A 104,746-nucleotide genomic window follows, 5' to 3' on the forward strand; every position below is an offset into this window, starting at 1 on the left:
ATGCCTCGGCGTCGACGTGTTGGTCGATGCCGACGATGCCGCCCACCTGATTCTGCTGGAGCGTTGGGCGTCGGTCGAAGCCGATGCCGTCTATCGGGCGTGGCGCGCCGGGACCGGGGCAAGCGCCCTCGGTTCGCTGCTCGCCAGTGCCCCGCAGGTCTCGAAGTTCGAGACCGCCAGCGACATCTGATCGAGTCGGCCGCGAGCGACGAGGCCGTCTGCCAGTCGACGGCGTTGGCATCCTCGATCGCTTCGAGCACGGCCGGCAGCCGTGTGTCCAGCGCGGAGGGCCCCCACGAAGCGTCGGCGAGGGCGTCGTCAGCCGTCGGAATGTCTCCGGCCGGAGCGGCGAGCACCGAGGGCAGGCGCTCATCGGACTCGCAGGCCAGTTGCTCGGCCCGCGCCCAGGCAGCCATGGTGTGGCCGGTGTTCAGTCTGGCCCGTGTTCAGTCTGTGGCCGTCGTACTGACCAGGCTGTGCCAGGCGCCGTCGCGAAAGACGATGGCGCTTGGCCGAATCTCGACGGCACCGTACTGGGCCCCGGGGCATTTTGCCGCCCACGCGATGGCCGTGTCCACGTCCGGCACCTCCACGACGAACGTGCCGTTGAGGCGTTCCCTGGTGTCGGCGAATGGACCGTCCTGCACGGTGAGGGCGCCGTCGCGCACGGAGATCGTGGTCGCCACCGCGACGGGTTGCAGAATGTCTGCGGAGACCAGGACGCCCGCGGCATCGAGCGATTTCGCGTAGGCGTCAAACGCCGCGCGGCCCCATTCCATGGCCTCGTCGCTGACCTCGGCGTCGCCGGCTTCCTGGCTCATGACGAGCAGTGAGTACTGCATGATGATGTCCTCTCGCTTCAGTTGATGGTGACATGGGGATGATCAATTGATGGTGACATGGGGATGACGATCAAGACAGGGCCCGATCGACAGCCCGTCAAGGGGCCATCTCTGACACTTCGCCCACGAAGTGTCAGAGATAGCCCCTTGGCCACTGGTCGACTCGATCACGGCGCAGGCAACGACCCAGGTGCCGGGGCCGGAAAGCACAGAAAGCCCCGGTCGATGACCGGGGCTTTCAGCGATACGGCCGTCTTGGCCGTGGTTCTGTGGTGCTTAGTGGCTGGCGAGAGCCGGTTCGTCGAACTGGTTGCTCGTGTTGTTCACGCCGCCAGCCTTCAGGGCCGCCGCGCCGGCGAAGTACTCCTTGTGGTTGTCACCCAGGTCCGAACCAGACATGTTCTGGTGCTTGACCGTGGCGATTCCCTCGCGGATTTCGCGACGCTGCACGCCCTTGACGTAGGCGAGCATGCCCTGGTCGGCGAAGTAGCCCTTGGCCAGGTCATCCGTGGAGAGTGCGGCCGTGTGGTACGTCGGCAGGGTGATGAGGTGGTGGAAGATACCCGCCTCTTTCGAGCTGTCGCGCTGGAAGGTGCGGATCTTCTCGTCGGCGTTTACGGCAAGCTCGGTCTCGTCGTAGTCGACGCTCATGAGCTTGGCGCGGTCGTAGGCGGAGACATCCTTGCCCTCGGCGAGGAGTGCGTCGTAGGCCTGCTGACGGAAGTTCAAGGTCCAGTTGAACGACGGGCTGTTGTTGTAGACCAGCTTGGCGTTCGGGATCTCCTTGCGAACTTCGTTCATCATCGCGGCGATCTGGCCGATGTGCGGCTTCTCGGTTTCGATCCAGAGCAGGTCGGCTCCGTTGCGCAGCGACGTGATGCTGTCGAGCACGCAGCGGGCCTCGCCGGTTCCGGCGCGGAACTGGAACAGGTTGCTGGCCAGACGCTTCGGACGCAGCAGCTTGCCGTCGCGCTTGATGACGACATCGCCGTTGCCGAGTTCGGCCTCGGTGATCTCATCGACGTCGAGGAAGGAGTTGTACTGGTCGCCCAGGTCTCCGGCCTCGTAGGTCACGGCGAGCTTCTGGGTGAGGCCGGCACCGAGCGAGTCGGTGCGGGAGACGATGATTCCGTTCTCAATGCCGAGCTCGAGGAACGCGTAGCGAACGGCGTTGATCTTGGCGATGAAGTCCTCGTGAGGGACCGTGACCTTGCCGTCCTGGTGGCCGCACTGCTTCTCGTCTGAAACCTGGTTCTCGATCTGGATGGCGCAGGCGCCGGCCTCGATCATCTTCTTTGCGAGAAGGTAGGTCGCCTCCGGGTTACCGAAACCAGCGTCGATGTCGGCGATGATCGGCACGACGTGAGTCTCGAAGTTGTCGATCTGGTCGGTCAGCGCGGCGATCCTGGCGTCGTCGCCCACGATGCGGGCGTTGTCGAGGGCCGTGAAGAGCAGGTCGAGCTCGCGGGCATCCGCCTGGCGGAGGAAGGTGTAGAGCTCCTCGACGAGTGCGGGAACGGCCGTCTTCTCGTGCATGGACTGGTCGGGGAGCGGACCGAACTCGCTGCGCAGCGCGGCGACCATCCAGCCGGACAGGTACAGGTAGCGCTTGTTGGTGGTCTTGAGGTGCTTCTTGATGGAGATCATCTTCTGCTGGCCGATGAAACCGTGCCAGACACCCAGCGACTGGGTGTACACGGAGGAGTCGGCGTCGTACTCCGACATATCCTTGCGCATGATGTCGGCGGTGTACTGCGCGATCTCGAGGCCGGTCTTGAAGCGGTTCTGGGCACGCATGCGGGCGACGGACTCGGGGTTGATGGCGTCCCAGCTGCTTCCGGACGCCTGCTTCAGGGCTTCGACGGCCACGATGTCGTCATGGTAGACAGTCATTTAATTTCCTTCGACTTGTGAGGTGAGAGCACTTGGCTGGGCTTTCGCGGCCCGCTATCGGCTGCTAAGTCAAGAGTGGCGCACCAGCACCGGGCACTAGCCGAAATTCTCAACAGAACTTTTATCGTTCTTCTGCGTTTGAGAAGAATGTCACGGGCAGTTGTCCCGTCCAGCTCGAAAGAATCCGCAATTACCCCTGTTCGGGGTGGTCAATCGCCGCGAGAATCGCAGCGGCCAGATCATCGGGCCGGGTGAACTGCGGCCAGTGCCCGGTGGGCAGGTCCACGAGTTCCATCTGCTTCATGCGCGCCAGCTCCGCCACGAACGGATGGCCGGCCGCAATCCAGTCGACCAGCAGCGCGGACGAGAACTCGCACGCGATCACCGTGACCGGCACGTCAAAACGACGCTCGTCCGTGAGGTGTTGCGCGTCGCAGGCCACGCCGCGCGGCTGCGGAATGGCTCGAGCCCGAAACTCCGCCCGCAACTCGTCGCTAAGGTCGACGAGGTCTTCATCGTCGAAGTCGTGCCAGTCGGGCAGCGGTATCTCGTCGCCGTGTGCCTGAAGTGCGTCATTGATGACTCCACCCTCGCCGAGCGGCCCGCTGTCGACGTAGACGGCGCGCACCACGCGCAGCGGGCGCGCATCGATGGCGCCGTGAATGATGGCTCCGCCGCCGGAGTGCCCCACGAGCACCACCGGCTCGTCGATGGCATCAATCACCGCAATGACCGCGTCAATGTGGTCGCGCAGGCCGATGCCGGCTCGGGAGGCATCGATGGAGTGCAGTCCGGGAAGGGTGAGCGAGTGCACGAGGTGGCCGGCGGCGGTGAGCGCCGGCGCGACCCGCGACCAGGACGACCCGTCGAGCCAGAATCCGGGAACCAGGATGATGTTCATGGCGCGACCCTACCCCGCGCGGGCTGACCTCAGGCAACCCCGCGTCAGGGGAACGGGCGCAGGGCGACGGTAGCGAGTACGGCGCGGCCCGCGGCATCCGCTCGCGGAGCCATATCAACGAGGGCGAGCTGGGCGAGCGTGAGTTCGTCACCGTCGGTCACCCGGCGGCCACCCTTGATGGTGACGTGCGCGCGAAACTCGGGACCGGTGAAAGCGGGTTCATGCGGGCGGGCAGCCAGCGGCCGCAGCGCGTCGACCAGCCGGTCATGCAGCAGCGTGAGGCCGGGATCGGGCACCACGAGCGTGACCGGGATGTCGTGCCGACGCCCGAATCTGGCCTCGACGTCGGCCCGGGCCGTGATCACGGTCTGGGCCGCGGCCACCTCGGCGATGACCGCGGCCACCTCGCCTGGGGTGTGCTCGGTATGAAACGGTGCGACCACGGTGACGTGCAGGGGCCACTCCGCGACCGCAAAGGTATCCCCGGTCACGAGCGGCGAGAGCGGAACAACAACCACAACCCGTGTGCTCCCGTCGCGAGTGAGTATTTTCTGCGTTTCCCGGGCCCGGGAAGCGCAAAAAGTGCTCACTCGCGGGGCCTTCACGCGGCCGTGGGGGCGATTTTTACGAAAGTCAGATTATTCATGGGCTGCACGGTCTTCGCGGGGGCGCGGCTGAAGCCCTTGGCGTCGAGACGGTTCTGGCTGCGGAATTCGGCCATCGCCTCGTCGTAGATCTCGTTCAGGCGCTTGCCGGTGAAGACCTCGGGCGTTCCCTCGGTAAACGTGACGGTGATGAGCGTGGTGCTCGGAAAGTGGCGGTTCATGCGAATGAAGCCGTCGGCGTCCTGCTGAAGATCAATCATGGGAATCCTTCTGGTGATCACGTACCTGGGCGAGCACACAATAGTGTGATCGCGAGCTTCCAGTCTGACCTACCCGCGAGTTGCGGGCCTACCGCTGAGTGCTGCCGCGCAGATCGATGACTGCGCGCGTGAGCCGGTCGATGAGGTCGTACGGCATCGGCCGGGTCAGCGGAAAGTTCAGGGTGTCCTTGGCCTTGCGAAAGTTGACGAGTTCCTTTTCGAGCGCCGGTGACATCGTCGGAATCGCATACACGGCGACATGATGCTTCCAACCGGCGAAGTACAGCAGTGAGTGGCCCTGCACCGAGAACGTCGGCATGCCGTAGCTGATCGATTCGACCGCGGTCGGGGCGGCACGGCGGATGGTCTGTCGAATTTCCTCCAGCACCGCCCGCTCCTCAGCGGGAAACGCGGCGAGATACTCGTCGACCGAATCCGGCGGTTTCTCAGCCATCAGCGACGCCGATCGTCGGGTTCGGTGCGACCGTGCACGGTTGTCATGACGCCAGCGTAGGGCATGCGCTCAGGCACCACAGCGCCCGATCGAATAAAACCGGAACTCTGCCCGCGGTTTAAAAGGATGATTATGCTAAATATTAGGAGGGTCGGAAATGACCCCGAGCACCAGAGGAACCCCTCATGACCGAAACCCCGCACAAACGCCCGGTGCGCCTGCTGCACCACGACGCCGCCGAACGACCCTTCATCGTGATCTGGGAGGTGACGCGGGCCTGCCAGCTGGTCTGCACGCACTGTCGCGCCGACGCCATTCGCACGCGCAACCCGTTCGAGCTGAGCACCGAGCAGGGCAAGACCCTGCTCGACGATCTCGCCGCGTTCGGCACGCCGCGTCCACTCGTGGTGCTGACCGGTGGCGACCCGTTTGAACGCCCCGACCTGCCCGAGCTCGTCGCACACGGCACGGCCCTCGGCCTGAGCATGGCCCTCTCCCCCTCGGTCACCCCGAAGTTGACCCGCGAGGTACTCGTCGAACTGCACGACGCGGGGGCGAAGGCCGTCTCGTTGTCGCTGGATGGGGCATCCGCCGCCACCCACGACGCCTTTCGTGGCGTGGACGGCGTCTTCGACGACACCATGGTTGCGGCCCGTCTGGTGCGCGAGGTGGGCTACCGGTTGCAGATCAACACCACCGTCACCGCCGGCAACGTGCACGAACTGCCGGCCATCTTGAAGACCGTGCTCGAACTCGGCACGACGCTCTGGAGCGTCTTCTTTCTGGTGCCGACCGGACGCGGCAAGCTGCTGCAGGCGCTCACTGCAGAGCAGGAAGAAGAGGTGCTGCACTGGATGCACGACGTCTCGGAGCTGGTCGCGATCAAGGCGACCGAGGCGCCGCACTACCGACGGATCGCCATTCAGCGGGCCGCCGTCGCCGACGCAGCCGACCTGGACACCGCGTTTCCGGTCGGCCCGCTGCGGGCCGTGCTTCGCCGGGACACCGCCGAGCTGCTCACCGGCGACGAACCGAAACGTCGCGCCGCGCGGGCCCCGATCGACGTCAACTCGGGTCGCGGTTTCGCCTTCGTCGACCACGTCGGCATGGTGTATCCGAGCGGATTCCTGCCGGTGGCGGTCGGCTGCGTGCGCGACCAGCCGTTCCCCGAGATCTACCGCGATGCCGACCTGCTGCAGGACCTGCGCTCACCCGACAACTTCGGCGGGCGTTGCGGCCGGTGCGAGTTCCGGGCGGTTTGCGGCGGGTCACGCTCGCACGCCTTCGCGGTCACGGGCGATCCACTCGCCGCGGACCCGAGCTGCGCCTACGAGCCCGCCCAGACCTAGGCAGCATTCCCCCACAGACTGGTCACGCAGACAGGTAATGCCCGGCCGATTCTTCGGCCGGGCATTACCTGTGTCTGAATGACGTTTACGCTGGTGCGGTTACGGCAGGTTATGCCGCCCGGCGACCCACTGCAGGGCCCCCAGAATGGCGATACCGGCACCGGCCATACCGATGAACATGCCGATCAGCATCCAGAACAGCAACGGTTCGAGCCCGCCGATCGAGACATCGGCCCGCACGATCGTGCCGGCGAGATAACCGAAGATCGGCGCGAACAGACCGATGAACGAGCCCACGAGCATCAGACGGATGCACCGGGTGCGGTGCGCGGGCGACCCCTTGCGGTTCTTCTCCCGCAGAATCGCGCTCACGTCGCTCACGAGTGGCTCCCATCCGGAACGGTAACGGGTGCCTGAGGCACGGATGCCGCCGGCGCCGCAGGCATCCCTGTCGGCATCCCTGTCGGCATCCCGGCGGGCATGCCGGCAGGCACCCCGGAGCTCATCTTGTTCAGGAACGGCCCGATGATGTCCATCGGCAGCGGGAACACCACGGTCGAGTTGTGGTCGGCGCCGAGTTCGAGCAGGGTCTGCAGGTAGCGCAGCTGCAGCGACGCCGGGTTGCGGCTGAGGATCTCGGCGGCCTGGCCGAGCTCCTCCGATGCCTGCAGTTCACCGTGCGCGTTGATGATCTTCGCGCGGCGCTCCCGCTCGGCTTCGGCCTCGCGGGCCATGGCCCGCTGCATTGCCTGCGGAATCTCGACGTCCTTGATCTCGACGACCTTGACCTCCACGCCCCACGGTTCAGTCTGCGCGTTGATGTTGCGGGCCAGGTCCTCGTTGAGGTCGGCGCGGTGCGCCAGCAGGGTGTCGAGATCGGCACGCCCGACAACCGACCGCAGAGTCGTCTGGGCCATCTGCGAGGTCGCGACCGCGTGGTTCTCCACGCCCATCACCGACCGCACCGGGTCGGTGACCTGGAACAGCACGACCGCGTTGACCCGGGCGGGCACGTTGTCCTTGGTGATGACATCCTGCGGCGGAATCGTGAGTGTCACGATGCGCAGATCGACCCGCACCATGCTGTCGATCCCCAGAAAGACGACCTGTACCCCGGGCTGGCGAATCGGGCGCAGCCGCCCGAACCGAAACATCACGCCGCGTTCGTACTCCTGCAAGACCTTGAACGAAGCGGCGAACCAGATCAGCGCCAGCCCCGCCACGACAAGGGCGGCGATCAACACGGCCATCAGCGGTTGTCCTGCCGGGTCCAGGCGGAGGCCGGAGCGGGGCGACCCGGATCAGCTTCCGTTTCCAGTTCGGCCCAACGGGCCGAGAACGATGAAGACACGGTATTTCCTTTCGATTTTGCCGGGTTCTGTTCCGCGGGGTTCTGTTCGACGGTGTTCGCATAGTTGGAGCCCGACGCCCTGCGGGGGCCCGTCTTTCTGATGGTGCCGTAGCCGCGAGCGACCTCGGCGACCCGGGCCGCCTCCCTCGTGGCGACACTCTCGTCGAGTCCCTGGTGGCGCAGGTGCGCGGGAAACCCGGCCGGACTGCGCCGCAGGTGCGACCAGAGCGGCCAGCTGCCGAGGGCGATGACGACGGAAGACGCCCCCAGAATCACGAGCTCCAGGGCCGTGCGGTTCTGCAGCATCGTGGCCAGCGGCCAGACCAGCCCCAGCACCACCACCGCACACGCGATTCCGCGGTGGAACCGTTCGGCTTCCGAGCTCGGCCACGGATCGATGTTGCGGGCGACCTGACGGCCGGTGTCCGACGTCGTGCAGGAGTCTTTGATCGGGCACGGGTTGCACACCGTCGCGCTGGCCTGATACCGGGTCACCCGGTTGTCGGGATCGAACGAGATCGGCCACAACCACTGGTCTTCCGAGCATTTCCAGGCGTCGTGGTCTTCGTGGTAGGTGAAGCCCCCCGACTTCGCAGCGGTGGTCTTGGTGGCCGTCCGCCGCGCCAGGAGGTCCAGTACGTGCGCCACGATCAGCAGAAAACCGCCGTACGCGAGCGCGAACCAGACCTCCGCATTGATGGTGTCCATCAGGAGCCGCCCGTCGGGCGCGTCCCGTCGGCGACATCGGTGGCCGAGCGAGTGTCGGAGGCGTATCCGGTCGGCACTGCGCCCGTCGAGTCGGCGCCGTCGGCGCTGTCGGTGCGGTACGCACTGACGGATGCCGCCGGCTGCGCCTCCACGAACAGGGCCTCCATGGGCACGTCCTGGGTACTGCCCTTGATGCGGTACCGCACCCCGAGCCAGGCGATCCAGACAAAGGGCATGACTCCGCCGACGATGAAGAGCACGTCACCGGGCAGTCGCAGCCACTCGAGCACGGCATTGCCGGGCTCGGTGATGAAGTTCAGGCTGCGCGCCTCGAAGTAGCCGTCGTTGATGGAGTGCCACAGCTGGATGACGCCGAGCGGCAGCAGGGTCGCGAAGGTCATCCAGGCGAGGCCGAGGTTGAGGCACCAGAACGACAGCTTCGCGAGGCGGTCGGGCCAGCGGTTCGCGGGAATCAGGTAACGCAGCGCGAACAGTGACAGGCCGACCCCGAGCATCCCATAGACGCCCATCATGGCGGCGTGGGCGTGGTTGGCCGTGAGGGCGGTGCCGATCTCGTAGTACGAGATGATCGGCAGGTTGATCAGGAAGCCGAAGACACCCGCGCCGAGAAAGTTCCAGAACCCGACGGCCACGAGAAACATGACCGCCCAGCGGTGCGGGAACGGGGCCGAACTGCGGGATTCCTGCCGCGCACCGAGTTGCAAAAAGCTCCACGCCTCGATGGTCAGGAAGGTCAGCGGGATCACTTCGAGCGCGGAGAAGAACGCCCCGAGGGCCATGTGCTCCACCGGCGTGCCGGAGAAGTACAGGTGGTGCATGGTGCCGAGGATTCCGCCGGCGGAGTAGAGGATGACGTCGAGCAGAATGATCTGCATGGCAATTTTGTGCCGTACGACGCCGAGCATCACGAAGATGTACGCGACCATGACGGTCGTGAACAGTTCCAGGAAGTCCTCAACCCACAGGTGCACGACCCAGAAGCGCCAGAATTCGGCGACACTCAGGTGCACCTCGGTGCCGGCGAGCATGCCCACGGCGTAGAAGGCGGGAATTGCGAGGCCCGAGTAGAAGAACAGCCACGGCAGGTTGAAGCGGTGCTCCGACTTGAGCCGGGCCCGAATGCCGCGGTAGATGATGACGATCCAGAGGGTCAGGCCGACAACGAGCATGCCCTGCCAGACCTTGGGCAGGTCAATGTACTCCCACTGCATGCCCCAGAAGATCGAGTCCTTTGCGGCCTCGACACCGAAGACGCTCATCGCCTCGCCGACGAAGGAGCCCACGATGACGACGAAGAGGGCACCGAGCAGGCCGTAGGTGAGCCAGTGCTGGCGCTTCGGTTCGCGGCCGGAGATGTACGGCGCGAGAAAGATGCCCGCGGCGAGGAACGACGCGGCCGTCCAGAGCAGCGAGAGCTGCACGTGCCAGGTGCGGGCGAGGTTGAACGGCAGGATCTGCGCGAGGTCGATGCCGAAGAAGCTCGTCAGGTCGACGCGATAGTGCTCGATGGCCGCGCCGAGAAAAGCCTGGGCGAGGAACATGAGCGCGACGACAAAGAAGAACCAGGCCGTGGCGGACTGCGCCGGGGTCACCTTCACCTCTCCCGGCTGCCGGAACGACAGCGCCGGGGTCTCTTCGCCGTGCTGCCAGCCCATCTTCTTGCTCCACCGGCCGTAGAGGCCGAACAGGGCACCGAGGGCGACCAGCAGCGAGATCAGCGAGAGCGCGCTCCAGACGATGATGTCGGCGGTGGGCACGTTGTCGACGAGCGGTTCGGCCGGCCAGTTGTTCGAGTACGAGTAGTCGTGTCCCGGCCGTTCGGCAGCGGATGCCCACGCAGTCCAGGCGAAGAATGCCGTGAGTTCGTGGATCTCCGCTTCGTCGGTGATGGCGTAGGGAATCAGCCCGTACTGCGTGGTCGGAGCACCGAAGTAGTCCGCGTAGTGCTGGGTCACGTCATCGAAAGCCGCGATCTGCAGGTCGGTGAAGACCAGGTCGCCGGTGGCGGCATCATAGCGATTGGTGCGCATCATCTCGACGAGTTCGCCCTGCGGATCCTGCACGCCGGAGGCGGTGAGGGCGTCGAGCACGAAGGTGGACGAGCGGCGCAGGTAGTCGGCCGTGTAGTCAGGGCCGAGGTACCCGCCGTGGCCCATGATCGAGCCGTACTGCTGCAGCCCGCGACCGGCGAAGGTCTGCTGGCCGTCGGTGATCTCCGCGCTCGTGAAGACGACCTCGCCCTGAGAGTCAACCACCTGTTTCGGTTGGGGCATCGAGTCGGTATAGGTTCTCAGCGCGAGAAAACCCATGACGGCGAATCCGAAGACCATGACCAGGGCGACGCCCTGAATCCACCCCTTGGAGACCATCAACTCCGATCGCACCTGTTTTGCTTTTGCTCGTATTCGGACCACGAATGGGGCCCCTTCCCTGTTGCCTGACCATTCCCCGAATGGGTTACAGCCGCGTTCCGAGGCTAGCGGGTATTGAAAGGATCAAATTACCTTTTAATTCGAAATTTCCTTTTCGTTCACCGTAGGCTCGGAGTCAGACCCCACGTCACGGAGGAAAAAGTGCCAGAACAGGCCGCGTCCCAACTGCGAGCAGACCAGACCCGCGTCACCATCGTCGGCGCCGGAATCAGCGGCCTCACCACCGCGTACTACCTGCAGCGGCGGCTCGGCGACGAGGTGCAGATCACGGTTGTCGAGGGTGCCGAGCGGCTGGGCGGCAAGATTTCGACGCGCACCGTGGCGGGGCATCCGCTTGATACCGGTCCCGATGCCCTCATGGTGCGCGCGCCCGTCGCGGCGGCCCTGATCGAGGACCTCGGCCTGGCCGGGCGGGTGGTGGCGCCGAACGGCGGCGGAGCGCGCATCTGGAGTCGGGGCCGCCTGCGATCCCTGCCGGAGGGCACCATGTTCGGAGTTCCCGGCGGGCTGCTGCCGCTCGTGCGCTCTCGGCTGCTCTCGCCGCTCGGCCTGGCCCGCGCCGCCTTCGACCTGGTGCTGCCGCGCAGCCGGAACCGTGCCGTTTCAGGGCAGGCAGACCCCTCGATCGGCGAGCTGGTGCGCCGGCGGATGGGCGCCCAGGTCTTCAACCGGCTCGTCGAGCCGTTGCTGGGCGGTTTCCACGCCGGCCGAGCCGACCTGTTGAGCGCGCAGAGCACGGCCCCCGACATCGCCACCCTCGCCCGCACCCACCGCAGCCTGTACCTCGGCATGCGACGCCGCCCGAAGCGTGCGGCCGGGGTGGCCACCCCCAGCGGCCCCATGCTCGTGACCCTGAACAGCGGGCTCGGTGGCCTGGTCGACGCGCTCGAGGCGCACCTGACGGATGCCACGGTGCGGCGCGGCAGTTCGGTCACCGCGATCACGCCCGCTGTCACGCCCGCAGTCACACGCGCAGCGGGTGTGCGGTCCCACGGCTACCGGGTCGACCTCGATGACGGCAGCGTCATCGGCGCCGACGTGGTCGTGTTGGCGACGCCCGCGTTCGCCTCGGCCACCATCGTGGCCGCCGCCGCCCCGCAGCTCGGCGCGCTGCTCGGCGGCATCGAGTACGCCAATGTCGCCACGGTCGTGCTCGCTTACCCGCGGTCGGCCTTTCCGTCCGACCTCGTCGGCACCGGCTTTCTGGTGCCGCCGGAAGAGGGCCGACTCATCGTCGGCTGCACCTGGTCGAGCCTGAAATGGCCACACCTGGCCGATGACAACGTCGTGCTCGTGCGCTGCATGGTCGGCCGCCACGGCGACAACCGCTGGCTGACGATGAAGGATCCGACCCTGGTGCGCCGCGTGCGCGACGAAGTGCACGACGCGATGGGTCTGGTCGGCAAGCCGCTCGAGCAGTTCGTGCAGCGCTGGGCCCACGGCATGCCGCAGTATCTGGTGGGGCATGAGGCCCGCCTCGACGAGCTGACCGAAGCCCTCACCGAGCTGCCCGGGCTGTTTCTCACCGGCTCCGCCTATCGCGGCGTTGGGCTGGCCAGCTGCATCGCCGACGCCGAACGCACCGCTGACGCGATCGTCGCGGCCCGCTCCACGGCCAGCGCGCCCGAGTGTGCGGGTGGGCTCGCCGTCGGGCGTAACCTGCGCGTGCCCGCCCACCGCGAGGAATAGCGTGAAGGCATGACATCTGCAGCGCGGCCAGACAAACACTCTCCGACCGGGCTCGCCTTCGCGACGCAGATGGTGCACGCCGGCAACACGATCGATTCCGCGACCGGGGCGCTGCGCACCCCGGTCGTCATGGCGAACTCGTATGCGCTGCCCGAGGATCCCTCGAAGGTGAGCTGGTCGGGCGCCCTGCCCGGGCTCTACACCCGCAATACGGGCACCAACCAGCAGGGCCTCGAAGAGAAGCTCGCGGTGCTCGAACACGGCGAGGCCGCCGTCGCCCTCGCGAGCGGTGTCGCGGCGCTGCACGCGGTGTACTTCACGCTGCTGAAGACCGGCGACCACGTCGTCGTCGCGAACGTGACCTACGAGGCGGTGCATCGTCTCTTCACCGAGCTCCTGCCCGAGAAGTACGGCATCACGGCGACCTTCGTCGACGCGAGCGACCTCGACGCGGTGCGTGCCGCCATCCGCCCCGAAACGCGCCTCGTGCACATCGAAACGGTCGCGAATCCGACGACCCTGGTGACGGATGTCGCCGCCATCGCCGCCATCGCCCACGCGGCCGGTGCCCTGCTCTCGATCGATAACACGTTCACGCCGCCACCCCTGTTTCGCCCTCTCGATCACGGCGCCGACCTGGTCGTGCACTCGCTGACCAAGTACATCAACGGGCACGGCGACGCGATGGGCGGCGCCGTGATCGGCAGCGAGGCCCTGATTCGCCGCCTCAAGCTCGACGCCATGGTCGACGTGGGCGGCGTGATCAGCCCCTTCAACGCCTGACTGATCATGCGCGGCTCGGTCACGCTGCCGCTGCGGCTGCGCCAGCACTGCGAGTCGGCCCTGATCGTCGCGACGTTTCTGGAAGCCGACCCCCGGGTCGCATACGTGGCCTACCCGGGCCTGGCGTCACATCCGCAGCACGACCTGGCGGCACGCCAGCTCAACGGCGGCTTCGGCGGCATGATGGCGTTCGCCGTGGCGGGCGACACGGCAACCCAGAACCGTTTCGTCGCGGCCCTGCGGGTCATCACCTCGGCGGTGTCGCTCGGGCACGATGAGACACTGATCGTGCACGTCGACGGGTCAGGGCCGCGCGTCGCCGCCTATCCGGCGGAGTTTCGCGAATACGGACACCTGCGGTTGTCGGTCGGCCTTGAGGAGGCGGACGACCTGGTGCGTGACCTCGCCGCAGCCCTCGACGCGACGTTCCCCGCCTGACCCCGCGCGCCGCTCGGGTCCCGGCGCGATGAACGGGTCGGCTGAGTGGGTGGTCTTGGCTCGGCTCGGCTGGTCTGCACGACGAACCGGCCCGAATGATGCCTGCCGAACCTTGGTGCGGCCAAAAGCTGCACGTGCGCCGGAGACGTGCACCCCGACGTGCGCCCGGAAGCTGCACGTGCGCTCGAAATCTGCATACCCGCATGGTCACGCGCCGAAAAGCTGCACGTGCGTGCCAAACGTGCATCCTGTCCTGCGCCCAGAAGCTGCAGGTGCGCCCGAAAAGTGGACTCCACAGTGTCGCTGCGCCCGAAAACTGCTCGTGCGCCTGGCCTGCCGGGCGCACGAGCAGTTTTCGGGCGCACGAGCCTGACGAGGTGTAAGTATCGAGCGCACATGTTTCGACCAGCTCAACAACCGGGGTTTGCGGCGCGCCACGAGGAGGCCCGACCACGTGCGGGCCGGCCAAGCCCGGCTCAGGCGGCTCAGACCCGGCCCGGGCCGCGCACGGCATCTCTACGTGCGCGCGGCTAGCAGGCGGCCAACTTCAGCAGCGGATGCCGCGACATCCGTCGCTGCGCTCTGGACGACGGCAGGCTACGAAACCGGCGCCCGGTGACGCTTAAGCGGCGACGAGTTCCGAGTCGCGAGCTCCGACCTCGCGGCTCAGTGCGGCCAGCAGCAGCGGCAGCTGCTCGGCCGGAGAATCCGGAGCCTCGGGGTGCCACTGCACTCCGGTGATCGGCGCGGTCGCGTGTTCAACCGCTTCGACCAGGCCATCGGGGGCGAAAGCGGCGGCGACGAGTCCGTTGCCGAGACGGGCGACGCTCTGGTGGTGCGCGCTCTGCACAACGATCTGGGTGCCGCCGAGGCTGCGTGCGAGGCCGCTCGCGACGCTGAGTTCCACGTCGTGGGTGGACAGGATCTCGTCGATCGGCACGCCGACGTTGCGATGGATGCCGTCGTCGATGTGCTGGTCGATCGTGCCACCGAGGGCGACATTGATGATCTGCAGGCCGCGGCAGATGCCGAGCAGCGGGGTGCCGAGTTCGACGGCCCGCCGCACAAGGGCGATCTGGCCCTCGTCGGCGCCCGCGAAGTGGTGGGTTTCGGCCTCGTAGCCGGTGGCACCGCCGTAGAAGCGGGGCGTGATGTCCTCGCCGCCGACGATCACGATGGCATCGGCATCCGTCGTGGCGGCCAGCAAAGCGGCCGGGGTCACGTCGGCGGCGCCGATGCGGACGACCTGCCAGCCGGCGGATGCGGCATCGCTCGCGACCCGGGAGTTCAGCACCTGCACCTTGGCGTGATATTCGGGCCGGTCTGGGCGCCAAGCGGTGACCTCGACGACGGCCAGGCGGGGCTGCGGGCGGTGCTGTTCAGCGAGACCAATGGCCGCCATGTCACGTGCTCCTGTGAGTGTGGTCATGTCAACTCCATTCGGTGTCGCGTACGGGTGTGTATTCATTCTGGGCAGCGGATGCGGCGAGCGCGACCCGGGCCGTAACAGGCGGTCATCTGACCGGCTTCAGCGGCCGGCTCCAGCGGCAGGCTTCAGCACAGTTGCTGTTCAGACCGAGTTCCTAGACTCGGTCAGACGGGCGCTCTATGCTCGGAACACGGGTTTCATCGGGGAGAAAGCAGACCAATGCTGGCACGGTTGTCGATCGGCGCAGGCCTTGTCATGACGGCCGCACTGCTGTTCACCCCCACCGCGGCCCAGGCCGCCGACCCGGTGACTTTCGGTCCGAGCAACATCGTCGACGAGGTCGGCGCACTCGGTGATCGAGAGTCCGAGGTCGCGGCCGCCCTCGACACCCTGTACGACGACACCCAGGTCGACCTCTACATCGCCTTCGTCGACAGCTTCACCGGTGTGAGCGGCCAGACCCGTTGGTCTGACCAGACGGCGATCGACAACGGGCTCGGCACCAACGATGTGTTGCTCGCGGTCGCCGTCGAGGATCGGCAATATCAGGTGTCTGCCGACTCCGCTTTCGCCCTGACGGATGCCCAGCTCGCCGACCTCGAAACCTCCGGCATCGAACCGTTCCTGCGTGACGACGACTGGGCCGGCGCCGCCATCGGCGCGGCCGAGGGCATCTCGGCCAGCCTGAACGGCGACGGGGCGAACGGATCAGCGGCGAACCAGTCAGGCAACGACACGGCAAACGAGAGTTCCGGCACCGGCGCCGGGTGGGTCATCTTTCTCGGCCTCATCGCTCTGATCGTGCTGACGGTCGTGCTGTTCGTGCGCCGCCGCCGCAGAGCGGGTGTCGGCGCCGGGTCCGGCGCGGGTGGCCGGGTTGCCGGCCCTCCGCCGGTTCGCCAGGTCGCCCTCGTGCCCCTCGACGAGCTCAGACAGCAGGCCGGCAGCGCTCTCGTCGCCACCGATGACGCCGTGAAGACGAGCGAGGACGAGCTGGGCTTCGCCGTGGCCTCCTACGGAACGGAGGCGACCGTCGCCTTTCGCGCGGCCCTCGATGAGGCCAACGCCCAGTTGCTGCGCGCCTTCACCCTGCAGCAGAAACTCGACGACGTCGAACCCGATTCCGACGAGCAGCGCCGGGCCTGGTACGTGGAGATCATCGATCTCTGTGAACGCGCCAATGCCGGTCTCGACGCCGAGGCGGAGGACTTCGACGAGCTGCGCCAACTGGAGGCGCGCGCGCCGGAGGCTGCGGCATCCGTCGCTGCCGAGCTGCTGGTGCTCACCGAACGCCTCACTGCCGCCGACGCCACCCTCGCCCGCCTCGGCGCGCAGTACAGCGCCGAGGCGATCGCCCCGGTCGCCGATAACGTCGATCAGGCCCGCGACCGGCTGGGCTTCGCCGCGGCAGAACTCGCCGACGCCCGCAGGGAGCTCGGCCTCGACCCCGCCCCCGCCCCGGTCGGCGATTCCACCCCCGGCACTGCCGTGAACGCCGGAGCCGCGGCCGTCGGTATTCGCGCCGCGGAAGAGGCCGTCGACCAGGCCGGCCTGCTGCTCGCCGCGATCGACCGCCGCGGGACCGAGCTGGCGGCCGCCGCCGCCGCCATCATTCCGGCCCTGCGCGACCTCGAATCCGACCTGGTGACCGCCCGCGGGCTGCCGTTCGGCGGGCCGGGTGCGGCATCCGCTGCCCTCCCCGGTGCGATCGCCGCGAGCGAGGACACCGTGCGCGCGGTCACCGCCGCCCTGAACGAACGGGGCAGCGCCGACCCGATCGACCTCGCCCAGCGGCTCGCAACGGCAAACACGCAGATGGATGCCGCCCTGCAGGACGTGCGCGATGCCGCGGCTCTCGCGCAGCGCGCGCAGGCCGCTCTCGCCCAGACCCTGCTCGTGGCGCGGAGCCAGATCTCCGCGGCCGGCGACTTCATCACCGCCCGGCGCGGCGGCGTGGGCGCGGCCGCTCGCACTCGCCTCGCCGAGGCAAGCAGGCATCTGGGCCTCGCCGAATCGACCGCGCCCTCGGATGCGCCGACGGCACTCGCCTATGCCCAGCGCGCCCACGCCCTCGCTGCCGAATCCCTCGCCCTCGCTCAGGCCGACGTGAATGCCTTCTCGGCCCCTGGGCAGGGCGGGCCGGGCTGGCCGGGCGGAGGCGGCCAGTACGGCGGCCAGCAGGGCGGCTCCGGCTCGATGGGCGCCATGCTCGGCGGACTGTTGATTGGCTCGCTGCTCGGCGGCGGCGGCAATCGCGGCGGAGGCGGCATGTTCGGCGGAGGCGGCGGCTTCGGAGGCGGGGGCGGTCGACGCGGCGGTGGCGGCGGCTTCGGCAGTCCCGGAAGCTTCGGCGGCGGCGGCACCCGATCCCGGCGTGGCGGCGGCGGCCGCTTCTAGCTGCGAACACGCACCCACTCACGCGCCCACCCACTCACGCGCCCACCCACTCACTCACTCCACCAACCCGAACAGTCTCGAAAGGACCCCACATGTCGAAACAGTCCATCTTCGGTCGCATCTCCCAGCTCGCGAAGGCGAACATCAACGCCATCCTCGATTCCGCCGAAGACCCCAAGCTCATGCTCGACCAGATGGTGCGGGATTTCACCACGAGCATCCACGATGCCGAAAGCGCCATCGCCGAGACCATCGGCAACCTGCGCCTGCTCGAAGACGACCACCGTGAAGACGTTGCCGCTGCCGCGTCCTGGGGCGGCAAGGCCCTCGCCGCGAGCCGCAAGGCCGACGAGCTGCGCGGTGCCGGCAACACGGTCGATGCCGACAAGTTCGACAACCTGGCCAAGGTCGCGCTTGGCCGTCAGATGTCCTCCGAGAACGAGGCCCGCGCGGCCGAACCGCAGATCACCGCGCAGACGGCCGTCGTGGAGCAGCTCAAGAGCGGCCTCAACGCCATGAAAGAGAAGCTGGGGCAGCTCGCCAGCAAGCGTGACGAACTCATCGCCCGCTCCAAGACCGCGGCCGCCCAGTCGCAGGTCATGGACGCCGTGAAGAGCATCGACATGATGGACCCCACGAGCGAGGTCAGCCGTTTCGAAGATAAGATCCGCCGCGAAGAGGCCCGTGTGCGCGGTGCGAGCGAGCTTGCCGCCTCGAGCCTCGACGCCCAGTTCGAGAGCCTCGAAGACCTCGGCGAGCTCAGCGAGGTCGATGCCCGGCTGGCCGCCCTCAAGGCCGGCTCCCCGAGCACCCCCGCAATCGACCGCTGACCCGGCCCGGCCCGGCAGCCCCGCGGAACGTCGGCACCACCCGACGTTCCGCGGGCCCAGCTCAGTGCACACCCTGCTGCAACAACGAAGTTGAGGACTCAATGACCATTCCGGGAACAACCACCGTGGCATTCATCGGTGCCGGGCACATCGGCAGCCAGCTCGCCCGCCTCGCCATTGCGCACGGCTATTCGGTTGTGATCAGCAATTCCCGGGGCCCCGAGTCGCTCGCTGACCTCGTCGCCGAGCTCGGACCGCTCGCCCGCGCCGCCACGGTCGTCGAGGCCTCGCTCGCCGGTGACGTCGTGATCGTCACGACGCCGTTATCGGCCGTCGTGACCCTTCCCGCGGATGATCTGGCCGGCAAGATCGTCATCGACACCGACAATTACTATCCGGATCGTGACGGGCACATTCCCGAACTCGACGACGAGACGACGACGGTGTCCGAGCGTCTGCAGGTGTTTCTGCCGGACGCCCACGTCGTGAAGGCGTTCAATCACATCACCGCCTCGGCGTTGTTGACGGATGCCCTGCCCGCCGGTTCCGACAACCGGCGGGCACTCGTCGTGGCCGGCAACGAAGCATCCGCTCGGGGAGTCGTGTCGCGATTGATCGACGATCTCGGGTTCGACGTCGTCGATCTCGGTCCGCTCGCGGAGGGCTGGCGCATTCAGCGCGACACTCCGGGCTACGGGCCCCGCCTCGATGTCTTCGAGCTGCGCGAAGCGGTGTCTACCGCCATCCGCTACCGCGACATGGACTAGCGCAGATAGGCACTAGCGCACAACCCCACCCCCGCAAACGCATCGAAATGCCAGAGGAACCATCACAATTCTGCGCAGACCGGCACTTTCGCACTGCCGGAGAGCATACTGAAGTATGGCTCCCACCTTCGTTGTTGTGCCTCAGTGGCAGGGTTCGGTTTCTCCGCGCGCGATGCGCCTGGTCGACGGGGCGGAGATGATTCGCGGTGATTTGCCCTCGTCGGCCACCGCGGTGGTCGACGTTCCGGTCGAGGCCGGCGACGCGATCGAATCCGGAATCCACCGGCTCTCCACCATCCTGCTCGTGCGCGAGCGACAGGCCGCCGTGCTGCGCGGGGTCAGCGACTGGGCTCTCACGATCGGCGGTGACTGCGGTGTCTCGCTCGCCTCGGTCGAGCACGCGGCCCGGCAGCATCCCAACGATCTCGCGCTGGTCTGGTTCGATGCACGGCCCCGCCTGCACACCGCCGAGTCGTCGCCGTCTGGCGGCTTCGGCGGCATGGTGCTGCGAGCGATCAGCGGAGAAGGCCGCCCCGAGCTGCTGCTCGACGCCGCGAGCACAGTGCCGCTCGACCGCATCATTCTGGCCGGCGCGCGCGACATGGACGACGCCGAAGCCGAGGTCATCGACCGGCACCACGTGCCGGTGCTCTCGGCCAATTCCCTCGAGACCCCCGACGCACTGCTCGCGGCCCTGCGGGAGGTCGGGGCGTCGCGGGTCTACCTGCACATCGGCCTCGACGTGCTCGACCCGGCCGCACTCACCGGGCTCGCCGACCTGGTGCCGTTCGGACTGGAGGTCGAGGCCCTCACCCGCCTGATCACGGCCGTGCGCGGTGAATTCACCCTGGCCGGGGCGACCATCGCCGGCTTCGCCCCGGCCACGATCGACGCGGGCAACGATGACATGTCGAGCATTCTGCGCATCATCGGGGCGGTGACCCGCTGATGGCGATCGCTTCGGCCCCAACTCCGCCGAGGGATGATGCCCCCCGCGTTCTCACCGAACGGCGCGGCCACGTCTTTCTGATCGGATTGAACCGCCCCGACAAGCGCAACGCCGCCGACTTCGCCATGCTGCAGCAACTGGCCCTCGCCTACGGTGAGCTCGAGCGCGACCCCGACCTGCGCGTCGGCCTCGTGCACGCGATCGGTGACCACTTCACCGGCGGACTCGATCTGGCCGACGTGGGGCCCCGGCTCGGCCCGCACGGGCTCGACCTGGTGCCGGAGGGTGGCCTCAACCCCTGGCAGGTCGACGGCCGCGGCCTGTCGAAACCGGTCGTCATCGCCGTGCAGGGCATCTGCCTCACCCTCGGAATCGAGCTCATGCTCGCGAGCGACGTGGTCGTCGCCGCGGCCGGAACGACGTTCGGGCAGATCGAGGTTCAGCGGGGCATTCTGCCGTTTGGGGGCGCCACCATCCGCTTTCCTCGCGCCGTCGGCTGGGGTAACGCCATGCGGTACATGCTCACCGGCGACCGTTTCGACGCGGCAGAAGCGTACCGCCTCGGTCTCGTGCAGCAGATCGTGCCCGACGGCACCCAGCTCGGCCGTGCCCTCGACCTCGCGGAACGCATCGCCGCCCAGGCGCCGCTCGCGGTGCAGGCCACGCTCGCCAACGCCCGCACCGCCGTGCGCGAGGGGGATGCGGCCGCCGAGGCCCGCCTGCAGCCCGAGCTCGCCCGGCTCGCGAGCTCGACGGATGCCCGCATCGGCATGGAAGCCTTCGTCACCCGCACGCCCGCGAGCTTCGTCGGCAAGTAGGCGGCCAGGCTGGCAGGCGGTCAGGCGCTGCCCGGATGCTCTGGCCGGGTTCGGATGCGCGGGATAGGCTACTCGAACCCTTCGTTCTGCGCCCGCAGGCCGCGACCCGTTTGGAGACTCAATGGCGACCCCCACAACAGCCGACACCTACGACGTCATCGTGCTCGGGGCGGGGGCGGTCGGTGAAAACGTGGCCGACCGAACAGCTCAGGGTGGCCTGCGCACCGTGATCGTGGAGAGCGCCCTCGTCGGCGGCGAATGCTCCTACTGGGCGTGCATGCCGTCGAAGGCGTTACTGCGCAGCGGTGCCGCCCTCGCCGCCGCCCGTCGGGTACCGGGGGCGGCCGAGGCCGTCACCGGAGCCCTCGACCCGCGCGCGACGCTGCGCCGCCGCGACACGATCGTGCACGACTACTCCGACGCCGGCCAGGTCGAGTGGCTGGGTTCCGCCGGCATCGACCTCGTGCGCGGGCGCGGCCGGCTGACCGCCGAGCGACAGGTCACCGTGACCGCCGCGGACGGCTCCGTACGGGTACTGACCGCGACGCACGCCGTGGTCGTCAGCACCGGATCGGCCGCCCTGCTGCCCGACGTTCCGGGGCTCGCCGACGTCACCCCGTGGACCAGCCACGAAGCCACCTCGGCGACACAGATACCGACGAGCCTCGCGATCATCGGCGGCGGTGTCGTTGCGGCCGAAATGGCTACCGCTTACACGGCCCTCGGCTCGCAGGTCACCCTCATCGCCCGCAGCGGGCTGCTCGGCGGTCAGGAGCCCTTCGCCGGTGATCTCGTCGCGGCCGCGCTGCGCGCCGGAGGGGCGACCCTGCTGCTCGCCGACTCCCCTGCCGCGGCTCGACGCACCGACTCCGGCGACGTTGAGCTCACGCTGGCCAGCGGCGCAATCGTGACGGCGAATGAGGTGCTCGTGGCTACCGGTCGGGTGCCGAACACGCAGAACCTGGGGCTGTCCACCGTCGGGCTCGTCGACGGCGACTGGCTCACGGTCGACGACACCCTGCGTGTGGTCGGTGAGTCCCCCGCATCCGTCGCGGCGCTCGCGAGCGGATGGCTGTACGCGGCCGGCGACGTCAATCACCGGGCCCTGCTCACCCATCAGGGCAAGTACCAGGCCCGCGCCGTGGGTGATGTGATCATTGCCCGCGCCACGGGCAGCGCCGTCGACGACCGGCCGTGGGGCACTCACGTCGCCACCGCCGATCACAGTGCCGTTCCGCAGGTGACGTTCACCGATCCGGAGGTCGCCTCCGTCGGTCTGACCGCGGCCGACGCCGTCAGGTCCGGATTTCGGGTGCGAATCCTTGACTACGACCTCAGCTGGCTCGGCGGCGCCACGGCACTCGCCGACGACTACGTGGGTCGAGCTAGAGCGATCGTCGATCTCGACCGCGAAGTGCTGATCGGCGTGACGTTTGTCGGCCAGGACGTCGCTGAGCTGCTGCACTCGGCGACGATTGCGGTCGTCGCCGAGGTGCCGATCGCGCGGCTGTGGCATGCGGTACCGAGCTTTCCGACGCTCAGCGAGGTGTGGCTGCGCCTGCTGGAGGAGTACGGCAGGCCCGACAGCGTGCCACAGGCCTAATCGTCGTCACCGCCGCCGTCGTCATCGCTGCCGTCGCTGTCGTCGCTGTCATCGCTGTCATCGCTGTCGCCGCTGTCGTCACTGCCACTGTCGTCGCTGCCACCATCGCTTCCGCCGCTTCCGCTTCCGCCGCTTCCGCTGCCGCTGCTGCTGCTGCCGCTGCTGCTTCCGCCTCCGGTGTCGACGGGTGCGGACGGGGCGACGGGGGTGACGCCGGTGGACGGGACCGCCGACTCGACGGGCACAGCCGGTGCAGCCGGATCGGTCGTCGCGACCGGATTGATCGTGGCGTCTGCTTCACCGGTTTCGACGCTCGTGCCGGTGCCGGTGCCGGTGCCGTCGTCGACGGTGCGCGACACCTCGGCAGGGGCACCCGCCTCCGCAAAGGCGCTGGCCACGGTGACCGCGCCGAATGCAATCGCCGCCACACTCGCCACAACCGACAGGGATGTCGTCAGGGTGCGTCGCTTCATCGTTATTCCTCCGTTTGGGGTGTGCCACTCGGGCCACCCGAACTCGTTGTTGTCTCCAGACTCGCGGCCCACCGTGAGAGCAGGACCAGCCCCCGATGAGAGAGTCCTCATCTGGCAGGCGGGCGCCTCAGCGGCAGAGTTGATGCCGCAGCTCGCTCTGCAGCCGGCCGGCCAGCGCCGCCCAGCGCGGACGGTAGGCATAGACGCAGGTGATGCGAAATCGTGCGGCCATTTCATAGGCGTGCAGGCGTTCCGGGTTCACGCCGAGGCGCGCGGCCGTGTGCCGCACGGCGGCCTCGGCGGTGCCGGCTGTCGCCGCGCTCCACAGCCCCTGACGCTGACGCAGAAGCACGTGTGCCGCCATGTTTCCGAGGTCGAGCGCCGCCTCACCGCGGGTGGCCGTGTCGAGGTCGAGCAGGCTGAGCCCGTCGCGCGGATGCCAGAGCAACTGTTTGTCGTGCAGGTCGCGGTGGGTGCTCACGAGGGGGTCTGCCGCGGTGTCGGTCAGCAGGGCGCTGACCCGCTCGGCGGTCTCCGTGAGCTGCGTGGCCGCGGCCCCCGGCCCCAGCAGCCGTTGGGCATGACCGGTCCAGGTCTGCACGACGTCGACCTCTGCCTCGGCCGAGTGAAAACGGCTCGGGTTGTTCCGGGCAGCGGATGCGTTCACGGATGCAGCAGCGGGCGCAGCGCCGATCACGGCCGTCCAGGCGGTGGCCCACTCGGCCCACAGCCCGGCCCACGCGGGGGGCGCGAGCGACCGGTCGGCGCCCAGGTCGTGCACCGTGCGACCCCGCAGCGCCGCAAAGTGCACCGATCCCCCGGTGTCGGCCAGCACGGCCGGAACACGGAATGCCCGGGCGAACTCGTCGGCCCGGCCCGCGGCATCCAGAACGCTCTCGGCCCGGCCGGGCCTGACCACCTTGATGAATCGGGACCCGTCGTTCGTGCGCACCACGGCCCGGCGACCTGGGCGGTGCACCACGACGGTTCCGGTGGCCGCATAGCCGGCCAGTTCCGGCAGTCGGGCATCTGAGCCGACCGGCGCGAGAGTCACGCCGTCGGCGTCGGTCAGTCGACCGCCACGCACGTGGGGCGACTGCGGCGATGCCGCCTCGAAGGTCACACTGCCGTCGGCACTCGGCCAGGCGCGCGTGAGGGTCCAGGTGAGCCCCTGCCGATCGGTGACCTGCTCGGGAATCATCGGGCCGGCGCCGCTCTCGGCAGCAGCCCCGGCGGCCGGGCTCAGCACTGGGCAGCCTCGCTTTCGGCGCATTCCAGGGCCTGCCACGTCTGCCGGGCCCAGTGCGGGGACAGCGTGCGAAAGGGATCGACCGAACGCTGCAGAAAGGCCGTCGCGGTGAAGCGGTGCAGCTCACGTTCGTCTGCGGTTCCGCCGGCTGCGGCGTAGCCGTCGAGCAGGGCGTGGCCGAGCTCGGGTCGGCCCAGCAGCTCGGCGCTGGCCAGAAAGCAGCCCAGGTCGCGCTCGGGGCTGTCGAGCGTCGACCGGTCGAAGTCGATCAGTCGAATTTCGCCGCCGCCCACGAGCACCTGGTCGGGTGAAAAATCGCCGTGCACGATGGTGAGGCGCCGTTTTCGCTGAGTCGCAGCGTGTCGCAGCCGGGCGACGACCGCCGCGGCCCGATCCCGCGCTGCGGGCAGGATCGACCCGATCGATCGGACTGCGGCCCTGTCCTCGGCGCCATCCTCGGCGCTGTCCTCGGCGCCGTCGGTGGCGCTCGGCAGCCGGGCGGCGCCGAGATTCACCTCGTGCAGCCGTGCCAGATCGCGCCCCGCGCGGCCGGCGGCATCAAGCAGGGGGATCGTTGCGAGGTCGCCGTCGCCCCACCAGGGCAGGGTTTCCACCCCGCCCAGACCGCCCAGACCGCCCAGACCGCCCAGACCGTTCAGACCGCCCAGCGCCATGGGGCGCAGCACCGGTATGCCGGCGAGTTCGAGGCTATCGTAGGCCCGACGGCGCCCCACCGAGTCGGGGTCGACGCCCGGCCGGGAACGGCTCGTCGCCTGCACCTTCAGAACGACCGCTTCACCCGCCAGCACGCTGCGCAAGACCACTCGTCGGTGGGGGTTGTGTCGCAACACGCTCGCCTGAGCGAACAGCTCTGGTGCACACTCGCGAATGCGGGCGAGCGGGGTGCAGAGCAGGCGGTCGGCGGCGGTCTCCCCCGTTACCACGCCGGTCAGGCCCCGCACCATATGGGCGTCGAAGCCGGCCCGCCCCGCCCTGGAGAGCGTCTTCGCGACCTTGGCGGGGTCGCTGTAGGCGGCGATCCACCGCGTGTGGGTAGCGCCCGTCGCCGACTCGGTCGTCAACGCGGCGACGATACTGGATCCGGGCTTGTAGCGGATGCGGGTCACCCGGGATTCGTACCCGAGCGCCTCGAGGCGGCGGGCCGGGTCGAGTACCGTCGTCAGCGCGGTCACCGCGGGGTCACGAGCCGCGAGGTCGGCGAGTTCTGTCTCGCTCATGAGAGCTCCTCCGTTGCGCTCTGACGCAGCATCCAGCCTGCCAGCCGACTGTCGGGCTGCCGCATCAGCTGCGACGGTGGTCCGTCTTCGACGATGCGACCGTCCTCGAGCCACAACACCCGGTCGGCCCGCAGCACCGAGTGGGAGTCGTGGGTGATGGTGATCGTGGTGCGGTTGGCGGTGAGCAGTTCGAGTGACTGCTCGACGAGCGCCCGCCCGGCCGGGTCGAGGCCGGTGGTTGCCTCGTCGAGAATGATGATCGGGGCATCCCTCAGCATGGCGCGGGCTATCGCTATCCGTTGCCGCTGGCCACCCGAGAGGGTGTTGCCGCGCGTGCCGAGCACGGTGTCATACCCGCCCGGCAGGGCCGCGATGAAGTCGTGCGCGTTGGCGCCGCGGGCAGCATCCTCTACCTCAGCCTCGGTGGCATCGAGCCGACCGTAGCGAATGTTCTCGCGCACCGAGGTGGCGAACAACACCGACTCCTGCAGCAGCACGGAAACCTGCGAGCGCACGCTCGCCATGGTGACGTCGCGCACATCCACACCATCGATGCGCACCTGACCGCCATGGGGGTCGACCATGCGCACGATCAGGCCGGCGAGGGTCGATTTGCCCGCGCCAGACGGCCCCAGCAGGCACACATTCTGCCCGGCCGCGATGGTCAGGTCGAGGCCTTCGAACAGCGGACGGCCGTGATCGTCGGCCAGCGAGACGGCATTCAGGGTGATCCGCCCCTCGACGGCGGCGAGCGGCGGGGCGCCGTTTCGATCGAGAACGTCGACCTGCTCGTCGAGCAGATCGGCGACGCGCTCACCGGACGCGGCGGCGCGGGCGATGCGGCCGGTGTATTTGGCGAGGTCGCGCAGGGGCTTCATGGCGATCTTGAGGTACATCAGAAAGATCACCAGGTCACCGGTGGTCATCTGGCCGTCGAGCACCCGCCAGCCCCCGCCGGCGAGCACGATCGCGGTGGCGAAGCCGACGATGACATCGGTGCGGCGTTCGAGGCCGGCCGCGAGCCGCCGCGCCTCCACACCCTCGGTCAGGGCGGTCTGGTTTCCGGCGATGAACGCGCCGGACAGCACGCGTTCCAGCCCGTAGGCCTGCACGACGCGCATGGCGCCGAGGGACTCTGACGCGGTGGTAGCCAGCGCCCCCTCACCCTTGCGGGTCTTGCGCGACGCGATGGTGATCGCCTTGGCGCTCGGCCGCGACACCAGCAGGTAGGTGAGCGCGGCGAGCACCACCACGGCCGTGAGCAGCGGATCCAGCCAGGTCATCACCCCGGTCAGCACGACGAGCGTGATGACGTTGCCGACCAGCGGCAGGCCCGCGGTGACGGCGACGTCCTGCAGCCGGCCAATGTCGCCGACGAGTCGTTGCACGGTATCGCCGGCCGAGGAGACCGAGTGGTATCGCAGTGAGAGTGCCTGCACGTGGTCGAACACGCGCGCCCGCAGGTCGGTGGCGACGCGGGAGCCGACGAGCGCGAAGGCGATGGTGGACAGATAGCTCGTGACGGCGCGCAGGGCGACCAGCCCGACCAGGATCAGGCCGCAGGCGACGAGGAGTTCGACCGTCGCTTCGGGGGTTCCGGATGCCGCTCCCCGCGTGGCGCCAAGGCTCGCGGTGACCGCGTCAACGACGAACTTCACCGGCCAGGGCTCGAGAACGCGCAGCACGACCTCGGCGAGCAGAGCGGCCAGGCCGCCCGCGATGAGCACCCGATGGCGACCGAGGTGGGGCCGCACGGTGTGCAGGGTGCGGCGCAGCGCGCTGGCCGTCCTGGCGGGTTTCGATGCGGCTTTCACAGGATCACTTTCTCGAGCGGTGCGACGGGCCCGACCAGCGGCGCGAGCGCGCGGGCCAGCACGGCCGTCCAATCGTGGTGGGTCACCGCACTGGTTCGGCCGGCCTCGCCGAGTCGGCGGCGCCGATCGGGGTCGGCCTGCAGCTCGAGCAGTGCCTCGCTGAGCGCACGCTCGTCGCCGGGGGCGACCAGCAGCCCGGTGCTGTCGTGATCGATGATGGCGGGAATCTGACCGATCGCCGAGGCGACGACGGGAAGGCCGGCGGCCAGGTATTCGTAGACCTTGAGCGGCGAGAAGTACTGGTCCGCTGTTTCGGCCAGGGGATACGGCGCCACGGCGACGTCGAAGCCGCGCAGCAGGTGCGGGATCCGCTCGGGAGCGACGGCACCCGTGAACTCGATGTCGAGGGTGTCGGACCCGGTCAGCAGGTCTGCGGCGAGCGCACGCAAGGCGTCGTGCTCGGGCCCGGCCCCGGCAATGACCAGTCGCCACCGCTGCGGTTCCCCGTGCCGGGCGCGACTGGCCGTAGCGGCGGCGGCAGCAGCGCGCAGCAGCACGTCGACTCCATGCCAGGGCTTGAGGGTTCCCACGAACCCCACGGTGAACACGCGCGAGGGCGTGCCGGGGCGCGCGGGCACGGCCGGAGTGATTCTGCTGGTGTTCACACCGTTGGGCACGACGACGGTTCGAGTGATCGCCGTGCCACCGCTCAGGTCGGTGACCCAGGTCGCGACGGCCTGCGAGACGCAGGCGACGACATCCGCTGCAGCGATGATCTGCCGGGTGGCCGTCACGGCACCGATCTCGTCGGCCAGCACGCGGTGGGTGCGCTGTTCTTCGATGAGCGGCGCATTGACCTCGAGCACGACGGGCACTGCGAGGCGCGCCTTCACGAGGCCGGCCGCGGCGCTGAACAGCGAGTAGCGCTCGTAGGCGAGGTCGCAGCCGTCGGCGATCACGGCGGCGGCGAGCAATTGGGCGGTCGAGGCGATCGCGATCTCCCGGCCCGCAGCGTCGGGCGCACGCACGGCGATCTCGACGACGCTCAGGTCGGCAAGATCGGCGGGCACGACCTCGCCACGCCGGGAGCAGTAGACCGTGACATCGTCGCCGCGACGCCGGAACGCACGCACGATCTCCTGGATGTGAACCGAGGCGCCCTTCGTTCCGAAGACCGGGATGCCGGGGTCGGCGCAGATGTAGGCGATTCTCATGAGGCCACCATCCCGGCCACGGCGCGGGACGTTACGGATGCGGCGGCGGTTTCGGCACGGCTGCCGAGGGCACGCAGGCTTCGAGCCTGACGCACCGAGTCAAATTGCTCTTCCACCAGGTGCCGGGCACGACGGGTCATGCCCGCGACATCGAACTGCGGCTCGGTCAGGGCCAGCAGCGCCCGCACCAGGTCGTCGACGCTGCCGCTGCGGCACAGCACTCCGGTGTCACCGTCGCGCACGACCTCGGGGATTCCGGTGACATCGGACGCGACGCAGGGCACGCCGAGCGCCATCGCCTCGAGAATCACGGTCGGCAGGCCGTCGGCATTGCCGTCGGCGCCAACCACACAGGGGGCCACAAAAACGTCCGCGGCGGCGAGCACGGCGCGAACCTCGTTTTGCGGCAGGGAGCCGAGCAACCGCACCTCGGCCTGCAGGTTCAGGCGGGTGATCCGGGCAGTCAGATCGGCGCGCAGCTCGCCGTCACCGACGAGGGACACGGTGAGGGCGATCCCGCTGTCACGCAGCCGGGCTGCGGCCTCGATGAGCAGGGCGAAACCCTTCTTCTCGACCAGGCGTCCCACCGCGACGATGCGCAGCGGCGGGGTGCCGCCGGCGACGCCTGCCGCGGCAGAAACCACAGCCGCGGAGCGGAACGGAAAGCGATCGAGCTCGAGGCCGTTGTAGACACGGTGCAGACGCTGAACCGCGCCGGGGTGCAGCCGCGTCAGATAGTCGAAATTGAAGTCGCTCACCGTGATGGTGTGGTGCGCATCGGTGAGTTTAAGGGCGATGTCCGCCGGGTCGACTCCCTCATGAAAGAGGTCCTTGGCGTGGGCCGTGAATGAATACGGGATGCCGGTCAGCAGCGAGGAAAGCCGGGCGACCGTCGTCGCCATCGAGGCGAAGTGCGCGTGCAGGTGCGTCACGCCGGCATCGAGTGCGGCGCGGGCGAGGATCACCGACTGCACGGCATCGTCAACGTCAGCGGCGAGCAGCTCCGGCAGGGCTCGGGTCAGTCCGTCCGCGAGGGCAGGCTGCTGCTCGACCGCGTCGCGGAGCGCCGACCACAGCGCCGACGGCTTTGCCGGCCGATCGATGTACAGCACGGGCGCGGCGACGCGGGCCAGTTCGGGATGAAAGCGGGGGTCGACGGGAGGGCGCAGGGAGAAGATCGCGAAGCGCTCCCCCTCGGCCTCCCGGGCGAGAATCTCGGACACGATGAAGGTCTCGGAGAACCGGGGATACATCTTGAGCACGTAACCGGTCAGCCCGGTCGGTGTCGTCAGCTCGGGCCCGCTCGGCATCGATTCAGACAGCATGACGCACCTCGCTCTGCACGGAGGCGGCCGCGCTGGCGCGCAGCAGGTCGGCGGCGAGCTGCCCCACCCGGCGCAGCCCGTCGAGGTCGACGCCGGTGCGGTGCACCGTGCGCCCCACATTCGCCTGGAACCAGTCGCCGAGCAGCTCCGGGGTGACCGAACTCGGCAGGGCGGAGTCGATCAGCCCGTGGGCGGCCAGGGCTCGGGCCCGGATCGCCTGCTCCTGCCTGCGGTGCACGCGCGGCACGATCAGGGCGGGAACCGTGGTGCTCATCACCTCGTTCACCGTGTTGTAACCGCCCATGCACACGACGGCGGATGCCTGCCGGGCCAGTGCGAGGGCATCCGGTACCGAGCGCACCACCGTCGTGGCAGGGCCGGCGAGGGCTCGAATCTCGGATCGGTGAGCCCGGGGCATCTGGGGTCCCGTGACGATCGTGTGCTGATATCCGGCGGGGACCGCGGCGTGCACCGCGGCCGTTGCGAGCTCGCGCCCGTCTGACCCTCCGCCGAGCATTGTCAGCACGAAGGGCTCGGCACCGTGGCTGCTGCGTCCGGGCGGGCGACCGTTGGCCAGGTAGCCGGTGTGCACCACGAGGTCGGCGAGTGCCGCGGGAATCTCGCCGGTCGCGAGGGCGTTGTGAATCAGGGGGTCACCGTAGACCCAGATGGCGTCGAAGAGTTCCCGCACCGCGCGCGGCCCCCCGAGCGCCTTCCACTCGGACAGCGCCACCGAGCGGCGGTCCAGCACCTCGCGCAGGCCGAGCACGATGGCACACTGCGGCCGCGTCGCCCGGAGTGCGGCCAGCGCACCCTCCAGCTCGCGCTGCACGCCGAGCGCATGCCGATCGACGATGACCAGGTCGGGAGCGAAGTCCCGCAGGGCAACGCGCACGATGTTGCCGCGCATCGTGGTCAGTGCCGGCATCGCCAGGTGCAGATGCCTGGATTCGTAGCCCTGCTCCCCCCTGGTCAGAGCGGGCACGACCAACCAGTCCCAGCCATCGGGCAGCGGAAAGGTCGTGGCATCCGACGCGCCGGTGATCAACAGGCCGCTGACCGCTTCACCCGTCAGTGCGGGCAGGCTGGCGCTGAGGGCGTGCGCGAGAGCGAGATTGCGCCGTACGTGGCCGAGGCCAATGGAATCGTGGGAGTAGAGGGCAATTCGAGTCACGATCGGGCGCTTTCTCATCGAGTTATCACGGAATGTCTGCCGTGCGCCCCGTGCGGGGCGTAATGACAACTCTCGAGGCGGCCCATGAGACGCCTGTGAGACGCTCATGAGGCGTTTCTCATCTGCGCCCGGGTCGGGGCGGGCGAGGCGAGCGTGGCCTGACGTGGCGTTGCCGCGGTGGCGGCCCTAGCCTAGAAGCATGCGACGCATCCTCTTCGATTCCCCGATCAGCCGGGCCGGTTACCTCTACGCGACCCTCGTCGGCGTGGTCTGGGGATCGATCTGGAGCACGGGCCGGGTGCAGCGCCGCAACGGCCTGCTCGTGTTTCGCGGCATGCCGACGTGGACCTTTGGCCGCGGCGGCAGCTGTGTCGGCGGCTGTTACCTGACCAATCGCAACGTGAGTGCCGCGGTACTCGAGCATGAAGCCGTGCACAAACGGCAGTGGCAGCGCTACGGCATGGTCTTTCCGCTGCTCTATCTGCTGGCCGGGCGCAACCCGCTCAGCAACCGCTTCGAGATTGAGGCCGGACTCGCCCAGGGTGGTTACCTGCACTGACGCTGCCGGTCAGGCCCGGTTCAGGCCCCCGTCACGGCGCGGGTCAGGCGCGGTTCAGCACTCGGCGCGGCCGTCGCGCCAGTAGCCCATGAAGGCAACCTGGCGGCGGTCGATTCCGGTTTCGGTCACCAGAAAGCGCCGCAGTCCCTTGATCACGCTGGCCTCACCGGCCAGCCAGGCGTAGAGGTGTCCGCTCAGACCGGCATCATCGACGGCGACCGGTGCGGGAACGTCCCACAGCATCTCCCGGTCGAGGTCGAGTTCGGCCAGTTCGGCCCGTTCGGCCAGCGCTGCGGCGTGGTGCTCGGTGAGAAAACGATCGGTCCACCCCCGAACCGCGAGGTCGAGGGCGACGCCGTGGCCGGCCGTGCTGCGGGCCAGCCAGGTCACGCAAACGCCGGCGGGAGCATCCGTCGGCTGGGCGTCTTCGGCGTTCGGAACCTCGATGAAGGCGCAGCCGACCGCGTCGCGGGGCAGGGCGGCCAGAATGGAGCAGATCGCGGGGGCGGCGGTCTCGTCGCCGGCGATGAGCAGAGCGCGGGCCGCCCCCGGCCGCCATTCGATGCCGGCGCGCGGGTTCTCGCCACGCTCGTCGGGGCCGACGATAGTCAGGCAGTCGCCGACGGATGCCGTGGCCACCCAGCTCGAGGCCGGCCCGCCATCGCCGTGCATCACGAAGTCGATGTCGACCTCCCGGCGTTCCGGGCGCACGGCCCGCACCGTGTAGGTGCGAATGGGGTTGCGCAGCCCGTCGGGCAGGTTGCGCCAGGCCTCGTACCAGGCCGTGACGCGGGGAAAGTGGGCCACGCCCACCTGGGGCAACGGCAGCACGATCTTGATGCGCTGGTCGAGTCCGGCGGTGCCGAACTCGTGCAGCTGGGCGCCGGTGAAGGTCACCCGGGTGAAGTTGTGCGACAGCCGCTGCACGGCCGCCACCGAGACGTCATAGGGGCGAAAACTTGGGCGCGGGGCCGGTTCGGTACCGACGGTTGCCTGAGCGACGACTGCGGGGGCCGGGCTGTTGCGAGCGGGGGGCGCGATCGTCGAAGTAAGCATGACCTAAGTATGGCATGCCTAACCTAATTAACGCCAGCATTGTCTCGATACACAAACCGCCGGTCGCCCCTCGCGAGAGAGGCGACCGGCGGCCGGTGCGAAACGAACTGCGGGGCCAGAGAATCAGCCCCGGCCGATCAGGCCTAGACGACCGCGTCGGCCGCAGCGAACAGGGCCAGGTTGACGCGCAGCTTGGCGCCGAGGTCGGCGTCAACGCTCGTCCAATACCAGATGGCCCGCTCGGTGACCTCGGGGCGGGTCACGCCGCTGATGGCACCGGTGATGGTGTCGAGAAAACGAGCCTTGGCGGCGTCGTCGTAGACCTCGCGATAGAGCGTGCCGGCCTGGCCGAAGTCACTGTCTTCGCTGCGCAGCGCGGATGCGGACTGCAGCAGGCTGCCGTCGTTCTCCCACGAACCCTCGCCGGCAACCGCGGCGTCGGCCACGGGGCCGCCGAGCGAGTTCGGCGCGTAGTTCGGGGTCGTGGCGTCGCTGAAGTGGTAGCGCGCCGCGCCATCCGCCGAGTAGTTGTTGACCGGCGACTGCGGTGCGTTGACCGGCAGCTGGGTGAAGTTGGTGCCCACGCGGTAGCGCTGCGCGTCGGGGTACGAGAAGATGCGCGCCATGAGCATCTTGTCGGGGCTCGCGGCGATGCCGGGAACCAGGTTCGACGGGGAGAACGCGGCCTGCTCGATCTCGGCGAAGAAGTTGGCGGGGTTGCGGTTCAGGGTGTGAACGCCAACCGGGATCAGCGGGAAGTCCGCGTGCGGCCAGACCTTGGTCACGTCGAAGGGGTTGAAGCGGTAGGTCTTGCCCTCTTCGTAGCTCATGACCTGCACGGAGACGTTCCACGACGGGAAGTCGCCCTTGTCGATGGCCTCGTAGAGGTCGCGACGGTAGTGGTCGGCGTCGCCGCCGGCAATGAGCTCGGCCTCGGTGCCGTCCATTTCGACGTTGCCCTGGTTGGACTCGAAGTGGTACTTGACCCAGAAGCGCTCGCCCTCGGCGTTGATCCACTGGAAGGTGTGCGAGCCGAAGCCGGGCATGGTGCGCCAGGAGACGGGCAGGCCGCGGTCGCCCATGAGGTAGGTGACCTGGTGCGCGGACTCCGGCGACAGGGTCCAGAAGTCCCACTGCATCGTCGCGTCGCGCAGGCCGGAGCCCGGAAGGCGCTTCTGGGAGTGAATGAAGTCGGGGAACTTGATGCCGTCGCGGATGAAGAACACCGGGGTGTTGTTGCCGACGATGTCGTAGTTGCCCTCGGTCGTGTAGAACTTCACCGAGAAGCCGCGAACGTCGCGCCAGGTGTCGGGGCTGCCCTGCTCGCCGGCGACGCTGGAGAAGCGCTGCAGCGTGTCGGTGATGGCGCCGGGCTGGAAGACCGCGGCGCGGGTGTACTTGGAGACGTCGCCGGTGACGACGAACTGGCCGTGCGCTCCGCCGCCCTTGGCGTGCACGATGCGCTCCGGGATGCGCTCACGGTTGAACTGGGCGAGCTTCTCGACGAGGTAGCGGTCGTGCAGCGCGGTGACGCCGTCGGTGCCGACTGTGAGGGAGTGCTCGTCGCTCGCGACGGGCGTTCCCGTCTGCGTGGTGGTGACTGCCGGCGTGGATTCGATAGGCATGGTGCTCCTTTGTGCTCGGTTCAGCGTGGTGCGCGTGGTGATAAGACGGAAAAGTGGGAGGGGCCGCGGTCAGGCGGGCAGCATCCGCTCGGCGGCTGCTTCGGCGGCGAGGGCGGTCTGGCAGTCGGGGCAGAGACCCCAGTAGGTAACCTCGGCGGCGTGCACGGTGAAGCCGGCATTGTCGGAGGGAACGAGGCAGGGTGCGGAGCCGATGGCGCAGTCCACATCGTGAACGGCACTGCAGCGGGTGCAGACGAGGTGATGGTGGTTGTCACCGACCCGCCGTTCGAAGAGTGCGCTCGAGCCGGCCGGTTCGAGCTTGCGCACGAGTCCGGAGGTCACGAAGGCGGCCAGTACGCCGTAGACGGCCTGCAGCGAGGTGCTCGGCAGCTCGATGCGCACGGCGCCGAAGATGCGGTCGGCGCTCGCGTGCGGGGCCTCGGCCAGGGCGCGCATGACGGCCAGTCGGGGCGCCGTCACCTTCAGGCCCGCGCCACGGATGCTGTCGGCAAGCGAATCGGTCGCCCCGGCATTCAGCATTCCTGTGTGAGTCATGACGTCAGGCTAGCAGTTGTTTTGATGAAATCAAAATAACCGTGGTCAGGGGAGCGTGGACTAGATGCCACTCCGCGTCGGCTCGAGCGCCGTGGTGTAGATCGCGACCACGCGACCCAGAAAGGCCTCGATCACCGCGCGATCGGCCTCGGGCATCGCCGCCTCGAGGGCGGCGACCCCGCCGATGACGGGCATGAGTTCGGTGAAGGCCTTCTCGACCGATCCGGGCTCAGGAACAACGACGACCTTGCGGCGGTCATGGGCGTGCGGATGGCGCTGTACGTGCTTGAGGGCGACGAGCCGGTCGACGACGAGCGTCGTCGCGGCCGTTGAGATATCCAGGCGCCGGGAGAGCTCACTCGGCGTGAGTGGGCCCGCCGTCATCAGGTGTTCCATCGCCGCCAGGTCGGTCGAATTGACCATGAGGGCCTGCCCGACGTGGCGTTCGAAGTCGCGGGACAGCATCACGATGTCGTGCAGGCGCTCACTGATCACGCCCGACTTCGGCGAAAACTCCGGTGGCCCGGAATCGGACTTGCGTATTTCATCCATACAGATCATGCTAATCCTTGGAGTTGCTAAGTAACTAAGCAATACACCACATTGGAGGATAATTCGTGATCGGCATCGTGCGTTTCATTACCGGGCGGGGAACTTCGTGGCTCGTCCTCGCGGCGACCGCCATCGCGGTCGGCCTGCTCTTCACCCTGCTGCCCTCGGGCGAAGCCGACGAATTTCCGACCGCCGGACTGCCGACATCCAGTCAGGCGGCCCAGGTCGACGCCCTGCTGGAGCAATTCCCCTCCGCCGACGCCACCTCAGCGATCGTCGTGTGGAGCCGTGACGACGCCGACGCCGCCGCCTCCGCGGCTACCGCCCTGACCGAGGCCGACCTCGAGGCAATCTCCGCCAATGCAACCGCGCTCGGCGCGGCATCCATCGCCCCCGGCGCGACAACCCCGCAGCTCAGCAGCGACGGCACCGCCGCGCTGAGCGTCGTTCCGCTGAACGCAGCTGAGGCCAACGACGACATCGTGCAGACGGCCGCCGACATCCGCTCTGCGGCGTCCGCCAACCTTCCGGCCGGGCTCACCTCCTACGTCACGGGGGCCGTCGGGTTTCAGGCCGACATCACCAACGCCTTCGCCGGCGCCGACTTTCGACTGCTGCTCGTCACCGTGATCGTCGTCGCTGTGCTGCTCATCGTGACCTACCGCAGCCCCGTGCTCTGGCTCGTTCCCCTCACCGTGGTCGGCGTGGCCGATGGCCTGGCCGGAGTCGTGGTCGGCGCCCTCGCCGGTCCGTTCGGCTTCACCCTCGACGCGTCCATCTCGGGCATCCTCTCGGTGCTCGTCTTCGGCGCCGGCACCAACTACGCCCTGCTGCTCGTGGCCCGCTACCGCGAAGAGTTACTGCGGAGCGAGAGCCGCAATGCCGCCATGCTGACCGCGGTGAGAAGCGCCGGCCCGGCGATCGCGGCGAGCGGCGGCACCGTTGCGCTCAGCCTCTTCACCCTGTTGTTCGCCTCGCTCGGCAGCAACCGTGCCCTCGGTTTCGCCTGCGCGATCGGTGTGCTCATCGCCATCCTGTTCGCTCTCGTCGTGCTGCCGGCGGCTCTCGTCGTCTGCGGGCGCGGCCTGTTCTGGCCCTTCATCCCCCGGGTGCGCGCGGCCGCAGACCGCGCGTCCGCCGATCAGGCCGGCGGCGGCTCCGGCTTCTGGACGAGGCTTGGGCGCGGCGTCGCCCGCCGCCCGGTCACGGTCACCGTCATCTCGACGCTCTTCATTGGTGGCCTCAGCCTCGGCCTGATCGGCTCAGCGGTCGGCCTCTCCCAGGCCGACCAACTGCTCGGCAACCCGGAGTCCGTGCAGGCGCAGGCCATCGTCGACAGCTCGTTCTCTGCGGGTCTCACCAGCCAGACGGTCGTCCTGACCCCGGATGCGACGGCGAGCGACGCCGCGGATCTCGCCTCGGGCACCCCCGGTGTCTCCAGCGTGCAGCCGAGCGAGACGGCGGACGGCCTCACCCGCCTCAACCTCTCACTCGACAGCGAGCCGGGCAGCGACACGACCTTCGAGACCATCGAGACACTGCGCGCGAACTACGCCGACGCCTCCGGACCCGTCTCGCAGAGCCTCGTCGGCGGCACGGATGCGACGGCCCTCGACACCCGCACGGCCTCCGAGGTCGACCAGGGCCTGATCATCCCGCTCATCCTGGCCATCGTCTTCGCCATCCTGGCGGTGCTGCTGCGCTCCCTCGTGGCGCCGGTGCTGCTCATCATCACGGTGCTCGGCACCTTCTTCGCGAGCCTCGGCGCCTCGAACCTGATCTTTCAGAACCTGCTGGGGTTCCCGGCCTTCGACACCAACGTCGTCTTGTTCGCGTTCCTGTTCCTGGTCGCCCTCGGCGTGGACTACAACATCTTCCTGACCACCCGAGCGCGCGAGGAACATCTGCGCTACGGCACGAAGGAGGGAATGGTGCGCGCGCTCTCGTCGACCGGCGCGGTGATCACGAGCGCCGGTATTCTCATCGCCGCGGTCTTCGCGGTGCTCGGCGTGCTGCCCGTCGTGGCCCTCACCCAGATCGGGGTCATCGTCTGCATCGGCGTGCTGCTCGATACCCTCGTCGTGCGCACGGTGCTGGTGCCCGCGCTCGTGTTCCTGACCGGCGACCGCTTCTGGTGGCCGTCGCGCACGGTGAAGGTGACTCCCCCGGACTCACCGACGGATGCCGCCACTCCTGTGGCTGACCCCGCCCCGGTTCCCGCGCACCGCCCCTGACGTCCGGCGCTGTCTCAGCCGGAGGCCAAGGGGCCATTGTTGGCATCTCGTCAGCGAGAAGCCAAAAAATGCCCCATCAGCAGGCCTCCGCCGAAGCGAGACGCCAACAATGGCCCCTTGAATTCGATTCAAGGGGCCATTTTTGGCGTCTCGCCGAGCCTGCAGCTCCCCCAAGGGGCGGATGTTGGCATCTCGTCAGCGAGAAGCCAAAAAGCGCCCCTTGAGCACGCCGCTGCCGAGCGAGAAGCCAACGATGCCAGGCTCAGGCGCGGGGCGAGTGCAGCGGCTCTGGCGCGACCCGATCCTGCCAGCGGATGCGCCGTTCGAGTTGGGCACCGAGGGCGAACAGGGTCGCTTCCCCGCCCGGACGCCCGATGAGCTGCACGCCCATCGGCAGGCCGGCATCCGTCTGGCCCGCAGCAGTCTGGTACACGGGCAGGGTGATCGCCGGCAGCCCGGCGACATTCACCATCGAGGTGAACGGCGTGTACTGCACCTGCTGCTCGAAGTTGCGCTCGAGGTCGCTCTGGTCGTACCAGCCGAGCGGCCGCGGGGTGAGCGCGAGGGTCGGCGTGAGCACCGCGTCGAAGCGGGACAGCTGCCGAATGAAGGAGCGCTCGTAAGCGCTGAGGGCGGTGAGGGCCTCGCCGAGGTCCCGCGCCGAGAGCTCCCGCCCGCGCTGCAGCAGGTACCGGGTCAGGGGCTCGAGCAGCGCGAGCTGCTCGTCGGTCTCGGCCGGGATGCTCGCCGCTCCCGCCTGCCACACCGTGCGGAAGGCCGGCGCGTAGCTCGCGTCGGGTTCGAGTGCGGTCTCTTCGAGGCCATGGTGCATCGCCGCGAACGCGTTCACGGCCACGTCGAGGGCGGCCCGTGCCTCCGGGGCAATGTCGATCTTGTAGTCGTCGTCCCAGGCGGTCGTGGTCATCACACCGAGCTGAAAGCGACCCTCGCCGCGCACCGCCGCGGCGAGCAGCGGTACCTCGTCGCCGGGCGCGCGCAGGGCGAAGTGGTGGTCGGGGTGACCGTCTCGGGGCGCGATCATCGCGTCGAGCAGCAGGGCGGCATCCGCTACCGTGCGCGCGAGGGTGCCGGCGACCGGTAGCCCGGCCAGCTTGTCGACACCGGATGCCGCGGGCACCCTTCCCCGTGACGGCTTGATGCCCACGAGTCCACACGCCGCGGCGGGAATGCGCACCGAACCGCCGCCGTCGGAGCCGGGCGCGAACGGCAGCAGCCGAGAGGCGACCGCGGCGGCCGCTCCCCCGCTCGACCCGCCGGTGCCGAGGGTGCGGTTCCACGGGTTGCGGGACGCCGGCCCGGCCAGGTTTTCGGAGTAGGACGACAGCCCGAATTCGGGTGTTGTGGTCGTTCCCAGGCTCACGCCGCCGGCCGTATCGAGCGCCTGGACCAGGTCGTCGGAGCGGGTGGGCACATAGTCGGCCATGAGCCGCGAGCCGGCCCTGGCCGGCACCCCGGCGCGTTCCTGCAGGTCTTTGTCGCCGAACGGCAGGCCCCAGATCGGCGCGGAACGGGGCACCCGCTGTTCAACATGAGCCGCACGCGCGCGCGCCGCGTCGGCCGTCACGGTCACGAAGGCGCCGACCGCGGGGTTGATCGCCTCGATGCGGGACAGGTAGTGCTCGGTGAGCTCGACGGGGCTGAGTTCGCCCTGCTGCAGCGCCTGCCACTGCTCGAGCGCGGTCAATTCGTGGGGTTGGGACATGGTTCGAGCCTAGTGACGCGGCCCGGCCACGGCTAAAGTAGTGCCATGGCACGCGCAGCATTTCACCGCTCGGCGGTGTTCGATCCCATGGGCACCGTCGCCCTCGTCACGGGCGCATCGAGCGGACTCGGCGAGGGATTCGCCCGGGAACTCGCCCGACGCGGCGCCGATCTCGTACTCGTCGCCCGGCGTCAGGCACGCCTCGAGGCCCTCGCGGTCGACCTCGCCGAGAAGTTCGGCACCGTCTCCACGGTCATCCCCCTCGACCTCGCCGCCCCGGGCGCCGTCGCCGAACTCGTCACCGACCTCACCACTCGGGATATCCGCGTCGGAACCCTCGTCAACAGCGCCGGTTTCGCGACCGTCGGTAATTTTGTCGACTCGGATGCCGCCCGCGAGGCCGAGCAGATCGCCCTCAACGTGCAGGCGCTCACGCTGCTGACGCGTGAGTTGCTGCCGGACCTCGTCGCGACAGCCCGGCGGGCACCGACCGGGGCCGCGCTGATGAACTTGGCGAGCACCGCGGCGTTCCAGGCGGTGCCGCGCATGTCGGTCTATGCCGCCAGCAAGGCCTACGTGCTGAGCTTCACCGAGTCGCTCTGGTACGAGACCCGTGGCACCGGCCTCAAGGTGACGGCGGTCTGCCCCGGACTGGTTGCGACCGAGTTCGCCGGCGTCGCCCAGCGCACGACCCCGGCCGGTGAACGCCCGCGCCGCAGCCTGTCGGTCGACGAGGTCGTGGGCAGCACCTTTGCCGCCCTCGACCGCGCGGCGACCCCGCCGCTCATCGTGAACGGCGCTCGCAACCGGATGCTCACCCGCGTCTCGGCCTTCGCGCCCCGTCGAGCCGTGCTGGCCGTGCTCGGTCGCCGTCGCCGGTCCTGAGCGGCCGCCAGCCAGCGAGCGCTACTTCAGGCTCTTCTGCAGCAGCACGGTTCCGAGCCAGCGCTCGAATTTGAAGCCGACCTTGCCCATGCGCCCGATCTCTTCGAAGCCGAAGTCCTGGTGCAGCTTGATCGAGGCATCCGCCCCCTGATCGGCGATCACGGCAATGATCTCTTTCAGGCCCGCCGCCTTCGAGCGGTCGATGAGTTCCTGCATCAGCACCCGGCCGAGCCCCTTGCCGGTGGAGGCCGCCCCGAGATAGATGGAGTTCTCGACCGTGAAGCGGTAGGCCTTCTTCTGCTTCCAGGGGCTCACGAGGGCGTAGCCGAGAATCTGCCCGGAGGGCGACTCGGCGACGATGAACGGCATGCCGAGCCGGGACAGGTAGTAGAACTTGTCGCGCCACTCGGTGAGCGTCATCGCGTCTTCGTCGAAGGTCACGGTGCTGTTGGCCACGTAGTAGTTGTAGATCTCGCGGATGTACGGCAGATCCGTGGCCTGTACACCGCGCAGTACGTAGTCGAAGGGATTCTCCGGTACGACTTCGGGTCGCAGGTGACGAGGCAACCGACGACGGGGCTCGTATTCTTCCTCAAGCACCGGGCACTCCCTTTCCATTCCCTTCAAGATTAGCCGAGTGTCCAGTCGACGGATGCCGCACCCTGCGCCGCGAGCAGCGCGTTGACCCGGCTGAAGGGGCGCGATCCGAAGAACCCGCGCCGCGCCGACAGCGGGCTGGGGTGAGCCGAGACGATGACGGGTGTGTCACCGAGCAACGGCCGCAGGGTCTCGGCCTGCTTGCCCCAGAGCACGGCGACGAGCGGCGCAGAACGGGCCGCGAGCGCGCGCACCGCCTCGGCGGTCACCGCCTCCCAGCCGTGATTGCGGTGCCCGCCGGCGTCGCCGGCCGGCACCGTGAGCACCCGGTTGAGCAGCATGACCCCCTGCCGGGTCCACGCGCTCAGGTCGCCGTGGGCCGGGGTCGCCACGCCCAGGTCGTCGCGCAGCTCGGTGTAGATGTTTCCGAGGCTGCGCGGAAGCGGCCGCACCGCGGCATCCACCGCAAAGGACAGGCCGATCGCGTGCCCCGGCGTGGGATACGGGTCCTGCCCGACGATGAGCACCCGCACGGCCGAAAACGGCTCCTGAAAGGCCCGAAAGATGTTCTGCGGCGCCGGCAGCACCACCCGCGCAGCGGCCGCTTCGGCGCCCAGAAATGACCCGATTGCGGCCAGCCCCGGTTCGGCGGGAGCCAGAGCGACGGCCCAGCCGGGGTCCATGACGCCCGCCCGCACCAGTCCGGCGAGGGTCCAGTCGGCCCGTTCGCGCCCGGTGACCGGAGTCAGATCAGGTCGCGAACCGGGTGTCGAATCAGTCGTCGAATCAGGCGCCAAAGGTACTCACGAGCACGCCGCCCTCGGCCTGGCTGACCCGCCAGACGCTGCCGGAACCGACCACGGCGAGCGCGCCCTCGCCGATCACGAGCGCCGAGTTCTCGTCGATCGCCAGTCCCCCCTCGATGAGCCCGGCCTCGGTCGCCGCGATCAGACGGGACAGGTTGCCGCGCTGGGCGGCGTGCACCTCGACGGTCACATCGAGCAGGCCGATGCCGGGCAGCACGGTGACCTCGTCGAGGCCCTCGGAGCCGTCTGCGGGGCTGACCTCGACGCCGCCGATCTGCCAGCCGCCAACCAGCGCGCGCTCGGCGGCGATCATCGCGCCGGCCGAGAATCCCAGGTACGGGATGCCGGCCGACACCTGCCGGCGGATCTCGCCGGCGATCGGCAGCAGGGCGGTGAGGTAGTCGGGGGTAACGCCGCCGCCGACCAGGATGCCGTCGACATCCGCTACGGCCAGCAGGGATGCGAGATCGCCGCGGGCCAGCGCGGTGGCGAGCACGTCGACCGGGCCGGCGGCCGCGAGCGCTGTCGCCAGCTCGTCGCCGTGCGCGGTGACACCGGCGCCGTCGCCGACGGTGATCACGGCGATGCGGGGTTCGTCGCGACCGGATGCCGCGGCGCGCGCCGCTGCTTCGCCGAGGAACGGCCCATAGACACTCGCGTACTGTTCGGTATCGGAGCCGCCGCCGACCAGGTGAATGCTCATGCGACGACCCCCGTCCCTGCGTGAGTCCGGGGAACGGGGGTCGTTGTTACTGCAGGGTTTTCAAGAAAGGCCATGCCACCATGCTAAACGCCACGGTGGCCGCCCCGCCGGATCGACGGTTACGGCAGGTGGCGTTCCTCGGGGCCGTTGTAGACCGACAGCGGGCGAATCAGCGCGTTCGCGGCGCGCTGCTCGATGATGTGCGCGGTCCAGCCGGTCACCCGGGCGGCCACGAAGATCGGCGTGAACGTGAGGGTGTCGAAGCCCATCAGGTGGTACGCCGGCCCCGAGGGGTAATCGAGGTTGGGCAGAATCGCCTTCCGCTCGGTCATCGCCGTTTCGAGGGCGTTATAGAGGTCGAGCATGTCGGGCCGGTCGTAGTGATCCACGAGCGTCACGAGCGCCGCGCGCATGGTGGGCACCCGGGAGTCGCCGCTCTTGTAGACGCGGTGGCCGAAGCCCATGATCTTGCGCTTCTCGAGCAGGGCCTGCTCGAGCCAGGGAGCGGCCCGGTCCGCGGCTCCGTCGTGCAGCCCGATCTCGGTGAAGGTGTGCATGACGGCCTCGTTGGCCCCGCCGTGCAGGGCACCCTTGAGCGCGCCGATCGCACCGGTGACGGCCGAGTACAGGTCGGACAGGGTCGAGGTGATGACCCGGGCGGTGAACGTGGACGCGTTGAAGGAGTGCTCCGCGTACAGGATCATCGACACGTCGAAGGCGTTGACGACGACGAGTTCCGGCACTTCGCCGAACGTCATGTAGAGAAAGTTCGCCGAGTAACCGAGGTCGTCGCGCGGTTCGATGAGGCCCTGCCCGGTGCGGCGGCGCTGGTCGTAGGCGACGATCGCGGGCAACTGGGCCATCAGCCGCATGGCCTTGGCCCGGTCGGCAACGGGTGAGTCGTCGGCCGCTTCGGGGTCACGGGCGCCGATGACGCTCACGGCCGTACGTACGACATCCATCGGATGCGCGGTGTGCGGCAGCTCGTCGATGACGCGGCGCACGGCGGCATCGAGGTGGCGCAGGGAGCGTTCCTGCTGCTCGAACGCGGCCAACTCGGCTTCCGAGGGCAGCTCGCCGTTCCACAGCAGGTAGGCGACCTCTTCAAAGGTGCACTTCGCGGCGAGTTCCTGCACCGGGTAGCCCCGGTAGAGCAGCGAGTTCGTCTCGGGATTGACCTTCGAGACGGCGGTGGTGTCGACGATCACGCCGGCGAGACCCTTGAAGATCGTGGGGGCAGCGGATGCAGCGGGTGCCACGGGCAGGTCGGCGAGCGGGTCGGGAATGAGTGTGTTCGTCATGTGTTCTCCTAGGCCTGCACGGCAACGTGCGGGTCGATCGTGAAGTTGAAGATATCGGAGTCGAATTCGCTGTAGGCCTTGTAGTCCAGCAGCTCGTACAGGTCGGCCCGGTGCTGCATCTCGGGCAAAATCGACGTCAGTGACCCCTCGTTGATGATCGTGTCGAGGCCGCGTTCGGCCGCGCCCATCGCCAGACGCAACAGCGAGACCGGGAAGATGACGATGTTCATGCCCACGTCGGCGAGCTGGTTCACCGTGAACAGCTCGCTCTTGCCGAACTCGGTCATGTTGGCCAGCAGCGGCACGTCGACGGCGGCGCGAATCGCCTCAAATTCGGCCAGGCTCGCCATCGCCTCGGGGAAGATGGCGTCGGCTCCGGCGTCGGCGAGCTTCTTGGCCCGATCGACCGCGGCATCGAGGCCATCGACGGCACGGATGTCGGTGCGCGCCATGATCAGAAAGTTCGGGTCCCGACGGGCATCGACAGCTGCCCGAATGCGTTTGAGCGCCGTGTTCTCGTCGACGACCTGCTTGCCGTCGAGGTGCCCACAGCGTTTCGGGTTGACCTGATCCTCGATGTGCAGGCCCGCCAGGCCGGCATCTTCGAGGGTCTGCACGGTGCGAGCAACGTTCATCGGCTCGCCGAAGCCGGTGTCGGCATCCACGATCGTGGGGAGCTCGGTCATCCGTGCGATTTGGGCGCTGCGGCCGGCCACCTCGGTGAGGGTGGTCAGGCCGATGTCGGGCAGCCCGAGGTCGGCCGAGAGCACCGCGCCCGAGACGTAGACGCCCTCGAAGCCCTTGTTCTGGATGAGCTTGGCCGAGAGCGGGTTGAACGCTCCCGGAAAGCGCAGCAGCCGCCCGGTCGCGAGCTCGGCGCGGAACGCGGCGCGCTTGTCGTAGGGGGAGGCGCTGGCATACAGCATTAGAAGATTCCGTTCGGGGTGGCGAGTGAGGTCAGCAGCCCAGGGCGGGCGATGATCGTGAGTCGACCGAGGTCGCCGGGCTTCAGGGTGGCGAGGTTCTGTGCCACGTCGAGGAACCGCTCGATTTCGCTCTGGTCGAGCACGTCTTCGGCGAGGGTACGGAACTTGTTGATGTACTCGGCCCTCGCGAACGGCTTGGCACCGAGCGGATGCGCGTCGGCGACCGCGATCTCGTCCACGATGCGGCTGCCGTCGGTGAGCTCGATCTCGACGCGCGCGCCGAACGCCTTCTCGGCCGGGTCGATCGAGTGGTAGCGGCGGGTCCACTCCTTGTCTTCCTGCGTGGTGACCTTGTTCCACAGCGCGACGGTGTCGGCGCGACCGGCGCGTTCCGGGCTGTAGGAATCGACGTGGTCCCAGGTGCCGTCCTGCAGGGCGACCGTGAAGATGTAGGGCACCGAGTGGTCGAGGGTCTCGCGGCTGGCCGTGGGGTCGTACTTCTGCGGGTCGTTCGCGCCGGAGCCGATCACGTAGTGCGTGTGGTGCGAGGTGTGAATCACGATGCCGGCGATGTTGGCCGGATCGACCAGTTCCGGGTGCTCGCGGTGCAGCTTACGGCCGAGGTCGATGAGCGCCTGCGCCTGGTACTCGGCCGAGTGCTCCTTCGTGTAGCTGTCGAGGATCGCGCGCTTGGCCGAGCCCGTTTTGGGCAGGAACACCTCGTACGCGGCGTCCGGTCCGTCGAGCAGCCAGGCGATGACGCCGTCTTCGCCCTCGTAGATCGGGGTCGGGCTGGTCTGCCCGCGCATCGCGCGGTCGACGGCCTCGACGGCCATCTTGCCGGCGAACGCCGGGGCGTGCGCCTTCCAGCTGCTGATCTCGCCCTTGCGCGATTGCCGGGTCGCGGTCGTGGTGTGCAGCGCCTGACCGACGGCCTGAAAGATCGTCTCTTCGTCGAGTCCGAGCAGGGTTCCGATGCCGGCCGCGGCCGACGGGCCGAGGTGCGCCACGTGGTCGATCTTGTGCTCGTGCAGGCTGATCGACTTCACGAGGTCGATCTGGATCTCGTAGCCGGTGGCGATGCCGCGCACCAGATCACGCCCCGACAGGCCGCGTGCGGTGGCGAGGTGCTGGGCGACGGCGAGGATCGGCGGAATGTTGTCGCCCGGGTGGGAATACTCGGCGGCGAGGAAGGTGTCGTGAAAGTCGAGTTCGCGCACGGCGACGCCGTTGGCCCAGGCCGCCCATTCCGGGGAGACTCGACGGCCGAAGCCGAGGCCGAAGACGGTGGATCCTTCGCCTCCGTTGGAACGCGGGTGCGCCATCGCCTGCGCGCGGGCGGCGGTGACGGGCCCCCGGGTGAGGGAGGCTGCGGCAACGGAGGCGTTGTCGATGAGCCGGTTGATGACCATTTCGGTCACCTCGTCGGACACGGGGATGGGGTCGGCGGCGACCTCGGCGATTTTCCAGGCCAGCTGGTCCTTGCGGGCCAGATTCTCGTCGCTGCGGTGAACACGAACGTTGTGGAGCTGCACGGTGGATCCCTTCGTAGGCAATGCGGTTGTCAGGAGGACTGTGAAATTTGGGGGTAGACGGTCTCACTGGGCGCGATCCGATCGCCGCGGGCCAGGGCATCCTCTTCGATCGCACGCAGCACGCTCGTGAGGCTCATGTGCAGGTGCACGTGAGCCGCATGGGCGGCGAGCGACGGGTCGCCCGCGATGATCGCGTCGATGATCAGCAGGTGTTCGGCCGCGGCCTGACGCAGCCGCAGCGAATTCTTGCGCGCCAGCCGACGGATGCGGGCGAGGTGCGTTCGCACGCTGCGCAGCGCACCGACCAGGAACGGGTTGACGACGGCCGCATCGATGGCCTCTTCGAACTCCTCGATGAGCGTGTAGTACCGGCGCACGCCGGAATCCCCGTGCAGCAGCAGCTCCGGCGCGGTCAGAAACTGTTCCCGCAGCACCAGGAATGCCTGCGGGTCGCGGCGTTCGGCGGCCAGCCGCACGGCCTGCAGCTCGAGCGCCTGGCGCAGCTCGTAGAGTTCGCCGATGCTGTCGACGGAGATCTCGGTGACCTCGAAGCCGCGGCCGGTGCGGCCGGCGACCAGCCCGTCGGCGATCAGCCGGGCCACCGCCTCGCGCAGCGGGGTGCGTGAAACGCCGATGCGCTCGGCCTGTTCGACCTCGAGCAGGCCGGTGCCCGGCGCCAGCACGCCGTCCAATATCTCGCCGCGCAGCTGGCGGTAGGCTCGCTCGCTGGCTCGGAGAGGTGTGATTGACCCCATCGTTGCGGTTTCTGTATACACAAGACTGATCCTATTCCCCTCACCCCGGTTGTATGCAATACTTTCACCGTTGTTTGTATACAGAAGCTTCAATGGAGAGGTTCAACATGATCGACGAACCACGCAGCTATCGCGAGACCTGGCAGCGCAGCATCGACTCCCCCGAGTCTTTTTGGCGCGAAGCCGCACAGGGTATCGACTGGTTCGTTCCGCCGCGCACCGCGCTCGACGCCACACCGGCTTCGGTGGCGGCCGGCACCGCCCGCTGGTTTGCGGGTGGCGAACTCAACACGAGCTACAACGCCCTCGACCGTCACGTTCTCGCGGGCCGCGGCAACCAGACCGCCCTCATCTACGATTCGGCGATGACCGGCACCAAAGTCTCCCTCAGCTACCTGCAGCTGCTGAGCCGCGTCGCCAAATTCGCCGGGGCCCTGCGCGCCAACGGTGTCGGTAAGGGCGACCGGGTCATCATCTACCTTCCGATGATCCCCGAGGCCGTTGTGGCCATGCTTGCCTGCGCCCGGATCGGCGCCATCCACTCGGTCGTCTTCGGCGGCTTCGCGGCCACCGAGCTGGCCGTGCGCATCGACGACGCCCGCCCATCCGTCATCGTCACCTCCTCCGGCGGTCTCGAACCCGGCCGCGTCGTGGAGTATCTCCCCCTCGTGCACAAGGCCCTCACCCTGAGCGCCGGATCGGTGCGCACCGTGATCGTGCGCGACCGCGACTCCATTCCGGGCAGCGCCGCCGACTTCTCCGGCCCCGGTGAGACCGTCTGGCTCGATTGGGCCGCCGAAGAGGATGCCGCGGCTCCGGCCGATCCGGTCAGCCTGCGCTCCGAAGACCCGCTCTACATCCTGTACACCTCGGGCACCACCGGAAACCCCAAGGGCATCGTGCGCGACAACGGCGGCCACGCCGTCGCCCTGGCCTGGTCGATGAGCAACATCTACAACGTGCACGCCGGCGACGTCTACTGGGCGGCCTCCGACGTCGGCTGGGTCGTCGGCCACTCCTACATCGTCTACGCCCCGCTGCTGGCGGGCGCCACGACGGTCATCTATGAGGGCAAACCCATCGGCACGCCCGATGCCGGCGCGTTCTGGCGGGTCGTCAACGAGTACAAGGTGCAGGTGCTGTTTACCGCGCCGACCGCCATCCGCGCCATTCGCCGGGTGGACCCGGAGTTTCTCGAACTGAAAAACTACGACGTCTCGAGCCTCACCGCCCTGTTCCTGGCCGGCGAGCGTCTCGACCCTGAGACCTTCCACTGGGCGAATGACGGGCTGCACTGCCCGGTCGTTGACCACTGGTGGCAGACCGAGACGGGCTGGGCCATCGCCGCCAACCCGCTCGGCATCGAAGCCCTGCCGACCAAACCCGGCTCGGCCACCGTTCCGGTACCCGGTTACGCAATCGAGATCCTCGACTCCAAGGGCAGGCCCGTCACCAAGGTCGGCAAGGACGGCAATATCGCCATCCGTCTGCCGCTGCCGCCCGGGGCACTTCTGGGGGTATGGGGAAGCGAAGAAAGATTCGCCAGCGCCTATCTGAGTGCCTTCCCCGGCTACTACGCTACGGGTGACTCAGGACACTTCGATGAAGACGGGTACCTGTTCGTGATGGGCCGCACCGACGACGTGATCAACGTCGCCGGGCACCGCCTGTCGACCGGTTCCCTCGAGGAGGTGCTCACCCTTCATCCGTCCGTTGCCGAGTGCGCCGTTCTCGGCGTGCACGACGCTCTCAAAGGCCAGCGTGCCGCCGGATTCGTCACCCTCAAGGCCGGCGAGACCATCGATCACGATCGCCTGGCCACAGAACTCGTGAACCTCGTGCGCGAGCACGTCGGCCCCGTCGCTGCCTTCCGCGACGTCACCATTCTTGAACGCCTCCCCAAGACCCGCTCGGGAAAGATTCTGCGCAAAACCATTCGGCAGATCGTCGACGGGGAGCCGTACACGGTTCCCCCGACCATCGAGGACCCCACCGTTCTCGATGCCCTTCGACTCGCGGTGCACGCCGCCGCACCACAGGTTCAACCCTGAGCTTTGCCCCGTGTGCCCAATGCCCATTTTTTAGACAAACAATGTAAGACAGGAGATTCCATGAATGACGCAACACCGGTCAGCTCTTCAAAGTCGAAGATCGACTATCTCGAAGTTGAGGAATCGGCCCAGTTCCTTGAACTGCAAAGCCGGCACCGCCGATTCGTCTTCCCCCTCACCGCGTTCTTCCTGGTGTGGTACTTCGGCTTCGTCCTGATGGCGGCCTATGCGCCGTCCATCATGGCGATCCCGGTGTTCGGGCTGATCAACCTCGGTCTGGTGCTCGGGCTGGCCCAGGTCGCCACGACGTTCATCATCACCATGTGGTACGTGTCCTTCGCGAACCGCCGCCTCGACCCGCTCAGCCTCGCCATGCGCACCAAGCTTGAAGCCATGGAAAAGCCGACCGCGGCCGAACAGTCCGAAATCGACCGTCTTGCAGGATTGGCCAAGTCATGAGCGCCCGTATCGCACAACTCGCAGCGGCCGTCGAGGCCACGACCGAGAACAACCCGGTCCTGAACATCTCGATCTTCCTCGCCTTCGTGGCGGTCACCATGATCGTCGTGATTCGCGCCGGTCGAAACAACAAGAGTGCCGCGGATTACTACACCGGCGGCCGCTCCTTCACCGGAACCCAGAACGGCTTCGCCATCGCCGGCGACTACCTGTCGGCGGCGTCGTTCCTCGGCATTGTCGGGGCGATCGCGGTCAACGGATACGACGGCTTCCTGTATTCGATCGGCTTCCTGGTCGCGTGGCTCGTCGCCCTGCTGCTCGTTGCCGAGCTGATGCGCAACACCGGCAAGTTCACCATGGCCGACGTGCTCTCGTTCCGGCTCAAGCAGGGCCCCGTGCGGGTTGCCGCAGCCACGACCACCCTGGCCGTGTGCTTCTTCTACCTGCTGGCCCAGATGGCCGGCGCCGGCGGACTCGTCTCGCTGCTGCTGGGTATCAACGACAAGCTCGGGCAGTCGATCGTCGTCACGGTCGTCGGCGTGCTCATGATCGTCTACGTACTGGTCGGCGGCATGAAGGGCACCACCTGGGTGCAGATCATCAAGGCGTTCCTGCTCATCATCGGTGCGTTCGGCATGACCATCTGGGTACTCGTGCTCAACGGGTTCAACCTCTCCACCGTGCTGGCCAGCGCGGTTGAGAACTCCACCCACGAGCCCGCGGCCGCCATCCTAGCGCCGGGGCTCGCCTACGGAGCCAACCCGCTCGACTTCATCTCCCTCGCGATCGCCCTCGTGCTCGGTACGGCGGGTCTCCCCCACGTGTTGATGCGCTTTTACACGGTTCCGACCGCAAAGGAAGCCCGCAAGAGCGTCGTCTGGGCGATCTGGCTCATCGGTGGCTTCTACGTCTTCACCCTGGTGCTCGGCTTCGGTGCCGCTGCCCTCGTCGGTGGCGAAACCATCCTCGCCGCTCCCGGTGGCGTGAACTCGGCGGCCCCGCTGCTGTCCCTCGCGCTCGGCGGACCGATCCTGCTCGGCTTCATCTCGGCGATCGCCTTCGCGACGATCCTCGCTGTTGTCGCCGGCATCACCATCACGGCGGCCACGTCCTTCGCTCACGACATCTACGCGAGCGTCATCAAGAAGGGCAAGGCCTCCCCCGATGCCGAAGTCAAGGTTGCCCGTCGCACGGTGATCGTCATCGGAATCCTCGCCATCGCTGGTGGTATCGGCGTGCAGGGGCAGAACATCGCCTTCCTGGTTGCTCTGGCCTTCGCCGTCGCGGCGAGCGCCAACCTGCCGACCATCCTGTACTCGCTGTTCTGGAAGAATTTCAGCACCCGCGGCGCGGTGTGGAGCATGTACGGCGGACTGGCCTCGGCCGTTGTGCTGATCGTCCTCTCCCCGGTGTTCTCGAGCGAGCCCACGTCGATGTTCGGCGAGGGTGTCGACTTCGCGATCTTCCCGCTGAAGAACCCGGGCATCATCTCGATCCCGCTCGGCTTCTTCCTCGGCTGGCTCGGTACGGTCACCAGCAGCCGTCGTGAAGACCCGCACCTGGCCGCCGAAATGGCCGTGCGCTCCCTCACCGGCCACGGCGCCGAAAAGGCCGTGGAGCACTAGAGGTACCCGCACCACCCGCACCACGTACGATCTCGCGAGAGCGGGTGAATCGTCGCTGAGACAGTCTCTCAGCGGCGAGTCACCCGCTCTCGCGGGCGTTAACCGGGCGGAAGGCGGCGATCCCCACACCTGCGCCGTCGCGCCACGCGCCCTGCGCGAGCAACGCTGTACTACCGCCGCAGCGCGGTAGGCGCGCCTACAGCGCTGCGGCGCTACTACCGCGCATCTCGCCACGGCGCCTCCGTAGCCGCCATCCGGGCGCGCAACGCGGTCGTTGCGCCGCTGCGCGGTAGCTGCCCCGCGACATCCGTCGCTGCCGCCCTGAACGTGCCGGATGGGCACGGGCCCAGCAGGCTAGTCAGGCGCGAGGGACGAGCGCGCCGCGCGCGATGCGCGTCGGGGCAGCCTGGGCCACCGGCTTGATCGTGATCAGGTCGAGGTTCACGTGGGCGGGGCGTTCCACCGCCGAGACGATGGTCTCGGCCACGTCCTCCGCGCTCAGCGGGTTCGGCACGCCGACGTACGCGGCGGCGGCCTTCTCCTCGTCGCCGTCGAAGCGCACGAGGCCGAACTCCTCGGTCTTGACCATGCCGGGTGCAATTTCGATCACCCGAATCGGTTCCCCGTTCAGCTCGAGCCGCAACACCTCGGTCATCGCGTGCGCGGCGAACTTCGCGGCGTTGTAGCCACCGCCGCCGAGGTACGCGACGTGGCCGGCGATCGAGGTGACGGTGACGATATCGGCCGAACCCCCGCCATCCGCGATGCTCGCCCGCAGCAGGGGCAGCAGCGCGCTCGTCATGCGCTTCACCGCGAGCACGTTGATCTCAAACATCCAGGCCCAGTCGTCGATGCTCGACGCCTCGACCGAGTCGAGACCCTTCGCGCCGCCGGCATTGTTGACGAGCACGTGCACGGCACCGGATGCCGCGAGATAGTCCCGCAGCGAGTCCACGTCGTGCTGCCGCGTCAGATCCGCGGTGAAGACGTCACACCCCGTCTCGGCGGCGAGCGCCGCGAGCCGATCTGCCCGCCGCGCGACGCCGACCACCTGCCAGCCGTGCGCCCGGAACAGGCGCACGGTGGCCGCTCCAATTCCAGAACTTGCTCCGGTCACTACCGCTCGTCGAGTTTCCATTCCCCCATTGTGGCGGCAGAATGGAACGGATGAGCGCCGTTCCCGTCACCCCGCCCCCGTTCCTGCCCCACGCCGCCGCGGCGAGCCACGGCCGCCGGGTGCCGCTCTGGGACAACGCCCGCTGGGTTGCGATCACCCTGATGGTCGTTGGCCACGCCATTCTGAAGCTCATCGGCGACTCCGACACGGCGTACGCGACCTACCTCTTCATCTACGCCTTCCACGTTCCCGTCTTCGTCGCCGTCAGCGGATACTTCGCCAAGTCCGGTCCGCCCGGCACCCGGCAGCTGCACCGACTGCTGACCGACCTGGTCTTTCCCTACGTCGTCTTCGAGACGATCTGGACCACCATCCGCTGGCTGCTCGGCGCACCGTTCCAGGTCGACTACTCAAGTGCCTCCTGGACTCTCTGGTTTCTGCTGGCCCTGCTGGTCTGGCGCATCCTGCTGCCCTACCTCGTGCTGCTGCGCTACCCGCTGCTGATCAGCATCCTCGTGTCGATCGGCGCCGGTTACGTCGACCAGATCGACAGTACCTTTGCCCTGTCGCGCACGATCGGGCTGCTCCCCTTCTTCGTCTTCGGCTGGAAACTGCGCCAGTGGCACCTGACCGGCCGCTGGCTCGAACTGGGCGCCGGCACGGTGTGGCGGTGGCGCGCCGGAGCGATTGCGCTGTTCGCCGCCCTCTATGCGGTGTGTGCCGTGTTCATCGAGGGCCTGCGCGAACTGAGGGTGCGGAGTTTTCTGCTCTACGACGAGGGCTACGCCCTCATCGGCTACGACCAGATCTGGGCCGGCGGCATCCGTCTGGGCCTGATGCTGCTGGCTTTCGCGTTCATCGTCGCTTTTCTCATGCTGATTCCCCGCCGTGCGGTCTGGTTCACTCCGCTCGGTGCCGCGACCATGTACATCTACCTGCTGCACACCTTCGTTCTCTACCCGGTGCGCGAGACGGGGCTGCTCGAGGGACCGCAGCCGGGCTGGCTGCTGCCGGCCCTCGTCGTGGTGAGCGTGCTGATTTCGCTCGCACTCTCGCAGCCCCTCGTGAAGCGGGTCTGTCGCCCCCTCGTCGAACCGCGTGCCCGGTGGCTGTTTAGGCCAACCGCGGCGACGCCGACGGGCACGATCGTGCTGCCCCACCACGACCGCAAGTAGACCGCTGCCCCAGATGACGCCGTGTTGCGGGCGCCATTGTGCCCTGTCGGTGGCGTGTTTATGCTCGCAGCTGGAGCGATGGATGGTCCTCGCTCGTTAGCGAGGGAGACCACAGATGAGCGACACCGCCGCCTGGAAGTTCGAAACCAAGCAGATCCACTCGGGCGCCCGACCCGACCCCGTCACCAACGCACGCGCCACGCCGATTTACCAGACCACCTCCTACGTGTTCAACAGCGCCGAGCACGCCCAGAACCTGTTCGCCCTCACCGAGTTCGGCAACATCTATACCCGCATTCAGAACCCGACCCAGGCGGTTGTCGAGGAGCGGGTCGCCGCCCTCGAGGGCGGCACCGGTGCGTTGCTGCTCGCGTCCGGCCAGTCGGCATCCAACTTCGCCGTGCTCAACATCGCCCAGGCCGGCGACCACATCGTGTCGTCGAGCTCGATCTACGGCGGCACCTACAACCTCTTCAAATACAGCCTCGCGAAGCTCGGCATCGAGACCACCTTCGTCGAGGATCAGGACGATGCAGACGAGTGGCGCCGCGCGGTGCGGCCGAACACCAAGCTCTTCTTCGCGGAGACGATCGGAAACCCGAAGATCAACGTGCTCGACATCCGGCTCGTGGCCGACGTCGCCCACGCCGCCGGCGTGCCCCTCATCGTCGACAACACCATCGCGACCCCGTATCTGATTCGCCCGTTCGAGCATGGCGCCGACATCATCGTGCACTCCGCGACCAAGTTTCTCGGCGGACACGGCACGATCATCGGCGGCGTGCTCGTCGACGGTGGAAAATTCGAGTGGTCCAAGAACGTCGAGAAGTTTCCGGGGCTGACCGAGCCGGACCCGTCGTATCACGGTGCGAGCTACACGACCGTGCTCGGCGACGGCCTCGCCTACATCATCAAGGCCCGCGTACAGCTGCTGCGCGACTTCGGCTCCGCAATCGCCCCGGCGAGCGCCTGGCAGCTGATCCAGGGCATCGAAACGCTCAGCCTGCGGGTCGAGCGGCACGTGCAGAACGCCCAGGACATCGCCGAATGGCTCGAGGCCCGCCCGGACATCGCCTCGGTGAACTATGCCGGGCTGCCGTCGAGCCCGTGGTACGCGGCCGCGAACCGGTACGCGCCGCTCGGTGTCGGTGCCGTGCTGTCGTTCGAACTGACCGGTGGCGTCGACGCCGGACGCGCGCTCGTCGACAACCTGACACTGTTCAGCCACCTGGCCAACATCGGGGATGTTCGTTCGCTCGTCATTCACCCGGCGTCCACGACCCACTCCCAGCTCACCCCCGAACAGCAGCTGACCGCCGGGGTCACCCCCGGCCTGGTGCGCCTCTCGGTCGGCATCGAAAACGTCGCGGACCTGAAGAACGACCTCGAGGCCGGGCTCGCCGCCGCGGCGGCCGTGACGCAGGCATCCCGAGCCGCCGCACACACCGGCATCACCGACTGAGCCGGCCCGACCTGCCGCCAGAAGACGTAACATTCGGCGGGGGATCCGATCCCCCGCCAGAATGGAATCCCATGGAATGGCAAATTTCGGAAGACACGGTCCCGTCCAGCTTCGTCACAGAGGCCGAGGCGCGCTCGCTCATCGGTAAACCGCCGGCGACGGGCGCCTGGCGCGACGGCGACCGGATCGGTCACCGCCGGTTCGCCACCCTCGGCGCCCTGCACTTCGAGGCCGGCGGCAGCCTGCCGCGTGCCCGAATCGCCTACGAGACCTGGGGCACGCTCTCGCCGGAGCGCGACAACGCCGTGCTCGTGCTGCACGCCCTCACCGGCGACAGCCACCTGGTCGGCCCCGACGGCGACGGTCACGCCACCGACGGGTGGTGGAGCGGCATCGTCGGGCCCGGCCTCGCCCTCGACACCGATCGCTGGTTTGTGGTGGCCCCCAACATGCTCGGCGGCTGCCAGGGCAGCACCGGGCCCTCGTCGCTCGCCCCCGACGGTGTCGAGTGGGGAAACCGGTTTCCCTATCTCACCATCCGCGATCAGGTCGCCGCGCAGGTCGCGTTCAGCGACACCCTCGGCATCGATCGCTGGGCGGTCGTCGTCGGCGGGTCGATGGGCGGCATGCACGCCCTCGAGTGGGCCATCGCTCAGCCCGAACGCGTCGCCCGCCTCGCGATTCTCGCGGCACCACCCGAGACGACCGCCGACCAGATCGCCCTGAACTCGGTGCAGATCGAGGCTCTGCGCACCGATCCGCTCTTTCGCGGCGGCGACTACTACGATGCCGCCGACGGTGACGGTCCCACGAGGGGGCTCGCCCTCGCCCGGCGGATGGCCCTGCTCAACTACCGCAGCCGGGCCGAGTTGAACGCACGGTTCGAACGCGACTGGCAGAGTCCGATCAGCCCCCTCGGTTCGGGCGGCCGCTTCGCGGTCGAGTCGTACCTGGACTTTCACGGCAACAAGTTCACCCGACGCTTCGACGCCAACAGCTACATCGTGCTCGTCGAAGCCATGAATTCCCACGACGTCGGGCGCGGTCGCGGCGGGGTCGCATCCGCTTTGTCCATGATCCAGGCCGAGACCCTCGTGGTGGGCATCGACAGCGACCGCCTGTTCCCCATTGAGGGTCAGCACCTGATCGCCCGGCACGTGGCGAACACTCTCGACGGGACATCCGCCGTGGTGCTCGCCTCGCCCTACGGTCACGACGGCTTTCTGATCGAGACCGAGGCCGTCAGCGAGCAGCTGCGCCGGCTGCTTCCCTAACCTGCAGCTCCCCGAGACGGGCACATCCCGATATGGTGCAGGTGAGTCCCTTTCCGGGACCCTCCATCATTGACACCATCATTGACCGCGGGACGTGGCACGATGCAACGCATTTTCAAGGAACGCGACCGGATGCTGCGCCGCATCGCGCAATACGCCGGTCTGGCCGGATCCCTGACCGCTTTGCTGTGCCTGATGCTGCCGGGGGCTGTCGGCGGTGACGTTCTCGTCTCGTGCATCCTGCTCGTACTCGCCATGGCCGGCGGCCAGTACCTGCTCGGGCAGACCGGGGCGCTGCGCTGGGTGTTCTGCACGGTCCTGACCGGGCTCGCGACGATTCTGCTGCTCGGCTTCGGCAGCCACCCCGGTCAGGCCCTGAACGTCGTCGAGGAGTCGAGCATCAGCATGATCGGGGCCGGCGCCATGGGTTCCGTCGCCGCGGTGCTCGTCGTCAGTCGGGCGCGCATCATTCTGCTCGTTGCCCTGTTCGGCAGCACCATCGCGGTGATTGTGGCCGTGGCGATGTTCGCCCCGAGCTCGCTCTTGCCGCTCTGGCTGGCCACGACGGGCTGGCTGGCCACCGCGCTGCTCGGCTGGTGGGTCGGTCAGAGCGTGCCCCGGGTGCTGCACCGCATCGCCGCGATCGGGCGCGCCCATCGCGCCGAACGGCACGCGAGCGAACTCGAAGCGCAGCGCCGCCAGGACGCCAGGCTGCTGCACGACACCGTGCTGGCGACCCTGACCCTGCTCGCCCACTCCGGCGTCGGGGTGAGCCCCAACGCACTGCGCCAGCAGGCCGGCGATGATGCCCGGCTGCTGCGCCAGCTTCGACTCGGCGGGCTGCCAACGCCGCGCCGATCCGGCGTGTACACGCTCGAGCCGGCGACCGAATCCAGCCTCGGCAACACCCTCGAGTCGGTACGCCAGCGCTTCGGCCGGATGGGCCTGGAGGTCGACTGGCACGGCAGCGGGCAGGTGCTGCTGCCCAGTAACGTGCTCGACTCGTTCCTGCTCGCGCTCGGCGAATGCCTCGAGAACGTGCGACGGCATTCCGGAGTCAAACGGGCCGACGTCACGATCACCGACGACGAGACCACCGTGCGTGCGATGGTGACGGATGCCGGTGTCGGCTTCGATCTCGGAAAAATCGGCAGCGAACGGCTCGGTTTCGCCGAATCCGTCGTCGCCCGGCTCCGAGACGTCGGCGGCAACGCCAGACTGTTCTCGTCGCCCGGCTCGGGCACGACCGTCGTGCTGGAGGTACCGAAATGACCCGACGCATCCGCCCCCCGGCGCGAAGCAGCGACCACACCGTCGATACGGTCCTGGCCGACCAGAACGGCCTGGGCGGGCGCCACCTCGGCCTCGGCCTCACCCTCAGCGGCGCCTGCGTCGCCCTGTTCCTGTTCGGCCGCTTCATCTGGGAGTGGGTGGAACAGCCCGTTCCGCTGCCCAGCATCGGCGCCTGGCTGCTGCTGATCACGTTCAGCATTCTGACCCACACGATGGCTCCGCGGCTCGCCAGCACCATGCCAACCTGGTACTTCAGCGCCGTGCTCGCCGGCAGCGGCCTCGTCGTCGCCCTCGATCTGATCGGGTGCTACGGGCTGGCCGGGCAGGGAATCTACCCCACCGCGGCGCCCGCGGTCGGTGCCCTGCTGATGTCGATGGTGACCCTGCGTGAGGCCCGCCAGGTGCTCGTCGCGGCGAGCGGACTCGGTCTGGTGCTCGCGATCGCGGTCGCCACCGAAGATCGCGGCGATGACCCGCTCACCCTCGCGCCCGGCATCCTCACGATTGCCCTCGCCGTCATTCCCCCGTTCGTCGGCGTCGCCGTCGCCCGAGCCTTTCGCCGCATGGTGACCCGCGAACTCGACCTGGTACTCGTGCAGAGCACGGTGTCCCAGCCGCGCTTCGCCGTCGGCATGCTCGCCTCGGAGCAGCTCGCCCGACTCGACCTCGACGCCGAGACCCTGCTCGACGACGTTGCCCAGGGGCGCACGCCGCTGCCATTGGCCGCCCAGACCGCCAACACGGCGGCGAGTCTCGCCACCCAGCTGCGCCTGCACCTCATCGAGGGGCGCACGGAAACCTGGCTGCACCATGCCGTGACCGAGTCGGAGTTTCTCGGCCCCGCCGTCACCCTGTTTGATCCGACGGGCCTGGCCGGGCTGCTGGCTCCCGCCCAGCGCGACGCGCTGCTGCTCACCATCTGGCTGCTGGTGGGCGACACGGCCGGTGCGACGAGCGTCAAACTCACCCTCGGACCGATCGCGCCGCAGCACGGAGTCACCACCCACCAGAAGGTGCGTTTTCCGATTGAGCTGACCACAACGGGTGTGCGCAGACGCCGAGTCGACCCGGAAACCTGGCAAGCGATCCGCATGGTCGGCCCGCACGTCGACTCCAATCGCGAGGGCAGTTTACGAGTTGATATCGAATGCAGCGTGGATAACCCCGCAGATGCCTAGAAGGTACCCAATTGGCGATAAGGTGCTGAGTATATAGGAGGCAATAAGTGACGAACACACCGATAGTGACTAACACCCACCGGCCCATCCGCCTGGCGCTCGTTGACGATCATCGAATGCTGCTGGGGGCTCTCACTGAATGGATTCGCGGCGCGGCCGACGACATTGAAATGGTCGCCGCCGTTACCACCTGGCCGGAGCTGCTCACGCACCCCGAGTTTCCGGTTGACGTGGTCCTGCTCGACCTCGATCTCAAGGACAACATCCCGGTGTCCCTGAAGATCTCCACGCTCAAGACAACCGGGGTCAAGACCGTGCTCATGAGCACGTACTCCGAGCCGGCCCTCGTGCGCGAGGCCCTGGCCGCCGGCGCGCTGGGCTACCTCGTCAAAAGCGAGGAAGCCAGCATGATCGTCGACGCGATTCGTGCGGCCTACAACGGAAAGTCCTATATTTCGGCCGAGTTGGACTACGCGCTCAATTCCTCGGCCAACGATGACGGGGGTTCCCCCCGGCTGAGTGCTCAGGAACGCCGCGTCATGGCGCTCTACGGTGCCGGCGAGCCGGTCAAGGCAGTGGCCTACCAGTTGGGCATCTCAGAAGAGACCGCGAAGTCCTACCTGAAGCGCATTCGCGAGAAGTACCGTCTGGCCGGCTACGACGTCGGCACCAAGGTCGCCCTGCGTAAGCGGGCCATCCACGACGGCATCCTGCTTCAGACGGACTAGCCAGCACAACCAGTACGAACGTACATATCAGTACGAATCAGTACCGGGGCGCGCTCGAGGGGGGAAACCGAGAGCGCGCCACACACTGAGCGGCCTGCCGGTTCTACTTCGTGCGTCCCACGACTCCGATGGCCTGCGTTCCGTAAGGCACGTGCACTCCCCGACGACGACGGTTCCGGTCGATCCGAAACGTCACGAGGGTGAGAACGAGCCCGATCACGCTGAGGCCGACGCCAATCCAAATCGGTGCGATATACCCGAAGCCGCCCGCAATCGCAGCTCCGCCGAGCGCGGCTCCGAGCGCGTTACCGATGTTGAGCGACGAGTGATTCAGCGCCGCAGCGAGCGACTGGCTCTCGTGCGCGACATCCATCAACCGGGCCTGGATCGTCGGCGATAACGCCGACGCTGCCGCCCCGATCAGGAACACGCCGACCAGCAGGCCCGCGACGAACTGTGCCGAGAAGGCCAGCAGCACGAGGGCTCCGATCAGAACACCGAACGCGATGATCATCGTGCGGCGCACGCTCCAGTCGGCCATCGCGCCACCGGCGAAGTTTCCCACGGTCATGCCGAGGCCCACCACAACGAGCACGAGCGGCACCGCACCGGCCCCGAGCTCGGTCACCTCGATGACGAGGGGCGCGACGTAGGTGTAGACGGCGAACAGCCCGCCGAACCCGATCGCACCGATGGACAGGGTCACCCAGACCTGCGCGTGGCGAAACGCCCGCAGCTCGGTGCGCATCGTGACGAGCGGGTTGCCGGGTTGGTGCGGCACGAAGGCCGCAACCGCGAGAAACGTCACGGCAAAGATACCGGCGACAACGAGGTACGCGGTACGCCAGCCGAAGTTCTGGCCCACCCAGGTAATGGTGGGCACGCCGATCACGTTCGCGATCGTCAGCCCGGAGAGCACGAGCGCGATGCCCCTGGCGCGCTTTCCCGGACCCATCAGATCGGCCGCGACGAGGGAGGCGATACCGAAGTAGGCTCCGTGGGGCAGGGCGGCGAGAAAACGCGCGCCGAGCACCAGCTCGAAGGTTGGCAGCAGCGCCGAAGCGATCGTGCCCACGGTGAACGCGGTCAGCAGCACCAGCAGCAGCTGTTTGCGCGGCCAGCGCGCCGCGGCGGCGGCGATGGTGGGCGCCCCGACCACCACTCCGAGCGCGTAAGCGGAGATGAGCCAGCCCGCCCGCGCGTTGGCGGCATCCGGGGAACTCGCGTAGAGCCCCGGCAGCAGGTCGGCAGCCAGATTCGGCAGCAGTCCCATCGCGACAAATTCGGTGGCGCCGATTCCAAAGCCACCCAGCGCCAGGGCGAGCAGGGCAAGACGAATACGGGTCGGCGACAGGCGCACCGACCCGTCAACTGTGAGGGGCATGCTTAAAGCCTACGCCTCGACCTCCGGCTCTGCCCGCGTCTCGCGGGCTAGTGCCGTGTGAGTTCGGCCTCGAGGCGCTCGACCTTGGCGGTGATCTCCCCCGTGAAACCGGGGCGAATGTCGGCCTTCAAAACCAGCGCGACGCGGGACCCAAAGGGGGCCACGGCATCCGTCGCCGCCTTCACCACGGCCATCACTTCGTCCCACTCGCCCTCGATCTCGGTGAACATGGAGCCCGTGTGGTTGGGCAGGCCGGATTCCCGTACCACGCGCACGGCGGCCGCGACGGCGTCGTGCACCGAGCCGTCGGCCCGGCCCGTTCCGCTGGGGGCGACTGAGAAAGCTACGATCATCGACTTCTCCGATTCTGGGGGTTCTGGCGATTCTGGGGGTTATGGGGGTTCTGGCGATTCTGGGGGTTCTGGGGGGTCTGGCTGGTCTGGGCAGTCCGGCGGGCCGCTCTGCCGTCTGTGCCAGCGTACGTCCAGAGTCGATGCAACGCCCAGCCGAGCAGTGCGACCTCCAACAGGTTGCGCAGCGTGAGCACCGCCACCAGCAGCGGGTCGGCGACAAGCAGCGTGTCGTAGAAGAACGGGTAGACGATCTGGGTAAGGGCGGCGATCACGAGGCCGAGCAGGGCCGGCAGCCGCCAGACCAGGGGCTGCACGACGAGGCCGAAGATGAGTGGCGCTGCCAGCCAGCTGCTGAACTGCGGCGAACCGACCTTGTTCACGAGCACCAGCACGAGAACGAGGGCCAGCACGAGCGCGGGAAACAGGTGCGCCCTGTCGACGCCGCGACGCTGGGCCCGCACCCCCAGGAGCAGCACGGCCACGGCTGAGAGCGCCAGCAACGGGGTCATCAGCGCGCTGGCCAGGGTGGTTCCGGGGCCGGTGATCTGGTAGGTGAGAATGTCGAAGTCATAGTAGATCGTGATTCCCGAAAGGCCGGCCGCGGCCTGCCACATCCAGAGCCCGGCAACGGGTGACTCGATCTGGATTCCCCGCCCGGTCTGCTCGGCGATGAAGCTCAGAACGTGCGGCGCGCTGCCCAGGGACAGGCTGAGCGCCACGGCGGTCACGAGAATGGCGGCGCTCGTCACGAGTGCGACCCGAAATACCCGCGCGCGATCGGCCGACACCACGAGCACCGCACCGATCACCGCGGCCGGCCAGACCTTCACCCAGGTTGCGATCGTGAGCAGAACGCTCGCCCAGATCGGTCGGCTGCTGAGCCAGAGCAGGCCGACGATCACGAGCGGCACGGTGACGGCGTCGATGCGTCCGACCGCGATCGGACCGAGCAGCAGCAGAAAGGCCAGCCACCACCAGGCTGCCACGTCGTAGCGACGGTCGGTGGCCCGGCTCGCGCGGTGCAGCAGTACCGCGAAAGCCGCCGCATTACCAAGCGTCACGAGGGCGAGCCAGACCGCCACGTAGCCGTCGTCGCCGACTACCAGGGCGCCGAGGATCGGCAGGACCGCGACCACGGGGTAGACAAAGTCCTTCGTGATCCCGGGGATCCCGGCACCGGATGCCGCTTCCCGTGCCCAGCCGAGGTAGATCGCCTCGACGTCGCCCAGGGGCCCGTTCGGTGCGTTCAGGGCCAGCACGATCAGCACGACGTGCACCAGAGCAAACGCCGCGACGAGCAGTGCGGCGCGGCGAACAGTCAGCACGGCGCCGCCGTTTCGGAGGGGGCTGTGGGGGCGGCAAGCAGCGCGGCGATGGTGGCCGGTACCGCGTCGGCCACGTCGAGGGCGGCGATCGGGCCGCCACCGGATGCCCGCCGGGCGGCCTCGGCGTGCACCCACGCGGCGGTGGCCGCGAGAGCGGGCAGCGCCTGAGCATCCGTCTGCAGCTGCTCGTGGTGCGTGGCCAGGAGTGCGCCGAGGATGCCGCCGAGCACGTCGCCCGCGCCGGCCGTGGCGAGCCAGGATGGCGAATGGGAGACGGTGAACCGGGTGCCGGTGGGGTCGGCGATCCAGGTCACCGAGCCCTTCAGCAGCACGGTCACACCCAGTAGATCGGCGGCGCGTCCGGCCCACGCACCCGGGTCCTCTGCGATCGTGGCAGGGTTCACCGACGCGCCCGCGCGCGTCAACAGCCCGGCGAGCTCGCGAAAGTGCGGGGTGATGATCGTCGGACCGGTCGCCAGCCGAGCGTAATCGAGCGCGCCGGCGTCACAGACGAGGGGCACCCCCGACGCTGCGGCGCTGGCGAGGTCGGGCGCGGCATCTCCGAGGTCTTCTGCGTTCATGCCGGAGCCGAGCAGCCAGGCCTGTACCCGCCCCTGGCCCACAACGACCTCGGGACGCCTGGCCAGAACGAGCTGTGCGACCACGGCCGGACCGAGGTAGCGGATCATGCCGACGCCGGTGCGAGCGGCCGCCTGCACACCGAGCACGGCCGCTCCGGGGTACTCGGCCGACCCGGTGCAGACTCCGAGTACACCCCGGGAGTACTTGTCGTCGCTCTGGTCGGGAACGGCGATCCAGCTGCGCGCCTCGGCACAGCGCCATTCCTGCCACGACGCGTGTTTCACCATGCGTCCACGATAGAACGATTACGCCCGGCAGGTCCTTCAGGCTTCCGCAACCTTCAGACCGGATCAGTCACGGCGGGTGGCGTCTTGCACTTCACCGACGAGTTCCTCGATGATGTCCTCGAGAAACAGCACGCCGGTGGTCTCGCCCTGCGCGGTGAAGGACCGGGCGAGGTGCGCTCCCGAGCGGCGCATCGTGGCCAGGGCGTCTTCCAGATCGGTGTCTTCGAAGATCGACACCAGCTGGCGGATGCGCTTGGCGGGGATCGGCTCCCAGAACGCACCGGTCTTCGTGCCGGGCGCCGACGGGGAATCCGTGTCGAGGTCGATGATGTCCTTGAGGTGCACGAATCCGGTGGGGTCACCGCTCGGATCGACCACCACGTAGCGCGAGAACCCGTAGCGTGTTACCGCCCGTTCCACGTCGTCGGGGGTGGCGTTCTCGGGCAGGCTGACGAGGTTGGCTCGCGCCACGACCACATCACGCACCTTGCGGGTCGTGAACTCGAAGGTCGCATTGAGGGCACCGGTGCCATCGGCGAGGATGCCCTCGCGGGTGGACTGGGTGACGATTGTCGCGACCTCGTCGAGGGTGTACGCGCTCGTCGCCTCATTCTTCGGCTGCACACCGAAGAGGCGCAGAACACCGTTCGCCGTCGCGTTCAGGGCGACAATGACCGGGCGGAAGACCTGGCCGACAAAGACCAACGGCGGAGCAAGCAGCAGCACGGCCCGGTCAGGAACCGAGAACGACAGGTTCTTCGGCACCATTTCACCGAAGACCACGTGCAGGTACGAGACGAGCAACAGGGCGACGATGAAGGCGATCGTGCCGATGTACTCCTCGGGAATCCCGGTCAGCGCCAGCGGTGCTTCGAGCAGGTGATGGATGGCCGGCTCGGACACGTTCAAGATCAGCAAAGAGCACACGGTGATGCCCAACTGCGTGGTGGCCAGCATCTGGGTCGCGTGTTCCATCGCCCAGAGCGCCGTCTTGGCGCTGCGTTTTCCCTCTTCGGCCAGCGGCTCGATCTGCGACCGGCGCGCGGAAATGACCGCGAATTCCGCTCCGACGAAAAAGGCGTTCGCCGCGAGCAACACGACCAGCCAGGCCAAACCTGCCCAGTCGCTCATCGAGTCTTCACCACTCTCTGCTTGGGTGTTGCCTGCTTGGGTATTGCCTGCTTAGGTACTGCCGTCTTAGGTACTGCCTGTTTGTTCGCGGCCGGATCGGTTTTCTTGCGCGGTTCAGGCTGCGCGTCCGCCGCCGCCTCCGGTGGTGCCGGGGTGTAGCGCAGCCGGTCGACGCGCCGGCCTTCGAGACGTTCAACCGTCAGCTCTCCGCCCGGCAGGGTCACGCTGTCGCCGACGACGGGCAGGCGCCCCAGCAGGCTCATCATGAAGCCGGCCACGGTTTCGTAGGGGCCGTCGTCGGGGACTTCCAGGCCCGTACGTTCGAGTAGTTCATCGGGGCGCAGCAGCCCGGGAAAGGCGATTGAGTCCGTCGAGCGCACCACCCCGGCGCGGGCACGGTCGTGCTCGTCGGCCACCTCGCCGACCAGTTCTTCGACGAGGTCCTCGAGGGTCGCGACACCGGCCGTGCCACCGTACTCGTCGACCACGATCGCCATCTGATAACCGCGACCCCGCAGCTCGCTCAGGAGCCCATCGAGCTTCATGGTTTCGGGCACCCGCAGCGGTTCGGTCGAGAGCGCCGACACCGGTACGTCGAGTCGGCGATGCCGCGGCACGGCAACGGCCTGCTTGACATGCACGATGCCGACCACGTCGTCCATGTCTTCGTCGACGACGGGAAACCGGGAGTAGCCCGTGGCCCGGGTGAGTTCGATGACGGCCTGGGCGGAGTCGTTACGCTGCACGCTCGCGACGCGCGGCCGCGGTGTCATCACGTCGGACGCATCGTGGCCCGAGAAGAGCAGGGTGCGGTGCAGCAGCGTTGCCGTGTCCTTTTCGAGCAGGCCGGCGCTCGCGGAGCGCCGCACCAGGGAGGACAGCTCCTCCGCGGTTCTGGCACCCGACAGCTCTTCCTTCGGCTCGATGCCCACGGCACGCAGCAGCCCGTTCGCGCTGCCGTTCAGCAGCAGTACGGCGGGCTTGAACACGGTCGTGAAGAGCGTCTGGAACGGGATGACCAGCCGCGCCGTCTGGATCGGCAGGGCGAGCGCGAAATTCTTCGGAACGAGCTCCCCGACGATCATCGACAGCAGGGTGGCGACGATGATAGCGATTGTCGTCGCGACAACCGGCACGGTCCCCTCCGGCAGTCCGACCGCCGTCAGCGGCGTGAACAGAAGGCTGCTGATCGCCGGCTCCATGGCGTAACCGGTCAGCAGGGTGGTCAGCGTGATACCCAGCTGCGCGCTCGACAGGTGCGTCGAGGTGATCTTGAGGGCAGCAATCGTCATGCCCAGGCGGGTCTCGCCGCGGGCCTGGCGGGCCTCAAGATCGGAACGGTCGAGGTTGACCAGGGCGAACTCGCTCGCCACGAACAGCCCGGTACCGATGGTGAGCAGCACGCCGAACCCGAGCATCAGCCACTCAGACATGGCACGACACGATCAGGCCGTCGCTGCCAACTGAAAAGACAGCGCCGACCAAGAAGTTGAAGGTAAACAGAGAAGAGGGCCGGGGCCGAGGGGGGTCGTCCATTATTCCTCCCACTATACCGTGGCCGGCCCTCCCCTATTAGGGTGTGGCGGCGCGACGCCGCGCCTCAGCACGGGTCACCAGGAGACCGGCAGCGCCTTGCCCTCCTCGTACCCGGCCGCCGACTGAATTCCGACGAGCGCCTTGGCATGAAATTCTTCGATGCTGCTCGCCCCGGCATAGGTGAACGAGCTGCGCACCCCCGAGGTGATCATGTCGAGCAGGTCTTCGACGGATGGGCGCAACGGGTCGAGATAGATCTTCGAGCTCGAGATTCCCTCCGCGAACAGCGTCTTGCGGGCGAGCTCGTAGGGGTCGAGCCTGCCGAACCGCTCCTGCACGGCCTTGGTCGAGGCCATGCCCCAGCTTTCCTTGTAGAGCGCCCCCGCGGCATCCGTATTGAGCGTTCCGGGCGCCTCTGCGGTGCCGGCAAACCAGGACCCGATCATCACCGCGCTGGCTCCGGCCGCCAGGGCGAGGGCCACGTCACGCGGATACCGCACGCCGCCATCGGCCCAGACATGAGCCCCCAGTTCGTGGGCAGTGGTGGCGGTCTCGAGCACCGCCGAGAACTGCGGGCGACCGACGGCCGTCATCATGCGGGTGGTGCACATGGCGCCGGGGCCGACACCGACCTTGACGATTGTGGCGCCCGCTCCGACCAGGTCGCGCACGGCATCGGCGGTGACGACGTTGCCGGCCACGATCGGCAGACCGAGATTCAGGTCGGCAACGATGCCGATCGCGCGCAGCATGCCGCTCTGGTGGCCATGGGCCGTATCGATGACGAGCACGTCGACACCGGCGGCCGCGAAGGCCTTCGCTTTCGCCGCGACATCCCCGTTGATGCCGATCGCTGCGGCGACCCGCAACCGCCCGTGCGCGTCGACAGCGCTCTGATACAGCGTCGAGCGCAGCGCACTCTTGCGACTGAGCGTGCCGACGACCTGTCCGTGGTGCAGCACCGGAGCAAAATCAAGGTCGGCGGCGGTCATCACGTCGAAGGCCCGGCGCGGTCCGTCGACGTCATCGGCGTCGAGGGCGGGCAGCGCGCCGTGCAGCAGATCACCGAGCAGGGCGTCGGGCAGGGCGCTGCGCAGCCGCGAGGCGACGATGCAGCCGAGGTACTCACCGTGCGAATCGTGAATCACGATTCCCTGGCCATCGACGGGCGGCACCTGCCGCAGGGCCATCTCGACGGTGTCCTGCGGGCCGAAGCTGAAGGGGGTGTCGAAACGCACCGACTGGGCCTTCACCCAGCGGATGGCCGCATCCAGGTCTTGCAGGTGCATATCCTGCGGCAACACGCCGAGCCCGCCACGCCGGGCGAGAGTCGCCGCCAAACGTGGCCCGGTCACCGAGTTCATGTTCGACGAGACGATCGGAATACTGCCGCCGCTGCCGTCGTGGGGAGCCAGCGACACGTCGAGGCGACTGTTCACGTCGGATTGCCCGGGAACCAGAAAAACGTCGGAGTAGGTCAGATCGTGACTGGGAATTGTTCCATAGAACTGCATACAAATAAAGCTAGCGCCCCACGCAGGTGCCCGCACCCGCTTCGGATGGGATTAGGCTGGTCGTGCAGAACTGGCCCGGCCGTCTGAACGCTCGGGCATCGAAAGTCAACGCAGTCCCTAAATCAACGCAGTCCCAAAATCAACGCAGAGAGTGGGTGATCGGTAGGTGTCAAGCCAGGTAACCGGTGGAACCTCCGACGAAACGACGTCGGGTGAATTCGGTGCAAACGAGTGGCTCGTAGATGAGTTGTACGAAAGGTACCTCGTCGATAAGAACTCGGTTGACGAATCGTGGTGGCCGGTGCTCGAGAGCTACCACCAGACCGCGTCGACCCCCGCCGCTCCGGCAGCAGCGGTGACAGCGCCCGCCCCGGCAGCCGCTGCTCCGGCAGCTCCCGCCCCGGCAGCGGCCGCGGACGGCCAGCCGACGGCGCGCACCACATCGATCGCCGCCAAGCCCAAGCCCGTACCGGCCGACGCGCCGATCACGAAGCCGCAGGCGGTCGTGCCCGACGCCACCGCGCCGGTGCGTGAAGACGTCGTCTCGCCGCTGCGCGGCATGGCCAAGTCGCTCGCCACCAACATGGCCGCGAGCCTCACCGTGCCGACCGCGACGAGCGTGCGCACGATTCCGGCCAAGCTGCTGATCGACAACCGCATCGTCATCAACAACCACCTCAAGCGTGCGCGTGGCGGCAAGGTCAGCTTCACCCACCTCATCGGCTGGGCGCTGATTCGGGCGCTGAAGATGTTCCCGAGCCAGAACGTCTACTACGACGAGGTCAACGGCAAGCCCTCGGTCATCGCCCCCGCCCACGTGGGCATGGGCCTGGCCATCGACATGCCCAAGCCCGACGGCAGCCGTGCGCTGCTGGTTCCGGCCATCAAGCGTGCCGACACCATGACCTTCGGCGAGTTTCTCTCCGCCTACGAAGACCTCGTCTCCCGGGCCCGCCAGAACAAGCTCACCGCCGACGACTTCGCCGGCGCGACCCTGTCGCTGACCAACCCCGGCGGAATCGGTACCGTGCACTCGGTCCCCCGCCTGATGAAGGGCCAGGGCTGCATCATCGGCGCCGGCGCCCTCGACTATCCGGCCGAGTTTCAGGGTGCGAGCATCAAGACCCTCACCGGCCTGGCGATCTCCAAGACCATCACCCTCACGAGCACCTATGACCACCGCGTCATCCAGGGCGCCGGTTCGGGCGAGTTCCTCAAGATCGTGCACGAGCTGCTCATCGGCCAGCACAACTTCTACGAGGAGATCTTCTCCGCGCTGCGCATCCCGTACGACCCGATCCACTGGGCCCCGGATATCAGCGTCGACCTCGCGAGCGCCGTCGACAAGACCGCCCGCGTGCAGGAGCTCATCAACTCGTTCCGCGTGCGTGGCCACCTGATGGCCGACATCGACCCGCTCGAGTACATGCAGCGCAGCCACCCCGACCTCGACATTGCGACCCACGGCCTCACCTTCTGGGACCTTGATCGCTCGTTCGTGACCGGCGGCTTCGGCAACCAGCGTCAGATGCTGCTGCGCGACATCCTCGGCGTGCTGCGTGACTCCTATTGCCGCACCACGGGCATCGAGTACATGCACATTCAAGACCCGGCCCAGCGCAAGTGGGTGCAGGAAAAGATGGAGAAGGCGTACGTCAAGCCGACCCATCACGAGCAGATGCGCATCCTCGGCAAGCTCAACGAGGCCGAGGCCTTCGAGACCTTCCTGCAGACCAAGTATGTCGGGCAGAAGCGCTTCAGCCTCGAGGGCGGCGAGTCCACGATTCCGCTGCTCGATTCCATCCTGCAGAGTTCGGCGGATGCCGGCCTCGACGAGGTCGCGATCGGCATGGCCCACCGTGGTCGCCTGAACGTACTCACCAACATCGCCGGCAAGACCTACGGCGAGATCTTCCGCGAGTTCGAAGGAACCCAGGACCCGCGCACCGTGCACGGCTCCGGCGACGTCAAGTACCACCTCGGCACCATGGGCACCTTCCGTGGCGAGGGCGGCGTCGAGATTCCGGTCTCGCTGGCCGCGAACCCCTCCCACCTCGAAGCCGGCGACGGCGTGCTCGAGGGCATCGTACGAGCCAAGCAGGACCGCAAGCCGATCGGCACCTTCTCGACCCTGCCGATTCTCGTGCACGGCGACGCGGCCATGGCCGGCCAGGGTGTCGTGCTCGAAACCCTGCAGATGTCCCAGCTGCGCGGCTACCGCACCGGCGGTACCATCCACATCGTCGTCAACAACCAGCTCGGCTTCACGACGCTGCCCGGCGATGCACGCACCTCGATCTACTCGACGGATGTGGCCAAGACCATCCAGGCACCGATTTTCCACGTCAACGGGGACGACCCCGAAGCCGTGGTGCGTGCCGCAGAACTCGCCTTCGAATACCGCCAGGAATTCAAAAAAGACGTGGTCGTCGACCTCATCTGCTACCGCCGACGCGGCCACAACGAGGGTGACGACCCCTCGATGACCCAGCCGCTGATGTACAACCTGATCGAAGCCAAGCGCTCCGTTCGCAAGCTGTACACCGAAGCGCTCGTCGGCCGTGGCGACATCACGGAAGAAGAGTACGAAGCCGCGCACCGCGACTTCCAGGACCGCCTGGAACGGGCGTTCATGGAGACGCACGCCGCGCAGACCGCGTCGATCCCGATCATCACGGCCGAGGTCGCCGCGGCGGCCCTGGCGGAGGCAGAAGCCAAGGCCCGTGAGGATTCCGCCGGCGAACCGGCATCCACCGGCGTACCGGAGTCGGTCATTCACCTCATCGGTGATGCCTTCAACAACAAGCCCGCCGGCTTCACGGTGCACAACAAGCTGCAGCAGCTGTTGCAGAAGCGTCTCGACATGAGCCGCAACGGCAACATCGACTGGAGCTTCGGCGAACTGCTCGCCCTCGGCTCGCTGCTCGTGGAGGGCACCCCGGTGCGCTTCGCCGGCCAAGACGCCCGACGCGGCACCTTCGTTCAGCGCCACGCCGTGCTGCACGACCGGATCAACGGTCAGGAATGGCTGCCGCTCGCGAACCTCAAGGACAGCCAGGCCAGATTCTGGATTTACGACTCGCTGCTCAGCGAGTACGCGGCCATGGGCTTCGAGTACGGCTACTCGGTGGAACGCGCCGATGCCCTCGTGCTCTGGGAGGCCCAGTTCGGTGACTTCGCCAACGGTGCTCAGACGATCATCGATGAGTTCGTGTCGAGCGCGGAGCAGAAGTGGGGCCAGCGGTCATCCGTTGTCCTGCTGCTGCCGCACGGCTACGAGGGTCAGGGCCCCGACCACTCGTCGGCGCGCATCGAGCGCTACCTGCAGCTGTGCGCGGAGAACAACATGACCGTGGCACGGCCGTCGACCCCGGCGTCGTACTTTCACCTGCTGCGTCGTCAGGCGTACATGCGTCCCCGCCGCCCGCTCATCGTCTTCACCCCGAAGTCGATGCTGCGGCTGCGCGGAGCAACCAGCTCCGTCGCCGACCTGACCAACGGCAAATTCGAGCCCGTCATCGACGACGCTCGAATCGAAGACAAGGCCGCGGTGAAGCGCGTTCTGTTCCACTCGGGCAAGTTGTACTACGACCTGCTCAACGAGCTCACCAAGAACCCCAACCCCGAGATCGCGCTCGTGCGCGTTGAGCAGTTCTACCCGCTGCCCGCCGTCGAACTCAAGGCCGTGTCCGAGCAGTACCCCAACGCCGAACTGGCGTGGGTACAGGACGAACCCGAGAACCAGGGCGCCTGGCCGTTCTTCTACCTCGAGACCAACAAGCTGGGCCCGCGCCCGGTGCGTCTGTTCTCGCGCACGGCGTCGGCTTCGCCGGCCGCCGGGTCGGCCAAGCGCCACGCGGCCGAGCAAGCGACACTGCTGCACGACGCCTTGACCCTGTAACTACGAGGCGACCGGACCCGCGGGTCCGGGGTCGTGATCTGTTTTCCCAGATCACGCCCCCGGGCCCGCGGGTTTCTTTGTACGATGTGTGCGTTCCGATCCATTCTCAGATCAGACCGAACGCACAGGAGGATCACCATGCCCACCATCGACAGCTTCACGCCCGGCGAACCGTGCTGGGTCGACCTGATGAGTTCCGACGTCGAACGTTCGAAGCAGTTCTACACGTCACTTTTCGGCTGGACCGCAACGGAGTCCGGTGACGAGTACGGCAACTACGTCACCTTCTGGAAGGGCGATGCGCAGGTTGCCGGCCTGGCGCGGCAACAGCCCGGCTCGAACTTTGCCGACGTCTGGACGACCTACCTCGCCGTCGACGACATCGACGCCGCCGCCGAGTCCGCCCGCGCTGCCGGGGCCCAGATACTCATGGAGCCGATGACGGTGGGCGACCAGGGGCGCATGGCCATGATCCTCGACCCGACGGGGGCCGCGATCGGTCTCTGGCAGTCCGCGGAGCATGCCGGTTTCGGTGTCAACAACGAAAACGGAGCCCCCGTCTGGCACGAGCTCAATACCCGCGACTACGATGCGGCACTCAGCTTCTACCAGGCGGTATTCGGGTGGACGCCGGTGCCGTTGAGTGACGCCATGGAGTTTCGGTACAGCACGTTCGGCGGCGAGGGAACCATGGCCGGCGGGGTCTACGACGCGCACGCAACGCTGCCGGAGGGGGTTCCGTCACACTGGCAGCTCTACCTCGGGGTAGCGGATGTCCCCGCCGCGGCCCTGCGCGTCGTCGAACTGGGCGGCAGCATCCTGCGTGAACCCTGGGACTCGGAGTTCGGCGTGTTCGCCCAGGTCGCCGACCCGACCGGCGCCAGCTTCCAGCTCGGCGGTGTAGCCGCCGAGATCGTGTCGGAACCGACGACGTCGAAGTCCGTCAGCTCCGACACCGAATAGCCGCCCGGCGCGTGCGAGAGCTGCGCGGCGGCTGCGCCACCCAAGGAGCGCGTGCCCCCAGAGCTGCGCGGGTACTGCGCCGCTACGCGGGTGGCACACATCCCGCGCAGCGGCGCACCACCCGCGCATCGCCAACCGACCCCACTTGCTCGTCCGCTGCGCGGGCCGAGACGGCTAGTGGGCGGACTGCAGGGCGCGCAGACGCGCGAGCACCTGGTCGCGCAGGTCCTCGGGGGCGGTCTCTTTACACGCCCGCTGCACCGCTTCCGTCAACGTGCGGCCGACGAGGTGTTCGGTGGCGCAGTCCTCACACCCGGCCAGGTGCGCCTGAATGTCGGCGGCATCGGCTCCGCAGAGTTCGTGGTGCAGGTATTCCTCGAGTTCGGCTTTGGCTTTGGTGCATCCGCAATCGGTCATAGGTCTCTAGCTCCCAGAGTTGTTCTGGCCAGCTGACTGGCCGAGTCCGCGCTCCTGCGCGTATCCGGCCAGCAGATCGCGAAGGAGCCGACGGCCTCGGTGCAGGCGGCTCATCACGGTGCCAATAGGTGTTTTCATGATTTCAGCGATCTCCTGATAGGAGAAGCCCTCCACGTCGGCAAAATACACCGCGAGGCGAAAATCTTCGGGAATCGACTGCAGTGCGTCTTTCACGGCGCTGTCGGGCAGGTGATCGATCGCTTCGGCCTCGGCCGACCGGCCGGACATGGCGGTCGTCGATTCGGCGCCGCCCATCTGCCAGTCTTCGAGATCGTCAATCGTGCCCTGATAGGGCTCGCGCTGCTTTTTGCGGTAAGCGTTGATGAAGGTGTTCGTGAGAATCCGGTACAGCCACGCCTTGAGGTTGGTTCCCTGCTCGAACTGCGCGAACGCGGCGAAGGCCTTGACAAAGGTCTCCTGCACGAGATCCTGCGCGTCGGACGGGTTGCGCGTCATGCGCATCGCCGCAGCATAAAGCTGGTCGATAAACGGCATCGCCTGCTCTTCGAACAGGTCGCGGGTCAGCGTCGCTGCGGCCTCGGGTGTTGCCTTGTCCACATTCGCCTGATCGGGACTCGGTGTATCTGTTGTCATCACCGGCAATTCTAAGCCGCGCAACTCGATACTGCCCGAACGGATTCCGTGAGGCGCAACCATGAGCGGTCGCTCCAAGAGTGCTGCAGCCATGAGAAGACCTCCCTAAGATCATTTGCTTCGACTATTCTGATAACCGATGTTGATCTCGAGATATTCCAAGCCGGAGTTCGATCCTTACGGCGACAATGTGCCGCTCGAAGCGGATGCCTGGTGGCCAGCTCCCACGGCATCCGGTGCCTTGACCTGCACCGTCTCCCTTCCGGGATCGAAGTCGCTCACCAATCGTGAGCTCGTGCTCTCGGCACTCGCCAGCGAACCGTCGCTGCTGCGCGCCCCGCTGCACTCCCGCGACAGCGACCTGATGGTCGACGCGCTGCGTCAGATGGGCACCACCATCGAGGCCGTTGACGGCAACGGCGCTTTCGGCGCCGACCTCAGGATCACCCCCGGTGAACTGCTCGGCTCCACGACAGTCGATTGCGGCCTCGCCGGAACCGTCATGCGTTTTCTGCCGCCGCTCGCCGCCCTCGCCCTCGGACCGACGACCTTTGACGGCGATGCGGGCGCCCGCCGCCGCCCGATGTCGACGATGATCACCGCCCTGCGCGACCTCGGAGCCGACATCAACGACGACGGCCGCCGCGCCCTGCCCTTCACCGTGCACGGCCGCGGAGCCGTCACCGGCGGCGACGTCACGATCGACGCCGGCGCCTCGAGCCAGTTCGTCTCCGGACTGCTGCTGGCCGCCGCCCGCTTCGACGAGGGCCTGCACCTGCACCACTCCGGTGAGCGTCTGCCGAGCCTGCCGCACATCGAGATGACGATTGCCACCCTCGCCGCCCGCGGTGTCACCGTCACGAGCCCGGCCGTGGGCGAATGGATCGTCGAACCCGGCCCGATCGCCGGCGCCGAGGTCGACATCGAACCTGACCTCTCGAACGCGGCCCCGTTTCTCGCCGCCGCACTCGTCGCCGGCGGCAGCGTCACCATCGCGGGTTGGCCGACCAGCACAACCCAGGTCGGCGCCGACCTCGCAACCCTGTTGCCCCTGTTCGGCGCGACCGTCACCCTCGAAAACGATCGCCTCACGGTGACCGGGGGCAGCGGCATCCATGGTGTCGAACTGGACCTCTCGACCGGCGGCGAGCTTGCCCCGACGCTCGTGGCACTGGCCGCCCTCGCCGATTCGCCGAGCACGATCACCGGAATCGGGCATCTGCGGCACCACGAGTCCAACCGGCTCGAGGCCCTCGCGACCGAGATCAACGGCCTCGGCGGCAACGTGACCGAGCTGCCCGATGGCCTGCACATCGTGCCGCAGCCCCTCACGGGCGGTGAATGGCACAGCTACGACGACCACCGGATGGCCACGACCGGCGCACTCATCGGCCTCGCGGTTGCCGGGGTGCTCGTGGAGAACATCGCCACGACCGCCAAGACCCTCCCCCAGTTTCCCGAGCTGTGGCACGCCCTGCTGCCCGAGGCCACCCCCTAGATGCCGGCGCACGAGCTGCCGAAACGCCATCTGCCGTCGAGTGACACCGACGAACAGGCCGACGCCTGGTGGTCGACACCCGACGATGACGAACCGCAGTACGACGAGTCCGACGTGCGCGTGCGTGCGGGGCGCAAGGGTACCAAGCCGCGCTCGAAGACCCGGCCGCAGCACGAGAACGCGCTGACCGGGCGTATCCTCACCGTCGACCGGGGCCGCTACACGGTATTGCTCGACGAGAATCTGGCCACCGAGCACCGGGTGACCGCAGCTCGGGCGAGCGAACTGCGCAAGAAGGCCGTCGTGAACGGCGACCAGGTCGACATCGTCGGCAACACCACCGGCGACGAGGGCACCCTCGCCCGCATCGTGCGCATCGTCGACCGCCGCACCCTGCTGCGGCGCAGCGCCGACGACACCGACGCCGTCGAACGGGTGATCGTCGCCAACGCCGACCAGATGCTCATCGTCGTCGCCGCGGCCAACCCGGAGCCCCGCATCCGCCTCGTCGACCGCTATCTGGTGGCCGCCTACGACGCCGGGGTCTCCCCCATCCTCTGCATCACCAAGACCGACCTCGCCGACCCCGCCGAGTTTCTCAGCAACTTCGCCGGCCTCGACCTGCCGGTGTTTCAGAGCCGCGAGGACCACATTCCGCTCGACCAGATCTCGGCGGCCCTGGTCGGCCACGACACCGTCTTCGTCGGCCACTCCGGGGTCGGCAAGTCCACCCTCGTCAACGCCCTGGTCCCCGGCACCAATCGCGCCATCGGTGTCGTCAACACGGTCACCGGGCGCGGCCGCCACACCTCATCGTCGACGGTGTCACTGCGCCTCGAAACGGATGCCGGCAAGGGCTGGGTCATCGACACTCCCGGCGTGCGATCCTTCGGCCTGGGGCACATCAACACCGACAACATCCTGAAGGCCTTCACCGACCTCGCGACCATCGCTGAGCGCTGCCCGCGCGGCTGCACCCACCTGCCGGCCTCACCGGACTGCGCGATCATCGAGGCGGTCGAGGCCGAGGAACTCGGCGAGATCGGGCGGGTACGACTGGATTCCCTGCAGCGACTGCTCGCGACCTTCGCCCCGGCCCGCTGATCCGCCGCCTCGCTCGCCTCGCGGCGTGTCTCGCGCTGGCCGTCGTGCTCGCCGGGTGCAGTCTGCTGGTTCCTACGGCGCCCGAATCCGTGACCACCGCGGTTGACGACGCCGTCGACGCGATCCGCGCGACCGCCGGCGTGAGGTCGGTGAGGGCGGACGTCTCACCGCTCGAGCACTCGGCATTTGCCGCCCTGAACGACTTCTGGACCGCGTCCATCGAGGTGACGACCGAAGCGGATGCCGCCGACTTCGGTTCGCTGGCCGAAACGGTCGCGGGCCACGTCGCATCCGCTCGAGCGAGCGTGGACGCAACGGCAATCGTGCGGTTACCGGCCACCGACACGGACGCCGACACTGCGCTCGTTCTCCATCCGAGCGAGGCGGTGGGGATGACGACCCGCGAGATGGCCAGCACGGCGGCTCAGGAAACGGCCGGGGAGCTGGCCGACGCGGCCCTGACGCTGCGGCACCTCGAGCAGGCCAGTACGGTCAGGGTGGCGGACAGCGCACCGTCGGCGACCGTCACGGTGACGTCCCCGGATGCGCTGAGCGCCGCGATCACCGAACTGCGAACGCTCCCGCAATTCGGCACTGGTGCGCTGGCGGCCGTGACACTGGCGGCGCGGGCCCCCTCGGGCACCACGAGCAGCGTGACCGCGTCGACCACCTTTCCCTCCTCCGGCCTCGCGGAGGTCCTGGGCGAGCTTGCGGCCGAGACCCACGTTGACGACCTGGCCTACGACGGACAACCTGACAATTTCACTGGCGACACCTGGCGGCCGACCCTGCGGGTACAGGCCGACTCACCGCAGAGCGCACGCACGATCACGCAACTTCTCACGGGCCTCGAGCCCGCGCAGGCGGCGGGCGAGCCCCGGGCATCGTTCTCCGTGTTCGCCCCGAACGCCGACGCGACGAACGAGCACATCTTCGAGCGGACCGGTTTCCTCGGTCTGGCGCTGGGCTCGCCGGAGCCCGACGACGCCCTCGAGGCCCCGCAGCCCGAGCCCGAAGCGACGGAGACCGCCCCCGGCGACGCGATCCCCGAAGCCTCTCCCGGCGTCGTGGCATTAGCCCCGGAAGCGGCGTCACGGCGGCTGCAATCGGATCTGCTGCGGGTGACCGAACTTCTCGACGCAGCGGGCGACACGGCCGGCATCCGCGGCACGGCGGCCGTGGCCCTCACCGCCTGCGACGCCGGGACGGGCGAGCACGTCTCTGGTTCTGTGCTGCTGCCGATCTTCGAGATCACCGACAGCGCGCAAGCGCCCTTCGACGCCGTCGCGCGGTCGTGGAATCGGCAGGGTTTTGATGCCACCGACCGGGGGATGGGCACCGACATCTATACCCCGCGGGATCCGTCGAATACCGACGCCTCGGACAGCCTGCGGAGGCTGACCCTCCGCGGCACCGCGGAGGGCCTGTCGATCAGCGCCGAGTCGGTCTGCGTCATCTCCGGCTGAGCGGCCCGGTCTCCGGCCCCGGCTGAGCATCCGCTGCACGAGCGGCTAGCGTGGAGTCATGACGGATTCACTACGGCTTGCGGCCGGCGACACGGCCCCCCAGTTCACCCTGACCGACCAGGACGGGGCATCCGTCTCGCTTGCCGATTACGCGGGCACGAAGGTCGTGGTGTATTTCTACCCGGCCGCGATGACGCCCGGTTGCACGAAGCAGGCGTGTGATTTTCGCGACAACCTCGGGTCTCTCGCCTCGGCCGGATATCAGGTGCTCGGACTGTCCAAGGACAGCCCCGCCAAGCTCAAGCAGTTTCAGGAGCTCGACGCGGTCAACTTTCCGCTGCTGAGCGACACCGCCCTCGACGTGCACAAGGCCTACGGCGCCTGGGGCGAGAAGAACCTCTACGGCAAGGTCGTGACCGGGGTACTGCGGTCAACCTTCGTCATCGATGAGGCCGGACTCGTGCAGCTCGCCCTGTACAACGTGAAGGCCACGGGCCATGTCGCGAGCCTGCGCAGGAAACTCGGCATCGACGCCTGAGGCGCGGCCCGGCGCCGTGCGGGCGCTGGCAGGGCACGTGCGGGGCGCGGATGGGGCGCGGATGAAACACTGACGCTCCGCGCGGCGGGTCCGAATGGGTTTTGCGCGGAACGGGCTTCAGTCCCGGTCGTCGGGTTCGTCTGGGTACAGCGCAACCGGACTCGTCGCCGCGACCACCGCGCGGGTGAACAGCAACCCGATCACGAGCAGCGACGGAGCCAGCAGCGCCCAGCCCACGTCGGGTCGGGCGTAGACCCCCTGGAACGCTCCGATGGCAACCATGATCTGCACGAGTTGCCAGGTCAGCGCGCCGCCACGGGTCCAGGACCGGCGACGCGGCAGGTTGAACGCGATGAAGCTGACCCACAGCGCGGCGAGGGCCGAGAGACCGAGAAGGGCGAAAGCCCCGCCGAGCGAGGTCGGCGTTTCGGTGAGCAGCTCAATCACGAGCCAGGCCGTCACGCCCCACAGCAGCAGCGCTTCGAGCCACAGAATAGCGGTGACAATGCGCAGGCCAAACCCACTACGAGGCGCGGGGGCCGCGGAACCGGCGTCGGCGTCGCCGGATGACTGGCTGTTCACAGAGAAATCCCATACAAAACTATTGATTTGATTCTTCTATTATGGGACTATATTCATAGCCCGGTTGACGCTCACAGGGACGTGAGCAGATCACCAGCACAGCCACTACAGCCACACGGACTCTGTTTATCATCCGTTAACAGCCACAACTGTTGACAACACAGGCCGCTGTCGTTGCAGTGGCTTCTTCGTGCGCCGATCCACACGGTTTTTTCCTCCGACCGGGCCCCGCAACTCTGGCCATTCGGCCGTGCACCCCACGCAATAAAGGAGCAATTCAATGGACTGGCGCGACAAAGCTGCCTGCTTGACCGCAGACCCCGAGCTCTTCTTCCCGGTCGGCAACACCGGTCCCGCTGTGGACCAGATCGAAAAGGCAAAGTCCGTCTGCGCCCGCTGCAACGTCACCGAGGTGTGCCTGCAGTACGCGCTCGAGACCGGTCAGGACTCCGGAGTCTGGGGCGGCCTCAGCGAAGACGAGCGTCGTGCCCTCAAGCGCCGCGCCGCCCGCGCCCGCCGCGCCTCCTAGCACCGCACCCTGTAGCCAGTCGCTGCCAGCCCGTTCGGGCCGGCGCCGGCTGGTTTTTTGGTACCCGGGCGTCGGCATCCATCACTCAGAGCCACGCACCAGGCCGCGCCACGCGGGGTGAGCCCGGGACTCGTGCCCCTGCGCGGGTCCTGCGCCACCCCACCCACGGCCTCTCCCCGAGGTGCGCGGGTGCTGCGCCGCTGCGCGGTAGGCGTGCCACCCGCGCAGCGGCGCACTACCCGCGCAACGCATCAGGCCAGCCCCGACACCCCCGCTCCGCGGGTGCTGCGCCGCTACGCGGGACTTGCGCCGTGCGTCGTCGCTGAGCACGCTGCAAGCATCGCTGCCACTCATCCCGGGCCGGCGACCGGTTCGCAATAACCGGGGGCCAGCATCCGCTGCCCGCGTGAACGAGGACATGCCCGTCAGGCGGCGTCGAGCGGATGCCGTGCTCGGCCCTGGCGCTAGCCTTCCTGCATGAAGCGCAACGGAATCTCGATCGTGACCTCGGTGCCGCTGCCCATCATGGTGTGCCAGTCGATGGTGCCGCCGAGTTCCCCCTGGATCAGGGTGCGCACGATCTGGGTACCGAGGCCCGAGCCGACCTTGCCCTCCGGCAGGCCCGCTCCGGTGTCGCGCACGAGCACGGTGAGGGTCTCGGCGCTGCGGTGTGCCTCGATCGAGACCTCGCCCTCACGCCCGGCGAGACCGTGCTCGACGGCGTTGGTGACGAGTTCGGTGAGCACGAGCGCGAGGGGGGTCGCGTAGGCACTCGGCAGGGTGCCGAAGCTGCCGGACGACTTCGGATGCACGGTCGTGTTGTGGGCCGAGGCGACCTCGACGGTCAGCAGCAGCACCCGTTCAAAGACCGCGTCGAAGTCGACGATCTGGCTGAGGCCTTCGGAGAGGGTATCGTGCACAACAGCGATTGCCGCGACCCGACGCATGGCCTGGGTGAGCGCCTCGCGAGCGGTGTCGGAGTGGGTGCGCCTGGCCTGGATGCGCAGCAGCGAGGCGACCGTCTGCAGGTTGTTCTTCACCCGGTGGTGAATCTCCCGAATGGTCGCGTCCTTGGTGATGAGTTCACGTTCCTGATGGCGCAGTTCCGTGACGTCACGGGAGAGCACGATGGCTCCGGTGCGCTGTCCGCGGTTGCGAATCGGAATCGCCCGCAGCGACACCGTCACTCCGCGAGCCTCAATGTCGGTGCGCCACGGGGCACGTCCGGTGACCACGAGCGGCAGCGATTCGTCGACGACGGCGGTGCCGGTGAGCAGACCGGTCGTCACCTCGGCGAGGGACTCGCCTTCGAGCTCATCGGGGAAGCCCATGCGGTTGAACGCGGAGAGGGCGTTGGGGCTCGCGAAGGTGGTGACCCCGTCGACGTCGAGCCGGATGAGGCCGTCCGAGGCGCGCGGGGCGCCTCGGCGCGGGCCGGTCGGGGCTCCGAGGTCGGGAAAGTCACCCGAGGCGATCATGTCGAACAGGTCGTTCGCACAGTCGTTGAAGGTGAGTTCCTGGCGGCTGGGGGTGCGCGCCTCACTCAGGTTGGTGTGCCGGGTCAGTACCGCCACGGGCACCTCGGCGACCTGGGAACCGGCGGAGCTCAGGCGACGCAGCACCGGGATGGCGCGCACGCGGGTCGGAGTCTCCTCGTACCAGTCGGGCGCCGTGGTGTCGACGATCTTGGCGGTGTCAAAGGCCTGGGTGACCTGCTGGCGCCACTCCACCTTGATGTTCTGACCGACGAAGTCGCGGTAGAACAGCGTGGCGGCACTCGACGGGCGCGCGTGCGCGACGGCGACGAAGCTGCCGCTTTCGCTCGGCACCCACACGACGATGTCGGCGAAGGCGAGGTCGGCGAGCAGCTGGCCGTCGGCGACGAGCATGTGCAGCCAGTCGACGTCTTCGGCGGTGCTGCGGCCCTGGGCTAGTACGAGATCACTGAGAGTCGACACATCCTGTAGCCTACGGGACGCCCCGCAGCCCCCCGAGCGCGCCGCCCCACCGCGACTCGTGACCCGAGCCGCTCAGACGTGGTCGCTGCCCTCATGCACCAGGTCTGCGATCATCCGCTTCACGGCGTTGAATTCGAGCGACGACGGATCCCGGTCGTCGCCCAGATTCACGGGTACGATCTGGCGGATGTGCCCCGGCACGCCGTGCGCCGCTCCCCCGGTCATCACGACGACACGGTCGGCGAGGTAGACGGCCTCCTCGATGCTGTGCGTCACGAACACGATCGTGGCCGCGTTGGCCCGATGGATGCGACGCAGCTCGGTCTGCAGCTCGGTGCGGGTGAGTGCGTCCAGGGCCCCGAAGGGTTCGTCCATCAGCAGCACGGCGGGGTCGTTGGCGAGTACCCGTGCGATCGCCACCCGCTGTTGCATCCCACCGGAGAGTTGGCCGGGAAACTTGCTGGCCGAGCGCGTCAGCCCCACCAGCTCGAGAAAGTGGTCGGCCGCCCGGCGGGCATCGCGGCGGCCGACACCGTGCTGCCGCGGCCCGTAGGCGACGTTCTCCCGCACGGTCAGCCAGGGAAAGAGACCGTAGTCCTGAAACACCACGCCACGGTCGGAGCCGGGGCCGGTGACCGGGGCGCCTGCCACCAACACGGTTCCGGTGCTGGGCTTCTCGAAGCCGGCGAGGATGCGCAGGAGCGTGCTCTTGCCGCATCCGCTCGCGCCGACGATCGCGACGAATTCCCCCGACGCAACGTCGAGGGTCACGTCGTTCATCGCCATGACTTCGTGACCGGGCAGCCCGTAGCTCTTGGACAGGCCGGAGATGCCGATGTCGGACTGGCGTTCGGGGCGGCTCAGGGTCGCGGCGGCGGCAGTGCTCACGGTGGACTCACTCTCTCTCATCGTTGGCTCGCTCTCACTTCATCAGCGGGCGCCCGCGAAACGCGAGCTGAAACAGCCAGACCAGCAGTCGGTCGGAGAGGTAGCCGGCCAGTCCGATGCAGATCATGCCGACCACGATCAGGTCGGTGCGCACGATGTCGCGGGCGAGGCTGATCGTGGCGCCGAGGCCGACCCGGACGCCGACGGTCTCGCCGAGCACGAGCACGACCCAGGCGAGCCCGAGACCGATGCGCAGCCCGTTGATGATCGCGGGGGCGGATGCGGGAACCACGACCTGATACAGGATGCGCAGCGGGTTGCTGCCGAGCATCTGGGCGCCCTCGATGAGGCGTGGCGGCACCTGACGGGCGCCGCTGATCGTGCCGAGAACGATCGGGAAGAAGGCGGACAGGGTGATGAGAAAGATCGTCGCCTGGTCGCCGATGCCGATCAGCAGGGCGACGAGCGGCACCCACGCCGTCGCGGGGATGGGCCGCAGCAGGTTGATGAGAGCGTCGAACAGCGAGTTGACAACGTAGAACCGGCCCATGAAGATGCCGAGCGGAATCGCCAGCACCGCGGCGAGCGCGAAGCCGGCCCCGACCCGGCCCAGGCTCGCCCCGAGGTTGACCCACAGCTCACCGCTGAAGGCATCGTTGCGCAGCCCGCCGAAGGCGAAGTCCCACAGGCTCACCGCGACGTCGGCGGGGTAGGGCAGAAACCCCATCCGGATACCGAAGAGCAGCTCCCACTGGTGGGTGACCCCGAAATGCCAGAGCACGACGACGAGCACCGGCACCGGGATACCGAGCAGAACCGTGCGCGTGAGGCCCTGGCCGGGCGCCCGAGTGCGGGTTGACATGCCGGCTTACGCGGTCGGGATGTTCTCGGCGAACGTGGTGTCGACCAGGTCGGCGACCGTCGGCGCTGCCTCGATCAGGCCAAGCCCGAGCATCTCGGTGGCGAGCACGGCGAGCTGGTCCTGGTACTCGACGGGCAGGTCGGCGCGCATCCAGAAGTTGTCGAGGGCCGACTCGAGCACGGCCTGGTCGCCGCCGAAGGTGTCCACCATCTCGGTGAGCCACTCGGTCTGGTTCGCCACCATGTAGTCGATCGTGTCGCTGTGGGTGTCGACGACACTCTGCACGAGTTCGGGGTCGGAGTCGATCAGTTCCTGCGTCGTCACGAGGCCGATGTTGACCTTGCCGACCGGGGTGTCGTAGACGTCGGCGAGTTCGTGGCCACCGTTCTGCAGGGCGATGGATGCCCCGATCTCGACCCCGAAAAAGGCGTCGACGCTGCCGGTGGCGAAGGCGCTCGCCATGTCGGGCACGGGCACCACCACGAGGTCGAGGTCGTCGGGATCGATGCCGGCGTCGGCCAGAATCAGCCGCATCACGACCTCCTGGGCGCTGCCCTGAATGTAGCCGACGGTCTTGCCGACGAGGTCGTCGAGGGTGTCGATGCTGTCGTTGCCGATGAATCCGCTGCCGCCGTCGGCGGCCGACGCCACGATCTTGAGTTCGCGGCCCTGCGCGATCGAGGAGATCGTGGGGGTGACGCCGGTGATGGCGAAGTCGACGGCACCGCTGATCAGGGCGTCATTCAGGGCGGGCGTGGTGTCGAGGGTGACGACCTCGTAGGTGACCCCGTCGGCCGCGAAATCTTCGTAGAGAAACGGCTGGTAGAAGTGCGGCTGGCCCCGCAGGGTGCCGATGGTGACCGTGCTGGCGCCATCGGCGGCCTGGGCGTCAGCGCCGGTCGTGCTGGCGGCGCATCCGCTCAGCGAGAACAGAGAGACGGCGACGAGCGAGGAAGCGACCAGCAGGCGGGTACGGAGCGGATTCATATCCGCAGTCTCGGGCAGCGCCCGCGGCCGTGTCAAAACGATACCTAGCCAGGTTAGCGATTGTGTCGATCGGGTTTCGTGAAGATGACGGTCACATTTCAGGCACGTTTCGTGCAGGTCACGGCATGGTCACGGCGCGGCTCTCGCGGCGATCTGAGCCGCGCACGGTCACCGCAACCGTCGGATATTAAGTTCGCGCGGCATTCGCGCGCACCGCGAAGACACGCCGCCAGCCGAGCGAACGCGTGCGCGCCACCTGCGCCGTCGGCGTCGTCGGCCGCAACAGTTGCGCCTGCACGAAACGACGGATGCTCGCTCGCGCCGGCGACTTCGGCGCGGCATCGCGCAGGGTGCGCCCGGTCAGCACCGCGGCATCCGTGCCGGCCTGATCGTGCGGCACCAGCACGGGATCGTCGATGGCGCCGAAGCGCCGCAGCGCCGCCACGACCTGGCCGTGCGGATTGAGGCCGATCGCGCTCGCCCGCACCCGGTTCATCACGACACTCACCCGGGCGTCGGCGACGACCTCGGTGAGCTCCACCCAGGCCCGCAGAAATCGCGCGAGCCCGACCGGATCGGCGACTCCGCAGGCGACCACATGGTCAGCGGACTTCAACGCCGTCAAGGTTGCCGCGTTGCGCCGCGGAGCGAACAGGTCGCTCGAAATCTCCTCGTCACTCTCGAGGTTGAAGCCCGCATCGATGACCGTGTAATCCGCGAAGTGCCGCAGGGCGTCAATCGTGCGGGTGACGCGTTCAGCAGACAGCTCGGGCCATCGCGACGGCCGCCCCAGGCCGGTCAACACCCAGAACGCACCCCGCGGGGAGTTGTACCGCTGCGCAATGCGCTCCAGCTCGGCCGGCGTGAGGCTGTCAGAGCCCGCCAGCCGACAGGCCGCCGCGAATCCCGGTGCCTCGTCGAGCATGCCGAGGCTCGGGGCTATCGAGCCGCTGTAGGTGTCCACGTCGGCGAGCACCACGGTGTGACCGGCCGCCGCGATCTCGGCCGCGATGTTGATCGCGAGCGTGGTACGTCCCGGTGCTCCGGCCGGCCCCCAGACCGTGATGACGGTGCCCGGCAGCGCGGCCGAGCGTTGCGGCCCACCCACTCGAGGCGGAACGACGACCCCGGCCCGTAACACCGCCTCGATCTGCGGCCAGGCCGTGCTTTCATCGAGCACCTCGTAGAGGCCGAGCGCCGCCGCATTTCGACGATCCTGCGCCCCCGACGCCAGCGCCAGGACCCGGATGCCCCGCTCGTCACAGGCCGCGATCAGTTCGGGGGTCAGCAGCGTGCGGCGTGCCCGCACGATCACGATCTCGGGTCTGATCGGGTCGTCGGCGCGGCAGAGGGCCTGCAAGAGGGCCTGGGCGGCGTCGGCCCTGGCGACCACGGTGTGGCCGTACTCGACGATGTCGGCCAGCAGCCGATCTTCGGTACGGCGGTCGAGGGCGAGGGCGAGCGTCGCCACGGTCAGCGCTCCACATCGGTGTTGACGGCGACGATCGAGACGGCATCATCGTTTGCGATCGCTTCCAGAACGGTCGACACGGCATTCTTGGGCACCAAGATCTCGACCATCGGGGCATCCGTGGTGGTCAGGATTCCGTTCTGTTCGACGACCCGAACCACCGTGGCGGCGGACACCAGAATGCCCGGTGGTGCATACCGGGAGCTATCTGATTTCACGGCGGCCCAGACGTCGACGACCGATCCGGCCGTGACCGACTGCGCGAGCAGGCCGCGCAGCGTCACCACGAGGCTCGTGAACAGTTCGCCCTTCACGCTGCCGACCGCGGATGCCGGTACGAGCTCGCCGGCGACCACGGTGCGGGTCACCAGCACTCCCTCGGCCGGCAGCAGCGCCGGCGTCAGGTACAGGTCGGCCGCGCCGTCGAGCCGCACGTCGCGCCGCGTGAGGTCGGCGGCATGGATTCGGTCGCCAACGGTCAGGGCCTCCGCGGCCGCGTACACGGCGGTCGTGCGCTCGGCGCGCACAACGATCGCGGCCACACCGGCGACGGATGCGACGACGAGCACGAGCCCGAGCGTGAAGCGCGGATCGAACCAGAATCGTTTGCGTGTGCTCGTGCCCGGGTTCGTCATGCGGCTACCTCGCCTGTGTGCTCGCCTGCGTGAGAGAAAGCGCCGATTCAGCGCCCGGCGGATGCCGTCGGTACATACTGGCGGGGAAGTGCGCGTCGCGGGGAAGTTATCCACAGGCAGTTTTTTGCGTCTGGTCGAAATGGACCGGCCGACGCATAATACGAGCATGACCGATTCCGGGCACTCAGCAGCCGTGGGCAGATTTCTGACCCTCGGCGACGTCGCAGAGGTACTGTCGATTTCCGCGGCCGAGGCACTCGATCTGGTGCGTTCAAACGAGCTCCCGGCAATCCGCATCGGCACCGCCGGCGCCTGGCGCGTGGAACGGATTGTGCTCGAGTCGTATATCGAGGCTAAGTACGAGGAGGCCAGACGGATGGCGCTCTGGCAGCAGTCCGATTTCAGCGACATCGTCGAGCTGTCGGGTGGGCGCATCCTGCGTCCCGACAAGAACAGCAGCCCCGGCGACGACTGACTGCGGGTGCGGGTCAGCCCTGGCGGCCCAGCTTCACCAGCACGATGTGTGCCAGCGGCAGGATGCGCACCTCGTGCACGTCGCCGGCGCGCCTGACCGTGCCGACGTCGTGCACCGCGAGGTCGAGGTGATCGCGCCCGACCCGGTCGATGGTGCCGTGCAGGCGTTCGGTGCCGGTCTGCACCTCGATGTTGGTGCGGCGCCGACAGAGGTCACGCAGCACGAACGGCAGCCCGATACGGTCCGACAGCCGTGCGGATGACTCCGCCTCCGGCTCGAGGGATCCCTCGACCTGCGGCGGCTGCAGGAGCACACCGGCGATCGCGGCCATCGGCACCACGCACTGGGCACCGGTCGATGCGCCCAGCAGATCCCCCGCGACCCAGTCGCGCCCGAAGGCGTTCGGCCGCAGCGTGAGTCGGTCGCCAGACACCAGCACGACCCTGACCACCCCGGTGGCCTCGGAGGCCACAATGCTGACCAGACGCCCGCGCAGCGCGAGCCGCCCCAGCCGCAGTCGCTCTTCTTCGGCGCGCAGGTTGGAGTCTTCGGCATCACGCTCGTACTCGAGCTGCCCTTCGAGGTCATCGAACAGATTGTCCCAGCGCACACGCCGAAACTACTCGCCCTGAGCGAGGTCCGCTCGAGTTTTCCACAATTCGCGAGTTGTGCACATGTTGTAAAAGCCCTCGACAGACTGTGCTCTCGATGGTTAAGTGTCGACGTGCACCCCAAGATGAGTGGCACTCGTTCGAGCACGGTTCCACGGCTCCTCCTCCAGCTCCCTTCAGCTAGTACGCCACGGACATCGGAGAAATCATGACCCGCCCGTTCGAAGACTCCGGAACACAGAACAGCTCGGCAGCACCGTCTCGCCCGCCAGCACAGGCAACACCGTCTCGCCCAGCAGCACAGTCTCGCCCGGCAGCACAGTCTCGCCCGCCAGCACCGTCCCACCCGGCAGTACAGGGCTATCGGGCAGCACAGGGCTACCCGGCAGCGGCCGGTTCGGCGGCAGCACTGCGCAGTGAACGACCCGCGCCGTTCTCGCTTCGGCCCGATCCGGAACCGCTGCTGATCAACCTGGCCCGCGGCTATCTGGAGACGATGGCCGGGGCCAGGGAGCCGGAACAACTCGCACGATGGCTGAGCGACGGCGCGTATCGGCGGCTGTTGAAGCGGGTGGTGCTCGCGAGCCGAGCGCGGGCGGTGACCAAGCGTGCGGCCGTCATGCCGACCATCATCGTGGATCGGGTCATCGTGACGGAACCGAATGAGGGGGTCATCGAGGCGGTGGTAATTCTGCACAGCCGGGTGCGCACGAGGGCCGTGGCCGTGCGGCTGGAGGGCCGGGGCGATCGTTGGCGGGCGAGCGCCATCAACGTCATGTAGCCGGCCCCTGATATAGCTGGCCCCTGATGTAGCTGGCCCGCGGTGTGGCTGGCCCGTGCGGCCTTGCACACAACACGCCCAGCGGCCCCGATGATCCGGGGTGCTGGGCGTGTGTGACTGCTGCTGGCTGGCTGTTACTTCTTCGGCGCGGCGCGACGCTCCGCACGGTTGACCGGAGCGGCGGGGGCAGACGCCACGCCCTTCTGGCCGAAGGCACCGCGGCCGGGGGCATCCGCTGCCGCAGCATCGGCCTGCTCCGGGGCGGCGACCGTGGTGGCGGCCCGGCGGGCACGGTCGGTCGCTGCCTGCTGAATCTGACCGCGCTGGTTACGCACCTCGACTCCGCCCGAGTCGCTCGGGGCCGTGTAGCTGAGCTTTTCCGCACCGTTCGCGGCCGGAGCCAGGCCCTTCGCCGCGACGACGGGGCCGGCGACGGCTCCCGCGCCCTGCGTCACCTCGACGTCAAGGTTGAACAGGAACCCGACGGTCTCCTCGCGAATCTGTCCCATCATCTGCTGGAACATGGCGAATCCCTCGCGCTGGTACTCCACGAGCGGGTCGCGCTGGGCCATCGCGCGCAGGCCGATTCCGTCTTTCAGGTAGTCCATCTCGTAGAGGTGGTCTCGCCAGCGACGGTCGATGACCGACAAGACGACACGGCGCTCGAGTTCGCGCATCGCGGGTGAACCGAGCGACTCTTCACGGTGCTGGTAGGCGACCTTGGCGTCGGAGAGGATCTCGCGGCGCATGAAGTCGCGGTTGATGCGGCCACGCTCCCCGGCCTCGGAGACGACCTCGTCGATCGTGATGCCGACCGGGTATAGGGTGCGCAGTTCGGTCCAGAGGGCATCGAAGTCCCAGTCGTCGCCGTTGCCCTCGCCGGTGTGCACGTCGAGCACCTCGTCGATGACGTCTTCGAGAAACTTCTGGGTGCGTTCGTGCAGGTCGTCGCCCTCGAGAATGTGGCGGCGGTCACCGTAGATGGCCTCGCGCTGACGGTTCAGCACGTCGTCATACTTGAGCACGTTCTTGCGGATCTCGGCGTTACGGCCCTCGACCTGGGCCTGGGCGCTGCGGATGGCGCGGCTCACGACCTTCGATTCGATCGCCATGTCGTCGGGCACGCCCTGACGACCCATGAGGCTCTCGGCGGCACCGGCGTTGAACAGGCGCATCAGGTCGTCGGTCAGCGACAGGTAGAAGCGGCTCTCGCCCGGGTCGCCCTGACGGCCGCTGCGTCCGCGCAGCTGGTTGTCGATGCGGCGGGACTCGTGGCGTTCGGTGCCGAGCACGTAGAGTCCGCCGGCGTCGATGACCTTCTCGGCTTCCTCGTTGACCTTGGCCTTGACCCCGGCGAAGACGTCGTCCCACGCGGACTCGTACTCGTCGGGGGTTTCGACCGGGCTGAGGCCCTTGGCGTTCATCTCGGCGACGGCGAGAAATTCGGCGTTGCCGCCGAGCATCACGTCGGTGCCACGGCCGGCCATGTTGGTGGCGACGGTGACCGAGCCGAGGCGCCCGGCCTGGGCCACGATCGCGGCCTCCCTGGCGTGGTTCTTGGCGTTGAGCACCTCGTGGCGCACGCCCTTCTTGGCGAGCAGCCGCGAGAGGTACTCGCTCTTCTCGACGCTCGTCGTACCCACGAGCACGGGCTGGCCGTTCTCGTGACGCTCGACGATGTCCTCGACCACCTGGTTGAACTTGGCCTCTTCGTTCTTGTAGATGAGGTCGGACTGGTCGATGCGCTTCATCGGCTTGTTGGTCGGGATCGACACCACACCGAGCTTGTAGGTGCTCATGAACTCGGCGGCCTCGGTCTCGGCGGTACCGGTCATGCCGGAGATCTTCGAGTACAGGCGGAAATAGTTCTGCAGGGTGACCGTGGCGAGGGTCTGGTTCTCGGCCTTGACCGCCACGCCCTCCTTGGCCTCGATCGCCTGGTGGATGCCCTCGTTGTAGCGGCGGCCCATGAGGATGCGGCCGGTGTGCTCGTCGACGATGAGCACCTCGCCGTTCATGACGACGTAGTCCTTGTCCTTCTTGAACAGGGCATTGGCCTTGATGGCGTTGTTCAGGAACGAGATCAGCGGGGTGTTGGCCGATTCGTAGAGGTTGTCGATGCCGAGGTAGTCCTCGACCTTTTCGATGCCGGGTTCGAGCACACCGATGGTGCGCTTCTTCTCGTCGACCTCGAAGTCTTCGTCGGAAACCAGGCGCTTGGCGAGGCTCGCGAACTCGTTGAACCAGCGGTTGGCCTCGCCGGAGGCGGGACCGGAGATGATGAGCGGGGTGCGTGCCTCGTCGATGAGGATCGAGTCGACCTCGTCGACGATCGCGAAGTAGTGGCCGCGCTGCACCATGTCGGTGGTCTGCCACGCCATGTTGTCGCGCAGGTAGTCGAAGCCGAACTCGTTGTTCGTGCCGTAGGTGATGTCGCAGGCGTACTGTTCCTTACGCTGCGCCGGGGTCTGACCGCTGACGATGCAACCGGTCGTCATGCCGAGGGCACGGAAGACGCGGCCCATGAGCTCACTCTGGTAGCTCGCGAGATAGTCGTTGACCGTGATCACGTGCACCCCGCGACTCGTGATCGCGTTCAGGTAGGCGGCGGTCGTCGCGACGAGGGTCTTGCCCTCACCGGTCTTCATCTCGGCGATGTTGCCCAGATGCAGGGCCGCCCCGCCCATGAGCTGAACGTCGAAGTGACGCAGCCCGAGGGTGCGCTTCGAGGCCTCACGCACGGCGGCGAAGGCCTCCGGCAGCAGATCGTCAAGCGACTCCCCGGCCGAGTAGCGTTCGCGCAGCTGCACGGTTTCGTTCTTCAGCTCCTCGTCGGTGAGCTGGCTGAAGTCTTCTTCCAGCGCATTGATGGCCTTCGCGTAGTTCTCGAGGCGGCGCAGCACGCGCCCCTCGCCCACACGAAGAACCTTTTCCAGAATTGAGGCCACGGATGTTCTCCACTAGTCGTCACGGCGCGTGTCTGCGCCTGTCGTCCGGCCGGACGCGCGGGCCGTTGAGACCCGCGCGCCGACGTAGCCAGCAACTATAACAATGCTACTTGGTCACACCCTGATGATCAGTGTGTGTGATCATCAGGTGTGATCAGCGCGAGTTGCCCGCGTGGGTGCGCTCCCGCGCGACGGTGGCCGCTTCCTGCAGCTCCTCCGCGTTGTCGTCGAGTTCGATCACGCCGTAGTCCCAGCCCTTGCGGCGGTAGACCACGCTGGGACGCTTCGTCTCCGAGTCCTGGAACAGGTAGAAATCGTGCCCGACCAGTTCCATGAAGTACAGGGCGTCGTCCACCGTCATCGGCGCCGACGCGAAGACCTTGCGACGAATCACGACCGGGCAGTACTCCTCATCGAGATCGGTCACGGTCGCCTCCTCAGCGGTCGCGACGGGCACGATCGGAATCGTGCCGGTACGTACCCGTTCCATCGTCTCCCCCGTTGCGGGGGTGATGTCCACGACGGTGAAGCCGACAGCGGATGCGTCGTGCAGCGAGGTGGGGCGGTGGGCGCCGCCGCGGTGCACCTTCTTGCGGTCCTTGGCCCGACGAACCCGCTCGAGCAGCCGACCGAGCGCTACATCGAAGGCGGCGTACTTGTCTGAGCCGTCGGCTTCGGCCCGCACGAGCGGACCCTTGCCGATGAGTGTGAGCTCCACCCGGTCGTTACCGGAGGCGGCACCATTCTTTTCGTGGTGCCGGCTGACCTTGATTTCCAGTGCGAGGGCCTTGTCGGCGAGTCCGGCGATTTTCTCGGCCTTCTCCGTCGCGTACTCGCGGAAACGATCAGTGATCCCTAGGTTGCGTCCGACAATGTTAGTTTCCATGACGACCTCCAGATCTGGCGGAACGCCCGAGACTGGGCGATCATTGCGCGCCGATAAGACAACCGTAGCCGGGCCCACCGGATAAGTCACAGCATTTTGTCAACCGGTTTCGTGTGAACGTCTCGCGTCGGGTACCTGCGGCGTGTTTCCGCCAGTGTCGCGACGCCGAGAACTTCGCCGCCCGCGGCACGCACGGCGCGTCGCGCCTCGAGCACGGTCGCGCCGGTGGTCAGGATGTCATCGACGATGAGGCACCGAAAGTTCGCCAGGCCGTAGCGTGCCCGCAGGGAGCCGGTCTTGTTGCGCGCCCGCTCCTCGCGGCCGAGGCCGACCTGATCGGTGGTGGTCAGAGCAAGGTCGAGAACCGGCGTGGCAACAAGCCCGGCGTGGCGCAGCAGTAGTTCGACCGGGTGGTAGCCCCTGGCCCGAAACGCGGCGGCGGCCGACGGAATCGTGACGAGGTGCACATCCGCTGCCGGCTGGGCACGCGAGGCCACGTCGAGACCGGCGAGGGCCGCGGCGATGGCCTGCCGCAGCGGCACGGCGAGCGCGGCCGCGGCATCCGTTCGCCCGCCGTCCTTGAAATTGCCGAGCACCCGGCGCACGACGCCGGAATAGTCCAGGGCAGCCCAGACCGTCTGGTCGCCCCGGCAGCAGGTGTGCGGCCGGGCACCGAGGCTCAGGCGGCAGGCCGCGCAGAGCGCTCGGTCGGGGGCGCCGCAGCCGCTGCACTGGGTCGGGGCGAGCACGGCCCAGGCGTCCAGCAGGGCGCGCCGGGCGGGGGTTTCGGAGGCGGGGGTTTCGGGGGCGGGGGTTTCGGGGGCGGGGTCACGGCGCATGCGGCCAGCGTGCACCCGAACGGCACGATCGCCACGCCCACGGGCCGATCGGTGCACACCTCGCCGCGGCGGCCGGCCTGTGGAGGGATGCGCGGCCTGCTGCCCCCGACCTGGCCGCCGGTGCCTACCCGCCGATGCCCTGCTGGGTCGCGAGCAGGCCGACCCCGTCGAGACGCTCCTGCCAGCCCAAGCCGCGCTGCACCGTGAGGCTTCCGTCAGAGGTCAGCGCCCGCAGGTCCCGCACGGAATTGCTGCCGACGATCGTGACAGTGTCGGCCGGGGCGTCAAGATCGAGGCTCTCACCACCGATGCGCTGGGCCAGGATGCGTTCCTCACCGCTCGGCAGCCGGCCGAGCGAGGCCACGGTGAGTTCGTCGATCCAGGTGGCGTCGAGCGGCACGCCGTCGTTCGTGGCCAGCAGCAGGGGCGCTCCCAGGGCCACCGGAGCCGAGTCGTTGCGTTCGATGGCGGTGACGACGAATCGGGTCTCGGTTGCGGTGCGCAGCAGCGCCACGAGCCGGGTGCCGTCGCGGGAGACCTTGAGCGCCGAGATCGCGGTGGCCTCCGGCCAGGGCGACTCGATCGATGTCGCCGCACCCGACCGGTCGTAGACGACGATCTCGTTCGGGTTCCCGGCCGGCACACTCCACACGAAGCCGTCGCTGTCGATCGACGGCGCAATGAGTGCGGCGCGGGAATCGACGAGCAGCGGCTCTTCTCCCGCGGTGACGATGTAGACCCCGGCGGCGCTCAGGACCGCGGCTCGAGTATGCCCGGCCGCGACCGTCACCGACGTCGGGTTGAGGGCCACCACGGCGTTCGAGAGCTGTGTCAGCGGGCTGACGGCGTCACCGCTCGCGGCGAGCAGCCCGAACTCCCCGTTGCGCAGGATCAGTGCCCGGGCATCGACGCGGGGATTGACGATGGGGGCGTTGTCCCCCAGCTCGCCGATGTCCTGGGAGTTCTGATCGATCGTGATCGTCACGCTCGTGCCGGCCGGAAGACTCGCGGTCAGCTGGGCCTTCATGCGTTGCAGGGCGACGCGGTCGGCGCCGAGCGCCTGGCTGTTGAGATCGACCTGGGCGTCACGACCGACGACCCGCACCGCATCCGCGGTCAGCGCGGTGCCCTGCGGAAACGCCGTCGTCACCGCGGTACCCAGCCAGGAGCTGGGACCGGCCAGAACGGCCCGCACGATCTTCGTCGGCGCCGACGCACCCCGCGGAAACCAGCGCAGGTCGGGCACGAGCCAGGTGAAGCCCGGATCGAAGTAGTACAGGGCCTGTTCGCTGAACACATCGCTGAAGGTCGTCTCGTCGATCACCGTGCCGTTGGGTGCCGAGCTGATGCGCCACTGGCCACCGACCAGCACGAAGCTGTACGGCAGCGGAACCGGCTCGTTCGAGTCGATTTCGCGGTACTGGCCGCTCGCGTCGACCTCGGCGACGGGGCGCACGGAGAACTGCATGGTCTGCTCGTCGAGCATCGTGAATGAGCGACCGGTCACGTCGTCGACCGTGACCCCGGTGTCCGGGTTCCAGTCTTCGCTGTAGGCGGGCGTGAGGTATTCCCTGGCGATGTCGTAGTTGCTGTCGGGGCTGGATGCGGCGTCGATGAAGCCGCGCAGAATGGCCTCCATGTCGGCATCGTTCTGCGGGCCGGACGGCAGAAACACGGGAGCCGGGTCGTCGCCGGGAATGTCCGCCTGGCCCTCATGCACGCCGCCGTCTCGGGGAATGCCCGAACAGGCGGTGAGCAGCAGGGCGGCGACGCCGACGAGAGCGACGAGCGCGCGGCGGCGTACGGATGCGCGGCGTACGGATGGGCGGCACACTGACGGGCTAGGCATTGCGTCCTCCCCAGCGCCGGCGGGGCGCCTGGTCGATGATGGCCACGAACTGTTCCGTGGGGGGCGGGGCGTCGTCGGGCGGCAGCGGCAGCGGTGACGACGTGAGGGCACCGAGCTCGGTTCGCGGCAGCGTCAGCCGAAAGCAGGAGCCGTTGCCGGGACTCGACCAGACCTGCAGCCAGCCGCCGTGCGCGGCCGCGTCTTCTCGGGCGATGGCGAGCCCGAGGCCGGTGCCGCCGAGCGTGCGCTGGCGCGAGGGGTCGGCCCGCCAGAACCGGTCGAAGACGTGCGCCACGGTCGCCTGGCTCATGCCCATGCCGTAGTCGCGCACGGCGAGCGCGACGGCGGTGCCGTTGCTGTCGACCGAGACGACGACGTTCTTGCCCTCGCCGTGTTCAATGGCGTTGCCGATCAGGTTGTGCACGATGCGACGGATGCGCCGGGGGTCGACCTCGGCGTTCAGATAGCCGCCCGGCGCCACGAGCTGCAACTGCGTGCCCTTGGCTTCGGCGAGAGAGCGCAGCCCGTCGATGGCATCCTCGGCGAGGTGCACCAGGTTGGTCGGCTCGGTCTCGAGTTCGACCGAGCCGGCGTCATACCGGCTGATCTCGAGCAGGTCGCTCAACAGCAGTTCGAAGCGCTCGACCTGGGTGTGCAACAGTTCGGCGGTGCGTCCCGTCGCGGGAGGAAAGGTGGCCCGCTGATCGAAGAGCACGTCTCCGGCGAGCCGGATGGTGGTGAGGGGCGTGCGCAACTCGTGCGAGACATCCGACACGAAGCGCTGTTGCACCACCGACAGCTCGGCAAGCTCGCGAATCTGGGTCTGCAGGCTGTCCGCCATGCCGTTGAACGACCGCGCCAGGGTCGCGATCACGTCCTCGCCCTTTTCCGGGATGCGCACCGCGAGATCGCCGGAGGCCAGCTTCTGGCTCGTCTCGGCCGCGACCCGCAGGGGGGTGACGACGAACCGCACCACGACCCAGGTGACCGCACCGATCAGCGCGATCAGCGCGAGGCCGGCGAAGCCCAGGGTCTGCTGCACAAACAGCAGCGTCGCCGCGGAGTCTTCGAGGCTGTAGCCGATGTAGAGCTCGTAGCGACCCGCAACCGGAACCGAGATCTGGGAGCCGACGACGACGCCGGGAATCTGCTCGGCGTCATCGGTCAGCAGGGTGACGGACTGCCAGAACTGCTCGCCGACGTTCTGCTGCACCGAATCGCGCAGGTCATCGGAAATCACGTTGGTCGACAGGCCGAAGGTCGAGTCCTGCGGGGCGACCGTCGACGACTCCTGCCCCGGTACCCGCAACACGGCGATCATCTGGCTCGACGATGTCGTGGTGATCGACGTGCGGGCGGCACCGAGCAGCGTCTGCACCTGCACGCGGTCGACCGCGTCGGAGGAATCGAGGATTCCCTGAGCCGCGCTCGTGGCCCGGTTGGAATCGAGCAGCACCTGGCTGAGGCGCGACTGGAACAGGTCGTTGCCGACGCTGACGGACATGTAGACGCCCACGAGCAGGATCGCGGCCCCCGACAGCAGCACGGAAATCGTCACCGTGCGAAACTGCAGGGATCGACGCCAGGTACTGCCGAGGCGCACGGGCCACAACCGCCAGTGCCGGTGCACCAGGGCGGAGCCACCCGGGCCGGCAGCCGTGCGGGCAGGGCCAACGGTCATCGGGGACGCCGGCGGCTAGCTGACGGCGCCGGCGCGGTAGCCCACGCCGCGCACGGTCATCACGATGCGGGGGTTGTCCGGATCGTACTCGACCTTGGCGCGCAGCCGCTGCACGTGCACGTTGACCAGCCGGGTGTCGGCCTTGTAGTGGTAGCCCCAGACCTGTTCGAGCAACATCTCCCGCGTGAACACCTGCTGCGGCTTCGACGCGAGCGCGAGCAACAGGTCGAACTCGAGCGGCGTGAGGTTGATCTGGGTCGTGCCGCGCCGTACCTCATGGCCGGCTTCGTCGACGACCAGGTCGCCGATGTGCAGGTTCGGGCCGCCGCCGGCCACGGCCGGACGCAGTCGGGTGCGGATGCGCGCCACGAGTTCCTTGGGATTGAACGGCTTGACCATGTAGTCGTCGGCGCCGGACTCGAGGCCCTTGACGACGTCGGTGGTGTCGGTGCGTGCGGTCAGCATGATGATCGGCGTGCCGGATTCGGCACGGATCAGGCTGCAGACCTCGATGCCGTCGAGGCCGGGCAGCATCAGGTCGAGCAGCACGAGGTCGGGTTTGGCCGTGCGGAAGGCCTCGAGGGCGAGGGAACCGTCGGCGCAGAAACTCGGGTCGAAACCCTCGCTGTGCAACACGATCCCGATCATTTCGGACAGGGCGTTGTCATCATCGACGACCAGAATACGAGCAGTCATACGTCTCTCTCCAGGGCAGACGACTCCTCCGGATCTCCCGGTGAGTGCTGCAATCCTTCACTCCAGAGTAGCCGAGAGCCCTGCCTGAGGGGGTGGCAACCGTGAGAAGGGCGGGCATCCGCTCGGGGGAAGGACAGCGGCAGGCAAGGTGTGCCAACATTGGACGGTGAGCGACCCCTGGCAGGCCCCGGTATCCGGCGAAACGACACCGCCGAAGGATGGTGCCTTCGCGCCGCCCGGCGCGGTGCCGCCCGTGCAGCCGGATGCCTACGGCCCGCCGCCCGGCTACGGCCCGCCGCCCGGACCCGCCGGCTACTATCCCGGCCCCGGCGGCCCCCCGCCCGCGTGGACTCCCCCGCCCAAGCCCGGGCTGATTCCGCTGCGCCCGCTCAACTTCGGCACCCTGCTGTGGGCACCGTTCCAGGTGCTGCGCCGCAATCCGCGCGCGACCTTCGGCAGTGCGCTGCTGATTCAGTCGGTGCTCACCCTCGTGACCGTTGTCGTGGTCGGGCTGGTCACGGCGTGGTCGCTCGGGCGCATCGACAGCGCCCCCGCCGCCGACGTGGACGCCGTCACGGCCGGCGCCGTACTCACCATCATCCTGTCGGTGCTGGTGCCGCTGGCACTTCAGCTGATCGGCTCGGCGCTGCTGCAGGGCGTCATCGTCGTCGAGGTCGCCCGCGCCACTCTCGGCCAGAAACTGCGCCTGCCCGCGCTCTGGCGCGCGGCCGGCAAGCGGCTCTGGGTGCTGGTGCTGTGGACCGTGATCCTGGTCGGCGTGCTGATCGTCTCGGTCGGGGTGCTCGCCGGCCTCGTCGCGGTGCTCGTGATTCTCGGCGACGCGTTCGTGGTTCTCGGCGTGATCGTCGGCATCTTCGGCGGCCTCGGATTGCTCGCCCTCGGGCTTTGGCTGTCGACGAAGACCTCTCTGGTACCGAGCCTGATCGTGCTCGAACGCTTAGGTATTCGTGCCGCCGTCGTGCGTTCGTGGCGACTCACCCGCGGCTATTTCTGGCGCACCCTCGGCATCCAGCTGCTCGTGGCCGCGATTGTCGGCCTCGTCTCGCAGATCGTGACGACCCCGCTCAGCCTGGTCTTCAGCTACGCGGTCGGGCTCGTCGACCCGAATGCGGCCTTCGAGGCCTACCTGCCGTCGATCATTCTGTACGTTCTCACGCTCTTCATCGCCCTCGTCTTCGGCGCGGTGGCCGCCGTCGTGCAGTCGGCAACGACGGCGCTCATCTACATCGACCTGCGCATGCGCACCGAGGGACTCGACCTCGAGCTGCAACGCTTCGTCGAATCGGCCCAGGCCGGCGGATCCGTGGCCGAACCCTATCTGGTGGCGCCGGCCGGGCGCACCACGGCATGATCACCGGCCTGATTGCGGGCCTGCTCGCGGGCCCTGCGCTGCCGGGCACCGCCCTGACCCTCCTCGACCCCGACGCGCCGGAGGCCCAGCGCTGGGTGCGGGACGAACTCGCGAAGGCGCCGTATCAGGCGGCCCAGCCGACCTGGTTTGACCGGCTCTCCCAGTCGGTCTTGGACTGGCTCGCCTCGCTCACGGCGCCCGACGGCGGGGCCTTCAGCGCCTGGGTTCCGGTGATCGTGGTCGTGATCGTGATCGCCGTGCTCGGGGCGGCCTGGCTCATTTTCGGCGCTCCCCGCCTCAACCGCCGCAGCCGGCTCGGCGTCGAACTGTTCGGCGACGACGATCGCCGCAGTGCCGAGGACATGCGCCGAGCCGCAGCGGATGCCGCGCTGCGTGCCGACTGGAGCCTGGCCAGCACCGAGATCTTTCGCGCTCTGGCCCGCGGCCTCGCCGAACGCACCGTGCTCAGCGTCTCCCCCGGCACCACCGCCCACGACTTCGCCGGCCGCGCCGCGCAGGCTTTTCCTTTCGCGCAGGTGCGCCTCAGCGACGCCGCCCGCGTCTTTGACGAAGTGCGCTATCTGGGCCGCCCGGGCACCGAAGCAGGGTATCGGGAGCTATTAACCCTGGAGCGTGAGCTCAGCGCCGCCACACCGTCGCTCCTCGAGACGCCCGCGCTGAGCGTGCCACGATGACGGTCACGCGCGACCCGCGCGACGCATCCCGTGCCGCGCAGACGACCGACCGGCCCGGCACCGCCGTCGACGAGGCCCCGGTGAATGCGCCGGCCACGACGCCCACCCTGCGCGCGGCGGGTCGCCGCTCGCTGTTCTGGATTCTCGCGATCGTCGGCGGCCTGCTCGTCGCCGTGCTCGCGACGGTTCTCGCCGCGGGCGCCGGTGAAGGCGGCCGCCCCCTCGCCGCCGAGAGCGCGGCGCCGGCCGGCGGAATGGCCCTCGCCGAGGTGCTGCGGCAGCAGGGCGTGACCGTGACGGTCACCGACACCCTGCGGCAGACGCAGGCGGCGGCATCCGCTGACCCCGACGCCACCCTCTTCAGTACGGACCCCGACGGGTACCTCACCGCCGAGCAGTACCAAGATCTCGCCGATATCGCCCCGAACACCGTCGTGGTCGACCCCGATTTTCTCGCCCTGCAGGCCCTGGCGCCCGGCGTGGGGTTCGGGGGCGAGTCCGACCGGGACGAACTCACGGCCCAGTGCTCGCTGCCGGCCGCCCGGGCAGCAGAGACGCTGGCGCCCGGCGGCCGCACCCTCGGCACCGGCGGCGTCGAGAGCGGCGACGACGCGGGCGACCGGCCGGGGGCGACGGATGTCGTGGGCTGTTTTCCGAGCGGCGACGACCGGTTCTCGGTCGTGCAGCTCACGAGCGGTTCCGCCGAGGCACCGACCGCACTGACCCTCGTCGCCGATGCCACCCTGTTCAGCAACGAGAAAATCGCGACGTATGGCAACGCCGCACTCGCCCTGAACCTGCTCGGCGCGACCGATGGCGTGATCTGGTACCTGCCGACGCTCGCCGATGTGGCCGTCACCGGGCCGCCGTCGCTCGGCGAACTCACTCCGGGCTGGGTGACCCCGGTGCTCGTGCTGTTCGTCATCGCGACCATCGCCGCCGCGCTCTGGCGTGGGCGGCGCTTCGGCGCCCTCGTGCCAGAGAACCTGCCCGTCACGGTGAAGGGCAGCGAGACGATGGAGGGCCGGGCCCGGCTCTACGCGCGCAGCAACGCCCGGCTGCGCGCCCTCGACACGCTGCGCGTCGCGGCCGTGGGCCGGCTCGCGCGCCAGGTCGGCCTGCCGCGTTCGGCGACCCTCGAGGACGTGCTGCAGTCCGTGGCCGCGGCCACCCAGCGCCCCGCAGACCAGGTGCGCTCCGTTCTCGTCGGGGCGAATCCGGCGACGGATGGGGAACTGGTCGCGCTCACCGACCGGCTGCGCGAACTCGAACGCGCAACGATCCGGGCGACCACTCCGGGCGGCGCTGCCGGAAACGCTGCCGGCCCCACGTCGATACCACCATTACCGGCGTCAACAGGAAGAATGGAACCATGACCACTCCCGCCCAGCCGTTCAGCGCATCCGTCGACGTACCGGGCGCACGACCCGAGGCGCCGAGCATCGCGGCCCCGGTCTCCGACCCCCGCGCCGCACTGTCGCGGGTGCGCGCCGAGGTCGGCAAGGCCGTCGTCGGCCAGGATGGTGCCGTCACCGGGCTGATCATCGCCCTGCTGGCCCGCGGCCACGTGCTGCTCGAGGGGGTGCCGGGCGTCGCCAAGACGCTGCTCGTGCGCACCCTGAGCCACGCCCTGAGCCTTGACACCAAGCGCATCCAGTTCACGCCCGACCTGATGCCCGGCGACGTGACCGGGTCGCTCGTCTACGACGCGAAGTCGGGCGAGTTCGATTTTCGCCAGGGCCCGGTGTTCACCAACATCATGCTCGCCGACGAGATCAACCGCACACCCCCGAAGACACAGTCGGCATTGCTCGAGGCGATGGAAGAACGCCAGGTCAGCGTCGACGGTCTCTCGCTCGAGCTGCCGACGCCCTTCATCGTCGCGGCGACCATGAACCCCATCGAGTACGAGGGTACCTATTCGCTGCCGGAGGCCCAGCTCGACCGTTTTCTGCTCAAGCTCGTGCTCGATGTGCCCGACCGTCCGCACGAGATCGAGGTGCTGCGGCGACACGCGAACGGGTTCAATCCGCGAGACCTCGCCGGTGCCGGGGTCACCCCGGTGCTGGGGGCCGCGGACCTGGCCCGGGCGCAAGCATCCGTCGACGCCGTCGGCGCGAGCGCCGATGTGCTCGGCTACATCGTCGACCTCGCCCGCGCCACCCGCAGCAGTCCCTCGGTCAAGCTCGGCGTGAGCCCCCGCGGCACGACCGCGCTGCTCGCCGCGACCAAGGCCTGGGCGTGGCTCAGCGGTTACGACGCGATCACGCCCGACCACGTGCAGGCCATGGTGCTGCCGGTCTGGCGGCACCGCGTGCAGCTGCGACCGGAGGCCGAACTCGAGGGCGTCTCGGTCGATGTCATCCTTCGCAGTGTGCTGCAGCAGGTTCAGGTTCCGATCTAGGCCCCCGTGACGCTCACCGGACGTTTCGTCTTACTCGTCGCCCTCGGCGTCGTGCCGATCGTGCTGCTCGGGCGCGAACCGGGCGTGGCGGCGCTCGTGCTGCTGGGCTGGCTGCTCTTCGTGATCGCCCTCGGCTGCCTCGATCTGCTGCTGGCGGCCTCACCACGCCACCTCGCCGTGCAGCGCGTGCTGCCGCGCCGGGTGCGGCTCGGCGAATCGGTGACGAGCGAACTCTTTCTGACCAACACCGGGCGCCGCACCCTGCACGGTGTGGTGCGGGATGCCTGGCAGCCGTCGGCCGGCGCCGGTACCAACCGCAGCCCGGTCGCCATCCCCCCACGGGAACGACGCCGAGTCGCCCTCACGCTCACGCCGTTTCGCCGCGGGGAACGCCGAGTCGAGCGCGTCACCGTGCGCTCGAGGGGCCCGCTGGGTCTCTGGTGCCGCCAGGCTACGCTCTCGGCGCCCGGGAACATCCGCGTGCTGCCGCCCTTCAACAGCCGCAAGCACCTGCCGTCGCGCATCACCCGGCTGAAAGAGCTCGACGGTCGCACGAGCGTCATGGTGCGCGGACCGGGCACCGAGTTCGACTCCCTGCGCGAATACGTGCGCGGCGACGACGTGCGCTCGATCGACTGGCGGGCGACGGCACGCCGCAACGACGTGATGGTGCGCACCTGGCGCCCCGAACGAGACCGCCGGGTGGTCATTCTGATCGACACCGGCCGCACCTCTGCGGCCCGAATCGACGACGAACCCCGCCTCGACACCGCCTTTGAGGCCAGCCTGCTGCTCGCCGCCCTCGCCGGTCCGGCCGGAGACCGGGTCGACGTGCTCGCCTTCGACCGCCGCGTGCGCGGCCGGGTGCAGGGCGCTCAGGGCGCCGAACTGCTCAGCCGCATGGTCGACACGATGGCGCTGATCGAACCCGAACTCATCGAGATGGACTGGGCGGCCGTGCCGGCCCAGGTGCGCGCGATCACGAGCCAGCGCGCACTCGTCGTGCTGCTCACCTCGATCGATGCCGCCGGCGCCTCGACCGGGCTGCTGTCCGTGCTGCCACAGCTCACGCAGCGGCACACCGTGGTGGTGGCATCCGTCACCGACCCCGCGTTCACTCGGGCGGCGCGCGAGACCGGCACGCTCGACGAGGTGTACCGGGCCGCGGCCGCCGAGCGGGCCCTGCTCGACGTGGAGCGGGTGTCTGCTGCCATCCGTCAGCTGGGGGCGGATGTCGTCACCGCGCCTCCCGCAGATCTGCCGCCTGCCCTCGCGGACCGCTACATTGCGCTCAAGGCCGCCGGCCGCCTCTGAGCCGGGGGCGCTGCGGTGACCGCGCCCAATACGGGTACGCGCTACCGTAACGGCCGTAGCGCTCACCCGTATCGGGCGCGGTCACCGCGGCGGATGAACGCGACCCGCGACATCTGCCGCGAAGCAGGCACGAGCGCGCCCAATATGGGTGCGCGCTACCGTAACGGCCGTAGCGCCCACCCGTATCGGGCGCGGTCACGCCGGCCGTGCATGCTGCGGGTCAGGCTGCGAAGATGCGGGTGCTGCCGGCGTCGAACTCGGCGAGGTCACCGGTCTCGCCGGCGCGCGTGGCGCGGCCGCCGACGACGATCATGTAGGCCAGGAACGCCAGCAGTGCGACGACACCAATACCGATCTTGACCGGCCACGGCCACGGCTGCGGGGTTACGAACCCTTCGATGATGCCCGACACGAACAGCACGAAGACCAGGCCGATGGCAACAGTGAAGAGTGCCCGAGCGTCTTCGGCCAGGGCCTGCCCACGGGTGCGGACCCCCGGCGCGATCCACGACCAGAAGATGCGCAGGCCGCCCGCCGCTGCCACGAAAATAGCCGTGAGTTCGAGCAGCCCGTGCGGAAGGATATACAGGAAGAAAACATCGCCCTGGTCGTAGGCGAACATGACGGCGGCCGAGACACCCAGGTTCTGGGCATTGACCAGAATGATGTACGGCACGTACACACCGATGATGCCGAAGGCGATGCACTGCGCGGCGATGAAGGCGTTATTGGTCCAGACCAGGCCCGTGAAAGACGCGGCCGGGTTCTCCGAGTAGTAGTTGACAAAGTCTTCGTTGGCGAGCTGGGTCAGGTCGGCGTCGGATCCGAAGTTGGCGAGCACCTGCGGATCGTTGAGAGCCCACAGGGCATAGAAGCCCGCAACCACGACCGTGACCACTGCCACCGCGAGGGTGAGCCAGCGCAACCGGTACAGGGCCGCGGGCAACTGGGCGCCGAAAAATCGCGGCACCTGGGAGAGCACGTTGGCGCTGGCCCCCGTGAAGCGCAGGCGTGCCCGCGACAACCGGACCGACAAGCGATCACCCGCAATCGTGGAGCCAGCGGTCGACTTGATCGCCGACAGTTCGGTCGCACCGGATTGGTACAACGAAATCAGTTCGTCGGCTTCGGCGCCCGAGAGATGGCGCCGTGCGCCGAGTTCGGCCAGGCGTTCCCATTCGGCGCGATGCGCCGCACTATATGCGTCGAGATCCATCAGGCCCTATCGTATCTGCCCCGGTCGTACCTGCTCGGATCGGATCTGGTTCAATAGAAGACATGACGGAGCCTCGTACCGATCACCGCGACGATTTCTCCTCCTATCAGGCCGACGATGAACTCGTCACCGGAGAGGCGGTCGCCCTCGATGTGCGCCCGGCCGGCGTGATCCTGCGGGCAGCCGGAACGATCATCGACTGGGTCGCGTATCTGCTGCTCTATCTGTTGCTCGCGCTCGCGGTCACCGCCGTAGCCGGTCAGTACCTGGACGCCGCGCTCTCGCAGGCGCTGATGATCGTTGGTCTCGTGGTCTCGGTACTGATTGCGCCGATGATCGTGGAGGTCGCCACGGGCGGCCGGTCCCTGGGGCGGCTGGCGATCGGCGCACGGATCGTGCGCGACGATGGCGGAGCCATCCAGCTGCGTCATGCCTTCATTCGTGCGCTCGTCGGTCTGCTGGAGATCTACATGACTTTCGGCGGCATAGCCGTCACGACGGGGCTGCTCAACAGCCGTTCCAAGCGGCTCGGTGACCTTTTGGCCGGCACCTACAGCCAGAATGAGCGTGTCTCCAGGCACACGCCGGCCGTGCACAGCGTGCCCGTCGAGCTGGCCCAGTGGGCCCAGACGGTTGACATTGTGCGTTTACCGGATGCTCTCTCCCGCCGGGTCTCGCAGTTTCTCGGCCAGTCCGCCAAGCTGTCCCCCGACTCGCGCACCCGAATCGCTGACGGCCTCGTTGCCGAGGTTTCACGGTTCGTTTCGCCCTTGCCGCAGGCGCCGGCCGAAGCCTTTCTGCTGGCCGTGACCGCCGTGCGCCGTGACCGCGAGTACGCCGCCCTGCTGCTGGAACAGCAGCGCTTGGGCCGCCTGGCCCCGGTGCTCACGGGCCTCCCGCACGGCTTCCCCACCCGTTGACCCCACGCCTCCTCCCCTGCCCGGGGCGGCCCTGCCGTGCCCCGGATGGAGTGTGGGTGCATACGTTCCCTGGCCTTGACTGGAGTGTCGGTGCGTACGGGTGTCGAGTTGTGGGTGGTCTGTGGGGCGAGCCGTGGGTTCCCACACGACCCCTCTCACTCTGGTTTGAACAGGTAGTTAAACCAAGAAAGGCCACCCCGTGGGGTGGCCTTTCCTGTTGTTTCTCAAGTTAAGTCCGGCGGTGTCCTACTCTCCCACAGGGTCCCCCCTGCAGTACCATCGGCGCAAAGAGTCTTAGCTTCCGGGTTCGGAAT

91 protein-coding genes, 1 rRNA gene and 1 pseudogene (1 of these 93 only partly in view) are annotated in these 104,746 nt (G+C 68.2%); 37 read left to right on the forward strand and 56 right to left on the reverse strand.

Translation table 11 applies throughout. The features are described from left to right. Positions 1–190, forward strand: partial view of a putative quinol monooxygenase gene (locus tag E3T55_RS12855; RefSeq protein ID WP_134519950.1) — the 3' portion only. Its footprint begins 104 nt before the window's first position; the window shows 190 of its 294 coding nt (coding positions 105–294); its start codon lies beyond the left edge, outside the window; the stop codon is at positions 188–190. Positions 191–446: 256 nt separating this feature from the next. On the opposite strand, the gene E3T55_RS12860 is transcribed toward E3T55_RS12855, so the two are convergent. The 6 genes from E3T55_RS12860 to E3T55_RS12885 form a co-directional block, all read right to left on the reverse strand. Next, positions 447–842: a YciI family protein gene (locus E3T55_RS12860; RefSeq protein ID WP_134519951.1), complete on the reverse strand. Its 396-nt coding sequence runs from the start codon at positions 840–842 to the stop codon at positions 447–449. A 276-nt stretch (positions 843–1,118) separates the two neighbouring features. Next, complete coding sequence (locus E3T55_RS12865; protein WP_134519952.1) at positions 1,119–2,735, reverse strand: isocitrate lyase; 1,617 nt, start codon at positions 2,733–2,735, stop codon at positions 1,119–1,121. Positions 2,736–2,925: 190 nt separating this feature from the next. After that, on the reverse strand, positions 2,926–3,636 hold the full coding sequence (locus E3T55_RS12870; protein WP_134519953.1) for an alpha/beta fold hydrolase: 711 nt from the start codon (positions 3,634–3,636) through the stop codon (positions 2,926–2,928). A 44-nt stretch (positions 3,637–3,680) separates the two neighbouring features. Next, the gene (locus E3T55_RS12875) at positions 3,681–4,154 is read right to left on the reverse strand and encodes a 2'-5' RNA ligase family protein (RefSeq protein ID WP_166791782.1); all 474 of its coding nucleotides are present in this window, start codon (positions 4,152–4,154) and stop codon (positions 3,681–3,683) included. An 83-nt stretch (positions 4,155–4,237) separates the two neighbouring features. Then, on the reverse strand, positions 4,238–4,501 hold the full coding sequence (locus tag E3T55_RS12880; protein ID WP_134519955.1) for a hypothetical protein: 264 nt from the start codon (positions 4,499–4,501) through the stop codon (positions 4,238–4,240). 88 nt (positions 4,502–4,589) lie between these two features. Further along, positions 4,590–4,955, reverse strand: coding sequence for an iron chaperone (locus E3T55_RS12885; protein ID WP_134519956.1), 366 nt, complete (start codon positions 4,953–4,955; stop codon positions 4,590–4,592). 185 nt (positions 4,956–5,140) lie between these two features. Between E3T55_RS12885 and E3T55_RS12890 the strand changes: the two genes are divergently transcribed. Next, on the forward strand, positions 5,141–6,304 hold the full coding sequence (locus E3T55_RS12890) for a TIGR04053 family radical SAM/SPASM domain-containing protein (RefSeq protein ID WP_134519957.1): 1,164 nt from the start codon (positions 5,141–5,143) through the stop codon (positions 6,302–6,304). A 99-nt stretch (positions 6,305–6,403) separates the two neighbouring features. Here the strand turns inward: E3T55_RS12890 and E3T55_RS12895 are convergent, their stop codons facing one another. From E3T55_RS12895 to E3T55_RS12910, 4 genes are read right to left on the reverse strand one after another with little or no spacing between them, the layout of a single operon-like run. Then, positions 6,404–6,685, reverse strand: a complete 282-nt coding sequence (locus E3T55_RS12895) for a hypothetical protein (protein WP_134519958.1) — start codon at positions 6,683–6,685, stop codon at positions 6,404–6,406. Then, on the reverse strand, positions 6,682–7,554 hold the full coding sequence (locus E3T55_RS12900) for a slipin family protein (RefSeq protein ID WP_134519959.1): 873 nt from the start codon (positions 7,552–7,554) through the stop codon (positions 6,682–6,684). The genes E3T55_RS12895 and E3T55_RS12900 overlap by 4 nt, the downstream gene beginning before the upstream one ends. Then, entirely contained in the window at positions 7,554–8,363 is an 810-nt protein-coding gene (locus tag E3T55_RS12905; RefSeq protein ID WP_134519960.1) for a hypothetical protein, read from the reverse strand. The genes E3T55_RS12900 and E3T55_RS12905 overlap by 1 nt, the downstream gene beginning before the upstream one ends. Continuing rightward, a complete protein-coding gene (locus tag E3T55_RS12910; RefSeq protein WP_241993042.1) occupies positions 8,363–10,768 on the reverse strand; it encodes a nitric-oxide reductase large subunit in 2,406 nt (801 codons plus the stop codon). Before E3T55_RS12910 ends, E3T55_RS12905 begins: the two co-directional genes overlap by 1 nt. Before the next feature lie 189 nt (positions 10,769–10,957). Between E3T55_RS12910 and hemG the strand changes: the two genes are divergently transcribed. Together hemG and E3T55_RS12920 are read left to right on the forward strand one after the other, a co-directional pair. Continuing rightward, positions 10,958–12,505, forward strand: coding sequence for a protoporphyrinogen oxidase (gene hemG, locus E3T55_RS12915; protein WP_166791783.1), 1,548 nt, complete (start codon positions 10,958–10,960; stop codon positions 12,503–12,505). 69 nt (positions 12,506–12,574) lie between these two features. Continuing rightward, a pseudogene (locus tag E3T55_RS12920) lies at positions 12,575–13,726 on the forward strand (trans-sulfuration enzyme family protein). Positions 13,727–14,348: 622 nt separating this feature from the next. Here E3T55_RS12920 and E3T55_RS12925 read toward each other — a convergent pair. Further along, positions 14,349–15,155, reverse strand: coding sequence for a gamma-glutamyl-gamma-aminobutyrate hydrolase family protein (locus tag E3T55_RS12925; protein ID WP_241993043.1), 807 nt, complete (start codon positions 15,153–15,155; stop codon positions 14,349–14,351). Between the two features lie 255 nt (positions 15,156–15,410). Here E3T55_RS12925 and E3T55_RS21035 point away from each other — a divergent pair, with 255 nt between their 5' ends. From E3T55_RS21035 to E3T55_RS12955, 6 genes are all read left to right on the forward strand, one after another. Continuing rightward, entirely contained in the window at positions 15,411–17,552 is a 2,142-nt protein-coding gene (locus tag E3T55_RS21035) for a TPM domain-containing protein (protein WP_277613503.1), read from the forward strand. 92 nt (positions 17,553–17,644) lie between these two features. After that, entirely contained in the window at positions 17,645–18,382 is a 738-nt protein-coding gene (locus E3T55_RS12935; protein WP_134519963.1) for a PspA/IM30 family protein, read from the forward strand. A gap of 101 nt (positions 18,383–18,483) precedes the next feature. Further along, entirely contained in the window at positions 18,484–19,149 is a 666-nt protein-coding gene (locus E3T55_RS12940) for an NADPH-dependent F420 reductase (protein WP_134519964.1), read from the forward strand. A gap of 115 nt (positions 19,150–19,264) precedes the next feature. Continuing rightward, positions 19,265–20,098 carry an arginase family protein gene (locus E3T55_RS12945; protein ID WP_134519965.1) on the forward strand — a complete coding sequence of 278 codons (834 nt, stop codon included), beginning with the start codon at positions 19,265–19,267 and terminating at the stop codon, positions 20,096–20,098. Next, positions 20,098–20,916 (forward strand): crotonase/enoyl-CoA hydratase family protein, encoded by an 819-nt coding sequence (locus tag E3T55_RS12950; protein WP_134519966.1) that lies wholly within the window; start codon positions 20,098–20,100, stop codon positions 20,914–20,916. The genes E3T55_RS12945 and E3T55_RS12950 overlap by 1 nt, the downstream gene beginning before the upstream one ends. 121 nt (positions 20,917–21,037) lie before the next feature. Next, on the forward strand, positions 21,038–22,519 hold the full coding sequence (locus E3T55_RS12955; protein ID WP_134519967.1) for a dihydrolipoyl dehydrogenase family protein: 1,482 nt from the start codon (positions 21,038–21,040) through the stop codon (positions 22,517–22,519). Here E3T55_RS12955 and E3T55_RS12960 read toward each other — a convergent pair. The 7 genes from E3T55_RS12960 to E3T55_RS12990 form a co-directional block, all read right to left on the reverse strand. Continuing rightward, positions 22,516–22,992: a hypothetical protein gene (locus E3T55_RS12960; RefSeq protein ID WP_134519968.1), complete on the reverse strand. Its 477-nt coding sequence runs from the start codon at positions 22,990–22,992 to the stop codon at positions 22,516–22,518. The two genes, E3T55_RS12955 and E3T55_RS12960, sit on opposite strands and share 4 nt — an antisense overlap. Positions 22,993–23,119: 127 nt before the next feature. Next, positions 23,120–24,241, reverse strand: coding sequence for a phosphotransferase (locus E3T55_RS12965; RefSeq protein ID WP_134519969.1), 1,122 nt, complete (start codon positions 24,239–24,241; stop codon positions 23,120–23,122). Beyond that, the gene (locus E3T55_RS12970) at positions 24,235–25,479 is read right to left on the reverse strand and encodes an aminoglycoside phosphotransferase family protein (protein ID WP_134519970.1); all 1,245 of its coding nucleotides are present in this window, start codon (positions 25,477–25,479) and stop codon (positions 24,235–24,237) included. The genes E3T55_RS12965 and E3T55_RS12970 overlap by 7 nt, the downstream gene beginning before the upstream one ends. Then, positions 25,476–27,293 carry an ABC transporter ATP-binding protein gene (locus E3T55_RS12975; RefSeq protein WP_134519971.1) on the reverse strand — a complete coding sequence of 606 codons (1,818 nt, stop codon included), beginning with the start codon at positions 27,291–27,293 and terminating at the stop codon, positions 25,476–25,478. The genes E3T55_RS12970 and E3T55_RS12975 overlap by 4 nt, the downstream gene beginning before the upstream one ends. Continuing rightward, a complete protein-coding gene (locus E3T55_RS12980) occupies positions 27,290–28,507 on the reverse strand; it encodes a glycosyltransferase family 4 protein (RefSeq protein WP_134519972.1) in 1,218 nt (405 codons plus the stop codon). Before E3T55_RS12980 ends, E3T55_RS12975 begins: the two co-directional genes overlap by 4 nt. After that, positions 28,504–29,832 (reverse strand): glycosyltransferase family 4 protein, encoded by a 1,329-nt coding sequence (locus tag E3T55_RS12985; protein WP_134519973.1) that lies wholly within the window; start codon positions 29,830–29,832, stop codon positions 28,504–28,506. The genes E3T55_RS12980 and E3T55_RS12985 overlap by 4 nt, the downstream gene beginning before the upstream one ends. Further along, the gene (locus E3T55_RS12990) at positions 29,822–31,006 is read right to left on the reverse strand and encodes a glycosyltransferase family protein (RefSeq protein WP_241993044.1); all 1,185 of its coding nucleotides are present in this window, start codon (positions 31,004–31,006) and stop codon (positions 29,822–29,824) included. The genes E3T55_RS12985 and E3T55_RS12990 overlap by 11 nt, the downstream gene beginning before the upstream one ends. Positions 31,007–31,205: 199 nt before the next feature. Here E3T55_RS12990 and E3T55_RS12995 point away from each other — a divergent pair, with 199 nt between their 5' ends. Further along, entirely contained in the window at positions 31,206–31,565 is a 360-nt protein-coding gene (locus E3T55_RS12995) for a Fe-S oxidoreductase (RefSeq protein WP_134519974.1), read from the forward strand. Positions 31,566–31,619: 54 nt separating this feature from the next. Here the strand turns inward: E3T55_RS12995 and E3T55_RS13000 are convergent, their stop codons facing one another. The 4 genes from E3T55_RS13000 to E3T55_RS13015 form a co-directional block, all read right to left on the reverse strand. Further along, a complete protein-coding gene (locus tag E3T55_RS13000; RefSeq protein ID WP_134519975.1) occupies positions 31,620–32,621 on the reverse strand; it encodes a siderophore-interacting protein in 1,002 nt (333 codons plus the stop codon). 143 nt (positions 32,622–32,764) lie between these two features. Further along, positions 32,765–34,246 (reverse strand): catalase, encoded by a 1,482-nt coding sequence (locus E3T55_RS13005; RefSeq protein ID WP_134519976.1) that lies wholly within the window; start codon positions 34,244–34,246, stop codon positions 32,765–32,767. A 69-nt stretch (positions 34,247–34,315) separates the two neighbouring features. Further along, the gene (locus E3T55_RS13010) at positions 34,316–34,801 is read right to left on the reverse strand and encodes a Fur family transcriptional regulator (protein ID WP_198418571.1); all 486 of its coding nucleotides are present in this window, start codon (positions 34,799–34,801) and stop codon (positions 34,316–34,318) included. A 60-nt stretch (positions 34,802–34,861) separates the two neighbouring features. After that, a complete protein-coding gene (locus E3T55_RS13015; RefSeq protein ID WP_166791784.1) occupies positions 34,862–35,353 on the reverse strand; it encodes a MarR family winged helix-turn-helix transcriptional regulator in 492 nt (163 codons plus the stop codon). A gap of 65 nt (positions 35,354–35,418) precedes the next feature. Between E3T55_RS13015 and E3T55_RS13020 the strand changes: the two genes are divergently transcribed. After that, entirely contained in the window at positions 35,419–37,587 is a 2,169-nt protein-coding gene (locus tag E3T55_RS13020; protein ID WP_134519978.1) for an MMPL family transporter, read from the forward strand. A 262-nt stretch (positions 37,588–37,849) separates the two neighbouring features. Here E3T55_RS13020 and E3T55_RS13025 read toward each other — a convergent pair whose 3' ends face one another. Continuing rightward, entirely contained in the window at positions 37,850–39,310 is a 1,461-nt protein-coding gene (locus E3T55_RS13025) for an amidase (protein ID WP_134519979.1), read from the reverse strand. 45 nt (positions 39,311–39,355) lie between these two features. Between E3T55_RS13025 and E3T55_RS13030 the strand changes: the two genes are divergently transcribed. Then, positions 39,356–40,195, forward strand: coding sequence for an SDR family NAD(P)-dependent oxidoreductase (locus E3T55_RS13030; protein ID WP_241993045.1), 840 nt, complete (start codon positions 39,356–39,358; stop codon positions 40,193–40,195). A gap of 21 nt (positions 40,196–40,216) precedes the next feature. Here the strand turns inward: E3T55_RS13030 and E3T55_RS13035 are convergent, their stop codons facing one another. The 7 genes from E3T55_RS13035 to E3T55_RS13065 all read right to left on the reverse strand — a co-directional run bounded on the left by E3T55_RS13035 (position 40,217) and on the right by E3T55_RS13065 (position 46,818). After that, complete coding sequence (locus tag E3T55_RS13035; RefSeq protein WP_174775469.1) at positions 40,217–40,795, reverse strand: GNAT family N-acetyltransferase; 579 nt, start codon at positions 40,793–40,795, stop codon at positions 40,217–40,219. A gap of 29 nt (positions 40,796–40,824) precedes the next feature. Then, a complete protein-coding gene (locus E3T55_RS13040) occupies positions 40,825–41,475 on the reverse strand; it encodes a uracil-DNA glycosylase (protein WP_134520061.1) in 651 nt (216 codons plus the stop codon). Between the two features lie 103 nt (positions 41,476–41,578). Next, positions 41,579–42,301: a Type 1 glutamine amidotransferase-like domain-containing protein gene (locus E3T55_RS13045; protein ID WP_134519981.1), complete on the reverse strand. Its 723-nt coding sequence runs from the start codon at positions 42,299–42,301 to the stop codon at positions 41,579–41,581. 119 nt (positions 42,302–42,420) lie between these two features. Then, a complete protein-coding gene (locus E3T55_RS13050; RefSeq protein WP_134519982.1) occupies positions 42,421–43,602 on the reverse strand; it encodes a bifunctional 2-methylcitrate synthase/citrate synthase in 1,182 nt (393 codons plus the stop codon). 8 nt (positions 43,603–43,610) lie between these two features. Then, positions 43,611–44,528, reverse strand: coding sequence for a methylisocitrate lyase (prpB, locus tag E3T55_RS13055; protein ID WP_134519983.1), 918 nt, complete (start codon positions 44,526–44,528; stop codon positions 43,611–43,613). Then, the gene (locus E3T55_RS13060; protein ID WP_134519984.1) at positions 44,528–46,063 is read right to left on the reverse strand and encodes an MmgE/PrpD family protein; all 1,536 of its coding nucleotides are present in this window, start codon (positions 46,061–46,063) and stop codon (positions 44,528–44,530) included. Before E3T55_RS13060 ends, prpB begins: the two co-directional genes overlap by 1 nt. Before the next feature lie 29 nt (positions 46,064–46,092). Beyond that, positions 46,093–46,818 carry a GntR family transcriptional regulator gene (locus tag E3T55_RS13065; RefSeq protein WP_134519985.1) on the reverse strand — a complete coding sequence of 242 codons (726 nt, stop codon included), beginning with the start codon at positions 46,816–46,818 and terminating at the stop codon, positions 46,093–46,095. 107 nt (positions 46,819–46,925) lie between these two features. On the opposite strand from E3T55_RS13065, the gene E3T55_RS13070 reads away from it, so the two are divergent. From E3T55_RS13070 to E3T55_RS13080, 3 genes are read left to right on the forward strand one after another with little or no spacing between them, the layout of a single operon-like run. Next, complete coding sequence (locus E3T55_RS13070; RefSeq protein WP_134519986.1) at positions 46,926–48,869, forward strand: AMP-binding protein; 1,944 nt, start codon at positions 46,926–46,928, stop codon at positions 48,867–48,869. A gap of 60 nt (positions 48,870–48,929) precedes the next feature. After that, positions 48,930–49,328: a DUF485 domain-containing protein gene (locus tag E3T55_RS13075; RefSeq protein WP_134519987.1), complete on the forward strand. Its 399-nt coding sequence runs from the start codon at positions 48,930–48,932 to the stop codon at positions 49,326–49,328. Further along, positions 49,325–50,953 carry a solute symporter family protein gene (locus tag E3T55_RS13080; protein WP_134519988.1) on the forward strand — a complete coding sequence of 543 codons (1,629 nt, stop codon included), beginning with the start codon at positions 49,325–49,327 and terminating at the stop codon, positions 50,951–50,953. Before E3T55_RS13075 ends, E3T55_RS13080 begins: the two co-directional genes overlap by 4 nt. Before the next feature lie 358 nt (positions 50,954–51,311). On the opposite strand, the gene E3T55_RS13085 is transcribed toward E3T55_RS13080, so the two are convergent. After that, positions 51,312–52,091, reverse strand: a complete 780-nt coding sequence (locus E3T55_RS13085) for an SDR family oxidoreductase (protein ID WP_134519989.1) — start codon at positions 52,089–52,091, stop codon at positions 51,312–51,314. Between the two features lie 29 nt (positions 52,092–52,120). Here E3T55_RS13085 and E3T55_RS13090 point away from each other — a divergent pair, with 29 nt between their 5' ends. The 6 genes from E3T55_RS13090 to E3T55_RS13115 all read left to right on the forward strand — a co-directional run bounded on the left by E3T55_RS13090 (position 52,121) and on the right by E3T55_RS13115 (position 59,180). Then, positions 52,121–53,245, forward strand: a complete 1,125-nt coding sequence (locus E3T55_RS13090; protein ID WP_134519990.1) for an acyltransferase family protein — start codon at positions 52,121–52,123, stop codon at positions 53,243–53,245. A 115-nt stretch (positions 53,246–53,360) separates the two neighbouring features. Beyond that, positions 53,361–54,707, forward strand: coding sequence for a bifunctional o-acetylhomoserine/o-acetylserine sulfhydrylase (locus E3T55_RS13095; protein WP_134519991.1), 1,347 nt, complete (start codon positions 53,361–53,363; stop codon positions 54,705–54,707). A 71-nt stretch (positions 54,708–54,778) separates the two neighbouring features. Then, a complete protein-coding gene (gene metX, locus E3T55_RS13100; protein WP_134519992.1) occupies positions 54,779–55,981 on the forward strand; it encodes a homoserine O-acetyltransferase MetX in 1,203 nt (400 codons plus the stop codon). 102 nt (positions 55,982–56,083) lie between these two features. Then, complete coding sequence (locus E3T55_RS13105; protein WP_134519993.1) at positions 56,084–57,253, forward strand: sensor histidine kinase; 1,170 nt, start codon at positions 56,084–56,086, stop codon at positions 57,251–57,253. Next, the gene (locus E3T55_RS13110; protein ID WP_134519994.1) at positions 57,250–58,452 is read left to right on the forward strand and encodes a hypothetical protein; all 1,203 of its coding nucleotides are present in this window, start codon (positions 57,250–57,252) and stop codon (positions 58,450–58,452) included. The genes E3T55_RS13105 and E3T55_RS13110 overlap by 4 nt, the downstream gene beginning before the upstream one ends. A gap of 65 nt (positions 58,453–58,517) precedes the next feature. After that, entirely contained in the window at positions 58,518–59,180 is a 663-nt protein-coding gene (locus tag E3T55_RS13115) for a response regulator transcription factor (protein WP_134519995.1), read from the forward strand. A gap of 103 nt (positions 59,181–59,283) precedes the next feature. On the opposite strand, the gene E3T55_RS13120 is transcribed toward E3T55_RS13115, so the two are convergent. The 7 genes from E3T55_RS13120 to guaB1 form a co-directional block, all read right to left on the reverse strand. Further along, positions 59,284–60,564, reverse strand: a complete 1,281-nt coding sequence (locus tag E3T55_RS13120; protein ID WP_134519996.1) for an MFS transporter — start codon at positions 60,562–60,564, stop codon at positions 59,284–59,286. A gap of 47 nt (positions 60,565–60,611) precedes the next feature. Continuing rightward, complete coding sequence (locus tag E3T55_RS13125) at positions 60,612–60,917, reverse strand: thiamine-binding protein (protein WP_134519997.1); 306 nt, start codon at positions 60,915–60,917, stop codon at positions 60,612–60,614. Continuing rightward, positions 60,914–62,242: a glycosyltransferase 87 family protein gene (locus E3T55_RS13130; RefSeq protein ID WP_241993046.1), complete on the reverse strand. Its 1,329-nt coding sequence runs from the start codon at positions 62,240–62,242 to the stop codon at positions 60,914–60,916. Before E3T55_RS13130 ends, E3T55_RS13125 begins: the two co-directional genes overlap by 4 nt. Continuing rightward, entirely contained in the window at positions 62,236–63,111 is an 876-nt protein-coding gene (locus E3T55_RS13135; protein WP_134519998.1) for an ADP-dependent NAD(P)H-hydrate dehydratase, read from the reverse strand. Before E3T55_RS13135 ends, E3T55_RS13130 begins: the two co-directional genes overlap by 7 nt. Positions 63,112–63,174: 63 nt before the next feature. Continuing rightward, positions 63,175–64,242 carry a hemolysin family protein gene (locus E3T55_RS13140; RefSeq protein ID WP_134519999.1) on the reverse strand — a complete coding sequence of 356 codons (1,068 nt, stop codon included), beginning with the start codon at positions 64,240–64,242 and terminating at the stop codon, positions 63,175–63,177. Next, a complete protein-coding gene (locus tag E3T55_RS13145; protein WP_134520000.1) occupies positions 64,239–65,675 on the reverse strand; it encodes a hemolysin family protein in 1,437 nt (478 codons plus the stop codon). Before E3T55_RS13145 ends, E3T55_RS13140 begins: the two co-directional genes overlap by 4 nt. A gap of 177 nt (positions 65,676–65,852) precedes the next feature. After that, positions 65,853–67,292 carry a GMP reductase gene (gene guaB1, locus E3T55_RS13150; RefSeq protein WP_134520001.1) on the reverse strand — a complete coding sequence of 480 codons (1,440 nt, stop codon included), beginning with the start codon at positions 67,290–67,292 and terminating at the stop codon, positions 65,853–65,855. A gap of 166 nt (positions 67,293–67,458) precedes the next feature. Here guaB1 and E3T55_RS13155 point away from each other — a divergent pair, with 166 nt between their 5' ends. Both E3T55_RS13155 and E3T55_RS13160 read left to right on the forward strand, forming a co-directional pair. Then, entirely contained in the window at positions 67,459–71,193 is a 3,735-nt protein-coding gene (locus E3T55_RS13155) for a multifunctional oxoglutarate decarboxylase/oxoglutarate dehydrogenase thiamine pyrophosphate-binding subunit/dihydrolipoyllysine-residue succinyltransferase subunit (RefSeq protein WP_134520002.1), read from the forward strand. 138 nt (positions 71,194–71,331) lie between these two features. Then, the gene (locus E3T55_RS13160) at positions 71,332–72,156 is read left to right on the forward strand and encodes a VOC family protein (protein WP_134520003.1); all 825 of its coding nucleotides are present in this window, start codon (positions 71,332–71,334) and stop codon (positions 72,154–72,156) included. A gap of 174 nt (positions 72,157–72,330) precedes the next feature. Here E3T55_RS13160 and E3T55_RS13165 read toward each other — a convergent pair whose 3' ends face one another. Beyond that, a complete protein-coding gene (locus tag E3T55_RS13165) occupies positions 72,331–72,573 on the reverse strand; it encodes a zf-HC2 domain-containing protein (protein ID WP_134520004.1) in 243 nt (80 codons plus the stop codon). Between the two features lie 6 nt (positions 72,574–72,579). Further along, positions 72,580–73,227, reverse strand: a complete 648-nt coding sequence (locus tag E3T55_RS13170) for a sigma-70 family RNA polymerase sigma factor (protein WP_134520063.1) — start codon at positions 73,225–73,227, stop codon at positions 72,580–72,582. Positions 73,228–73,366: 139 nt separating this feature from the next. On the opposite strand from E3T55_RS13170, the gene aroA reads away from it, so the two are divergent. The 4 genes from aroA to bcp all read left to right on the forward strand — a co-directional run bounded on the left by aroA (position 73,367) and on the right by bcp (position 77,833). After that, entirely contained in the window at positions 73,367–74,725 is a 1,359-nt protein-coding gene (aroA, locus tag E3T55_RS13175; RefSeq protein ID WP_134520005.1) for a 3-phosphoshikimate 1-carboxyvinyltransferase, read from the forward strand. Beyond that, the gene (gene rsgA / locus E3T55_RS13180; RefSeq protein ID WP_134520006.1) at positions 74,726–75,829 is read left to right on the forward strand and encodes a ribosome small subunit-dependent GTPase A; all 1,104 of its coding nucleotides are present in this window, start codon (positions 74,726–74,728) and stop codon (positions 75,827–75,829) included. A gap of 89 nt (positions 75,830–75,918) precedes the next feature. After that, positions 75,919–77,295, forward strand: a complete 1,377-nt coding sequence (locus E3T55_RS13185; RefSeq protein WP_134520007.1) for a hypothetical protein — start codon at positions 75,919–75,921, stop codon at positions 77,293–77,295. 58 nt (positions 77,296–77,353) lie between these two features. Continuing rightward, a complete protein-coding gene (bcp, locus tag E3T55_RS13190) occupies positions 77,354–77,833 on the forward strand; it encodes a thioredoxin-dependent thiol peroxidase (RefSeq protein WP_134520008.1) in 480 nt (159 codons plus the stop codon). Between the two features lie 117 nt (positions 77,834–77,950). Here the strand turns inward: bcp and E3T55_RS13195 are convergent, their stop codons facing one another. Beyond that, positions 77,951–78,415, reverse strand: coding sequence for a hypothetical protein (locus tag E3T55_RS13195; RefSeq protein ID WP_241993047.1), 465 nt, complete (start codon positions 78,413–78,415; stop codon positions 77,951–77,953). 280 nt (positions 78,416–78,695) lie between these two features. Here E3T55_RS13195 and E3T55_RS13200 point away from each other — a divergent pair, with 280 nt between their 5' ends. Next, positions 78,696–78,944 (forward strand): WhiB family transcriptional regulator, encoded by a 249-nt coding sequence (locus E3T55_RS13200; RefSeq protein ID WP_035837005.1) that lies wholly within the window; start codon positions 78,696–78,698, stop codon positions 78,942–78,944. Positions 78,945–79,408: 464 nt separating this feature from the next. Here E3T55_RS13200 and E3T55_RS13205 read toward each other — a convergent pair whose 3' ends face one another. The 6 genes from E3T55_RS13205 to E3T55_RS13230 form a co-directional block, all read right to left on the reverse strand. Beyond that, complete coding sequence (locus E3T55_RS13205) at positions 79,409–80,902, reverse strand: sensor histidine kinase (protein WP_134520009.1); 1,494 nt, start codon at positions 80,900–80,902, stop codon at positions 79,409–79,411. 72 nt (positions 80,903–80,974) lie between these two features. Further along, positions 80,975–81,790 carry an ABC transporter ATP-binding protein gene (locus tag E3T55_RS13210; RefSeq protein WP_241993048.1) on the reverse strand — a complete coding sequence of 272 codons (816 nt, stop codon included), beginning with the start codon at positions 81,788–81,790 and terminating at the stop codon, positions 80,975–80,977. Positions 81,791–81,824: 34 nt separating this feature from the next. Continuing rightward, positions 81,825–82,652: an ABC transporter permease gene (locus E3T55_RS13215; protein WP_134520011.1), complete on the reverse strand. Its 828-nt coding sequence runs from the start codon at positions 82,650–82,652 to the stop codon at positions 81,825–81,827. 6 nt (positions 82,653–82,658) lie between these two features. Continuing rightward, positions 82,659–83,639 carry an ABC transporter substrate-binding protein gene (locus E3T55_RS13220; protein WP_134520012.1) on the reverse strand — a complete coding sequence of 327 codons (981 nt, stop codon included), beginning with the start codon at positions 83,637–83,639 and terminating at the stop codon, positions 82,659–82,661. A gap of 187 nt (positions 83,640–83,826) precedes the next feature. Beyond that, entirely contained in the window at positions 83,827–85,110 is a 1,284-nt protein-coding gene (locus E3T55_RS13225; protein WP_134520013.1) for a CpaE/TadZ family protein, read from the reverse strand. 2 nt (positions 85,111–85,112) lie between these two features. Continuing rightward, complete coding sequence (locus E3T55_RS13230) at positions 85,113–85,745, reverse strand: hypothetical protein (protein ID WP_134520014.1); 633 nt, start codon at positions 85,743–85,745, stop codon at positions 85,113–85,115. Between the two features lie 166 nt (positions 85,746–85,911). On the opposite strand from E3T55_RS13230, the gene E3T55_RS13235 reads away from it, so the two are divergent. Next, complete coding sequence (locus tag E3T55_RS13235; protein WP_134520015.1) at positions 85,912–86,220, forward strand: helix-turn-helix domain-containing protein; 309 nt, start codon at positions 85,912–85,914, stop codon at positions 86,218–86,220. Positions 86,221–86,233: 13 nt separating this feature from the next. On the opposite strand, the gene E3T55_RS13240 is transcribed toward E3T55_RS13235, so the two are convergent. Then, positions 86,234–86,830: a hypothetical protein gene (locus tag E3T55_RS13240; protein ID WP_134520016.1), complete on the reverse strand. Its 597-nt coding sequence runs from the start codon at positions 86,828–86,830 to the stop codon at positions 86,234–86,236. 209 nt (positions 86,831–87,039) lie between these two features. On the opposite strand from E3T55_RS13240, the gene E3T55_RS20825 reads away from it, so the two are divergent. Further along, the gene (locus E3T55_RS20825) at positions 87,040–87,612 is read left to right on the forward strand and encodes an Rv3235 family protein (RefSeq protein ID WP_241993049.1); all 573 of its coding nucleotides are present in this window, start codon (positions 87,040–87,042) and stop codon (positions 87,610–87,612) included. Positions 87,613–87,746: 134 nt separating this feature from the next. Here the strand turns inward: E3T55_RS20825 and secA are convergent, their stop codons facing one another. The 6 genes from secA to mtrA all read right to left on the reverse strand — a co-directional run bounded on the left by secA (position 87,747) and on the right by mtrA (position 96,511). Then, entirely contained in the window at positions 87,747–90,560 is a 2,814-nt protein-coding gene (gene secA / locus E3T55_RS13250; protein ID WP_134520017.1) for a preprotein translocase subunit SecA, read from the reverse strand. Positions 90,561–90,714: 154 nt separating this feature from the next. Next, positions 90,715–91,446, reverse strand: a complete 732-nt coding sequence (gene hpf / locus E3T55_RS13255) for a ribosome hibernation-promoting factor, HPF/YfiA family (RefSeq protein ID WP_134520018.1) — start codon at positions 91,444–91,446, stop codon at positions 90,715–90,717. A gap of 86 nt (positions 91,447–91,532) precedes the next feature. Further along, the gene (locus tag E3T55_RS13260) at positions 91,533–92,285 is read right to left on the reverse strand and encodes a ComF family protein (protein ID WP_134520019.1); all 753 of its coding nucleotides are present in this window, start codon (positions 92,283–92,285) and stop codon (positions 91,533–91,535) included. Between the two features lie 124 nt (positions 92,286–92,409). Continuing rightward, the gene (locus E3T55_RS13265; RefSeq protein ID WP_134520020.1) at positions 92,410–94,134 is read right to left on the reverse strand and encodes an LpqB family beta-propeller domain-containing protein; all 1,725 of its coding nucleotides are present in this window, start codon (positions 94,132–94,134) and stop codon (positions 92,410–92,412) included. Next, positions 94,127–95,815 (reverse strand): MtrAB system histidine kinase MtrB, encoded by a 1,689-nt coding sequence (gene mtrB / locus E3T55_RS13270; protein ID WP_134520021.1) that lies wholly within the window; start codon positions 95,813–95,815, stop codon positions 94,127–94,129. Before mtrB ends, E3T55_RS13265 begins: the two co-directional genes overlap by 8 nt. Positions 95,816–95,830: 15 nt before the next feature. Beyond that, positions 95,831–96,511 carry an MtrAB system response regulator MtrA gene (mtrA, locus tag E3T55_RS13275; RefSeq protein ID WP_134520022.1) on the reverse strand — a complete coding sequence of 227 codons (681 nt, stop codon included), beginning with the start codon at positions 96,509–96,511 and terminating at the stop codon, positions 95,831–95,833. Between the two features lie 166 nt (positions 96,512–96,677). Between mtrA and E3T55_RS13280 the strand changes: the two genes are divergently transcribed. Genes E3T55_RS13280 through E3T55_RS13300 form a run of 5 tightly spaced genes read left to right on the forward strand, consistent with a single transcriptional unit; the run spans position 96,678 to position 102,296 of the window. Then, positions 96,678–97,883, forward strand: a complete 1,206-nt coding sequence (locus tag E3T55_RS13280; protein WP_134520023.1) for a hypothetical protein — start codon at positions 96,678–96,680, stop codon at positions 97,881–97,883. Next, positions 97,880–98,578: a DUF4129 domain-containing protein gene (locus tag E3T55_RS13285; RefSeq protein WP_134520024.1), complete on the forward strand. Its 699-nt coding sequence runs from the start codon at positions 97,880–97,882 to the stop codon at positions 98,576–98,578. The genes E3T55_RS13280 and E3T55_RS13285 overlap by 4 nt, the downstream gene beginning before the upstream one ends. Further along, complete coding sequence (locus E3T55_RS13290; protein WP_134520025.1) at positions 98,575–99,954, forward strand: DUF4350 domain-containing protein; 1,380 nt, start codon at positions 98,575–98,577, stop codon at positions 99,952–99,954. Before E3T55_RS13285 ends, E3T55_RS13290 begins: the two co-directional genes overlap by 4 nt. Further along, on the forward strand, positions 99,951–100,982 hold the full coding sequence (locus tag E3T55_RS13295; protein ID WP_134520026.1) for an AAA family ATPase: 1,032 nt from the start codon (positions 99,951–99,953) through the stop codon (positions 100,980–100,982). Before E3T55_RS13290 ends, E3T55_RS13295 begins: the two co-directional genes overlap by 4 nt. A gap of 6 nt (positions 100,983–100,988) precedes the next feature. After that, positions 100,989–102,296, forward strand: coding sequence for a DUF58 domain-containing protein (locus E3T55_RS13300; protein ID WP_134520027.1), 1,308 nt, complete (start codon positions 100,989–100,991; stop codon positions 102,294–102,296). Between the two features lie 220 nt (positions 102,297–102,516). Here E3T55_RS13300 and E3T55_RS13305 read toward each other — a convergent pair whose 3' ends face one another. After that, a complete protein-coding gene (locus E3T55_RS13305; protein ID WP_134520028.1) occupies positions 102,517–103,512 on the reverse strand; it encodes a stage II sporulation protein M in 996 nt (331 codons plus the stop codon). A 62-nt stretch (positions 103,513–103,574) separates the two neighbouring features. On the opposite strand from E3T55_RS13305, the gene E3T55_RS13310 reads away from it, so the two are divergent. Beyond that, complete coding sequence (locus E3T55_RS13310; protein ID WP_134520029.1) at positions 103,575–104,432, forward strand: RDD family protein; 858 nt, start codon at positions 103,575–103,577, stop codon at positions 104,430–104,432. A 233-nt stretch (positions 104,433–104,665) separates the two neighbouring features. Here E3T55_RS13310 and rrf read toward each other — a convergent pair. Continuing rightward, positions 104,666–104,746 (reverse strand): 5S ribosomal RNA (rrf, locus tag E3T55_RS13315); the annotation flags it as partial.

The sequence above is a fragment of the Cryobacterium frigoriphilum genome, from assembly GCF_004403305.1.
GTDB classification, from domain to species: domain Bacteria; phylum Actinomycetota; class Actinomycetes; order Actinomycetales; family Microbacteriaceae; genus Cryobacterium; species Cryobacterium frigoriphilum.

Coding starts and splice junctions, on each gene's coding strand:
- hpf (WP_134520018.1), bottom strand. CDS start 91,446: ATGGAAACTAACATTGTCGGACGCAACCTAGGGATCACTGATCGTTTC.
- mtrB (WP_134520021.1), bottom strand. CDS start 95,815: ATGACCGTTGGCCCTGCCCGCACGGCTGCCGGCCCGGGTGGCTCCGCC.
- E3T55_RS12955 (WP_134519967.1), top strand. CDS start 21,038: ATGGCGACCCCCACAACAGCCGACACCTACGACGTCATCGTGCTCGGG.
- E3T55_RS13160 (WP_134520003.1), top strand. CDS start 71,332: ATGCCCACCATCGACAGCTTCACGCCCGGCGAACCGTGCTGGGTCGAC.
- metX (WP_134519992.1), top strand. CDS start 54,779: ATGGAATGGCAAATTTCGGAAGACACGGTCCCGTCCAGCTTCGTCACA.
- E3T55_RS13310 (WP_134520029.1), top strand. CDS start 103,575: ATGACGGAGCCTCGTACCGATCACCGCGACGATTTCTCCTCCTATCAG.
- E3T55_RS12870 (WP_134519953.1), bottom strand. CDS start 3,636: ATGAACATCATCCTGGTTCCCGGATTCTGGCTCGACGGGTCGTCCTGG.
- E3T55_RS13065 (WP_134519985.1), bottom strand. CDS start 46,818: ATGGGGTCAATCACACCTCTCCGAGCCAGCGAGCGAGCCTACCGCCAG.
- E3T55_RS12945 (WP_134519965.1), top strand. CDS start 19,265: ATGGCTCCCACCTTCGTTGTTGTGCCTCAGTGGCAGGGTTCGGTTTCT.
- E3T55_RS13215 (WP_134520011.1), bottom strand. CDS start 82,652: ATGTCAACCCGCACTCGGGCGCCCGGCCAGGGCCTCACGCGCACGGTT.
- E3T55_RS13000 (WP_134519975.1), bottom strand. CDS start 32,621: ATGCTTACTTCGACGATCGCGCCCCCCGCTCGCAACAGCCCGGCCCCC.
- E3T55_RS12925 (WP_241993043.1), bottom strand. CDS start 15,155: ATGACCACACTCACAGGAGCACGTGACATGGCGGCCATTGGTCTCGCT.
- E3T55_RS12935 (WP_134519963.1), top strand. CDS start 17,645: ATGTCGAAACAGTCCATCTTCGGTCGCATCTCCCAGCTCGCGAAGGCG.
- E3T55_RS13045 (WP_134519981.1), bottom strand. CDS start 42,301: ATGAGCATTCACCTGGTCGGCGGCGGCTCCGATACCGAACAGTACGCG.
- E3T55_RS12885 (WP_134519956.1), bottom strand. CDS start 4,955: ATGGCTGAGAAACCGCCGGATTCGGTCGACGAGTATCTCGCCGCGTTT.
- E3T55_RS13110 (WP_134519994.1), top strand. CDS start 57,250: ATGACCCGACGCATCCGCCCCCCGGCGCGAAGCAGCGACCACACCGTC.
- E3T55_RS13120 (WP_134519996.1), bottom strand. CDS start 60,564: ATGCCCCTCACAGTTGACGGGTCGGTGCGCCTGTCGCCGACCCGTATT.
- E3T55_RS13230 (WP_134520014.1), bottom strand. CDS start 85,745: ATGACGAACCCGGGCACGAGCACACGCAAACGATTCTGGTTCGATCCG.
- E3T55_RS13080 (WP_134519988.1), top strand. CDS start 49,325: ATGAGCGCCCGTATCGCACAACTCGCAGCGGCCGTCGAGGCCACGACC.
- mtrA (WP_134520022.1), bottom strand. CDS start 96,511: ATGACTGCTCGTATTCTGGTCGTCGATGATGACAACGCCCTGTCCGAA.
- E3T55_RS13095 (WP_134519991.1), top strand. CDS start 53,361: ATGAGCGACACCGCCGCCTGGAAGTTCGAAACCAAGCAGATCCACTCG.
- E3T55_RS13140 (WP_134519999.1), bottom strand. CDS start 64,242: ATGAGCGACTGGGCAGGTTTGGCCTGGCTGGTCGTGTTGCTCGCGGCG.
- E3T55_RS13200 (WP_035837005.1), top strand. CDS start 78,696: ATGGACTGGCGCGACAAAGCTGCCTGCTTGACCGCAGACCCCGAGCTC.
- E3T55_RS13105 (WP_134519993.1), top strand. CDS start 56,084: ATGCAACGCATTTTCAAGGAACGCGACCGGATGCTGCGCCGCATCGCG.
- E3T55_RS13285 (WP_134520024.1), top strand. CDS start 97,880: ATGATCACCGGCCTGATTGCGGGCCTGCTCGCGGGCCCTGCGCTGCCG.
- E3T55_RS13290 (WP_134520025.1), top strand. CDS start 98,575: ATGACGGTCACGCGCGACCCGCGCGACGCATCCCGTGCCGCGCAGACG.
- E3T55_RS20825 (WP_241993049.1), top strand. CDS start 87,040: ATGACCCGCCCGTTCGAAGACTCCGGAACACAGAACAGCTCGGCAGCA.
- E3T55_RS13170 (WP_134520063.1), bottom strand. CDS start 73,227: ATGACAACAGATACACCGAGTCCCGATCAGGCGAATGTGGACAAGGCA.
- E3T55_RS12880 (WP_134519955.1), bottom strand. CDS start 4,501: ATGATTGATCTTCAGCAGGACGCCGACGGCTTCATTCGCATGAACCGC.
- E3T55_RS13165 (WP_134520004.1), bottom strand. CDS start 72,573: ATGACCGATTGCGGATGCACCAAAGCCAAAGCCGAACTCGAGGAATAC.
- E3T55_RS13005 (WP_134519976.1), bottom strand. CDS start 34,246: ATGCCTATCGAATCCACGCCGGCAGTCACCACCACGCAGACGGGAACG.
- E3T55_RS12995 (WP_134519974.1), top strand. CDS start 31,206: ATGCGACGCATCCTCTTCGATTCCCCGATCAGCCGGGCCGGTTACCTC.
- E3T55_RS12970 (WP_134519970.1), bottom strand. CDS start 25,479: ATGAGCGAGACAGAACTCGCCGACCTCGCGGCTCGTGACCCCGCGGTG.
- E3T55_RS13145 (WP_134520000.1), bottom strand. CDS start 65,675: ATGTCTGAGTGGCTGATGCTCGGGTTCGGCGTGCTGCTCACCATCGGT.
- E3T55_RS12890 (WP_134519957.1), top strand. CDS start 5,141: ATGACCGAAACCCCGCACAAACGCCCGGTGCGCCTGCTGCACCACGAC.
- E3T55_RS13265 (WP_134520020.1), bottom strand. CDS start 94,134: ATGCCTAGCCCGTCAGTGTGCCGCCCATCCGTACGCCGCGCATCCGTA.
- E3T55_RS12865 (WP_134519952.1), bottom strand. CDS start 2,735: ATGACTGTCTACCATGACGACATCGTGGCCGTCGAAGCCCTGAAGCAG.
- E3T55_RS13305 (WP_134520028.1), bottom strand. CDS start 103,512: ATGGATCTCGACGCATATAGTGCGGCGCATCGCGCCGAATGGGAACGC.
- bcp (WP_134520008.1), top strand. CDS start 77,354: ATGACGGATTCACTACGGCTTGCGGCCGGCGACACGGCCCCCCAGTTC.
- E3T55_RS13135 (WP_134519998.1), bottom strand. CDS start 63,111: ATGGTGAAACACGCGTCGTGGCAGGAATGGCGCTGTGCCGAGGCGCGC.
- E3T55_RS13125 (WP_134519997.1), bottom strand. CDS start 60,917: ATGATCGTAGCTTTCTCAGTCGCCCCCAGCGGAACGGGCCGGGCCGAC.
- E3T55_RS13050 (WP_134519982.1), bottom strand. CDS start 43,602: ATGACGAACACACTCATTCCCGACCCGCTCGCCGACCTGCCCGTGGCA.
- E3T55_RS12980 (WP_134519972.1), bottom strand. CDS start 28,507: ATGAGAATCGCCTACATCTGCGCCGACCCCGGCATCCCGGTCTTCGGA.
- E3T55_RS12950 (WP_134519966.1), top strand. CDS start 20,098: ATGGCGATCGCTTCGGCCCCAACTCCGCCGAGGGATGATGCCCCCCGC.
- E3T55_RS12960 (WP_134519968.1), bottom strand. CDS start 22,992: ATGAAGCGACGCACCCTGACGACATCCCTGTCGGTTGTGGCGAGTGTG.
- E3T55_RS13085 (WP_134519989.1), bottom strand. CDS start 52,091: ATGGAAACTCGACGAGCGGTAGTGACCGGAGCAAGTTCTGGAATTGGA.
- E3T55_RS13040 (WP_134520061.1), bottom strand. CDS start 41,475: ATGGACCCCGGCTGGGCCGTCGCTCTGGCTCCCGCCGAACCGGGGCTG.
- E3T55_RS13235 (WP_134520015.1), top strand. CDS start 85,912: ATGACCGATTCCGGGCACTCAGCAGCCGTGGGCAGATTTCTGACCCTC.
- prpB (WP_134519983.1), bottom strand. CDS start 44,528: ATGCTGTATGCCAGCGCCTCCCCCTACGACAAGCGCGCCGCGTTCCGC.
- E3T55_RS13030 (WP_241993045.1), top strand. CDS start 39,356: ATGGCACGCGCAGCATTTCACCGCTCGGCGGTGTTCGATCCCATGGGC.
- E3T55_RS13260 (WP_134520019.1), bottom strand. CDS start 92,285: ATGCGCCGTGACCCCGCCCCCGAAACCCCCGCCCCCGAAACCCCCGCC.
- aroA (WP_134520005.1), top strand. CDS start 73,367: ATGTTGATCTCGAGATATTCCAAGCCGGAGTTCGATCCTTACGGCGAC.
- E3T55_RS13010 (WP_198418571.1), bottom strand. CDS start 34,801: ATGACTCACACAGGAATGCTGAATGCCGGGGCGACCGATTCGCTTGCC.
- E3T55_RS12940 (WP_134519964.1), top strand. CDS start 18,484: ATGACCATTCCGGGAACAACCACCGTGGCATTCATCGGTGCCGGGCAC.
- E3T55_RS13075 (WP_134519987.1), top strand. CDS start 48,930: ATGAATGACGCAACACCGGTCAGCTCTTCAAAGTCGAAGATCGACTAT.
- E3T55_RS21035 (WP_277613503.1), top strand. CDS start 15,411: ATGACGGCCGCACTGCTGTTCACCCCCACCGCGGCCCAGGCCGCCGAC.
- E3T55_RS12860 (WP_134519951.1), bottom strand. CDS start 842: ATGCAGTACTCACTGCTCGTCATGAGCCAGGAAGCCGGCGACGCCGAG.
- E3T55_RS12985 (WP_134519973.1), bottom strand. CDS start 29,832: ATGCTGTCTGAATCGATGCCGAGCGGGCCCGAGCTGACGACACCGACC.
- E3T55_RS13220 (WP_134520012.1), bottom strand. CDS start 83,639: ATGAATCCGCTCCGTACCCGCCTGCTGGTCGCTTCCTCGCTCGTCGCC.
- E3T55_RS12905 (WP_134519960.1), bottom strand. CDS start 8,363: ATGGACACCATCAATGCGGAGGTCTGGTTCGCGCTCGCGTACGGCGGT.
- E3T55_RS13070 (WP_134519986.1), top strand. CDS start 46,926: ATGATCGACGAACCACGCAGCTATCGCGAGACCTGGCAGCGCAGCATC.
- E3T55_RS13295 (WP_134520026.1), top strand. CDS start 99,951: ATGACCACTCCCGCCCAGCCGTTCAGCGCATCCGTCGACGTACCGGGC.
- E3T55_RS13025 (WP_134519979.1), bottom strand. CDS start 39,310: ATGTCCCAACCCCACGAATTGACCGCGCTCGAGCAGTGGCAGGCGCTG.
- E3T55_RS13090 (WP_134519990.1), top strand. CDS start 52,121: ATGAGCGCCGTTCCCGTCACCCCGCCCCCGTTCCTGCCCCACGCCGCC.
- rsgA (WP_134520006.1), top strand. CDS start 74,726: ATGCCGGCGCACGAGCTGCCGAAACGCCATCTGCCGTCGAGTGACACC.
- guaB1 (WP_134520001.1), bottom strand. CDS start 67,292: ATGCAGTTCTATGGAACAATTCCCAGTCACGATCTGACCTACTCCGAC.
- E3T55_RS12900 (WP_134519959.1), bottom strand. CDS start 7,554: ATGGCCGTGTTGATCGCCGCCCTTGTCGTGGCGGGGCTGGCGCTGATC.
- E3T55_RS13015 (WP_166791784.1), bottom strand. CDS start 35,353: ATGGATGAAATACGCAAGTCCGATTCCGGGCCACCGGAGTTTTCGCCG.